Annotated in this window: 87 protein-coding genes, 1 tRNA gene and 1 pseudogene (1 of these 89 only partly in view); 54 read left to right on the top strand and 35 right to left on the bottom strand. The window is 71.3% G+C overall.

All coding sequences use genetic code 11. From position 1 onward, the window contains the following. Nucleotides 1-328 (bottom strand): annotated as a pseudogene (locus tag GA0070216_RS27190) (hypothetical protein); the annotation flags it as partial. Nucleotides 329-902: 574 nt separating this feature from the next. Here GA0070216_RS27190 and GA0070216_RS27185 point away from each other — a divergent pair. From GA0070216_RS27185 to GA0070216_RS27175, 3 genes are all read left to right on the top strand, one after another. Continuing rightward, nucleotides 903-1,907: an NAD-dependent epimerase/dehydratase family protein gene (locus GA0070216_RS27185; RefSeq protein ID WP_091251970.1), complete on the top strand. Its 1,005-nt coding sequence runs from the start codon at nt 903-905 to the stop codon at nt 1,905-1,907. Nucleotides 1,908-2,354: 447 nt separating this feature from the next. Continuing rightward, nucleotides 2,355-6,044, top strand: a complete 3,690-nt coding sequence (locus GA0070216_RS27180; protein ID WP_091251968.1) for a LamG-like jellyroll fold domain-containing protein — start codon at nt 2,355-2,357, stop codon at nt 6,042-6,044. Nucleotides 6,045-6,168: 124 nt separating this feature from the next. Further along, the gene (locus GA0070216_RS27175; RefSeq protein ID WP_141723214.1) at nt 6,169-13,077 is read left to right on the top strand and encodes a polymorphic toxin-type HINT domain-containing protein; all 6,909 of its coding nucleotides are present in this window, start codon (nt 6,169-6,171) and stop codon (nt 13,075-13,077) included. A gap of 124 nt (nt 13,078-13,201) precedes the next feature. On the opposite strand, the gene GA0070216_RS36695 is transcribed toward GA0070216_RS27175, so the two are convergent. Further along, complete coding sequence (locus tag GA0070216_RS36695; protein ID WP_091251963.1) at nt 13,202-13,576, bottom strand: helix-turn-helix domain-containing protein; 375 nt, start codon at nt 13,574-13,576, stop codon at nt 13,202-13,204. A 213-nt stretch (nt 13,577-13,789) separates the two neighbouring features. After that, nucleotides 13,790-14,029, bottom strand: a complete 240-nt coding sequence (locus GA0070216_RS27165) for a flavin reductase (RefSeq protein WP_091251961.1) — start codon at nt 14,027-14,029, stop codon at nt 13,790-13,792. A 263-nt stretch (nt 14,030-14,292) separates the two neighbouring features. Here GA0070216_RS27165 and GA0070216_RS27160 point away from each other — a divergent pair, with 263 nt between their 5' ends. Both GA0070216_RS27160 and GA0070216_RS27155 read left to right on the top strand, forming a co-directional pair. Next, on the top strand, nt 14,293-15,015 hold the full coding sequence (locus GA0070216_RS27160) for a helix-turn-helix domain-containing protein (protein WP_245722762.1): 723 nt from the start codon (nt 14,293-14,295) through the stop codon (nt 15,013-15,015). After that, nucleotides 15,012-15,485 carry an NUDIX domain-containing protein gene (locus tag GA0070216_RS27155; RefSeq protein WP_091251957.1) on the top strand — a complete coding sequence of 158 codons (474 nt, stop codon included), beginning with the start codon at nt 15,012-15,014 and terminating at the stop codon, nt 15,483-15,485. Before GA0070216_RS27160 ends, GA0070216_RS27155 begins: the two co-directional genes overlap by 4 nt. An 82-nt stretch (nt 15,486-15,567) precedes the next feature. Here the strand turns inward: GA0070216_RS27155 and GA0070216_RS27150 are convergent, their stop codons facing one another. Then, nucleotides 15,568-16,542, bottom strand: a complete 975-nt coding sequence (locus GA0070216_RS27150; protein ID WP_091251955.1) for an Acg family FMN-binding oxidoreductase — start codon at nt 16,540-16,542, stop codon at nt 15,568-15,570. A 238-nt stretch (nt 16,543-16,780) separates the two neighbouring features. Between GA0070216_RS27150 and GA0070216_RS27145 the strand changes: the two genes are divergently transcribed. Continuing rightward, a complete protein-coding gene (locus GA0070216_RS27145) occupies nt 16,781-17,419 on the top strand; it encodes a response regulator (protein ID WP_091251953.1) in 639 nt (212 codons plus the stop codon). Nucleotides 17,420-17,647: 228 nt separating this feature from the next. On the opposite strand, the gene GA0070216_RS27140 is transcribed toward GA0070216_RS27145, so the two are convergent. Both GA0070216_RS27140 and GA0070216_RS27135 read right to left on the bottom strand, forming a co-directional pair. Further along, nucleotides 17,648-19,318, bottom strand: a complete 1,671-nt coding sequence (locus GA0070216_RS27140; protein WP_091252009.1) for a sensor histidine kinase — start codon at nt 19,316-19,318, stop codon at nt 17,648-17,650. 96 nt (nt 19,319-19,414) lie between these two features. Further along, nucleotides 19,415-20,425, bottom strand: a complete 1,011-nt coding sequence (locus GA0070216_RS27135; protein WP_091251951.1) for an Acg family FMN-binding oxidoreductase — start codon at nt 20,423-20,425, stop codon at nt 19,415-19,417. A 185-nt stretch (nt 20,426-20,610) separates the two neighbouring features. On the opposite strand from GA0070216_RS27135, the gene GA0070216_RS34750 reads away from it, so the two are divergent. After that, entirely contained in the window at nt 20,611-20,772 is a 162-nt protein-coding gene (locus tag GA0070216_RS34750) for a hypothetical protein (RefSeq protein WP_176739151.1), read from the top strand. 39 nt (nt 20,773-20,811) lie between these two features. Further along, nucleotides 20,812-20,958 carry a hypothetical protein gene (locus GA0070216_RS34745; protein ID WP_176739150.1) on the top strand — a complete coding sequence of 49 codons (147 nt, stop codon included), beginning with the start codon at nt 20,812-20,814 and terminating at the stop codon, nt 20,956-20,958. A gap of 536 nt (nt 20,959-21,494) precedes the next feature. Here GA0070216_RS34745 and GA0070216_RS27130 read toward each other — a convergent pair. From GA0070216_RS27130 to GA0070216_RS27115, 4 genes are all read right to left on the bottom strand, one after another. Next, nucleotides 21,495-22,361: a universal stress protein gene (locus GA0070216_RS27130; protein ID WP_091251949.1), complete on the bottom strand. Its 867-nt coding sequence runs from the start codon at nt 22,359-22,361 to the stop codon at nt 21,495-21,497. Between the two features lie 113 nt (nt 22,362-22,474). Further along, nucleotides 22,475-24,877, bottom strand: coding sequence for a phosphoketolase family protein (locus GA0070216_RS27125; RefSeq protein ID WP_091251948.1), 2,403 nt, complete (start codon nt 24,875-24,877; stop codon nt 22,475-22,477). Nucleotides 24,878-25,002: 125 nt separating this feature from the next. After that, nucleotides 25,003-25,833 (bottom strand): universal stress protein, encoded by an 831-nt coding sequence (locus GA0070216_RS27120; protein ID WP_091251946.1) that lies wholly within the window; start codon nt 25,831-25,833, stop codon nt 25,003-25,005. An 85-nt stretch (nt 25,834-25,918) separates the two neighbouring features. Beyond that, entirely contained in the window at nt 25,919-26,722 is an 804-nt protein-coding gene (locus GA0070216_RS27115) for a PP2C family protein-serine/threonine phosphatase (protein ID WP_091251944.1), read from the bottom strand. Nucleotides 26,723-26,837: 115 nt separating this feature from the next. Here GA0070216_RS27115 and GA0070216_RS27110 point away from each other — a divergent pair, with 115 nt between their 5' ends. The 6 genes from GA0070216_RS27110 (at nt 26,838) to GA0070216_RS27085 (ending at nt 32,203) form a co-directional block, all read left to right on the top strand. Continuing rightward, nucleotides 26,838-27,074, top strand: a complete 237-nt coding sequence (locus GA0070216_RS27110) for an HTH domain-containing protein (protein WP_067310060.1) — start codon at nt 26,838-26,840, stop codon at nt 27,072-27,074. After that, entirely contained in the window at nt 27,074-27,652 is a 579-nt protein-coding gene (locus tag GA0070216_RS27105; protein WP_091251942.1) for a Clp protease N-terminal domain-containing protein, read from the top strand. Before GA0070216_RS27110 ends, GA0070216_RS27105 begins: the two co-directional genes overlap by 1 nt. A gap of 102 nt (nt 27,653-27,754) precedes the next feature. Further along, nucleotides 27,755-28,762, top strand: coding sequence for a diacylglycerol/lipid kinase family protein (locus GA0070216_RS27100; protein WP_091252008.1), 1,008 nt, complete (start codon nt 27,755-27,757; stop codon nt 28,760-28,762). After that, nucleotides 28,755-29,756: a YihY/virulence factor BrkB family protein gene (locus GA0070216_RS27095; RefSeq protein ID WP_091251940.1), complete on the top strand. Its 1,002-nt coding sequence runs from the start codon at nt 28,755-28,757 to the stop codon at nt 29,754-29,756. The genes GA0070216_RS27100 and GA0070216_RS27095 overlap by 8 nt, the downstream gene beginning before the upstream one ends. 82 nt (nt 29,757-29,838) lie before the next feature. Then, nucleotides 29,839-31,332: a phosphatase PAP2 family protein gene (locus tag GA0070216_RS27090; RefSeq protein ID WP_091251938.1), complete on the top strand. Its 1,494-nt coding sequence runs from the start codon at nt 29,839-29,841 to the stop codon at nt 31,330-31,332. A gap of 22 nt (nt 31,333-31,354) precedes the next feature. After that, a complete protein-coding gene (locus GA0070216_RS27085) occupies nt 31,355-32,203 on the top strand; it encodes an endonuclease/exonuclease/phosphatase family protein (RefSeq protein ID WP_425413198.1) in 849 nt (282 codons plus the stop codon). A 477-nt stretch (nt 32,204-32,680) separates the two neighbouring features. Here the strand turns inward: GA0070216_RS27085 and GA0070216_RS27080 are convergent, their stop codons facing one another. Together GA0070216_RS27080 and GA0070216_RS27075 are read right to left on the bottom strand one after the other, a co-directional pair. Continuing rightward, nucleotides 32,681-33,256 (bottom strand): alpha/beta fold hydrolase, encoded by a 576-nt coding sequence (locus GA0070216_RS27080; protein WP_245722758.1) that lies wholly within the window; start codon nt 33,254-33,256, stop codon nt 32,681-32,683. Nucleotides 33,257-33,261: 5 nt separating this feature from the next. Next, nucleotides 33,262-34,224 (bottom strand): TIGR03557 family F420-dependent LLM class oxidoreductase, encoded by a 963-nt coding sequence (locus GA0070216_RS27075; RefSeq protein WP_091251934.1) that lies wholly within the window; start codon nt 34,222-34,224, stop codon nt 33,262-33,264. 396 nt (nt 34,225-34,620) lie between these two features. On the opposite strand from GA0070216_RS27075, the gene GA0070216_RS27070 reads away from it, so the two are divergent. Then, on the top strand, nt 34,621-36,009 hold the full coding sequence (locus GA0070216_RS27070) for a cellulase family glycosylhydrolase (protein ID WP_091251932.1): 1,389 nt from the start codon (nt 34,621-34,623) through the stop codon (nt 36,007-36,009). 296 nt (nt 36,010-36,305) lie between these two features. On the opposite strand, the gene GA0070216_RS27065 is transcribed toward GA0070216_RS27070, so the two are convergent. The 4 genes from GA0070216_RS27065 to GA0070216_RS27050 all read right to left on the bottom strand — a co-directional run bounded on the left by GA0070216_RS27065 (nt 36,306) and on the right by GA0070216_RS27050 (nt 42,014). Further along, nucleotides 36,306-38,594, bottom strand: coding sequence for an alpha-galactosidase (locus tag GA0070216_RS27065; RefSeq protein WP_091251930.1), 2,289 nt, complete (start codon nt 38,592-38,594; stop codon nt 36,306-36,308). Between the two features lie 195 nt (nt 38,595-38,789). Beyond that, nucleotides 38,790-39,710 (bottom strand): carbohydrate ABC transporter permease, encoded by a 921-nt coding sequence (locus tag GA0070216_RS27060; protein ID WP_176739149.1) that lies wholly within the window; start codon nt 39,708-39,710, stop codon nt 38,790-38,792. Next, nucleotides 39,707-40,666, bottom strand: coding sequence for a carbohydrate ABC transporter permease (locus tag GA0070216_RS27055; protein ID WP_091251928.1), 960 nt, complete (start codon nt 40,664-40,666; stop codon nt 39,707-39,709). Before GA0070216_RS27055 ends, GA0070216_RS27060 begins: the two co-directional genes overlap by 4 nt. Nucleotides 40,667-40,688: 22 nt before the next feature. After that, nucleotides 40,689-42,014 (bottom strand): ABC transporter substrate-binding protein, encoded by a 1,326-nt coding sequence (locus GA0070216_RS27050; protein WP_091251925.1) that lies wholly within the window; start codon nt 42,012-42,014, stop codon nt 40,689-40,691. A gap of 279 nt (nt 42,015-42,293) precedes the next feature. Between GA0070216_RS27050 and GA0070216_RS27045 the strand changes: the two genes are divergently transcribed. After that, nucleotides 42,294-44,342: a beta-galactosidase gene (locus GA0070216_RS27045; protein WP_091251923.1), complete on the top strand. Its 2,049-nt coding sequence runs from the start codon at nt 42,294-42,296 to the stop codon at nt 44,340-44,342. Nucleotides 44,343-44,382: 40 nt separating this feature from the next. After that, nucleotides 44,383-45,159 carry a DeoR/GlpR family DNA-binding transcription regulator gene (locus GA0070216_RS27040; RefSeq protein ID WP_091251921.1) on the top strand — a complete coding sequence of 259 codons (777 nt, stop codon included), beginning with the start codon at nt 44,383-44,385 and terminating at the stop codon, nt 45,157-45,159. Nucleotides 45,160-45,174: 15 nt separating this feature from the next. Here the strand turns inward: GA0070216_RS27040 and GA0070216_RS27035 are convergent, their stop codons facing one another. Both GA0070216_RS27035 and GA0070216_RS27030 read right to left on the bottom strand, forming a co-directional pair. Further along, nucleotides 45,175-45,405 (bottom strand): hypothetical protein, encoded by a 231-nt coding sequence (locus GA0070216_RS27035; protein WP_091252001.1) that lies wholly within the window; start codon nt 45,403-45,405, stop codon nt 45,175-45,177. A 41-nt stretch (nt 45,406-45,446) separates the two neighbouring features. After that, the gene (locus tag GA0070216_RS27030; protein WP_091251920.1) at nt 45,447-45,704 is read right to left on the bottom strand and encodes a DivIVA domain-containing protein; all 258 of its coding nucleotides are present in this window, start codon (nt 45,702-45,704) and stop codon (nt 45,447-45,449) included. 306 nt (nt 45,705-46,010) lie between these two features. Between GA0070216_RS27030 and GA0070216_RS27025 the strand changes: the two genes are divergently transcribed. The 5 genes from GA0070216_RS27025 to GA0070216_RS27005 all read left to right on the top strand — a co-directional run bounded on the left by GA0070216_RS27025 (nt 46,011) and on the right by GA0070216_RS27005 (nt 49,259). Then, the gene (locus GA0070216_RS27025) at nt 46,011-46,883 is read left to right on the top strand and encodes a helix-turn-helix domain-containing protein (protein WP_091251999.1); all 873 of its coding nucleotides are present in this window, start codon (nt 46,011-46,013) and stop codon (nt 46,881-46,883) included. Next, nucleotides 46,880-47,101 carry a DUF397 domain-containing protein gene (locus GA0070216_RS27020; protein WP_091251917.1) on the top strand — a complete coding sequence of 74 codons (222 nt, stop codon included), beginning with the start codon at nt 46,880-46,882 and terminating at the stop codon, nt 47,099-47,101. The genes GA0070216_RS27025 and GA0070216_RS27020 overlap by 4 nt, the downstream gene beginning before the upstream one ends. A 122-nt stretch (nt 47,102-47,223) precedes the next feature. Then, on the top strand, nt 47,224-47,496 hold the full coding sequence (locus GA0070216_RS27015; RefSeq protein WP_245722757.1) for a VOC family protein: 273 nt from the start codon (nt 47,224-47,226) through the stop codon (nt 47,494-47,496). Between the two features lie 227 nt (nt 47,497-47,723). After that, complete coding sequence (locus GA0070216_RS27010) at nt 47,724-47,996, top strand: hypothetical protein (protein WP_141723213.1); 273 nt, start codon at nt 47,724-47,726, stop codon at nt 47,994-47,996. Between the two features lie 288 nt (nt 47,997-48,284). Next, complete coding sequence (locus GA0070216_RS27005; protein ID WP_176739148.1) at nt 48,285-49,259, top strand: serine hydrolase domain-containing protein; 975 nt, start codon at nt 48,285-48,287, stop codon at nt 49,257-49,259. Between the two features lie 99 nt (nt 49,260-49,358). Here GA0070216_RS27005 and GA0070216_RS27000 read toward each other — a convergent pair whose 3' ends face one another. Continuing rightward, nucleotides 49,359-49,712 carry a hypothetical protein gene (locus tag GA0070216_RS27000; protein ID WP_091251910.1) on the bottom strand — a complete coding sequence of 118 codons (354 nt, stop codon included), beginning with the start codon at nt 49,710-49,712 and terminating at the stop codon, nt 49,359-49,361. A gap of 218 nt (nt 49,713-49,930) precedes the next feature. Beyond that, complete coding sequence (locus GA0070216_RS26995; protein ID WP_091251909.1) at nt 49,931-50,134, bottom strand: hypothetical protein; 204 nt, start codon at nt 50,132-50,134, stop codon at nt 49,931-49,933. Nucleotides 50,135-50,192: 58 nt separating this feature from the next. On the opposite strand from GA0070216_RS26995, the gene GA0070216_RS26990 reads away from it, so the two are divergent. Next, on the top strand, nt 50,193-50,627 hold the full coding sequence (locus GA0070216_RS26990) for a hypothetical protein (protein ID WP_091251906.1): 435 nt from the start codon (nt 50,193-50,195) through the stop codon (nt 50,625-50,627). Between the two features lie 184 nt (nt 50,628-50,811). Continuing rightward, nucleotides 50,812-51,585 carry a phosphotransferase gene (locus GA0070216_RS26985; protein ID WP_091251904.1) on the top strand — a complete coding sequence of 258 codons (774 nt, stop codon included), beginning with the start codon at nt 50,812-50,814 and terminating at the stop codon, nt 51,583-51,585. Nucleotides 51,586-51,613: 28 nt separating this feature from the next. On the opposite strand, the gene GA0070216_RS26980 is transcribed toward GA0070216_RS26985, so the two are convergent. After that, nucleotides 51,614-51,991 (bottom strand): winged helix-turn-helix transcriptional regulator, encoded by a 378-nt coding sequence (locus GA0070216_RS26980; RefSeq protein WP_091251901.1) that lies wholly within the window; start codon nt 51,989-51,991, stop codon nt 51,614-51,616. A gap of 117 nt (nt 51,992-52,108) precedes the next feature. Between GA0070216_RS26980 and GA0070216_RS26975 the strand changes: the two genes are divergently transcribed. From GA0070216_RS26975 to GA0070216_RS26965, 3 genes are all read left to right on the top strand, one after another. Next, on the top strand, nt 52,109-52,474 hold the full coding sequence (locus GA0070216_RS26975; RefSeq protein ID WP_091251899.1) for a DoxX family protein: 366 nt from the start codon (nt 52,109-52,111) through the stop codon (nt 52,472-52,474). Nucleotides 52,475-52,589: 115 nt separating this feature from the next. After that, nucleotides 52,590-52,838 (top strand): type II toxin-antitoxin system Phd/YefM family antitoxin, encoded by a 249-nt coding sequence (locus tag GA0070216_RS26970; RefSeq protein WP_091251897.1) that lies wholly within the window; start codon nt 52,590-52,592, stop codon nt 52,836-52,838. Next, nucleotides 52,835-53,218: a PIN domain-containing protein gene (locus GA0070216_RS26965; protein WP_091251891.1), complete on the top strand. Its 384-nt coding sequence runs from the start codon at nt 52,835-52,837 to the stop codon at nt 53,216-53,218. The genes GA0070216_RS26970 and GA0070216_RS26965 overlap by 4 nt, the downstream gene beginning before the upstream one ends. A gap of 179 nt (nt 53,219-53,397) precedes the next feature. On the opposite strand, the gene GA0070216_RS26960 is transcribed toward GA0070216_RS26965, so the two are convergent. Then, nucleotides 53,398-53,967, bottom strand: coding sequence for a TetR/AcrR family transcriptional regulator (locus GA0070216_RS26960; RefSeq protein WP_091251997.1), 570 nt, complete (start codon nt 53,965-53,967; stop codon nt 53,398-53,400). A 79-nt stretch (nt 53,968-54,046) separates the two neighbouring features. Between GA0070216_RS26960 and GA0070216_RS26955 the strand changes: the two genes are divergently transcribed. Next, nucleotides 54,047-54,967, top strand: a complete 921-nt coding sequence (locus tag GA0070216_RS26955; protein ID WP_176739147.1) for an alpha/beta fold hydrolase — start codon at nt 54,047-54,049, stop codon at nt 54,965-54,967. Here GA0070216_RS26955 and GA0070216_RS26950 read toward each other — a convergent pair. Continuing rightward, nucleotides 54,906-55,799 (bottom strand): alpha/beta fold hydrolase, encoded by an 894-nt coding sequence (locus GA0070216_RS26950; RefSeq protein ID WP_245722756.1) that lies wholly within the window; start codon nt 55,797-55,799, stop codon nt 54,906-54,908. The genes GA0070216_RS26955 and GA0070216_RS26950 overlap by 62 nt on opposite strands. A 31-nt stretch (nt 55,800-55,830) precedes the next feature. Between GA0070216_RS26950 and GA0070216_RS26945 the strand changes: the two genes are divergently transcribed. Next, on the top strand, nt 55,831-56,166 hold the full coding sequence (locus GA0070216_RS26945) for a hypothetical protein (RefSeq protein WP_245722755.1): 336 nt from the start codon (nt 55,831-55,833) through the stop codon (nt 56,164-56,166). Nucleotides 56,167-56,182: 16 nt separating this feature from the next. Here GA0070216_RS26945 and GA0070216_RS26940 read toward each other — a convergent pair whose 3' ends face one another. After that, on the bottom strand, nt 56,183-56,392 hold the full coding sequence (locus GA0070216_RS26940; RefSeq protein WP_091251889.1) for a hypothetical protein: 210 nt from the start codon (nt 56,390-56,392) through the stop codon (nt 56,183-56,185). A gap of 196 nt (nt 56,393-56,588) precedes the next feature. On the opposite strand from GA0070216_RS26940, the gene GA0070216_RS26935 reads away from it, so the two are divergent. Continuing rightward, the gene (locus GA0070216_RS26935; RefSeq protein WP_176739146.1) at nt 56,589-57,848 is read left to right on the top strand and encodes a multidrug effflux MFS transporter; all 1,260 of its coding nucleotides are present in this window, start codon (nt 56,589-56,591) and stop codon (nt 57,846-57,848) included. Nucleotides 57,849-57,920: 72 nt separating this feature from the next. Further along, nucleotides 57,921-58,904: a sporulation protein gene (locus tag GA0070216_RS26930; RefSeq protein ID WP_091251885.1), complete on the top strand. Its 984-nt coding sequence runs from the start codon at nt 57,921-57,923 to the stop codon at nt 58,902-58,904. A gap of 167 nt (nt 58,905-59,071) precedes the next feature. Here the strand turns inward: GA0070216_RS26930 and GA0070216_RS26925 are convergent, their stop codons facing one another. After that, nucleotides 59,072-59,356: a hypothetical protein gene (locus tag GA0070216_RS26925; RefSeq protein ID WP_176739158.1), complete on the bottom strand. Its 285-nt coding sequence runs from the start codon at nt 59,354-59,356 to the stop codon at nt 59,072-59,074. Between the two features lie 503 nt (nt 59,357-59,859). On the opposite strand from GA0070216_RS26925, the gene GA0070216_RS26920 reads away from it, so the two are divergent. After that, nucleotides 59,860-60,267, top strand: a complete 408-nt coding sequence (locus GA0070216_RS26920; protein ID WP_425413197.1) for a hypothetical protein — start codon at nt 59,860-59,862, stop codon at nt 60,265-60,267. Nucleotides 60,268-60,439: 172 nt separating this feature from the next. Here the strand turns inward: GA0070216_RS26920 and GA0070216_RS26915 are convergent, their stop codons facing one another. Beyond that, the gene (locus GA0070216_RS26915; RefSeq protein WP_176739157.1) at nt 60,440-62,701 is read right to left on the bottom strand and encodes a HelD family protein; all 2,262 of its coding nucleotides are present in this window, start codon (nt 62,699-62,701) and stop codon (nt 60,440-60,442) included. 352 nt (nt 62,702-63,053) lie between these two features. Then, entirely contained in the window at nt 63,054-64,208 is a 1,155-nt protein-coding gene (locus tag GA0070216_RS26910; RefSeq protein ID WP_091251879.1) for a LolA family protein, read from the bottom strand. A gap of 94 nt (nt 64,209-64,302) precedes the next feature. Between GA0070216_RS26910 and GA0070216_RS26905 the strand changes: the two genes are divergently transcribed. Together GA0070216_RS26905 and GA0070216_RS26900 are read left to right on the top strand one after the other, a co-directional pair. Continuing rightward, on the top strand, nt 64,303-64,959 hold the full coding sequence (locus tag GA0070216_RS26905) for a response regulator transcription factor (protein WP_091251877.1): 657 nt from the start codon (nt 64,303-64,305) through the stop codon (nt 64,957-64,959). A 41-nt stretch (nt 64,960-65,000) separates the two neighbouring features. Next, a complete protein-coding gene (locus tag GA0070216_RS26900; RefSeq protein WP_091251991.1) occupies nt 65,001-66,431 on the top strand; it encodes an ATP-binding protein in 1,431 nt (476 codons plus the stop codon). A 413-nt stretch (nt 66,432-66,844) separates the two neighbouring features. Here GA0070216_RS26900 and GA0070216_RS26895 read toward each other — a convergent pair whose 3' ends face one another. Both GA0070216_RS26895 and GA0070216_RS26890 read right to left on the bottom strand, forming a co-directional pair. Beyond that, nucleotides 66,845-68,668: a tetratricopeptide repeat protein gene (locus tag GA0070216_RS26895; RefSeq protein WP_091251875.1), complete on the bottom strand. Its 1,824-nt coding sequence runs from the start codon at nt 68,666-68,668 to the stop codon at nt 66,845-66,847. Between the two features lie 57 nt (nt 68,669-68,725). Then, nucleotides 68,726-69,187 (bottom strand): MarR family winged helix-turn-helix transcriptional regulator, encoded by a 462-nt coding sequence (locus GA0070216_RS26890; protein ID WP_091251990.1) that lies wholly within the window; start codon nt 69,185-69,187, stop codon nt 68,726-68,728. A gap of 50 nt (nt 69,188-69,237) precedes the next feature. Between GA0070216_RS26890 and GA0070216_RS26885 the strand changes: the two genes are divergently transcribed. Then, entirely contained in the window at nt 69,238-69,759 is a 522-nt protein-coding gene (locus GA0070216_RS26885) for a VOC family protein (protein ID WP_091251873.1), read from the top strand. A gap of 30 nt (nt 69,760-69,789) precedes the next feature. Further along, a complete protein-coding gene (locus tag GA0070216_RS26880; RefSeq protein WP_176739156.1) occupies nt 69,790-70,716 on the top strand; it encodes a hypothetical protein in 927 nt (308 codons plus the stop codon). On the opposite strand, the gene GA0070216_RS26875 is transcribed toward GA0070216_RS26880, so the two are convergent. After that, nucleotides 70,676-71,206 (bottom strand): potassium channel family protein, encoded by a 531-nt coding sequence (locus GA0070216_RS26875; protein WP_091251869.1) that lies wholly within the window; start codon nt 71,204-71,206, stop codon nt 70,676-70,678. The two genes, GA0070216_RS26880 and GA0070216_RS26875, sit on opposite strands and share 41 nt — an antisense overlap. A gap of 127 nt (nt 71,207-71,333) precedes the next feature. Further along, nucleotides 71,334-71,513, bottom strand: a complete 180-nt coding sequence (locus GA0070216_RS26870; RefSeq protein WP_007075522.1) for a DUF4236 domain-containing protein — start codon at nt 71,511-71,513, stop codon at nt 71,334-71,336. A 178-nt stretch (nt 71,514-71,691) separates the two neighbouring features. Here GA0070216_RS26870 and GA0070216_RS36690 point away from each other — a divergent pair, with 178 nt between their 5' ends. From GA0070216_RS36690 to GA0070216_RS26840, 7 genes are all read left to right on the top strand, one after another. After that, the gene (locus tag GA0070216_RS36690) at nt 71,692-71,832 is read left to right on the top strand and encodes a putative leader peptide (protein ID WP_425413196.1); all 141 of its coding nucleotides are present in this window, start codon (nt 71,692-71,694) and stop codon (nt 71,830-71,832) included. A gap of 159 nt (nt 71,833-71,991) precedes the next feature. Then, nucleotides 71,992-73,008, top strand: a complete 1,017-nt coding sequence (locus GA0070216_RS26865) for an ABC transporter substrate-binding protein (protein WP_091251867.1) — start codon at nt 71,992-71,994, stop codon at nt 73,006-73,008. Then, nucleotides 73,005-73,988: an ABC transporter ATP-binding protein gene (locus GA0070216_RS26860; protein WP_091251864.1), complete on the top strand. Its 984-nt coding sequence runs from the start codon at nt 73,005-73,007 to the stop codon at nt 73,986-73,988. The genes GA0070216_RS26865 and GA0070216_RS26860 overlap by 4 nt, the downstream gene beginning before the upstream one ends. After that, a complete protein-coding gene (locus GA0070216_RS26855) occupies nt 73,981-74,841 on the top strand; it encodes an ABC transporter permease (protein WP_091251862.1) in 861 nt (286 codons plus the stop codon). The genes GA0070216_RS26860 and GA0070216_RS26855 overlap by 8 nt, the downstream gene beginning before the upstream one ends. An 11-nt stretch (nt 74,842-74,852) precedes the next feature. Then, entirely contained in the window at nt 74,853-76,190 is a 1,338-nt protein-coding gene (locus GA0070216_RS26850) for an LLM class flavin-dependent oxidoreductase (protein ID WP_091251860.1), read from the top strand. 101 nt (nt 76,191-76,291) lie between these two features. Continuing rightward, nucleotides 76,292-76,843, top strand: coding sequence for a flavin reductase family protein (locus GA0070216_RS26845; RefSeq protein ID WP_425413199.1), 552 nt, complete (start codon nt 76,292-76,294; stop codon nt 76,841-76,843). After that, complete coding sequence (locus GA0070216_RS26840) at nt 76,840-77,595, top strand: malonic semialdehyde reductase (protein ID WP_245722754.1); 756 nt, start codon at nt 76,840-76,842, stop codon at nt 77,593-77,595. Before GA0070216_RS26845 ends, GA0070216_RS26840 begins: the two co-directional genes overlap by 4 nt. A gap of 1 nt (nt 77,596) precedes the next feature. Here GA0070216_RS26840 and GA0070216_RS26835 read toward each other — a convergent pair whose 3' ends face one another. Both GA0070216_RS26835 and GA0070216_RS26830 read right to left on the bottom strand, forming a co-directional pair. Next, nucleotides 77,597-78,052, bottom strand: coding sequence for an RrF2 family transcriptional regulator (locus GA0070216_RS26835; RefSeq protein WP_091251854.1), 456 nt, complete (start codon nt 78,050-78,052; stop codon nt 77,597-77,599). Nucleotides 78,053-78,059: 7 nt separating this feature from the next. Beyond that, complete coding sequence (locus GA0070216_RS26830; protein ID WP_091251852.1) at nt 78,060-78,974, bottom strand: helix-turn-helix transcriptional regulator; 915 nt, start codon at nt 78,972-78,974, stop codon at nt 78,060-78,062. 315 nt (nt 78,975-79,289) lie between these two features. Between GA0070216_RS26830 and GA0070216_RS26825 the strand changes: the two genes are divergently transcribed. Beyond that, nucleotides 79,290-80,066 carry a glucose 1-dehydrogenase gene (locus GA0070216_RS26825; RefSeq protein ID WP_091251850.1) on the top strand — a complete coding sequence of 259 codons (777 nt, stop codon included), beginning with the start codon at nt 79,290-79,292 and terminating at the stop codon, nt 80,064-80,066. 236 nt (nt 80,067-80,302) lie between these two features. On the opposite strand, the gene GA0070216_RS26820 is transcribed toward GA0070216_RS26825, so the two are convergent. Then, entirely contained in the window at nt 80,303-80,734 is a 432-nt protein-coding gene (locus tag GA0070216_RS26820) for an SsgA family sporulation/cell division regulator (protein WP_053653619.1), read from the bottom strand. 293 nt (nt 80,735-81,027) lie between these two features. Here GA0070216_RS26820 and GA0070216_RS26815 point away from each other — a divergent pair, with 293 nt between their 5' ends. From GA0070216_RS26815 to GA0070216_RS26770, 9 genes are all read left to right on the top strand, one after another. After that, the gene (locus GA0070216_RS26815) at nt 81,028-81,654 is read left to right on the top strand and encodes a TIGR02611 family protein (RefSeq protein ID WP_245722753.1); all 627 of its coding nucleotides are present in this window, start codon (nt 81,028-81,030) and stop codon (nt 81,652-81,654) included. 56 nt (nt 81,655-81,710) lie between these two features. Continuing rightward, nucleotides 81,711-81,782: transfer RNA gene (locus GA0070216_RS26810), tRNA-Val, on the top strand. A 949-nt stretch (nt 81,783-82,731) separates the two neighbouring features. Then, entirely contained in the window at nt 82,732-83,001 is a 270-nt protein-coding gene (locus GA0070216_RS26800) for a hypothetical protein (protein ID WP_091251847.1), read from the top strand. Between the two features lie 54 nt (nt 83,002-83,055). After that, nucleotides 83,056-83,250, top strand: coding sequence for a helix-hairpin-helix domain-containing protein (locus tag GA0070216_RS26795; protein WP_091251845.1), 195 nt, complete (start codon nt 83,056-83,058; stop codon nt 83,248-83,250). A 248-nt stretch (nt 83,251-83,498) separates the two neighbouring features. Further along, complete coding sequence (locus GA0070216_RS26790) at nt 83,499-84,806, top strand: hypothetical protein (RefSeq protein WP_091251843.1); 1,308 nt, start codon at nt 83,499-83,501, stop codon at nt 84,804-84,806. 283 nt (nt 84,807-85,089) lie between these two features. Then, entirely contained in the window at nt 85,090-85,878 is a 789-nt protein-coding gene (locus GA0070216_RS26785) for an SCO2525 family SAM-dependent methyltransferase (protein WP_218108284.1), read from the top strand. Nucleotides 85,879-86,100: 222 nt separating this feature from the next. Continuing rightward, complete coding sequence (locus tag GA0070216_RS26780) at nt 86,101-87,942, top strand: SCO2524 family protein (protein WP_091251841.1); 1,842 nt, start codon at nt 86,101-86,103, stop codon at nt 87,940-87,942. Then, on the top strand, nt 87,942-88,871 hold the full coding sequence (locus GA0070216_RS26775) for an SCO2523 family variant P-loop protein (RefSeq protein WP_091251839.1): 930 nt from the start codon (nt 87,942-87,944) through the stop codon (nt 88,869-88,871). The genes GA0070216_RS26780 and GA0070216_RS26775 overlap by 1 nt, the downstream gene beginning before the upstream one ends. Next, nucleotides 88,856-89,833 carry an SCO2522 family protein gene (locus GA0070216_RS26770; protein ID WP_245722752.1) on the top strand — a complete coding sequence of 326 codons (978 nt, stop codon included), beginning with the start codon at nt 88,856-88,858 and terminating at the stop codon, nt 89,831-89,833. Before GA0070216_RS26775 ends, GA0070216_RS26770 begins: the two co-directional genes overlap by 16 nt. Here the strand turns inward: GA0070216_RS26770 and GA0070216_RS26765 are convergent. Next, nucleotides 89,812-90,783 (bottom strand): SCO2521 family protein, encoded by a 972-nt coding sequence (locus tag GA0070216_RS26765; RefSeq protein ID WP_091251836.1) that lies wholly within the window; start codon nt 90,781-90,783, stop codon nt 89,812-89,814. The two genes, GA0070216_RS26770 and GA0070216_RS26765, sit on opposite strands and share 22 nt — an antisense overlap. A gap of 295 nt (nt 90,784-91,078) precedes the next feature. Here GA0070216_RS26765 and GA0070216_RS26760 point away from each other — a divergent pair, with 295 nt between their 5' ends. After that, a protein-coding gene (locus tag GA0070216_RS26760; protein ID WP_091251834.1) for a HEAT repeat domain-containing protein crosses the window boundary here: on the top strand, nt 91,079-93,146 show its 5' portion. It continues 2,141 nt past the right edge of the window; the window shows 2,068 of its 4,209 coding nt (coding positions 1-2,068); its start codon is at nt 91,079-91,081; its stop codon lies off the right edge, out of view.

Raw genomic sequence — 93,146 nt, 5'->3', positions numbered from 1 at the left:
GCTTCGACTCCTGCAACGCGGTGGCGATGGAGACCACGGCGGCCCGCTCGTCCAGGCCCGACTTCTTGGTCGCGGCGATGATCGCCTTGACGTTGCCGGTCTGCTCGTCGTTCAGGTCGATGCGGGACTGGTCGCCCTGCACGCCGTGCGGGATCAGCTTGCCCTTGTCCACGGCCGGCTTGTCGGCCTGGACGGTGGCGGCGACGGGACGGGCGTCGAGGGTGGTGGTGTCGGGGGTGCCGTGGTTCAGCGGGCCGGCGGCCAGACCACCGGCGACGGCCAGACCGGCGATACCGAGAACACTCTTACGCAGAATGGTGGTGTTCATGATGGTGGTGTTCATGGGGAAGCTCCTTCGGGGGTAGACGCCCCGACCAGCCCGTAGGCCGGACGCGCCCGTGGGGACGGGCTGCGGAAGGGGGCGTGGGCACCACGTCGGGGGCGCTCATACGGGGGAAGTGCTTGCGGGGGTTCCGGTGGGGCTTGCCGCGTGGGGCGGTGGCCGCTCGTGCCGGGGTCAGGTGTAACGACCGGGGTCCCGGGACCATTCCCGCATGCATGCGGACTGGCCGGGTGCTGCTGCGGTCGTACGGGAGATGTAACGACCGTGGGTGCCCGGTCATTCCGCCGGAGGCCAAGGCGTCGTGCGGCTGGGGGTGGCCCTGCTCCCGGCAACCCGGTCGGGTGGTTCATGTCGCGCAGAGACCTTCATGCCTGCGCGTCACAAACATGCCCCAGCGGCATGAGCGTTTCTGAGGAAACCACCCATCCTGGCCCGATCCCCACCACGTGCGCTGGGAACCCAGCGGGGTCGGGGGTGGTGCGGGGGTTCTGCCGACGGCAGATCCGCTGCCGGTGAACAGGGTGCCGCGTCGGTGTCCTCAGGCGGCAGATTGGGACGCATGAGACTGCTGATGCTGGGTGGCACCGGGTTCGTCGGAGCCGCCATCGTGGCCGAGGGGGTACGCCGGGGCTGGACGGTGACGATGGTCAACCGGGGGATACACGGGGACACCCCGCCGGGCGTACACCGGTTGCGGGGTGACCGGACCGTGCCGGGCGGGTTGGCTGCACTGGCCGGCGGCGGGTGGGACGTGGTGGTCGACACCTGGGACGGCGCACCCCACGCGGTACGCGACGCCGCCACGCTGCTGCGCTCCGCCGGGCACTACGCCTACGTCTCCAGCGGCTCCGTCTACGCCCCGCCCGTGCTCCCCGGGATCGGCGAGGAATCGCCGGTGGTGGTGGCGTCGGCCGACGACATCCGCGACGACGACTACGCCCGCTGCAAGGCGGGCGGTGAACTGGCCGCGACCGAGGTGTTCGGGGAACGCGCACTGCTGGTGCGGGCCGGGCTGATCCTCGGGCCGGGGGAGGACATCGGCCGGCTGCCGTGGTGGCTGCGCCGGGTGGCCCGGGGCGGTGACGTTCTCGCCCCGGGGCCGGCCGACCTGCCCGTGCAGTACGTCGACGTCCGGGACCTGGCGGCCTTCACGCTCGACCTGGCCGCCGAGGGCGTCGGTGGTGCCTTCAACGTGATCAGCCGTCCGGGGCACACCACCATGGGCGGGCTGCTGGCCGAGGCGGTGGCGGCGACCGGCGGCGATGTCCGGCTGCGTTGGACCGCCCCCGAGGTGATCCTCGCCGCCGGGATCGCACCGTGGAACGACCTGCCGATCTGGATTCCGCCGGGCCACGAGTACCGCTGGTTGCAGGAGCGTGGCGTCGAGAAGGCGTACGCGGCGGGACTGGCCTGCCGCCCGGTGGCCGAGACGGTCGGTGACACCTGGCGCTGGCTAAGCCGGGTGGGGGCGGTCCCGCCCCGGGCGGGGCGGCCGGTGCGGTCGACCGTCGGCCTCGACCCGGCCCGGGAGGCCGCACTGCTCGCCACCCACCATCCAGCCTGACCACGCATCCTCGGTCGCTTCGGGCGGGTGCTGCCCGCTCCGGAGGGCGGACGCCCAGCACATCGGGCGATCTAAATATCGCCATTAGTTCCTTTTGTTGTCTACGCAAGGTAATCAATGTAGACAACCAGCGTTAACCGGCCCTAGGGTTCGACCGCTGGTGCTCATCTGCACGGGGGATTCCATGGTGAACGGTGGCTAGCTGCTGCCTGGGTACGGGGTTGGCGCGATTCGTCGCCGGGCCCTCGTGGTGGTGCGTCCGGTGGACAGCGTCCACGCGTCCAGGGCCCTCCTCCGCCCGGCGCCGCCGCCCCCGCGCGAACTCGGGAGCCGGTCGCCCTACTCATCCCGTCTGCACATTCTGCCGTTGACTACGCCCGTGGAGGCATCGTGACACCCGCTCCTACCGACCCCACACGCCTTGGCGGACCGACAGCCGGGCGTCGGGTGACCGCACTCGTCGCCCTGGCCGGACTGCTGGCCGGTTCGGTGGCGACGGGAGCCGGGGCGGCGCAGGCGACGCCGGGGTCCCCTGCGCGGGCGGTGGGCGATGTCTCGGTGGCACCGGATGCGGCCTCGGCGGTGACCGCCGCGAGGCGGTCGGGTCACCGGGTCGAGGTGGGATCCGCCCGCACCGAGTTGACCCAACTGTTCGCCAATCCGTCTGGCGGATTCACCGCCGAGGCGGCGGTGATGCCACAGCGGGTGAAACGCGACGACGGGTCCTGGGTGAACATCGACCTGTCGCTGCGGCGGTCGGCGGACGGCTGGGCGCCGAAGGCCTCGGCGGCGCAGGTGCGGTTCTCCGACGGTGGACGCGGCCCGGCGGTGGTGCTGTCGCGCGCCGGCAGGACGTTGTCGTTGTCGTGGCCGGACGGATTGCCGAAGCCGACGGTGTCCGGCGAGGCGGCCACGTACGCGGAGGTGCTTCCCGGCACCGATCTGGTGTTGCGCGCGACGCACACGGGCTTCACCCACGTCTTCGTGGTACGGACACCACAGGCCGCAGCGAACGCGCGCCTACGGGAGTTGCGCTTCGACCTCGGGGGCGAGGCGCAGGTCAGGCAGGGCGCGGGCGGGCGGCTGTCCGCCGTCGTGGACGGCCAGGAGATCGCATCGGCCGAGTCGGCGGTGATGTGGGATTCGACCACGGGGTCGGGCGACGCCGGTCTGGCGGGCAGGGCGTCCGGCGGGACGGTGACCAGGTCGGGTCCCTCGACCAGCTCCACGGCCGCCGCACCCGGTGACCGGGCCAGGACGGCGGCCGTCCGCGCCGAGGTCTCCGACGGGCAGCTGGTCCTCCGCCCCGACCCGCAGCTGCTGACCGGGGGGAAGGCCACCTTCCCGGTGTTCATCGATCCGGCCTGGTCGACGGCGAAGTCCCGGTGGGCCTACGCCACACAGAACAACTCCAACAACACGGATACCACCATCGCCCGGGTCGGTAAGGACCCTGACTCGGGGAAGATCTACCGTTCGTACTTCGACTTCCCGCTGTCCGCCATCAGGGGCAAGCACATCGAGTCCGCGTACGTGCAGATGAAGCTGGACCACTCCTGGTCCTGCACCGACACGCCGACGTACCTGTACCACTCCAACGGCATCGCCTCGACACCGCGCACCACGTGGGCACCCAAGCTGCACAGCCAGAAGTCGACCGCACAGTCCCACGCCAACGAGGGCTTCGGCTGCTCGGACTCTCCCCAGCCGGACATGACTGTCAACTTCACCGGGTCGGCCGTGACGTCGCTCATCCAGACCCATGCCACGAACAACTACTCCAACGTGACCGTGGGGTTCTGCGCCTGTAGTGGCACGGACGGCTCGGGTGAGTCCACCACCGACCGGTGGAAGAAGTTCTGGCCCAACAGCGCGAAGCTCGTCGTCGACTACGACTCGGTGCCCGGAGCGCCGTACAGCCTCCAGACGTCCGGGGTGGCCTGCGCTCCCGGACAGCGGATCAGCATCGGCACGCTCACGCCCACCTTCTCGGGCATCTTCCCGGACGCCGACAAGACCCAGGCGTTGACGACCGCCTACGAGTGGCTGCAGGTCCCCAGCACCGGCACCTATGGCGACTCGACTCCGCGCAAGCCCGCCCCGTTGGGTGCGTCCGTACCGGCCGGGGGGCGCTCCACGACAGCATCGTTGCCCGCACTGACCGAGGGGCAGGTGTACGCGTTTCGGGCCCGGGCCACCGACCCGGCGCCGTACAGCAAGACCAGTGCCTGGTCGGCCTGGTGCGAGTTCCGGATCGACACCAGCATCCCGCCCGTGGTGGTGACCCGTAGCGGCCCCGACGAGCCCCTGCCCGGTGAGAAGGTCACCTTCGGCTTCTCCTCCACCGACACCAGCGTGACGAAGTTCCGGTACGGCTGGACCTTCCCCGGCACCATCGAGGTCCCGGCGACCTCCGCCTGTAGCTACCACGTGCCGACGGGCACCAACATCTGCTACCGGATCGGCTCGGTGTCGCTGTCCGTGCCGAAGTACGGCCAGAACACGCTGCACGTCCGGGCGTACGACGGTGCGGGCAATCCAGGGGACGCCTCCGCCGAGTTCATCGCCGGCCGGCCGTCGCCGGCGATCGCGCGGTGGGGCCTGGAGACTCTGCCCGGCGTCGGTACGAGCGCGGCGCTGGCGGACGCCCAGCCGGCGCTGGGCGGCGACACCCCGCTGACGGCCAGCAACGTCGCGTGGGCCCCGGACGTGCGGATCATCAAGGGCGCGACCAGCACCTTCAACGGCACCTCGTCGCACCTGCACACGACGGGGCCGGTGGTCGACACCTCGAAGTCGTACGGCGTCGCGGCATGGGTACGGCTGTCCGCGCTGCCCACCCAGAACATGGCAATAGCCACGCAGGCTGGCGATTGCATGTACGGCTTCTTCTTCGGGGTCTACGTCTCGGACGGCGTACCGAGGTGGGACGTCACCACCCGAAGCAACGACTGCGCGGCGTCGGCCACCTACACCAACGTGAGCCCGGAGAACACCGCGATCACGAGTGCGGACGTCGGGCGCTGGCAGCACGTGGCCTTCTCCTACGACGAGGAGGCGAAGCTGATCACGCTGTTCGTTGACGGGGTGCCCGTCGCCGCTGAACCGTGGACCACCGCCTGGAGCGCCAGCAACGGGTTCCAGGTGGGACGCAACGCCGCCGGTGGTCTCACGAACAACTTCTTCCAGGGCTCTGTCGCCCAGATGCAGGTGTACAACCGGGCACTGGTGCCTCACGACTTCACCGGACAACGCCGGGACGAGGAAGGCTCCGGCGGCTTCGACGAACCGGGCATGCTGAAGCCCGTCCGGGTGGGCCAGTGGACCTTCGACGGGGCCGTCGGCTGCTACGAGGAGAATCCCTCCGACTGGACGCTGTGCATGAGTCCGGAGAACACCTCCTTCGGCCGTCGGATCGCCTTCACCAAGGGCGTCGACGTCGGCGACGGCAGCCGCGCCAGCTTCCTCTCCTTCGACTCCCAGGCCATCGACGACCCCACCCAAACGACCGTCGAGTACGGCCGGAGCCAGGATGACGTGATCGGCAATCCGCAGAATCCGAACTGGCAGGACGGACGGGTGCTCCGTACCGACCAGTCCTTCTCGGTCTCCGCCTGGGTCCAGCCGAGGTCGCTCGGCATCCAGACCGCCGTCTCACAGATCGGCACCAAGCAGTCCTCGTTCTATCTCGGCCAACGCACCAAGGTCGTCAGCGGGAACCCCGTCAACTGGTGGTCGTTCAGCATCTTCGGCATCGACAGTGATTCCCTGGGTGGTCGGTTCGCCGACGCGTTCATGACGTCCCGGAACATGACCGAGGAGGCGGACCTGTCCCACTGGACACACCTGGTCGGCGTCTATGACGCTTCCCTGCGCGAGGTCCGGCTCTATGTGGACGGCAAACCCGTGGCGACGACCCCGTTCGGCACCGGCTCCTTCACCGGGGCGTTCGACGCGACCGGCCCGCTGTACGTGGGCGCCGCCCGCTTCACCCCGCTCGGGGCCGCCACCCAGCTGGTCGACCGTTGGCACGGCGACATCGACGACGTGGGTCTCTACCAGGGTGCGCTGAGTGACAACGACGTCCGTGAGATCAACGAGACCGAAGCCGTCAGGGAAGCCGATGTCACCGGCTGACGGCTCGCCGAGCACCACGCGCACACCCCCGTCAGCCGCGTACGCGATCCCCGCTGGGAGTCTGGTGAAAACCTCTGTAGGACGTGCTGCCCCCAGGCGCCGCTTCACCCAGGTGGTCGCGGCGGTGCTGACCTCCGTACTGGTCGTCTCCGGCATGACGGTGCCCGCCCAGGCGTCCCCGGGGTCGGTCACCCTCAGCCGACAGCGGGAGAAGCTCGACCGGGACGGGCAGACCGCCCAGGGGAGGGCTAATCCCACCAGCCCAGCCACCAGCGCGAAGCTGAGCCCGCCGGTGTGGCCCGCTCCAGGCCGGGCGTCGGTGACCCTACCGGCCGTCGACGACGAGCGCCGGGCAGCACCGGCCCGGGTGAAGGCGGGAAAGCTGCCGGTCACGGTGAGCCGGGCACCCGGCGCGGCGGGAGCCGACACGCCAGCGGTCTCGGTGGAGATACTGGACCGGGCCGCCGCACCGGAACGCTGGCGCAACGGCCTGCTGCTGCGGCTCGACGGGACCGCCGAGGGCAGCGGTGCCGACCGCGCGACCGCCGCGGAGCGATCGAGCGCGGTGACCGTCTCGGTCGACTACCGGGCCTTCCGGAACGCCTTCGGCGGCAACTGGTCGTCCCGGCTGCGGCTGTGGCAGGTGCCGGAGTGCGCGTTGCGGACCCCGGACCGGGCCGGATGCGCGGCGCAGCCGTTGCCCTCGCGCAACGACGGCTCGTCGGTGAGCGCCGAGGTGCCCCTCGGTGCGGATGTTGCCGGTCGGGCCGGGACTACGGCTCCGTCGCTGGTCGCGCTGGCCGCAGGCGCGTCGGGTCCCGAGGGCGACTTCGCGGCCACCCCGATGTCGGCGAGCGCGACCTGGTCGGCCGGCACCTCGACGGGTGGCTTCTCCTGGTCGTACCCGATGCGGATGCCGCCGACGATCGGCGGCCCCGCGCCCAGCCTCGGGCTTTCCTACACCTCCGACAAGGTGGACGGGCAGTCGGACGCGTCCAACAGCCAGCCGTCCTGGGTCGGTGAGGGTTTCGACCTCTGGTCGGGTTACATCGAGCGCAGCTACGTGCCGTGTGCCGACGACATGTCCGGCGGCAACAACAGCACCAACCGCACCGGTGACCAGTGCTGGCGATCGGACAACGCCACCATGTCGCTCAACGGGCGGGGCGGCGAGTTGGTCTACGAGGCGGGCAAGGGCTGGCACAGCCGCAACGAGGACGGCTCCAAGATCGAGAAGATTGGTGGGGCGACCAACGGCGACAACGACGGCGAGCACTGGAAGGTGACCACGCCGGACGGTGTGCAGTACTTCTTCGGCCGCAACAACCTCCCGGGGCAGAGCACCGCGACGAACTCCGCCTGGACCGTGCCGGTGGCCGGCAACCACACGAACGAGCCCTGCAACGTGTCGTCGTTCGCGTCGTCCTTCTGCGACCAGGCGTGGCGGTGGAACCTCGACTACGTCGTCGACCCCCGCGGCAACACGGTGTCGTACTGGTACGACAAGGAGCTGAACCGGTACGCCAAGAACGCCACCTCGACCAACAAGGCCGAGTACGTGCGCGGCGGCGTGCTCAAGCGGATCGACTACGGCACCTGGGACCGTGGCACCAGTGACCGGTCGGTGACCCCGCTGGCACAGGTGCTGCTGGAGACACAGGACCGGTGCGCGGCGGACTGCCAGACCCACGACGCCGCACACTGGAAGGACGTCCCGTGGGACCAGGACTGCGCCTCGGGGGCGGCGAACTGCGGGGAGAACTACGGCCCGACGTTCTGGACCACGAAGCGGCTGTCGAAGGTCACCACCCAGGTCTGGGACACCACGAAGACCACACCCGCCTGGCAGCCGGTCGACTCGTGGACCCTGGGACACACCTATCCGGCGGTCGGTGACGGCAGTGACCACGCCGGCATGTGGCTCACCTCGCTCGTGCACCAGGGTCTGGTCGGCGGCACCGCGACCATGCCACCGGTGACGTTCGAGCCGGTGTCGATGCCCAACCGGGTGCTCACCAAGAACAACACCAGCAACAACCGGATGCGGATCGGCAACATCCTCACCGAGACCGGCGGCAAGATCCAGGTCAGCTACAGCCAGCGCGACTGCACCTCCACCAGTCTGCCGTCCGCGCCGGAGACCAACACCCGCCGCTGCTATCCCGTGGTCGGCCCGGACCCGTCCGACGCCGACGTCGAACTCACCGAGTACTGGCACAAGTACGTCGTCACGCAGGTCTCCGAGTCCGACATCAAGGTGATGGTCGGCAGCACCGACCACGGCCAGCCGGTGCAGAACACCTACTACAGCTACCTCGGCACCCCGGCCTGGCACTTCGCCGACGACAACGGCCTGGTCAAGCCGAAGCGCAAGACGTGGAACCAGTTCCGTGGCTACGCCCAGGTGGAGGTGCGCAAGGGCGACGCCCCGGCGCAGACCCTGACCCGGACCACCTTCCTGCGCGGCATGCACGGCGACCGGGTGAGCAGGTCGGGCAACGCCAAGCGCACCGTCACCGTGGCCGCCAGCCTGGGCACCGAGACGGTGTACGACGAGGACCAGTTCGCCGGCATGGTCCGGGAACAGGTCGTCTACAACGGCGTCGACACCAAGCCGGTCTCCAAGACGGTCAACGTGCCGTGGCGTTCACCGGCCACCGCGACCCGCACCATCAACGACGACGAGGTCACCGCCCGGTACACCAACACCCGGGTCGCCTACAACGCCACCGCGCTGGGCGTCGACGGGGCCGGGGGCTGGCGGACCGCGCGGACCGTGTCGACCTTCAACGACACGTACGGCACCACCGACACCATCCAGGCCGACGGGGACGTCGCCAGCACCGGCGACGAGAAGTGCACCACCTACCTCTACAACCGGAACGCCACCGCCAACATCCTGCAGACCGTCAAGCAGATCACCGTCAAGGCGGTGCCCTGCGCGACCGCGCCGGCAACCCAGGCCGACATCGTCGCCGACGAGCAGAAGTTCTACGACGGCGCGAGCAGCGTCGACACCGCGCCGACCCGGGGTGAGGTCACCCGGATCGACAAGCTCAAGGACTGGTCGTCCGCGGGCGGCACCGTCTGGCAGACCACCAGCCAGGCCACCTTCGACGCGTACGGCCGGCCGCTGACCGCCACCGACAACCGCGGTCGGACGGTGACCACCGAGTACACCCCGGCCACCGGCGGGCCGGTGACCACGGTGACCACCAGGACGCCGGACCCGAACGGTGGCACCGCCGACTGGGTCAACACCATCGACACCCGGCCCTACTGGGGTCAGCCCGTCCGCACCACCGACTACAACGGCCGTCTCGCCGACCTGGAGTACGACCCGATGGGTCGACTCGCCAAGGGCTGGGAGGTCGGCTGGGCGAAGGTGGACCATCCGACGACCCCGTCGGTCGAGCACACCTACTCGTACGCGCCGAACCGGGACGCCTACCCGTACACGGAGACCCGCAAGCTGCACGCGGGCGGCGGCTATCTCACCTCGTACGAGATCAAGGACGCCTTCCTGCGTCCCCGGCAGACGCAGACCGCCGGGGTGGGCGGCGACCGGGTGGTCACCGACACCCTGTACGACGCCACCGGCCGCGCGGTCACCAGCTACCAGGCGCACGCCGAGCCGGGCACGCCCGAGGGCGCGCTCTGGTGGGAGCCGGAGTGGTCCGTGCCGACGGTCACCAGGACGCTGCACGACAACGCCTCCCGCGCCACCGACCAGATCCTCTTCGGCACCGACGGCGTCACCAACCTGGTGGAGAAGTGGCGCACCACGACGAAGTACCTGGGTGACTCGGTCAAGGTGACCCCGCCGGAGGGCGGCACGGTCACCACCACGAAGACCGACATCGAAGGCCGGACCATCGAGCTGCGTCAGCAGACCGACGACGCCCAGGCCACCCCCGACCTCGTCACGACGTACGCCTACAACCGCAAGGGTCAGCTCGCCAAGGTCACCGACACCGACGGCAACGAGTGGGTGAACACCTACGACGTCAAGGGCCGGCAGATCACCGCGAAGGACCCGGACAAGGGCACCACCCAGACGACCTACACGGTGTACGACGAGGTGGAGACGACCACCGACCTCAACAACACCGTGCTGGTCAACGAGTACGACGGGATGGGTCGGCGCAAGGCGCTCTACACCGGCAGCGTCGCCGCGGCGAACAAGTTGGCCGAGTGGAAGTACGACAAGCTCTACACCGGGCAGACGCTGCGCGGCCAGCTGACCGAGAGCATCCGCTACGAGTCGGCTGGCTCCACCAACGCCTACAAGTGGCAGGCGCGGACCTTCAACACCCGCTACCAACCGACCGGCGCGAACTACGTCATCCCCGCCAGCGAGGGCAGTGGGCTGGGCGGCACCTGGATCTACAGTTACGGTTACTCGTCGTACGACGGCAGCCCCACCAGCATCACCTATCCGGCCGCCGGGGGCCTGACCGCCGAGACGGTGCAGACCGGGTACGACGCGACGACCGGCCTGCCGACCCAACTGTCCTCCAACCTGACCAACGTCGGCCGCTACGTGATCGGGCAGGACTACACCCGCTACGGCGAGCCCACGCTGACCACCCGCAAGACCGACGGCGGGGTCTACGTCCAGGACGACACCTACTACGACGCGGTGACCCGCCGGGTGACCCGCACGACGGTCAAGCCGGAGACGGCCACCGGCCGGGTCAGCGACACCAACTACGAATACGACGCTGCGGGCAACATCCTGTCGATCGCCGACACGCCCCAGGTCGGGGTGGCCGACACGCAGTGTTTCCGCTACGACGAGCTGCGCCGGATGCGGCATGCCTGGACCCCCAAGGCCGGTGTCGACTGCGCCGCCGACCCGACGGTCGCCGACCTCGGTGGCCCGGCCCAGTACTGGCACGAGTGGACCCTCGACGAGGTCGGCAACCGGAGCACCGAGAAGGTGCACACGGCGGCCGGCGACACCGTCCGGACGTACACCACGCCCACCGGCGGCACCAACGTCGTCCGTCCGCACGCCGTCACCTCGGTCCTGACCGAGGTGCCCGGCCAGGCCGACGTCACCACCAACTACAGCTACGACAACGTCGGCAACATGCGCTGCCGGCCCGTCAGCGGTGCCGCGAACAACTGCACGACCGGCGCGAACTCCCAGACCCTGAACTGGAACGCCGAGGGCAGGCTCGCCTCGGTGAGCGTCGGCGGGCAGACCGTCGAGACCAACATCTACGACGCCGACGGTGCCCGGCTGGTCCGGCGGGACACCACCGGCACCACCCTCTACCTGCCCGGCCAGGAGATCCGGCGGGACAACAGCTCCATCGTCACCGGCACCCGCTACTACAGCTTCGCCGGCAAGCTGGTCGGCAACCGTACGCCGACCGCGTTGACCTGGCTCTTCTCCGATCACCAGGGCACCCAGCAGACGGCCGTCAACGCCGCCACCCAGGCGGTGACGATCCGCCGGCAGACCCCGTACGGCGACCCCCGTGGCAACCCGCCGCTCTGGACCAACAGCAAGGGCTTCGTCGGCGGCGACAAGGACCCCACCGGCCTGACCCACATCGGGGCCCGACAGTACGACGCCGGCCTCGGTCGGTTCGTCTCGGTCGACCCGGTGCAGGACCTGGCCGACCCGCAGCAGTGGAACGCCTACGCCTACAGCAACAACAGCCCGATCACGTTCTCCGACCCCACCGGCCTCAAGGCGTGTGCCGACGATGCCTGCCACAGCGGCGACTTCGAGGACATGTTCGGCAACTTCCACGACGGCGCGGCGAACAACGACGGTTGTAACGGCAAGTGTGGTGACGACGACTGGGCTGAGGCCCAGGCGGCCAACAATGCCGGTGGGGGCAACGGCGGTGGGGGCGGAAAGGGCGGCGGCAAAAACGGTGCTCCCACCAACGAGCAGATCAAACGGGCCAACGAGATCAAGAAGCAGAACGCGGTCTCGATCATCATCAAGGCCGGTGGCGAGCTTCTACTCGATTTCTTTGGCGTCAAAGACATCCTGGACTGCATCCACGGTGACCTGGCGGCATGTGCCTGGTCGCTCGTCGGCATGCTGCCGATCGGCAAGGCCATCCAACTAGCCCGCAAGGCCGGTTCGGCAGTCAAGCTGATCGGCCGGGCCGCCAAAGCCCTTATCAAGTGGTCCGATGAGACGAAGTGGGCCGATGACGTCATCGAGCAGGCCTCGTGTCAGATAAAGCGGCACAGCTTCGTTCCTTCGACCAAGGTGGTGATGGCCGCCGGCGGCACCAAGGCCATCGGTGAGTTGAAGGAAGGCGACGAGGTCGTCGCCACGGACCCCGAGACGGGCCGGACGGAAGACCGGGAGGTCACCCGGACCCACCGTCACGAGGACACCGAGTTGACCGACCTGCGGGTCGCGGCGGCCGGCAAGCAGACCACCATCGAGACTACCCAGCACCACCCGTTCTGGAGCGAGACCCGCCACGACTGGATCGACGCCAAGGACCTGCGGGTGGGGGAGCGGCTGCGGTCGCTCGACGGTAAGCGGGTGACGCTGCGGGCCTCGCGCTCGTACACGGCCACGAAGGTCATGCACGACCTGACCGTCGCCGACATCCACACGTACTATGTACTCGCCGGCACCACGCCGGTACTCGTACACAACTGCGGTGGCGGCCTCCTGCATCCTGGTAGAAATGGCGCGGATGATAGTCCTCAAGACTGGATTCCGATGAGTTCATGGACGAGGAGTGGTGCGAATCTGGCGGAGGGAAACCATCACTTTGTGGTCATGTCAGATAAGTCAGTTCGGACTTTCCATGAAAGCATCTGGGGGATCGCGCCGGGCGCTGGTCACACAAGCCTCTCGCGGGGAAAGGGTGTGCTGGCTGCTGGCACTTTCGACGTGGGTCCGGGTGGAGTGATCAATCGATTCGACAACTTCTCGGGTCACTATCGGCCAAGTGCGTCTACCGAAAGCGTTATACGCAGCGCCTTGAATCGGAACGGCTTCAACCTTAACAATGCGCGATGGGATCCGTTCAAATTCAACTAGGCGCTAATGTGATTATTTCTGACTAGATGCCTGCGGGATCGCCAATGCATCCAAATCGGTGCATTGGTGATCCCGCAGGCTATGACGCTAGCGCCCATGAGTTGGGATAGCGGATTGCTGCACCTTAAGGGGTGCCCTCGCGATGCTCTTGGTTCTCGCCTCTGAGGGCCTTGGCGGATTGGACTAATAGCTTAACCTCTGAGGGGGTCAAGAAGCTGGCGGCGGCAACGAGTTGACCTATTTCTATGGTTGCAGGGTATGGCTCACGCGCGGCCATTTCAGAATCTACGGAAAGGTTCGCAATGACAAATAGGTCGGCTGCGTCTAGCTGCAATACAGGCGCGAGGTCCCGAAGGACATCGTGCGTTGGTTGAAGTTTGCTCGCAAGTAGTTGATTGACGGTCGACTCGGCCCGGCCGGAAGCTCGGCTGACGGCTCTGGCTGATAGTCGACGGTTCTGCATAAAGCCACGAAGAACCCTAGCGAAATCGGCGCTCATTGTTGAATTCTATACAGGTTCGACGTCCATCTGTGCGCCAGCCTGGAGCGTGGTCGTGCCGCCAAGTTGTGCGCCGACGGTCCTGGCGGTGCCCATCCGGTTGCTGTCACGTGATAAAAAGCCCAAGGTCTTCGACCTTAGGGGATCGTGGGCCTGAGCCGGGCGGTCCGCCCGGTTCGACATGTCTGCACCAACGGCTTTGCTGGGGTGCCGCTACTTTGCGCGCTGCGCCGCCGAACGGGGCCAGGCGAGAAACCGTGCATACAGCACCCCCGATGGGGTGTGGGGCAGGTCCTCGCACGCCTGCATCAGGTATGCCGACAGGTGCAGCATCAGTGAGACCCGCGCACCGGTGAACTCCGCCATGAACTGTCGTTTGCGGGTTCGACACGGCCATGCCACCCCGCATGCCGCACAACTCCATTGTGGCCGCGTTGGTTGATGTGCTGACAAAACACCCCACCACCTCTCCCACTTGTTGGAAGGGGAAGGGTGCCGCCCTCGGTCGTCCGCGTCGGGACCAGCGCCCTTCCCCTGACACCCACCGGCCCGGCGATTGGTCGCAAGCACGCCGGCGAGGCCCCGCCGCTGAACCTACGAGCCAGCCTCGGGCATCCCAACGTCCCGATCGGCATCAGCCTGGACACTTCTATGGACGTTGTGCGTCCTGATATGTCCGCTACCGTGGGGTGATGAGCCATCGCCTCCGCGCGGCAATGCTCCGCGCTCACCTTGACCCGGCCGCCCTCGCCACCGCCGTCGGTGTCGACGTCAAGACGGTTACCCGATGGCTCTCCGGCCGCATCCCCCACCAACGCACCCGCCTTGCCATCGCCGATGCCCTCGGGGAAACTGAAGCCGACCTGTGGCCTCAGACCCGTCCTGACCAGGCGCCCGGCGCTGAGGCCACCGCCGAGATCGTCGCCGCGTACGCCCATCGCGCCGACGTTCCGCACCACGTCTGGGCCGCCCTACTCACCGGTGCCACGAAGCAGATCGATCTGCTCGGCTACGCGTACCCGTTCCTTCTGGAACTGCTTCCCAACACCATGCAGATCATCGCCGACAAGGCAACCGATGGTGCCCGGGTGCGGCTCGCGTTCGCGGAGCCCGACTGTCCTCACGTCGCCGAACGCGATGCGCTCGAACAGATCGGCGGCACGCTACCGGGCCGAATCCGCAATGCCCTCAACTTCTGCGAACCCCTCCACGATGTCGCCGGCGTCGAGATCGGGTTGCACACCGTGCATCTCTACAACTCGGTGTTCCGCTTCGACCACCAGATGATCGTCACGCCTCACCTCTATCGGTCTCGTGGCTACCAACACCCCGCCCTGCATCTGCGCGAACTGTCCCCGCATGGCATCTTCGCCGTGCACGCCGATCAGTTCGAACAGATCTGGCAGACCACGACCCGCTACCCGAAGGAAAACCGGTGACCAGCCGGCGCGACTACTACCACGACCCCGCCGCGCCTGTTGCCACCAGCCTCGTCCCCGCTGCCGCCGCCCTCGTCACCGACGAGCGTGGCCGGGTCCTGTTGCAACGGCGTACCGACTCCGGCAACTGGTCGCTGCCCGGGGGTGCCATGGACATCGGCGAAACCCTGCAACAGTGCGCCGTCCGTGAGGTCAAGGAAGAGACCGGCCTCGACATCGAGATCACCGGCCTGCTCGGCATCTACACCGACCCCCACCACGTCATCGCCTACCCCGATGGTGAGATCCGCCAAGAGTTCACCATCGTCTACCTCGCTCATGCCGCCGGTGGCACCATCACGCTGAGCGACGAATCCACGGAGGTTCGCTTCGTCCACCCCGCCGAGTTCGACCACCTCCCGATCCACGACACTGTTCGTCTCCGCCTGAGCCACCACACCCAGCAACGCGACACCCCATACCTCGGATAGCGTGAAACCGCAGGATCACCGCTTGGGCCCCCGAAGCCGTCGTCCCGTGGAGAGCAGTCGGACTGGTCGACGAGAGCGGTCGTCAGCGCTGGGTCACCGCCACGTCCAGCACCTCGTCCACGCCCCGCCTCGGCGTGGCCACCCCCGGCTGGCCGTACCCGATGCGCATCACCATCTGCGGCGTGCCGAAACGCCCCAGCGACAGCCGTAGCGCCTCCCGCGCCCCCGACACCTCGATCGGCTGCGACAGCAGCGACACCGCGAGCCCCGCGTCGGTGGCGGTCAGCAGGACCCGCTGCAATGCCTGCCCGGCGAGCACCTGGTCGACGACCGTGTTGCCGGTCGCGCCCAGCACCGCCACCAGCGGTTCCGGCTCGAAGTCGCGGCCGGGGGCCCGGTCCAGGCCGCCGAAGCCCCGCGACGGCAGCAGGTCCTGCGGCTCGTTCTGCGGTCCTCCGGCGCGGGCCGGCACCCCGTCGGGGGCGGGCTCGGTGCGGATCCAGTCGGCGCGTTCGGCCCGGTAGGCGGGGTCGCGTTCGAGCACCCGGTGGGCGCTGCGGGCGACCTCGGCGAAAGCGTTGACGGCGCTCACCCCGATCACCAGTTCCAGCCAGCACTGCTCGGCACGGGCGGCCTCACCGAGCCGCCAACGGGCGTCGGCGGGCACCGGGTCGGGCCAGAACGGCGCCCGGTTGCTGAAGCGGCGCGGGATGGCCGCGTACAGGCTCTGCTCGGTCGGGGTGGGGCGGCGCGGCAGCTCCGGGACCAGCCGGGCCAGCACGTCCGGGTCGGCCGGGTACGGTCGCAGCCGTACGGTCGCCGGGGTGCCCGCCACGGCCAGGGACAGCCGCAGGTTGAACAGAGCCGCGCCACCGGCGATCCGGGTGCCCCAACCGCTCGGGTCGGTGGCCGGCAACCGGCGGGCCGGGTCGACCGACAGTTCGATCCCGCCGTCACGCAGTCGGAACCGCCACGGCTGGGTGTTGTGCAGGGAGGGCGCGCGGACGGCGTCCGCGACGGCGGCCCGCAGTTGCGTCTCGGTGTACCCGGTGCCCATGGTCATGCTCCTTCCGTGGCGGTTCGTGCCGCTCCACCCCGAGCGGGGAACGCGTCGCCCCGGCCGGCCGACGCCGACCCGGTTCCCGGTGGTGGTTCCCCTCCACGGTCCGTCACCCGAGGGTGGGCCGGGCAGGGCCGGACGTCCCGACCCGTCGGGACGCCCTCCCCGGGGCGATACCCCAGGTTAGGGACCTTCGGCCCGTGCACGGGCCGGTCCGGGCGGGTAGAAACGAGGGATGATCCGGGTGTTCCTCCTCGACGACCACGAAGTCGTCCGCCGTGGCCTTGCCGACCTGTTGCAGAGCAGCGGCGACATCGAAGTGGTCGGCGAGTCCGGCTCCGCGCAGGAGGCGGCCCGGCGGATTCCCGCCCTCCGGCCCGACGTGGCGATCCTCGACGCCCGGTTGCCCGACGGCAACGGCATCGACGTGTGCCGGGACGTCCGGGCGGTCGACTCGTCGATCAAAGGGCTGATCCTCACCTCGTACGAGGACGACGAGGCGCTCTTCGCCGCGATCATGGCGGGTGCGGCGGGTTACGTGCTCAAGCAGATCCGGGGCACCGACCTGGTGGACGCGGTCCGTCGGGTCGCGGCCGGGCAGTCGCTGCTCGACCCGGCGATCACCACCCGGGTGCTGGAGCGCATCCGCAGCGGCGTCGAGCAGCCCCGCGAGCTGAAGAGTCTCACCGAGCAGGAGCGCCGCATCCTGGAGTACGTGGCGGAGGGGCTGACCAACCGGGAGATCGCCGGCAAGATGTTCCTGGCCGAGAAGACGGTGAAGAACTACGTCTCCAGCGTGCTGGCCAAGCTGGGCCTGGAACGCCGCACCCAGGCCGCCGTCCTCGCCACCCGCCTGCTCGGCCAGCGCCACTGACCCACCGGCCGACGTTATCGGCCGCCGCCACGGCCGGAAGCGACCCTCCGGGCGTGGCCCGAGGCGACCCGGCTCACCGGCCACCGGCCTGCCGGCCCCACCGGCCTGCCGGCCCCACCGGCCTGCCGGCCCCACCGGCCTGCCGGCCCCACCGGCCTGCCGGCCCCACCGGCTGCCGGGCGACGGCAGGCGAACCGCCGGGCCGCCCAGGAGCAGCCAGATTCCAGCTCAGTCGCGCAGCGGGACCGACCAGCAGAGCTGGGTGCCGTGCGGGTGGACCCGGCGCACCTCGAACTCGCCGCCGTGGCGCTCGGCGCGCTCCCGCAGGTTCACCAGGCCGCCCCGGGCGGCGGCCGGGTCACAGCCCACCCCGTCGTCGGTGACCGTCACGGTGACCCGGCCGGCGTCCACCCGGACGGCGACGGTGACCCGGTCGGCCTCGGCATGGCGTACCGCGTTGGACAGCGCCTCGCGGAGCACGGCGGTGAGGTCGGGGCGGACCGGTTCCGGCACGGCGCTGTCGAGCGGGCCGTCCAGCTCCACGGCGGGGCGGAAGCCGAGCGACCCGGCGGCCACGTCGATCGCCTCCCGGATCTCGGTGCGCAGCGCCGCGCTCATCGGGGTACGCAGCTCGAAGATGGTGCGGCGGATGTCCCGGATGGTGGCGTCGAGGTCGTCGACGGCCGCGTTGATCCGCTTGGCGACGTCGGGCCGGGCGTGCATCGCGCCGCTCTGTAGTTGCAGGCCGGTGGCGAACAGCCGCTGGATCACCACGTCGTGCAGGTCCCGGGCGATCCGCTCGCGGTCCTCCAGGACCACCAGCAGCTCCCGTTCCTCCTGGCCCCGGGCCCGTTCCATGGCCAGGGCCGCCTGACCGGCGAAGCTGGCCAGCAGGGTGACGTCGGCGTCGGCGGCCCGGCCGGAGTCGGGCGGGTGGGCGACCACCAGCACCCCGTGCAGGGTGTCGGCGGCGGCGAGCGGGGAGACCACGGCCGGGCCGGCGACCACCGGCACCGGCCAGGGCGCCGCCTCGGCCAGGTTGTCGAGCAGTTCGCGGCGACGCTCGGTCACCGAGCCGGCGAAGCTGGTCTCGGCGGCCGGCAGTACCGCGCCGACCAGTCCCTCGGCGTCACCGTCGGCGGAGTCGACCACCTCGACGGTGAACTGGCCGGCGTCCTCGTCATAGAGCAGCACCAGCGCCAGCTCCGCCTCGGCGACCTCCCGGGCCCGCCGGGCCACCAGGGTCAACGCGTCGGTACGACGCACCTCGCCGAGCAGCACCGAGGTGATCTCGGCGGTGGCGGCCAGCCAGCGTTCCCGGCGGTGGGCCAGTGCGTAGAGCCGGGCGTTCTCGATGGCCACCCCGGCGGCTGCGGCCAGCGCCACGACGATCTCCTCGTCGTCCTCGGTGAACTCCGCTGCGCCCTGCTTCTCGGCCAGGTAGAGGTTGCCGAAGACCTGGTCGCGGATGCGTACCGGCACGCCGAGGAAGCTGTGCATCGGCGGGTGGTGCGGCGGGAAGCCGTACGACTGGGGGTGCTGGGTGATGTCCGGCATGCGGACCGGGCGGGGCTCGTCGATCAACAGGCCGAGCACCCCCCGCCCGTGCGGCAGGTCACCGATCCTGGCGTGCAGCTCGGCGTCGATGCCGTGGGTGATGAAGTCGTGCAGCAGCCGGTCGGGCCCGATCACGCCGAGCGCGCCGTAGCGGGCCCCGACCAGCTCGCAGGCCGCCTGCACGATCCGTTGCAGGGTGCTGCGCAGGTCGAGGTCGGTGCCGATGCCGACCACCGCGTCGAGCAGGGCCCGCAGCCGCTCCCGGCTGGTCACCACGTCGCCGACCCGGTCCAGCATCTCCTGGAGTAACTCGTCCAGGCGGACCCGGGACAACGGGCTCAGCCCCAACGACGGGGTCGGATGTTCGTTGCGGGGAGTCGGGGTGCTGGCGGCCACGCGGGCGATGTTACCGCCCGGTGACCGCACGACACGAGATCGTCAGGCCCGCTGGTCGCGGACCGCGGAGGTGTCCACCACCTGCGCGGCGGGCAACCGCGGGGTGTGCGGCGGGCCGGCGTGTGCCGGGTCCGTGAGCCCGATCCGCAGCACCAGGTACGGGTAACCGAGCCCACTGAGCAGTTGCCGCAGCTTCTGCCGGGTGCCGGGCACCTCGACCACGCCGGACAGCGGCACCACCGACGCCCCGTGCCGGGTGGCGGTCAGCCAGAGCGCGGAGAGCGCCTCGCCGGCCCGCAGCCAGCTGTCCGGTTCGTCCTCGTCGCCGTAGAGCAGCCCGTAGACGGCGGCCTTGTCGTGCCCCGGGCCCACCGGCAGGTTGCCGGGGCTGCCGAAGTCGCGGGCCGGGACGGTGGTCTGCGGCTGGTCCTGGGGCAGCACCTCCGGCGGCAGGCCGGTGCCGGTGCCGGCCCGGTGGGTCCAGTACTGCAACTCCTCGCGGGTCTGCGGGTCCTCCGCCTCCACCGTGCCGGCGTGCGAGGCGGTGGCGGCCAACTCCATCACCTGGTCGGCGTCGAGGATCTGCAACCGGGAACCCTCGTCGTCCGCCGCGCGGGTGATGTCGTCGATCGCCTCGGCGGGCACCGGCTCGTCGCTGACCGGTCGACGATCGGTGTGCCGCACCTGCATGCACTGCACCAGGCGCATCGCGTCCGGGTCGGCCCCGGAACGGTCCAGGCCGGTCAACCGGGCCAGCAGGTCCGGCTGCTGCGGGTCGGACAGCCGCTCGACCACCGCCGTCCAGCCCTCGGCGGCCAACGCCACCCGGACGTGGTGCAGGGCCGCGCCGCAGCTCAGCGCCAGCAGGCGTCCCTCCGGGTCGGCGGCGGTGAGCTGCCGGTCCCGGACCACCCGCAGTTCGAGCGCGTCCGGCAGGACCCGCCAGCGCCACGGCTGGGTGTTGTGCACCGACGGGGCGTGGCCGGCCGTCGCGGCTGCCTCCGCGAGCGCGGTGGTCAGCGGGCGGTCCGTCGCGGGCGTCTGGTGGCTCATCGGTACGACCTTTCCGTTTCTCCCATCGTGCCCCACCCGGTCGGTCCGCGGGCGGGGATACCGTCCCATCCTGCCCCGCCCACCCCGTCCCGGGCACGGGCGGCAGGTCCCGCCCGGACGGGCATTTCGGCCCGTGGTTTCCCTGTTCGATGTCGCCGGCGCAGTGCCGTAGGGACGATCCGCAGATGGGCGCGGAACAGCGGAGGTGCGTTCCGGAGCGGCCGGTCGGCCGGCACCGGGTGCGCTGGCGCGAGTGGACGCCGCTGACCCTGCTCGCCGGGGCGGTGCTGGTCGGGGCGGCACTGTGGGCGCCGGTCGACGTGGCCCGGCTGACGTGGCCCGGCTGACGTGGCCCGGCCGACGGGGTCTGGGCGCTGGTGACCCTGGTGGCGTTGGTGCCGGCGGTCTGGGCGGTGCTGCGCCAGCTGTGGCGGCAGCGGTTCGGGGTGGACGTGATCGCCGTGCTGGCGTTGGCCGGCGCGCCCCGCCCTATCCGCCCCGCCCTATCCGCCCCGCCCGACGCACCGGCCTGAGCTGCCCTGCTCTGAGCTGCCCTGCTCTGAGCTGCCCTGCTCTGAGCTGCCCCGCTCTGAGCCGCCCGCTCCGAGCCGCCCGCTCCGAGCCGCCGGTGGCCGCCGCGATCCCCCGTCCGATCCCGGCCCGACCTGCCGACCCCGCTGGCCCCTGGCCCCGCCGGCCGTCGACACTACGCTGCGACGCCACTCCGCCTGGCCCCATCCCGGCCTTGATCCACTCGCTTGGGTCGATGTTGCGGTATCAGGTCGCCAGGTCACCGCAACATCGGCCCAATCGAGTCGATCATGCTCCCGTGGACCCGTGGACCCGTGGACCCGTGGACCCGTGGACCCGTGGACCCGTGGACCCGTGGACCCGTGGACCAATGGACCCGTGGACCCGTGGACCAATGGACCCGTGGACCCGTGGACCCGTGGACCCGTCGGCCTGTCGGCCTGTCGGCCTGTCGGCCTGTCGGCCGGGCGGCATGTCGGCCTGTCGGCCGGGCGGCCTGTCGGCCGGGCGGGTGGGGCCGGGGTTGGGGTTGGGGTGGTCAGCGTTCGCGGACGACGGCGACCGGGCAGTGCGCGTGCTGGATGAGCTGCTGGCCGACGGAGCCGAGGAGCATCCCGCGCAGGCCGCCCCGGCCCCGGCTGCCGACCACCACCAGTTGCGCGTCCCGGCTCGCCTCGACCAGCGCGGCGGCCGGTCGGGCCGGTGCGATCTCCACCGTGACCGGGACCTCGGGGAAGGTCTCCCGCCATCCGGCGAGGGCTTCCTCGATCTCGGCCCGGTCCGCCGCGAGTCTGGCCTCGGCGTCGGGGTCGGAGGGCCGCCAGCGGTCGTCCGGCGGTTCGAAGGCCCGCAGCACCCGCAGCGGGGCGTCCCGCTGGGCGGCCCGTTCGACGGCGAATCCGAGCGCCGTGCCGGCCTGCGCGGAGCCGTCGAAGCCGACCACCACCGGGCCTTCGGCCTTGGCCTGCGCCTCCCGGACCACCACCACCGGGCAGTGCCCGTGGGCGGCCACCGACACCGCCGTGGAGCCGGCGAGCAGGCCGGTGAAGCCGCCGTGGCCCCGGCTGCCGAGCACCAGCAGACCGGCCTCGGCGGAGCGTTCCTCCAGCACCAGGGCGGGCGGGCCGTCGAAGACCTCACCGTGCACGGTGACGCCGGGCCACGCGGCGGTGGTGTCCGAGGCGGCCTTGTGCACCAGCTCCTCGACCTGCCGCCGGGCGTTGTCGTCCGGCCAGATCCCGGGGGCCACCCCGGGGCCGACCCAACCGGCGACGGTCAGCCACTCGAAGACGTACGCCAGGCGGACCGGGCGGCCGCTGCGCCGCGCCTCGGCCAGCGCCCAGTCCACGGCGACGCCCGCGTCGGGGGACCCGTCATAGCCGACCAGGATCTCGTCGGTGTTCATCGTCTCGTCCTTTCCTGGATGCCGGTCATGCGGTGCTGATCAGGGGGTGGGTGGTCACGGGTGGGGGACCGGCCGGGGTCCACCGGCCGGTCCACGTCGGGCGTCGGAAGGCGTCACTGACCGTCCAACTGGGCTGGCTGGGTCTCCCGGATCCAGCGCCACTCGGCGACCCGGGGGTCGTCCTCGCCGTGGCGGCGGGTGTAGTCGCGGCAGGCCTGCCGGGTGTCGACCATCTCCTGACGCAGGTGGGCGGCGCGGACGGCCAGGCCGGGCACCCGGTCGATGACGTCGATGACCAGGTGGAAGCGGTCCAGGTCGTTGAGCATCACCATGTCGAACGGCGTGGTGGTGGTGCCCTCCTCCTTGTAGCCGCGCACGTGCAGGTTGTCGTGGTTGGCCCGGCGGTAGGTGAGCCGGTGGATCAGCCACGGGTAGCCGTGGTAGGCGAAGATGATCGGCTTGTCGCGGGTGAAGATGGTGTCGAACTCGTTGTCCGGCAGGCCGTGCGGGTGCTCCGACGACGGCTGGAGCCGCATCAGGTCGACCACGTTGACGACCCGCACCTTCAGCTCGGGCAGGTGCTGGTGGAGCAGGTCGGCGGCGGCGAGGGTCTCCAGGGTCGGCACGTCACCGGCGCAGGCGAGCACCACGTCCGGTTCCTGGCCCTCGTCGGTGCTGGCCCAGTCCCAGATGCCCAGGCCGCGCCGGCAGTGCTGGACCGCCTCGTCCATGGTCAGCCAGTTCGGCGCGGGCTGCTTGCCGGCCACCACCACGTTGATGTAGTGCCGGCTGCGCAGGCAGTGGTCCATCGTGGAGAGCAGGGTGTTGGCGTCCGGCGGCAGATAGACCCGGACGACCTCGGCCTTCTTGTTGACCACGTGGTCGATGAAGCCCGGGTCCTGGTGCGAGAAGCCGTTGTGGTCCTGCCGCCAGACGTGGCTGGAGAGCAGGTAGTTCAGCGAGGCGATCGGCTCCCGCCAGGGGATGCCCCGGGTCACCTTCAACCACTTGGCGTGCTGGTTGACCATCGAGTCGACGATGTGGATGAACGCCTCGTAGCTGGTGAAGATGCCGTGCCGACCGGTCAGCAGGTAGCCCTCCAGCCAGCCCTCGCAGAGGTGCTCGGAGAGCACCTCCATCACCCGGCCGTCGGGGGAGAGGTGGTCGTCGGTGGGCTCGATCCGGCCGTCGAAGGCCCGGTCGGTGACCTCGAAGGCGGCACCGAGCCGGTTGGAGGCGACCTCGTCCGGGCCGAACAGCCGGAAGGTCTGCGGGTTGGCGGTGATCACGTCGCGGACCCAGGTGCCGAGCACCCCGGCTGCGCCGACCACCGGCTCGCCCGGCTTGGGGACGTCGACCGCGTAGTCGCGGAAGTCCGGCAGGGTCAGGTCCCGCAGCACCCGCCCGCCGTTGGTGACCGGGTTGGCGCTCATCCGGTGCTCACCCTGGGGCGGCAGTGCGGTCAGCTCGGCGACCGGGGCGCCGGTGGCGTCGAAGAGTTCCTCCGGACGGTAGCTGCGCAGCCAGCGCTCCAGCTCGGCCCGGTGCTCCGGGTTGTCGCGCACCTCGGCGATCGGCACCTGGTGGGCGCGGAAGGTCCCCTCGACCTGCTTGCCGTCGACCTGAGCCGGGCCGGTCCAGCCCTTCGGGGTGCGCAGGATGATCATCGGCCAGCGGGGACGCTCGACGGTGCCGCCGGAGCGGGCCACCCGCTGGATCTCGGCGATCTCGTCGCAGGCCCGGTCCAGGGCGGCCGCGAGGAGCTGGTGCACCTGCGTCGGGTCGTCCCCGGCGACCAGGTACGGCTGGTAGCCGTGGCCGCGCATCTGGTTGAGCAGGTCCTCGGTGGGGATCCGGTCCAGCACCGTCGGGTTGGCGATCTTGTAACCGTTGAGGTGCAGGATGGGCAGCACCGCGCCGTCGCGGGCCGGGTTGAGGAAGACGGACGACTGCCAGCTGCCCGCCAACGGGCCGGTCTCGGCCTCACCGTCGCCGATGACGCAGGCGACCAGCAGGTCCGGGTTGTCGAAGGCGGCGCCGTAGGCGTGGCTCAGGGCGTACCCCAGCTCGCCGCCCTCGTGGATCGAGCCCGGCACCTCCGGCGCCACGTGGCTCGGGATGCCGCCGGGGAAGGAGAACTGGCGGAACAGCCGCTGCATGCCGGTCTCGTCGCGGCTTACCGAGTGGTAGAGCTCGCTGTAGGTGCCCTCCAGCCAGGTGTTGGCGACCAGCGCGGGGCCGCCGTGCCCGGGGCCGGTGACGAAGATGGCCGACAGGTCACGGTTGACGATGACCCGGTTGAGGTGCGCATAGAGCAGGTTGAGGCCAGGGCTGGTGCCCCAGTGGCCGAGCAGCCGGGGCTTGACGTGTTCGGGGGCCAGCGGCTCGCGCAGCAGCGGGTTGTCCAGCAGGTAGATCTGCCCGACGGTCAGATAGTTCGCCGCCCGCCAGTAGGCGTCCAGCCGGCGCAGCTCGTCGTCGGTCAGGGGGCTGTGCAGGTCGAGAGCGGTGTCCATGCTGCCAAAGCCTCTCGCGGGTCGGGGAGTTCTGCACCCGGAAGCGTCGTTTCGCCCCGGGCAGACCCAGTCTTCGCGTTCCCGGGGTCATCGATCAGGGCCGTTGGTCCCGGCCCTTGGGGACGTCATGCCCCGCCCGGAACGGCGGAAACCAGTCCACGGACGACGATGACCGGTGCCGGCGAGTGGTAGAGCAGGGTCTGGCTCACCTCGCCCAGCATCCCCCGCCCCGGCTCGTCACCGCGGGCGCCGACCAGCGCCAGCTGCGCCGACCGGGACTGCTCCACCAGGACGGCCCCGGGATCGCCGCGTACGGTGTGGCACTCCGCCGGCACGTCCGGATGGTGCCGGCGGGCCTGGGCGACCAGCGCGTCGAGCACGTCGTCGCAGTCGTCGGGTCGTCCCGGCTCGACCACCCGCACCGCGATGACCCGGGCCCGGCGGCGGGCGGCACAGCCGAAGGCGAAGACGAGCGCGGCCCGGGAGCTGGGTGAGCCGTCCACGCCGACCAGCACCGGCCCCGGCGGTGGTGGTTCGGGGCGGACCACCAGCACCGGGCAGCCGGCGCGGGCGGCGAGCTGCACGGCGGGCGCGTCGGCGGGTACGCAGCCGCCGCAGCCGGCCATCCCGCCGTCCCCGATGGCCACCAGGAACGCCGTCCCGGAGCGGCGGACCAGGACCCCGACCGGTGCCCCCTCGACGATCTCACCGCTGACCGGCAGCCCTGGTGCGACCTCGTTCACGGCCGTGGCGGCGCGGGCGACCAGTTCCTCGGCGGCGTCGCGGGTGCCGGCCACCGTCGGGCCGGCCAACGCGGCCTCCCAGTTGAAGGCGTGCAGCAGGGTCAGCTCCCGCCCGTGCGCGGCGGCCTCCCGGGCGGCCAGCCGGACCACCGCGAGGTCCGCCGGCGTCGGTCCGACGCCGACCACCACCGGAGCGTCCGTGGACCCGGTCATCCGGTTCACCTCCCGGGCGTCCCGCGCGGCACGGCCACGCCGTCCCCACCGACGCTAGTCGCGTCGGCCGGCGGGTGGAGCCGGATCAGTCGGACGGACGCCCTCCGGTCGCCGGGTGTACGCGCAGCACGACGGCGGTGGCGTTGTCGCTGCCACCCTCGGCGAGGGTCGCGGCGAGCAGGGCGCGTACCGCCCGGGTCGGGTCCGGCTCGGCGAGCAGCTCCCGTAGGCGGTGGTAGTCGAGCTGGTCACTGACCCCGTCGGTGCAGAGCAGCCAGGTGTCGCCGGGGCGCAGCGGCACCCCGAGCAGGTCCGGGTCCGGCCGGTCGGGGTGGCCGAGATAGCGCAGCAGTTGGTAGCGGGCCCGGGCGGCCTCCCGGGAGTCCGCCGGCCACCAGCCGTGCAGCACCCCGAGCCAGGCCATCGTGTGGTCCACGGTCACCAGCTCCAGCAACCCGTCGCGCAGCCGGTAGGCCCGGGAGTCGCCGAGCTGGACGATCCAGGCCAGCTCGCCGTCGGGCTCGGCGAGCAGCGCGGTCAGCGTGCAACCGGCCAGCTCGTCGATGGCGGCACCGGCCCGGCGTACCCGGATCTGGGCCTCGGTGATCGCGGCGCGCAGTTGGCGGGGGCCGACGGCGGGCCAGCCGGCGCGGACCAGTTCGCACAGCGTGTCCCGCGCGGTGCTGCCGGCGACCCGGCTGCCCTCGCCCTCGCCCATGCCGTCGACGACCACCGCGAACGGCAGCTCCGGGTCGACGTGCAGGGCGTCGAAGTTGGCCGAGTAGCGGTGGCCGGCCACGGTGCCGCCGGCGACCTCCCACTCGATCCGGCCGACGGGCAGCCGGCGGGCCGCCTCGACGGGCTGGTCGGCGGTGCGGCGACGGAACACCAGCGGACGGTAGCACCGTCGCGGGCCCGGACCGGGGCGTCCGGCGTCGTGTCGGCGCAGGTCGATTGCGTCAACTGAGGTTGACAGGGCGGGATTGTCAACGTAAGTTGACAGCATGAGTCAGGCTACGGAACTCGCGGCAGCCGCCGGCAGCACCGACCCCCGGGTCGGCCTGCGCGCGGTGCTCGCCCTGCGCCGGCTCCTCGAACGGCTGGAGGTGGTCCAGGTGGACAACGCCCGACGGCAGGGCTGGTCCTGGCAGGAGATCGCCGACGCGCTCGAGGTGAGCCGGCAGGCGGTCCACAAGAAGCACGCCGGGCGACCGGCGGTCCGAGGAACCTGGGAGGAATGATGTTCGAGCGGTTCACCGATCGGGCCCGCGCCGTCGTCCGGAGCGCGGTCGAACAGGCCCAGCGCGACGGGCGACGTCCCGTCGGCACCGAACACCTGCTGCTCGCCGTCCTGGCCGACACCGATGCGCTCGCCAGCCGGGTGCTCACCTCCGCCGGCGTCGACGCCGACGACCTGCGCGCCCGGATCCGGCGGCACGTCGGTGCCGGCGGGATCGGGCTCGGCGAGGCGGACGCGGCCGCGCTGCGCGAGATCGGCATCGACCTCGCGGCCATCGTCGCCCGGATCGAGGACAACTTCGGCCCGGACGCCCTGCGCGAGGCGGTCCCGGCCCCACGTCGACGGTGGCGGCTGCGCCGGCCGGTCGGCGGGCCCTTCTCGCCCCGTTCCCGCAAGGTGCTGGAGTTGGCGCTGCGCGAGGCGCTCCGGCTGCGGCACCGGCACATCGGCACCGAACACCTCCTGCTCGGCGTGCTCCGCGAGGGTGGCGGCCTGGGTGCGGTGGTGCTGACCGAGGCGGGCGTGGACCTCGACGATCTGCGCCGACGTGTCGAGTTGGCGCTGCGGACGGCGGCCTGACCGGTCGGGTCGGTCCCGACCCGGATCAAACCTGTTTGCGGTCAACGCAACGTCGGTCGTCGTCGGGTCGCTGACCCGGCCGGGGTGCTGCACACTGACGCCGTGGACGGTGCAGAGCAGAAGCGTACGGTGACCGGCGACGACCGCGCCCCCCGCTCGGCGGTCGTGGTCAACCCGACGAAGGTGACTGATCTCGACGAGTTCCGCCGGACCGTGGACGAGTCGCTCGCCGCCGCCGGTTGGCCGGCCCCGACCTGGTACGAGACCACCGCCGAGGACCCGGGCCGGGGGCAGACCACGCAGGCCGTCGAGGCGGGCGCCGAACTGGTCTTCGCCTGCGGCGGCGACGGCACCGTGATGGCCTGCGTGACCGCGCTGGCCGGCACCGACGTCGAACTCGCCGTGCTGCCGCAGGGCACCGGCAACCTGCTCGCCGCCAACCTGGGGCTCTCCAACGACCTGGCCGCCGGCCTGGAGGTGGCCGTCGAGCGCGGACGACGCCGGCTGGACGTCGGCGTCGTCGACGACCGGTGCTTCGCGGTGATGGCCGGGATGGGCTTCGACGCGCAGATGCTGGCCGACACCTCCGAGACGACCAAGGCCCGGATCGGCTGGCCCGCCTACGTGATGGGGGCGGCGAAGCACCTGCGGGACCGGCCGATGCGGGTCACCATCCGCATCGACGGCCGGCCGGCCATGCGCCGTCGGGCCCGCTCCGTGCTGGTCGCCAACGTCGGGCGGCTCCAGGGTGGGGTCCGCCTGCTCACCGAGGCCGAGCCCGACGACGGCTGGCTCGACGTGGCCGTGCTCACCCCGCGTACCCTGCGGCACTGGCTCGCCCTGGGCTGGGCGCTGGTCCGCCGGCAGGGCAGCGTCCCCCGGATGGAGGTCCACCGGGCCAGGAAGGTCGTCATCACCAGCAACCGAGCCCAGCCCCGGCAGCTCGACGGCGACCTGATCGCGCCGGGCCGCACCCTGACCGCGGAGATCAAACCCGAGTCGCTCTGGCTCTGCGTGCCGCGCCCGGCCCATGACCCCGACCTGGCGTACGACGCCGACGCGGCGGCGCAGCGCGGCGAGAAGCTGGTCGAGGAAGCCCGCCGTGAGTAGCACCAAGCTCGTCCCCGAGACCCGGTTGATGGCGGCGGACGAACTCTCCGCCGACGACGCCTGGCGGACGCTGCGCCGACTCGGTGGCTGGCAGTTGCTGCGGGACGCGTTCATCCGGTTCCGCTACGGCGACGGGTTCAGCCACTCCCGGGCCTTCGCCCTGCAACTCTGCCTCGCCGTGGTGCCGTTCCTGATCGCGCTCACCGGCCTGATCAGCGACCTGGGGGTCGAGGAGGGTGGCCGGGTGGTCGCCGACACCGTGCTGGCGTTGACTCCCGGGCAGAGTGAGCAGATGGTGCAGGATCTCCTCGGAGACGGCGACCGCACCGAGAGCACCGGCGAGTTGGCGCTGACCCTCGGTCTGCTCACCGGCCTGGTGGCGTTGACCACCACGATGGCCCAGATCGAGCGCGGCGCGAACCGGATCTACGGCGTGGAACGGGACCGCCCCGCGCTGTGGAAGTACCTGCGGGCGGCCGCGCTCGCCGTGGTCGCCGGCCTGCCCGCGTTGGCCGGGTTCCTGATCCTGGTCGGCGGCGGGGAGATGGGCGAGTCGGTGCAGCGCCACTACGAGTGGGGTGATCTCGCCGCCGGCCTCTGGGAGGTGGTGCGGTGGCCGTTGAGCCTCGTGCTGACCGTGGTCGCGGTGGCGGTGATCTTCCGGCACGCGCCCCGGCGCAAGCAGCCCGGCCTGTCCTGGCTCTTCTTCGGCGCCGGCATCGCCACCGCGCTGTGGTGGCTGGCCAGCCTGCTGCTCGCCGCGTACGTCAAGGTCGGCGGCGGCTTCGGCCAGACGTACGGGGCGTTGACCGGGATGATGGCGTTGCTGTTGTGGGCGAACCTCACCGGCATGGCGCTGTTCGGCGGGTTGTCCTTCGCCGCCCAGTTGGAGGCGATGCGGATCGGGTCTCCGGAGCCGGCCCAGCCGGACCTGTGGGAGCCCGAGGCCGAGCGGCAGGAACTGCTCGACACCGGTGACATGACCGCACTCTGACCCCGCCACACCGGACGGGCGTGTACGAGGTGGCGGAATCGGGTACAGCGCGCCTCGCCACGTTGACGCAGGGAGGTGCGGGTTGACCGCGGTCAAGGAGACGACGGCCCGACGGCCGCTCGGCCACTTCGCCGAACGGAGCGTCGTCGGCCTGTTGGCCGTTGCCGGCGTGGGCGTGGCTTTCGGGCTGCTGCTGATGCTCGTCCGGTTCAAGTGGAGCCCGATGTACCACGCCGACCACGAGGCGGCCGAGTGGTTCAACGGGCTTGTCGCGCCGCACCACGCGCTGGTCACCGTGCTCCAGGCGGTCACCGACCTGGGCGGCCGGCCGGTGCTGATCTGGCTGGTCACCATCGCGGTGGTCACCCTGCTGATCCGTCGCCAGTCCCGGCTGGCGGTCTATCTGATCGTGACCGGGATGGGCGGGCTGATCCTCGACCCGTCGTTGAAGGCACTGGTCGGCCGGCTCCGCCCGGTGGTCGACGTGCCGGTCGCCAGCGCCCCGGGCAACAGCTTCCCCAGCGGACACGCGCTCGGCTCGTTCGTCGCGTACGGGGCGTTGCTGCTGGTCTTCCTGCCGGCCATGGCGCCCCGGTGGCGCAAGCCGGCGATCGCCATCGCCGCCGTGCTGGTGGCGCTGGTCGGGTTGACCCGGATCGCCCTGGGCGTGCACTTCGTCTCCGACGTGCTCGGCGGCTGGCTGCTCGGCGCGGCCTGGCTCGGCGTCACCGCGTACGCCTTCCGGCTGTGGCGGCGTGAGCGTGGCCGGCCGGTGCCACCGCTGAGCGAGGGGTTGGAGCCGGAGGCCGCTGACAAGATCACCCCCGCCCCGGCCGAGGAGCACGTGCTGGAGCACCCCCGCTCCGCCGTCGCCGAGCTGCTGGTCGGCTGGGTGATCGTCTTCGGCGCGCTGTACGGCTTCGGCACCTACGTCAGCTACCACGCCAAGGGCACCATCTTCGACACCCTGGACACCGACGTGCCGCGCTGGTTCGCCGCCCGGCACACCGACGTCCTCACCGAGCTGAGCTGGTGGTGGAGCAAGTTCGGCGACACCCACGCCATCCTGATCGTCTCGCTGGTCTTCTGCCCGCTGGTGCTGGCCATCTGGAAGCGGTGGCGGCCGGTGCTCTTCGTGGCGCTGGCGCTCTTCGGCGAGCTGAGCCTCTTCCTCGCCTCCGCCCGGGTGGTGGACCGGCCCCGCCCGGCGGTGGAGAACCTGGACGGGCAGATGCCCACCTCGTCCTTCCCGTCCGGGCACATCGCGGCGACCGCCTGCCTCTGGCTCGTCATCGCGATCATCGTGTTCGTCCGCACCGACCGCTGGTGGCGGTGGCTCTTCGTGGCGCTGGCCGTGATCATGCCGGTCGGGGTGGCGGTCTCCCGGATGTACCGGGGGATGCACCACCCGACCGACTTCATGGGCGCGCTCATCCTCAGCGGCCTCTGGATCGGCCTGCTCTACTGGGTTATCCGACCCAACGCCGACGTCTACCAGGGCAACCGACCCGAGATCGAGTCGGAACAGGTCGACGAGTTGGACGACGAACTGGCCAAGGCCGGCCGGCCGGAGTGAGTCGTCGCCCGTGCTGCGGATGATGAGCTGGAACATCAGGACCGGCGGTCGGGACCGGACCGGCCCCGACCGCCGGGACCTGGTGTGCCGGGTCGTCGCCGCGCAGGCCCCCGACGTGCTGGCGGTGCAGGAGCTACGCGGTTTCGACCGGCCGGGGGTGCTGGCCGGGTTCGCCGACCGGGTGGGGATGCGTCCGTACCTGGCCCGCACCTGCTTCGGTCAGCCGGTGGCGGTGCTGGTCCGCCCGCCCTGGCGGACCCGCTCCGCCGGGCCGGTCCGCCGGCCGTTCCACCACGCGGCGCAGCGGGTCGAACTGGCCACCGCCGCCGGCCCGCTCATCGTGCTCAGCACGCATCTCGACCCGTACACCGGGCTGCGGCGGCGGGTCGAGGCCGGCTGGCTCGCCGGGGCGGTGCGCCGCGCGCCCGGGGGGCTGGCGCTGGTCGCCGGTGACCTGAACACCCTCGACCCGGGCACCGAGCACGCCGACCGGGTGGCCCGGCTGCCGGCGGCGTACCGGCGACGGCACCTGCGCCGCGACGGGCGGACCGTGGAGACCAGGGCGGTGGCCCGGCTGCTCGCCGCCGGCCTGGTCGACCTCTGGACCCGCGCCGCCGGGCTGGCTGACCCGACCCGTGCCGGCGGGGCGGTCGACCCGACCCACGCCGGCGAGCCGGTCGAGGCCGGGCTGACCGCGCCGACGCGGCACGGCGGCGGCGTCGAGTTCTCCGGCATGCGGCTGGACTACCTGCTCGGCACCCCGGCGCTCGCCGCCCGGCTGCGGGACTTCCACGTGGTACGCGGCGGCGACACCGAGTACGCCTCCGACCACTACCCGGTCGTCGCCGAGCTGGACCTCGACCCGGCCTGACGGGCTCGTCGCGAGTGCCTGCCGGCCGCACGCCGCCGCACCGGTCATCGCACCGAGCCGGGCTGGTCATCGCACCGAGCCGGGCTCATCCTGGTGCCTTTGCGCCTGGGTGGCCCGCCCCGGTCGGCGACGCGGTGCACCCTGCGGGGCACTCTGTCCGGTGGGGGAGCGGAGTCACCACCTCGGCACGTCCTTATGCCGCCGGGGCATGAATATGACAAGCAGGCATGTCTACTCCGGGCAAGTGGTACCCACCATGCTGCGTGTGCGGCAGCCGCTGCTCGGGGGTCCTCCTGCCGTCCGGCTCGGTGGGGCACGACGTCGGGTGCGGCACCAGATCCGGTTCCGCCGTCGTCAGAGGAGCAGGTTGACCAGGACGGTCAGGGCGATCGAGGCGAGCACCGAAAAGAGGATCATCAGGAGGCAGCCGAAGCCGCCGCCGAGGGGTCGGATCTGGGTGTTACCGAAGCGCATGGCTCACCCTCTCGGGTTCGGGTCGAGCAGGTCGCGGATCGCCTCGGCCACCGGCCCGGGGGCGGTGGTGAGCACGTTGTGGGCGACGTCGGGCACGGTGACCAGCCGGGCGTCCGGCACCAACCGGGTGACCTGGGCACGCCACCGGGGCGGCACGATCGGGTCCCGTTCCCCGGCGAGCACGAGGGTGGGCGCGGTGATCCAGGCCAGGTCCGCCTCCACCGCGTGGCGTACCGAGTGCGAGACGGTGGTGGCGACCCGCCACGGCCGGGCGTCGAGGACGTCGCGGCACAGGATCGGCACCTGCCAGGGCGACTCCCGCAGGGTGTCCACCAGCCACCGCCCGACCAGCCCCCGGCGGGAGCGGGCGGTCGGATCGCTGGTCGGACCGGCCAGCACCAGTGCCCGGACCACCCTGGGGCGGGCCACGGCGAGCGCGGCGGCCGCCTCCGCGCCGAACGAGTGCCCACCGAGGCCGGCCGTCGGGCGCGGCGCGGCGAGGGCGCGCCGCAATGCGCCGGGGCCGGCGCCGGTCGGGTGCGGGTCGGGACGGGTGCGCGACCCGTTCCGACCCGCCACGGAGGTCACAGTTCGCGGAGCCGGGGCAGCAACTTCTCCTGCGCCCAGTCGAGGAACATCGGCTGGCTGTCCCCGCCGACCTGCAGGACCGCCACGTGCGTGAAGCCGGCGTCGACGAAGGCGCGGAACGCCTCGACGTGCCGCTCGACGTCCGGGCCGCAGGGGATGCCGTCGGCGACGTCCTCCTCCCGGACGAACTGGGTGGCGGCGGCGAAGGCGTCCGGGTCGGGCAGGTCGGCGTTGACCTTCCAACCGTTGCCGAACCAGCGGAACTGGTCGTGCACGATCTTGCGGCACTCGGCCTCGTCGGGGCCGTAGCAGATGGCCACCTGGCCGTAGCGGGGCTGTCCGACGCCGCCCGCGTCGTCATAGAGCTGGATGATCCGGGAGTCGGGTTCGGTGGCGACGATGCCGTCGGCGTACTCGGCGGCCAGCGCGGCCGAGGACGGCCCGGACGCGGCGACGGCCATCGGCACGGGGCGTTCCGGACGGTCCCAGACGTAGGCGTCGGGGACGTCGAAGTGGTTGCCGGAGAAGGTCAGTGTCTCGCCGTTGAGCAGCGGACGGATGATCTGGAGCGCCTCGGAGAACATCTCGTGCCGCTGCTGCACGTGCGGCCAGCCGCCGACCACGTGTTCGTTGAGGTTCTCCCCGGCGCCGAGGCCGAGGGTGAACCGCCCGTCGGAGAGCACCCCGATCGTGCTGGCCTTCTGCGCCACCACCGCCGGGTGGTAGCGGCGGATCGGGCAGGTCACGAAGGACATCAGCTCGGCCCGGCTGGTGGCGTGGGCGACCGCGCCCAGCACCGACCAGGCGTACGGGGAGTGGCCCTGCGCGTCGAGCCACGGGTAGTAGTGGTCGGACATGACCAGCTGGTCGAAGCCGGCTGCCTCCGCCCGTACCGCGTGGTCGACCAACTGCTTCGGGCCGGTCTGTTCGCACATCAGGGTGTAGCCGACGCGGACCATCCTGGTTTCTCCTTCCGGGCGACGATCGTCACCGGATACCCCTGCCCGGTGCCGGTCAACCTCGGATGTGCGGCCGGCCCGCCCGACGGGGTGCCTCTTGACGGTCCCGCGAGGGGCGTCTAAGGTCCGGCTTAACCGGTTCAGGCTGGTGGTGTCACATCCTGTGGTGGGGATGACCGCCCCCTGTGGCGGCCCATGGTCGGTGTGGGTCGCCACAGGGTCGGTGGAAAACGGCTGAGTAACTTAACCGGTTGCCTTCCCGACCCCATCGGCATACGCTGATCCGCACGCGGCCAGGGAGTTCCGGCGGCGGCTGTCGGGCTGCAGCCGAGCGCCACCGTCACCAGCATCGGCACCCCGCCAGGGCAACGGGGTCGACCCTTCCTGAGGAAACCCATGAAGAAGCGACTTTCCGTCGCCGGCGTCGCCCTGCTCACCGTCCTCGCCGCCGTCTTCGCCTTCGGGCAGCCGGCTCAGGCCGCCGCCGGCTTCTCGGTCTCCGGTGGCAAGCTCTACGACGCCAACGGCACCGAGTTCATCATGCGGGGCGTCAACCACGCCCACACCTGGTATCCGCAGCAGACCACCTCCTTCGCCGACATCAAGGCGCTCGGCGCGAACACCGTGCGGGTGGTGCTGGCCAGTGGTGACCGTTGGACCAAGAACACCGCCGCCGACGTCAGCAACGTCATCTCGCTCTGCAAGGCCAACAAGCTGATCTGCGTGCTGGAGGTGCACGACACCACCGGCTACGGCGAGCAGGCCGGGGCGATCACCCTGGACCGGGCGGTCGACTACTGGCTGAGCATCGCCAGCGCCCTGCAGGGCCAGGAGCGGTACGTCATCGTCAACATCGGCAACGAGCCGTACGGCAACCAGGGTTACGCCACCTGGGCCACCGACAACGCCAACGCGATCAAGCGGCTGCGGGCCGGCGGGCTCGCCCACACGATCATGGTGGACGCGCCGAACTGGGGTCAGGACTGGTCGTTCACCATGCGCGACAACGCGGCCGGGGTGTTCGCCGCCGACCCGCAGAAGAACACCGTCTTCTCGATCCACATGTACGGCGTCTTCGACACCGCCGCCGAGATCAGCGACTACCTGGGCCGGTTCCGCACCGCCAAGCTGCCCATCGTGGTCGGCGAGTTCGGCTTCGACCACTCCGACGGCAACCCCGACGAGGACACCATCCTGTCGTACACCCAGGCCAACGGGATCGGCTACCTCGGCTGGTCGTGGAGCGGCAACGGTGGCGGCGTCGAATACCTCGACATGACCACCAACTTCAACCCGGCCGCCCTGACCACCTGGGGCCAGCGGATCTTCAACGGCGTCAACGGCATCAAGTCGACCTCGAAGGAGGCGTCGGTCTACTCCGGCACCACCCCGACGACCCCACCGACCACCCCACCCACCACCCCACCGACCACCCCACCCACCACGCCTCCCACCACCCCGCCGACCACGACCCCGCCCGCGACCGGTGGGTGTACCGCGACCTACACGACCATCGGTTCGTGGCAGGGCGGCTTCCAGGGCGAGGTCAGGGTGACCGCCGGCAGCGCGGCCATCAACGGCTGGACGACGAAGTGGACCTTCGCCAACGGCCAGACCGTCAGCCAGTCGTGGAACGCGACGCTGAGCAGCAGCGGTAGCACGGTGACCGCCCGCAACGTCGACTACAACGGCCGGCTCGGGGCCGGGGCCAGCGCCGCCTTCGGCTTCCTCGGCAGCGGGAACAGCGTGAACCCGACGCCCACGGTGACCTGCACCGCGAGCTGAGCACAACCGCTCCACCGGTGGCCGGGTCCCCGCGGGCCCCGGCCCCCGCCCGTTCCCGCCCCGCCGGCCCGCCTCGGTCCGTGCCGCCGGGTGCGTTCGTGGTCGCCGCAACGGGGGCGATGTGGCGGTATCGACCTGTCTCGGATACCACCACATCGCCCCCATTGAGTGGATCAAGCGCCTCGGGGGCCGCTTGAGCGCGCCGAGCGGTCCGGCCGTGCTGCCTGTGCCGGCCGTGCCGTGGGCCGACCGGGGCACTGCGCCCGAGCCGGGCTGTGCGGTGTGGCCATGTTCGTCTAGTCGGCCGCGTCGACCTCCAGGAGCAGGGCCTGTTCCGGGTGCAGGGCCGGCAGTTGCAGGCCCACCGTCGCCAGCACCGATCCGCTCAGCGTCACGGTGGGCAGCCAGCGGGGTGCGGTGATCTGCATCGCCGCCGGCTCCGGCACCCCCTCGGCCGGGCGGACGGCGTACCGGCGGGTCGGGTCGAGGCCGGGCAGGCGGACCGGGCCGGGGGTCTGCGTGCCGGAGGTGGCCAGCCGGGACACCGCGTACACCGCCCGGGAGTGGTCGTGGGCGACCACGCCGTGCGCCTGGACGGCCGGGTCCGGGTGGTCGATCCTGATCACCCGGCCGGTGTGCAGCAGCGGCCGGAGCCGTTTGTGCAGGGCCACCCAGGCGGTCAGCTCGGCCCGCTCCTCGGCGCTGATCGCGACGATGTCCCACTCGATGCCGTGGTGGCCGAAGAGCGCGGTGACCGCCCGGAAGCCCAGGGTGTGCACCCGGCCGGTGGTGTGCGAGCGCTCCGGGCCGATGTGCGTGCCGACCAGTTCCGGGGGCAGCAGCAGGCCGGTCCAGCGTTGGATCGACAGCCGTTCCAGGGCGTCGTTGCAGTCGCTGGCCCAGACCCGGTCGGTGCGTCGCAGGATCTCCAGGTCGACCCGGGCCCCGCCGGACGAGCAGCTCTCGATCTCCAGGTGCGGGTGCCGGGCGCGCAGCTCGTCGAAGAGCCGGTAGGCCGCCAGGGTCTGCGCGTGCACCCCGGGCCGACCGGCGTGCCCGGCCTCGGTGAGGTCCCGGTTGTGGTCCCACTTGAGGTAGCCGATCCCGGGGTGTCCGGTCAGCAGCGCGTCGAGCCGGCCGAGCAGGTGTGCGTACGCCGCCGGGTGGGCCAGGTCCAGCACCTGCTGGTGCCGCCACGGCAGGGGGAGCCGGCCGGGCGCGGTGAGCACCCAGTCGGGGTGGGCGCGGAACAGGTCGGAGTCGGGGTTGACCATCTCCGGTTCGACCCAGAGCCCGAACTGCATGCCGTGCCCACGGACGTGGTCGATGAGCGGTCCCAGGCCGGCCGGCCAGACGTCGGCGTCGACCTGCCAGTCGCCCAGGCCCGCCCGGTCGTGCCGGCGGCCGGTGAACCAGCCGTCGTCGAGGACGAACCGTTCGACCCCCACCTCGGCGGCCCGGTCGGCGAGGGTCCGCAGCCGGTCCAGGTCGTGGTCGAAGTAGACCGCCTCCCACACGTTGAGGGTGACCGGGCGCGGGGTGCGGGGGTGCTCTGGCCGGGCCCGCAGGTGGGTGTGCAGCACGTCGCTGAGCCCGTCCAGCCCGGCGGTGGAGTGCACCGCGCAGAGCAGCGGGGTGGCGTACTCGTCGCCGGGGCCGAGGACGATCTCACCCGGGGCGAGCAGTTCCCCGCCGCTCAGGGTGGACTCGCCGGTCGGGCGGCGCTCGGCGGCGGTCACGTGGTCGCCGCTCCACGCGGTGTGCACCGCCCACACCTCGCCGTGGCCGAAACCGAATCCGGCGGTGCCGGCGACCAGCAGCAGGGTGGCGTCGTGCCCGGTGCGGCCGTGTCGGCCCTCGCGGACCCAGGCGCCCTGCGGCCACGGGTGCCGTTGCGGCGCGCGTTCGCGGCACCAGCGCCCGGTCAGGTCGAGCAGTTCGGTGGCGACCGGCGGCACGGGCAGCACCGGCGTCAGCTTGCGTACCTCGTAGGGTTGGTCGGCGTCGTTGCGCAGCCGGTGCCGCAGGGTCAGCAGCCCGACCGGGTCGAGGGTGATCTCGACGGTCAGGGTCAACCCCGCGCCCGGGTCCGTCGCCCGCACGGTCACCCGCGCCGCCCCATCCCCGTCGTGCTCCTGCTCCCCATGAGGTACGCGCACCGGGGCCCCGGCGTCGCCACGCCCCCGCCCGGCGTCGCCCCGCCGACCACGCCCTTCGCCACCCGGGTCCCCGCTGTGCCCGGCCGGGCTCCCATCGTTTCCGCTGTGCCCGCCCACGTCGTCGACGTCGAGGCTGTCGAGGTGGAAGGCGGTGGTCCAGTCCCGGCCGGCGCGGTGGCCGGCGAGTCCGGGCCGGCCGCTCCAGCCGGCGCTCGCCTCGGGCAGCAGGGACAGCACGGTCGGCGCGTCGAAGCTGCTCGGCACCACCGGCGGCACGGTGGCGTCGACCAGGGCCGGCAGGTCGTCGGCGGGCACCGGGCCGAGGTCGGCCCCCCAGTGGACGACCCGGGGCAGCCCCGGGCCGCGCGCGTCGAGCACCAGGCTGGTGCGGCCCCGGCGCAGGTGGATCACGGTCGGATCGGTCATGGCGCTCATCTCCGGTGCGGGCACCCCGGCGTCCGTCACGGTGGGTGAGGTCGCCGGGTGTCAGTACCGCGCGAGAGCGGTATGCCTGTGGGTCATGTTCATGCCTGCCAGGAATACCGCTCTCGCGCGCATGTGCGGGTGGGGGCGGTGGGGGGCCACCGAGATCTTCAGCTCGCGCAGGTGTGGGTGGGGGCCTCAGCCTTTAGACGCTCCCAGGGTCAGGCCCTTGACGAACTGCTTCTGCAACAGGAAGAAGATCACCAGGGTGGGGATGGCGACCAGCACCGAGCCGGCCGACACCAGGTTGTTGTCGGTGAAGAACTCGCCACGCAGGTTGTTCAGCGAGCTGGTCACCGGGAACTTGTCGCCGGTGCGCATCAGCACGGTGGCCCAGAAGAACTCGTTGTAGATCCAGGTCACCTCCAGGGTGGCCAGCGCCGCCAGCGCCGGCCGGCACAGCGGCATGGTCACCTGCCAGTACTGCCGCCAGATGCTCGCCCCGTCCACCATGGCCGCCTCGTAGAGGTCGCGGGGCAGCGCCTTCATGTAGTTGCTCAGCACGAAGACGCAGAAGCCGCACTGGAAGGCCACGTTGACCAGGATCAGCCCCCAGTAGCTGTCGTAGAGCAACTCCGAGTCGCTCATGAACTCCGGCAGCGGCACCTCGGTGAAGATCCGGAACAGCGGGATCAGCAGCGCCTGCTGGGGCAGCAGGTTGGCGGCGGTGAAGAGGCCGAGCAGGACGATGTTGAGCTTCCAGCTGAACCGGGCGATCACGAACGCCACGCACGAGGCGAGGAAGAGGGTGAGCAGCACGGCCGGGACGGTGATGTAGACCGAGTTGAGGAAGTGCTGGCCGAACTCGGCGGTCCGCCAGGCGGTGACGTAGTTGTCGAGTGTCCAGCCGCCGAGCGAGACGTACCCGTTGGTCGCGGTGTACTCGTACGAGCGCAGGGAGGTCAGCACCGCCCAGAGGATCGGGAAGAGCCAGCCGACCGCGACCGCGCCGAGGAACAGGTGCAGCACCACCCGGGCGGGACGCAGCGGCCGGCGGCGCGGGGCCGGCTCCGACGCCGGTTCGGAGGCCGGCGGACGGGTCATGGTCGACGCGCTCATCGCCGGTTCTCCCTCATGACGACGGCCAGGTAGACGGTGATGAAGACCAGCGAGACGGCCAGCATGATGGTCGCCAGGGCGGAGCCGAAGCCGATCCGGCTCGCCTCGCCGACCACGTTCTGGGTGACCAGGGCGGAGATCAGCTCCAGGCCGTTGCGGCCCTTGTTGATCACCCAGACCAGGTCGAACGCGCGCAGCGACTCGATCACCGTCACCACCAGCACGATGATGTTGATGGGTCGCAGCACCGGGAAGATGACCCGGAAGAAGGTGCTGGTCTCCGAGGCCCCGTCGACCGAGGCGGCCTCCCGCAGTGACGGGTCGACGCCCTTGAGCCCGGCCAGGTAGAGCAGCATGATGTAGCCGACGTGCCGCCAGCCGGCCGCGACCAGCACCGCCCAGATGTTGACGTCCGGGTCGCCGTACCAGTCGGTCTGGCTGCCCAGGACGGCGTTGAGCAGCCCCTGGTCGCGGGAGTAGATGAGCTGCCAGACGAAGCCGATCAGCGCCAGCGAGAGCACCACCGGCAGATAGAGCGCGGTCTGGTAGAACCGGCTGCCCCGGATCTCCTTGTCGAGCAGCACGGCGAGGAACATCCCGAACGGGGTGGCGACCACGAACAGCGCGGCCAGCCAGAGCAGGTTGTTCTGCATCGCCGGCACGAACGGCGGATAGATGTTGACCACGTCGGAGTAGTTCCGGCCGCCGACCCAGTCGATCTCGCTGATCGGGCCGATGCCGTCCCAGTCGGTGCCGGAGAGCGCCACGGTGGCCAGTGCGGGCAGCCAGACCAGGGCGACCACCAGCAGCAGCGGTACGAGCACCATCAGCGTGATCACCACGCGGTCGGTGCGGGACAGGAGCCGTAGCCGCCGGCCGCGACCACCCCGGGAGGGGGTGGCCGTGGCCGGTGCCGGTACGGCGTGATCCACGTGGATCAGGGGCAGGTCGGACACGATGGTCCTCCCCCTCTCGCCGTCAGCTGGTGAAGATCGACTTCTTCTGGTTCTCGATGCTGTTGACCAGCCCGTCGATGTCCTTGGGGTTCTTGATGAACTGCTGGAGCGCCGGGATGATCACGGTGGAGGCGAAGTCCGGCCGGGTGTCCCGGTCGAGGAACTGGGCGATCTCGGTGGCCGAGCCGACCAGCTCGGCGGCCTTTTTCTGCAGGGCGGTGTAGCCGCTGGTGTCCGCGCCGCTGTTGGCGACCAGGGTGGTCGGGTCGTTCTTCACCGTGATGTCGGCGGCCTCCTTCGAGCCGACGTACTCCAGCAGCTTCTTGGCGTTGGCCTCGGCCTTGGGCTTGCGGGCCAGCATGTAGCCGTCGATCGGCGCGTCCAGCGCCTTGGCCCCGATGGCCGGGTCGATCTCGGGGAAGGTGAAGAAGTCGATGTCGTCCTGCTCGTCGTTGCCGAACTGCTGGGCGACGAAGAGGCCGAGCAGGTACATGCCGCTCTTCTTCTGCTGCAACGACTGGGCGGCCTCCTGCCAGGTGCGGCCCAGGCTGTCCGGCTGGTGCACCGGCAGCAGCCCGGCCCAGGTGTCGAAGACCTTCTTGACCTTGTCGGAGGTCCACGCCTCCTTGCCCGCCATCAGGTCGATGTGGAACTGGTAGCCGTTGATCCGCAGGTTGAGGATGTCGAAGGTGCCCATCGCCGGCCAGCCGTCCTTGTCGGCGAAGGCGATCGGGGTGAGGCCGTCCCTCTTCATCTGCGCGCTGAGGGCGGTGAGCTGGTCGAGCGTGGTCGGCACCTGGTAGCCGTGCTGCTTCCAGACCGACTTGCGGTAGAACATCGCCCAGGGGTAGTACGACGACGGCACGAAGTACTGCTTGCCGTCGTCCCCGGTGGATGCCTTCTTGAACGCGTCGGAGTAGCCGGAGAGCTTGCCCCACACGTCGCTGAGGTCGCCGGTCAGGCCCTTGGCGGCGAAGAAGCGCATCCGGTAGCCGGCGAACCACATGAACACGTCGTCCGGCTTGCCCTGGAGATAGTTGTTGATGTTCTCCTGGTAGGTGTTGTGGTCCACCGTGTTGATCTTGGTGGTGATGCCGGACGAGGTCTTGAACCCGTCCATCACCTTGGCGATGACGGCCTTGGGCTTCGGGTCGGACTGGTTGGAGCCGACCGACACCTCCTTGCTGTCGCTGCCCGAGCCGGAGTCGGAGCCGCAACCGGCGAGCAGCCCGGTGCCGAGCAGCGCGCCCGCGCCGACCCCGGTGATCAGGGAGCGTCGCCCGATGCCGGCGACGGAGGACGGTACGAGCCGGGCGAGATACTCGGCTTCGGTGCGGGGACGGGACATGGTGCCTCCTGCGGATGAAGAGGTGCGCTGCGCCCGAGGGCCGTCAGTGGTGGGGGAACGGCAGTTCGGAAATGCCAACATGGATCCACCGAGAACGAACATTGACAAACACAAACTCCCGGTGGCGCTTGAAGCTACCCCTCCGTGGGGCCCTGTCAAGAGGGCTGATCCGGATCGATATCGCAGGGTTGGCGGGCGATCCCGGTGGTAAACGTTGGAAAGATGGCCGATGTTGGAAAGTGTTGACTTGATCGTCCGCTAGGGGCACGCTCTGCTCTCATGCGGCAACACGGCAGCTGGCAGGGCGACGGGATCTACTTCGGCGCCGACTACAACCCCGAGCAGTGGCCCGAGCAGGTCTGGGCCGAGGACGTCGCGCTCATGCGGCAGGCCGGGGTCGACCTGGTCTCCGTCGGGATCTTCTCCTGGGCGCTGCTCGAACCGTCCCCCGGCCGGTACGAGTTCGGCTGGCTCGACCGGGCCCTCGACGTCCTGCACGCCGGTGGCATCCACGTCGACCTGGCCACCGCCACCGCCAGCCCGCCCCCGTGGCTGGCACACCGGCACCCCGAGACGCTGCCGCGGACCGCCGACGGCACCGTGCTGTGGCCCGGCGGCCGGCAGGGCTACTGTCCCAGCTCGCCGATCTTCCGGGAGCGCTCGCTGGCCCTGGTCGAGACGGTCGCCGACCGCTACGCCGACCACCCCGCCGTGGTGATGTGGCACGTCTCCAACGAGCTGGGCTGCCACAACGTGCACTGCTACTGCGACGTCAGCGCCGAGGCGTTCCGGGGCTGGCTGCGGGAGCGCTACGGCGACCTCGACCGGCTCAACGACGCCTGGGGCACCACCTTCTGGAGCCAGCGCTACCACGACTGGGCCGAGATCAACCCGCCGCGCGCCGCGCTCACCTTCGCCAACCCCACCCAGCAGCTCGACTTCCTGCGCTTCTCCTCCGACGAGCAGCGGGCCCAGTTGCGCGCCGAGCGTGAGGTGCTCAAGCGGCGCGTCCGCCAGCCGGTCACCACCAACTTCATGATCGGCATGGGCATCAAGCACATGGACTACCACTCGTGGGCGTCCGACGTGGACCTGGTCGCCAACGACCACTACCTGACCGTCACCGACCCGAACGCCCACCTCGGCCTGGCGTTCGCCGCCGACCACACCCGTGGCGTCGCCGGTGGTGACCCGTGGCTGCTCATGGAGCACTCCACCAGCGCGGTCAACTGGCAGCCCCGCAACGTCGCCAAGATCCCCGGCCAGCTGCGCCGCAACAGCCTCACCCACGTGGCGCGCGGCGCCGACGGGGTGCTCTTCTTCCAGTGGCGGGCCTCCCGGGCCGGCGCGGAGAAGTTCCACTCCGCCCTGGTCCCGCACGCCGGCCCGGAGACCAAGGTCTTCGACGAGGTCTGCCGGCTCGGCGCCGACCTCAAGGCCCTGGCCGAGGTACGCGGCAGCCGGGTCGACGCCGAGGTGGCCATCCTGTTCGACTGGGAGGCGTGGTGGGGCGTCGAGCTGGACTCCCACCCCAGCGTCGACGTCACCTACGCCGACCGGATGCGGGCGCTCTATGACGCGCTGTGGCGGGCCGGGGTCACCGCCGACGTGGTGCACCCGTCGACCGACCTGTCCGGCTACCGGCTGGTCCTCGTCCCCACCCTCTACCTGGTCCGCGACGCCGACGCCGAGGCGCTACGCCGCTATGTCGCCGGGGGCGGGACGGCGCTGGTGACGTACTTCAGCGGGATCGTCGACGAGCACGACCACATCCGGCTCGGCGGCTACCCGGGCGCGTTCCGGGAGCTGCTCGGGGTGCGCACCGAGGAGTTCTTCCCGCTGCTGGCCGGCGAGCAGGTCACCCTCGACGACGGGTCCACGGCCGACGTGTGGACCGAGTGGCTGCACCCGGCCGGCGCGCAGGTGGTGGCGTCCTATCAGGACGGTCCGCTGCCCGGCGTGCCCGCGCTGACCCGGCACCGGGTCGGCGACGGCACGGCCTGGTACCTGGCCACCCGGCTCGACGAGGCGGCCACCGACGCCCTGGTGGGTCGGCTGCTCACCGAGGCCGGGGTCCGCCCGCCGGTCGCCGCCCCGCCCGGCGTCGAGGTGGTCCGCCGCCGCGCCGACGACCGGTCCTGGCTGTTCGTGGTCAACCACACCGACGCCGAGGCGACCCTCGACGCGACCGGCACCGACCTGCTCACCGGTCAGCCCTGCGGCGGGACGCTGAGGGTGCCCGCCGGGGAGGTGGCCGTGGTCCGGGAGGAGCAGGCGGCGACACAGGCGGTCCCAGCGGTTGAGCCGTCCCCGGCCGCAGCGGCCTGACCTGCGTACCGTTCCCTCGTCCGCGCGGTTGGGAGGTCCGATGCTCGCTCAGCAACGGCAGAACGCCATCCTGGAGCTGATCCGGCAGCGCGGCGGGGTGCGGGTCAGCCACCTGGTCAGCCGGTTCGGCGTCTCCGACATGACGATCCGCCGTGACCTGGAGGTGCTCGCCGAGCGGGGGCTGGTCGACAAGGTGCACGGCGGGGCGACCCTGGCCGGCCCCGGGTCGGCCGAGGAACCCGGCTTCGCCGCGAAGTCGATCCGCCAGCAGGACGAGAAGCGGGCCATCGCCGGCCGGGCCGCCCGGATGGTCGAGCCCGGGATGGCCGTCGCGCTCTCCGCCGGCACCACCACCGCCGCGCTGGCCACCCTGCTCGGCGACGTACCCGGGCTGACCGTGGTGACCAACTCGATCCCGGTCGCCGACGCGCTCTACCAGAACCCGCGCGTCGACCAGACGGTGGTGCTGACCGGCGGCATGCGTACCCCGTCGGACGCGCTGACCGGGCCGGTGGCCGAGGCGGCGATCCGTACCCTGAATGTGGATCTGCTCTTTCTCGGCGTGCACGGGATGAGCCCGCGCACCGGGTTCACCACCCCCAACCTGCTGGAGGCGGCGGTCAACCGGCGGCTGATCGGCGCGGCCCGGCACCTCGTGGTGCTGGCCGACCACACCAAGTGGGAGACCATCGGCATCGCCACCATCGCCCCGCTGGCCGAGGCCGACCTGCTGATCACCGACGCCGGGCTGCCGACGGACGGCCGGCAGCAGATCGGCGAACAGGTCGGCGAGCTGGTCGTCGTCGAGGTCGACTGAGACCTGCCGCCCCGCTCACCGCCCCGGATCGCACGGTCCGTCGTGCTCGGCCCGCGCCAGGCAGCGCCGGCGGTCCGGCATGATCCGGTCACAGAACACCCACTGTCGTACGTGCTGGGCGTCCTCGGCGGAGACGGTGGTTCCGGCGACCTCGACCCCCGGCACCAACGCCAGCGAACGCGCCAGCGTGTACGCGAAACGCAGCGCCTGATCCTCAGTCGTGGCCGTGACGGGCAGGTGTACCACGTAGCGGGGGCCGTCGTCCCGGCCGGGTGCCGGGCCGTGGCTCACCACGGGGACCTGTTGGCCTGGGCGCTGCGGCGGTCCCGCAGCAGCCGTTTGAGCCTGGTGTTCTCCTCGGTCAGTCGGGTCACCTCCTGATGCAGGCTGGCCAACTCCAGGGCGACCCGGAGCAGGAACCGGCGTACCTCCCGGGGGTCGAGGCCACGACGGCCGAAGCCGACGGTGGGGAACTGGTGGTCGCGGACCAGGACCGGATGCAGCCGGGCCGGCAGGGTGCCGTCGTCGCGGGCGTCGCGGATCATCGGTCGCCTCCTGGTGGTGCGGGGTCGCGGGGACACCCGCCGCCGTGATAGGTATTCAGCAAGTCGGTCGGAGCCGGGAATTCGGCTTCATGTGGAGACCCGACGAGATCCGGTATGCGGCTGCCACCCGCGACGCCGTCTCTCGTCACCTTCTCGGCTGTTGGCACAGCCGCGGTTACTGCGCTTGCACCGGGCGTCCCCGGGGGCCGGTGATCACCCTCACCCGAAGGCCACATTTCCAGTGGCCTCCGTGTTGGTGCAACGACACCAACGGATTTCTTCTCGTCGGAACCCGGAGAGGTGAGCATGGCCGCAAAGAGAGAAGCGTTCGTCCACACCTTGCGCGCGCAGTGGCTCGGTCAGCAGATGCGCGAGCTGCGGGAGCAACGCGGCCTGACCCTCAAGTACGTCGCGAAGTTCCTGGAACGGGACTACTCGTCGCTGGCCCGGTACGAGCGTGCCGAGTGGCCGTTCCGGCGTGATCTCGTGGTGGAGCTACTCGATCTTTATGGCGTCTACGACGAGCGCGAGCGCGATCGGCTGATTCAGCTTGCCCAGGATGCCTGGCGCGTGGACCGCTGGGACAACAGCTTCGATCGGACGATCTACGACACATCCTTCATCGACTTCCCCTGGCTGGAGTCGAGGGCGAACCAGGTCTGCACCTACGCATCGCTGCTGATCCCTGGCCTGCTCCAGACCAGGGACTATGCCGAAGCCGTCATTAGGAACGCGGAGCCAAGCTCTACGAGTGAGAGTCAGATCCGCAAGTGGGTGCAACTGCGAATCGACAGGCAACGCCTTCTTGACGGGCCTTCCGCGACCAACCTCGCGGTGATCATCGAAGAGTCCGCGCTCCGTCGTCCGGTGATGAGCCGTGGAGTGATGGCCGCGCAGTTCGTCCACCTGGGGCAGATGTTGACCAGGCCGACGATCGAGGTGAGGGTGCTGCCGGCCTCGCTGGGGCTCCACGCCGGTCTCGATGGAACCTTCTGGCTGTTCAAGATGCCATCCCCGTATTCCGACGTGGCGCACGCCGAAACTCTGGGCGGGCGGTTGTTCATGGAATCGGACAAGGCCCGCCGGTACGTCCACGCGTACGATCGCCTCCGGGAGTCCGCACTCAGTGTGAGCGAGTCGGCGAAGCTGATCGCAGCACTCGCAGAGGAGCTGTCATGAGCGAGATCGTGCCTGAGGTGGCGTGGCACATCAGTACCAGGAGTCCGGACAACGGGGGCAACTGCGTCGAGGCGGGGCCGTTGCTCGACGGCTCGGGCCGGGTGGCGGTGCGGCACAGCAAGGCACGTGACGCGGCGACGATCGTCTACACCGCCGACGAGTGGGCGGCCTTCGTCGGCGGCGTCAAGGACGGCGAGTTCGACTTCACCGGCGGCTGACGCAGAACGAGGGGCTTGCATCTCAAGCGGCTTGAGGTCGCATAGGGGTGGTGCCGTGGACATGACGAGCTGTTACGCCATCGGTGGTCTGTGGCATTCCCGACTCCCGCACCGAGATCGTCATGCTGACCTCGCCCGGCGGTGGCACCCGCCTGGAGCTTGCCAGGTTCGGGCGGCCGGAGTCCGTGCCGGGCTCACCGGCGGCCATGGCCAACGAGCGGGGACTACGCAACGTGTCCTTCGAGGTCAACGATCTGCGGGCCGCCGTCGACTGGGCGGCGAGGGAGGGCTACGGGCTGGTCGGTGGCATCGGCGAGTACGAGGGTGCATGGCGGATGGCCTACGTCCGGGGGCCCGAAGGGATCATCGTCTCGCTGGCCGAGCGCATCGGCTGAGCCGCGCAACACCCGCTGCTGTCGATGAGCGCGCAGCTGATCTTGTCGGGGTGTGCTCAGGCTCCGCCTGGGAACGGACGGGTGATCACGTGCTGCTGATCTGCTGCCGTTCGTGACGGTGCTCCTGCGGTCCTACGCGTTTGTGCCGAGCCCTACGGTGGACAACATGCCCGACGCGACGGCGCCCGCCAACTGCCCGCCGGAGGCAGGGCCAAGGGGAGGTTCAGATGCTCTATCAGAGCCCTGCTGATTTTTGCGCCAGGTACGCCGAAGCGCACAGCAACGGCAAAGTTGATGGATTCGGCGGAGAGTCGAGTGTGGACTCGGTGACTGTCGTCAGCGAGGCCCCGGACACGGCGCGGATCGATGCGCTCTGGTACACGTATGGCCACGATCCGGATTCCGGATTCTACGACGTCTTTGAGCGCACCGCCTTCGTCCTGGTCAAGCGGCACGACGGGTGGCACCTGCACTCCGAGGAGAATCTCGGCTACGAGTGACCACCATCGAAGGGGGGTGCCGCGCCCATGTGCCGCAACCCGCGTACCGTCCTTGCTGTTCCTTCCTCTCCTGCTGGTCACCGCAATGGGGAGGCAGCGGTGATCTTCGCCGGTCTCACCGGTGCCTATGAAGCGTGCTGAGGCTCCTGCGTTGCGCGCGGATGCGGCGCGTCGCGCCGAACAATTCCGTGCCCGCATCGTCGCCAGCGCACTGAGGAGCGCTCACGTTTTGTGGGGAGCGCTCAAGCCTCCCTGCGACGCCTTGGCACGGCTGGGAGTATTCGTACCGTGGATCTCCAGGATGTGCTCGACGCGCAGGTCGCTCTCCGCGGCGTCCCGGCAGTGGTGGCTGGGGTCTCCGTCGCGGGGGCAAGAAGTGCGGCTACTCGCGGGGCGGTTCAGGTGACCCCGGATTCGTGCTTCCGAATCGCGTCGTTGACGAAGGCATTCACCTCCACCGCGCTCGTGATGACACTGCGGGAGCACGACGTCCCGCTGGGCAGCCCCGCCATCGAACTGCTGCCAGACCTCGCGCCTGACTGGCGAGCCGATACGGGCGTTACCGTCGAGCAGATCCTCGGGCAGGTCTCGGGGCTGCGCGAGTCCGTGGACTCGACCGCCGTGGCCGCCCTGGGCCACGGGCCTCCCGCGCTCGATGAGGCAGCCCGGCTCGTGGTACGCGCCGGAAACGCACACGAGCCCGGGGCGCACTGGTCCTACTACAACGGCAACTACTTCCTGGCCGGCGCGATCCTCGCGGCCCTCCACGGCGCGTCGTACGAGACGGCATTGACGGAGAAGCTGCTCGAACCCTGGCGTCTCTCTCGAACAGGTTTCGACGCACCGCGCGACTCGGTCACCGGCTGGGACGGTCCGACCGAACTCCCCCGAAGCGACTACCCACACGCGCGCCGCCCCAGCGGAGGCTTGTGGTCGTCGGTTTCGGACGTCCTGGCACTTGGTGAGGGGCTGCTCGCTGATCGGGCCCTGCTGGAGGACATCCGCCGACCGCGCACCACGCCGGACGACCCCCTGGCGTACGGCCTCGGATGGGCGCTCGGCCCTTCGGGCCAGATGTACCTCAACGGGCGCCTGCCCGGATACCGGACCGCGATGCTACTGGTTCCCGACCAGGACTACGTGAGTGTCCTCCTCGCCAACCAGCAGCACGCGCTCCCCGCCCTGGCAAGAGTCCTCAGCGACATGCAGCAGCCGCTGACTGGGGACGACCTCGCAAGAGACATCGACCGTTTCGCAGCCTGAGGTGCACTCACCCGCTGCGGAGTGTGCGTCTCCGGGGCGTGCGGACAGACCGCGTCTCGACGGGGCAGGTGCCGCCCGTCTGCTGTCCCGTTGCGGCCCTCAGTGACCTTCGTCCGGCCGGCGGCTGCGCGCCAGGAGGTAGCCGGCATAGGCGGTCAGCGCCACGGCGGCCAACGCCGCGGACGGCCCGATGAGTGCGCGGGCTCGCTCGCGGGAGCCCATCGCGGCTCCGAAGGAATGGTCAGCCAGCAATGACCAGGAGGACCGCCACGACAGGGCCGACCCGACCGAGAGCGCGGACCCGACGGACAGGACCGATCCGGCGGAGCCGATGCTGCCGACGGAGGCGATCGAGCCGACACTGCCGATGGACAGCACCGAGCCTCGGGATCCGATGGACAACAACGAGTCGGTGGACCACAACGACAGCCGTGACAAGCCGGTGGAGGTCATGAACGGATTATGCGGCACGGCTGTTGCCCGCGCGGCCATCCGGATCCCCGATCGGCAGGTTGACGAGGAAGATCCACCGCTACCCGGCGTGGTCGGTCAGGAACCCGCCGACCAGCGGGCCGGCCACATGCCTGACCTCGAAGGTGCGCCTGGCGTCCGAGCAGGGGTCGAAGGCCGTCGCAGTCAACGAGTGGCTGTAGCTGCCTTCCGGATAGGTCTCAGGAGTGCTTCTTCCTCGCCCAGATCGCGTAGACGGCGCAGATGATCAGCATGAGGACGGCGACGACGGTCCAGCCCCAGCGGGCGAAGGGCTCGTCGGCCATGAACGCGCGGATGCCGGCCAGGACGGCGAGCAGCAGCGGGCCCAGGCCGAACCACTCGGAGTGGTCGGAGAAGGTGAGGTCTCTCAGTGCCTGCCGCATCCAGCCAGTCTAGTGATCCGCTCGCGGGCGCACCGCCGGTGCCAGGCACAATGCGGAGATGGCACTCGACAAGTCCGGGAAGCTGTGGCGTGGGGAGAATGTCGACGACCTCGCCGAGTACCTCCGCCATTTCGCGGCGGGAGGTTACCCGGTGGCCACGGTGCTGGAGTCCCGCTGCGGCGAGTGCGACGGCCGTACCTTTCGCGTCACCATCGACGAGGAGGAGGCGACGCAGCGGACCTGTCTCACCTGCGGCGCGGTCGCCTTCATCGGCGACAGCGCCGAACACTGGGCCGGGACCGACCACGAGTCCTGCGCCTGCCCCTGTGGAGGTGAGGAGTTCGCCGTCGCGGTCGGCTACGCGCTCTTCGACGACGGAGAGGTGCGCTGGATCAGCGTCGGCCTGAGGTGTCTCAACGATGGCACGCTCGGTGTCTACGCCGACACGAAGATCGACTACATTCCGTCACGCCACCTCCTCAGCCAGGCGTAACGCCGCGCATCTCAACAGCGAGAATCACCCCGGCCACCGGCGGGCCCACGTTCGGAGCGAGTCGGTGTGCGGTGTCGGATGGCCGACCGGTGTGGACCCTCTACCGGTCGAGAGGCCAGGTGGGACGCCGAGGGCTTGCGAAACTCGGTGTCGCTGGCGTGGCGGAGCCCGGTATACCCGGCAGATGCGCGAGGAACTGCTGCCCGGCGGTAACACCACCGGTGCCGTGTTGATCGGTGGTGTCGTACACAAGCGGGCGTCGCGGTGGACCGCCACCGTGCACGCGGTGCTGCGACATCTGGAGGATGCCGGGTTCGACGCCGCTCCCCGCGCGCTCGGCTTCGACGACCAGGGGCGCGAGATGCTCAGTTTTCTGCCGGGGGAGACGATCGGCGGCCGGGAGCCGTGGCCCGGCTGGGCGTCGGCCGACTCGATGCTGGTCCAGGTCGGCCAATGGCTGCGCCGGGTCCACGACCTGACCGCCGGCTTCGTGCCGCCGCAGGACGAGTGCTGGTTCGTCGGCCGCACGATGGGCCCCGGGCTGGTCGTCGGGCACCAGGATGCGTCGCCCTACAACGCGGTGGTGGACGGTGACCGGCTGGTCGGGTTCTGCGACTGGGACACCGCCGGCCCGTCGTCCCGGGACTGGGACCTGGCGTTCTCCGCGCTGACCTGGGTGCCGCTCGCGTCGCCGCGCGACGGCAGGCCGTTGAGCGACGACGACGTACGCGAGCGGGCCCGTCGGTTGCGTCTTCTGCTCGACGCGTACGGCTACGAGGGTGACCGGAGTGGGTTCGCCGTCGCAGTGCCGCAGCGGGCCCGGCGGCAGGCCGACGTGATCCGCCACCTGGCCCACGCCGGGGACGCCGCAGCCATCGCGCTGCTGCCCATCGCGGAACTCCTCGAACGGTCCGCGACTGACGTCGAGGCCCTGCCGGCCGCCTTCTGGACGCGTTGATCGAGGTCCACCACCCGGCCCTGCGATGTCATCCGGGCCGGTTCTGGTGCAGCGCCCGACTGGCTTCGATGTGGGGGACGTGCTCGATGGCCCAGCCGGCGAGGGCCAGCGCGGGCGGGATGAGGCTCTTGCCGGTGGGGGTCAGCGCGTACTCCACCCGGGGTGGGACCTCCGCGTACGCCGTCCGCGCGACCAGGCCGTCGCGCTCCAGGTGGCGCAGGGTCAGCGTCAGCATGCGTTGGGAGATGCCGGGTATCTGCTGGTGCAGCTCGGTGAAGCGCAGTGCGCCCCGGTCGAGGGTCGCCACGATCAGCAGTGTCCACTTGTTGCAGATCCGATCCAGGATCGCCCGGATCGTCCGGCCGCCGTCGCCCCGGATCAGGCAGGTGTGTTCGTACTGCGACATGACCATCCCCTGTGCCTCACGCACACCCGTGTGCCTTTTGTAAGCCCTCCGATACTGACACATGATGTGGCTACTTCCTTCTCGTAACCATCGTGCTCATTATCGAAGGGGCCCGTCATGACACTTGCCTACTGGATCGTCGCCGCCCTGCTGGCCGTGTTCTACCTGTACGCCGGGGGCAAGAAGGCCACGCAGAGCCGGGAGCAGCTCCAGCCGATGATGGGCTGGGTCGACCGCGTACCCATGCCGTTGGTCCGGACCATCGGGGTGCTGGAGATTCTCGGCGCGGCCGGCCTGCTCCTGCCACCGCTGACCGGGATCGCGCCCTGGCTCGCCGTCGCGGCGGCCGTCGGCCTCGTCCTGATCCAGGTCGGCGGCATCGCGGTGCACCTGTCCCGGGGTGAGGCCCGCCAGATCGGACTCAACATCGTCCTGCTGGTGACCGCCGCCGTCACGGCCTGGCTGGCCACCACCTGGATCTGAGTACGGCCCAGGGCACCCGTACCTGCCTGCGTGACGGCGGCCGAATCTGAGTAGTCGGCCCGGGCCGCGGCCGGCGATCGCCGACTGCACGTAGCACATGTGCTACGTTTGGCGCATGCATGAGGTGGGGCTTCGGGAGATGCGCCAGAACGCCAGCGACCTGGTACGTCGGGCGCAGGCAGGTGAACGCTTGACGATCACCGTCGCCGGCCGCCCGGCAGCCGTGCTCGGCCCGGTCAGCCCGCGAACCTGGCGCGAGTGGGACGACCTTGCCGGTGTGTTCGACCAACCCACCGACGCCGCGTGGGCAGGCGACCGTGATCTCTTGGACGGCACCGTCACCGATCCATGGGCTGAGCGGTGAGCCGCGGCATCCTCGACACCAGCATCCTCATCGCCAACGACGTAACCCCGATTCCGGGTGAACTGGCCATCAGCGTCGCCAGCCTCGCCGAACTCCAGTTCGGTGTCCTGGTCGCGAAAACCGCCGAGGCGAGGGCGCTCCGGTTGGCGCGGTTGAGTGCCATCCAGCGCCGATTTGATCCGCTGCCCATCGACGACGTGATCGCCGACAGCTACGCACGACTGGCTGCCCGCGTCGTCGAGACCGGCCGTCAGCCGCGAGCCAGGGTGATGGACCTCCTCATCGCCGCAACCGCACATGCCCACGACGCCGCCGTCTATACCCGCAACGCCGACGACCTCGCAGGACTCGAAGACCTCGTCAGGATCCGCATAATCTGACGCGATCCGTAGGCGGACGTGATCCGTCAGTTGGCCCGCGCCGGGGACGCCGCGGCGACCGCACTGTTGCCCATCGCCGCACTCCTCGAACGGTCCGCGACCGACGTCGAGCCCTCCCGGCGACCTTCTGGACGCATTGACCGCTCCCGGGGCGGGCGGGGTCGGCGTCACCGGCACCGTCAGTCCCGGGGGCGGGCGGCGACTGCGGCCACGGTCGCCAGGTCTTCGCCGGAGAAGCCGGCGCGGCTCAGCACCGCCAGGGACTTGTTCGTCGCCAGCGTGCACAACGCCCACTCGGCCGCCTCCTGCTCACCGGCCCCCGCCGCCAGCAACGCCTGTTCCAGCATCGCCCGCAGGCCGTCGATCACGGCGCGGACCATCGCCTGGCCCTCCGCATCGAGGGCCGGGAACTGCGCTGCCGACACGGTGACCAGGCAGCCGTCCGGGACGGTCGGGTCGGCGATGCGGTTCAGGGTGACCCGGAGGAAGGCGGCCACCACGGCGTTCGGGCTGGGGTGGGGGCCGCGTAGCGCCTGGTCGAACAGCGGGTGGTAGGTCTGCGTGTAGAGCTGGAGGCTCTTGCGGAAGAGGGCGCTCTTGTCGCCGAAGGTGCCGTAGAGCGAGCTGCGGCCCAGGCCGGTGCCCTCGGTGAGGCGGTCGATCGAGGCCTCCGAGTAGCCCCAGCGCCAGAAGACGTGCATCGCCCGTCGTAGCGCCTCGTCCACGTCGAACTGCTTGCGACCTGCCATGGTCGTCAGCATACCCATCTTGTACCGATCGTTCCAAGGGTCTTGTACTGATCGTTCCAAGATGGGTATGGTCGCCGGCATGACAACCTTGAGTTCGCTGCGGCTGCCCGCCGGGTTCACCGACGTCTTCACCAGCCGGCTCGTCGAGCTGGACGGGCTGCGGCTGCACGCGGTCACCGGCGGGGACGGCCCGCCGCTGCTGCTGGTCGGCGGGTGGCCGCAGACCTGGTACGCCTGGCGCAAGGTGATGCCCGCCCTCGCCCGTACGCACACCGTCGTCGCCGTCGACCCGCGCGGGTCCGGGCTCTCCGACAAGCCCGACGCCGGGTACGACGCCGGCACGCTGGCCGCCGACCTGGTCGCCCTGATGGCCGCGCTGGGCCACGACCGGTTCGACGTGGTCGGCCACGACATCGGCATGTGGACCGGGTACGCCCTCGCCGCCGACCACCCCGGGCGGGTGGGCCGGCTCGCCGTCGTCGACGCGATCATCCCCGGGCTCACGCCGACCCCGTCGGTCTTCAGCCCGGCCGCAGTCAGCCAGCGGCTCTGGCACTTCGGTTTCAACCGGCTCGACGATCTCAACGAGGAGCTGGTCCGGGGGCGGGAACGGCTTTTCTTCGGCTACCAGTTCGCCAAGAAGGCCGCCACCCCGACCGCTATCCCCGGGTATGCGGTCGACGTCTACGTCGAGGCGATCGTCGCGGACCCGCGCGGGCTGCGGGCGAGCTTCGGGTACTACCGGGCGCTGGACGAGACGATCGCGCAGAACGCGCAGCGCGCGAAGACCCGGCTGACGCTGCCGGTGCTCGCCATCGGCGGCGCGCTCTACAGTGGCGCACTGGTCGCCCAGACGATGCGACTGGCGGCCGACGACGTCACCGAGGTGATCATCGACGACTGCGGCCACTACGCCGCCGAGGAGCAGCCGGCCCGGTTCACCGAAGCCCTGGAGGGCTTCCTCGGCGGCCGACCGGCAGCAGGCGGGCCGCACGCCTGACCCGCTCGTGGCGGTGGCCGGCCGTCCCCGGCTCCCGCCCCGGCGACCCGCTGGCCCCCGCCCTGGTGGCTCCCGCGTGCCGGGAACCGTCTCCGGGGCAGCGTGCGGATGCTGTCGGCTGGTCACGAGCGGGTCCGCTGCGCGGCGCCGGGGTGGTGAAGAAAGTCGGCGAGCGCATCGAGCAGGTGTCGCGGGGCGCGGTTGAGCGCGTCGTGGCCGGCGCGGGGCACCGCCAACGTGCGGCGTGCGGCATGACCCGGGCCAGCGCCTCGTTGGTCGGCCGGTAGTAGGGCGGCCCGCTGCTGCCGTAGGCCGGCAGCACCTCGGCGGTGATGCCGGCCCACCGCTGCGGCGAGCTGTCGTGCTGCGGGATCAACATGCTCTCGTCCAGGGTGGTCGGCAGCAACTCGCCCATGGTGCGCCCGATCGTCGTACGCAGGAACAACCGGCAGATGGCGATCCGCACGGCCAGTGGCAGGCGCGGCGCGGCCGAGTGGGTGTTGAGGCCGGCCCCGGTGAGCGCCAGGGCGCGGGCGATGTCGCCCGCGTGTGACGCCTCGCGGGCGGCGGGCACCCAGTCGAGGGGGAACAGGCCGTTGACCTGGACCGCCGCGTCATAGAGGGCGAGCCGGTCGATCGGCAACCCACGGGCGGCGGCGCGCAGGGCCACGAAGCCGCCGCCGCTGTGGCCGAGCACGTTGCGGACCCCGGTGGCGGTCAGCAGCGTGGCGAGGTCGTCGACGTCCTGGTCGCCGTCGTAGGGCTCGGCGCGGGCCGCCGCGTCGGCCCGGCCGCGACGGTTGTAGAGGTGCACGGTGAACCGGTCGGCCAACCGCGCTGCCAGCCGGCGGTAGACCTCGATGGTGACGCCACCGCGAGATCGTGCTCCACTCCATCGGCAGCGGGCCGGGCATCGTGGTCGTGCACGCTGGTTCGACCACTGCCTGGCCGTCCTGCGGCCGGTTCCGGCGGCGACCACCACCAAGTTCGAGGCGATCGCCATGATGACCGGGGTGACGTCGCTGTTCGCCCGCCAGGAGTCCGCCGCCCCGCGGGTCGGCTTCGCCGGCATCGACCTGGCGGCGTACCCGAACCTGGTCGCCGCCATCACCGATCCGTCACCGTCCGCGCCCCGCGACCTCTTCGAGACGACGGTACGCAGCGTCCTGCGCGGACTGCTCACCGACGACGCCGGATAGGCGGGGCAGACGGTCCCTACTGGCTCCAGCCGCCGACCCCACCGCTGCCGGTGCCGCTGCCGTCAGTGCGGTTGCGGTGTTCGTCGAGCCGGGTCCGGGCCTCGGCCGACGCCTGCTGGTCGAGAATCCGCCGGTCGGGGTCGATCGACGCCTGTCGGGCGCGACGCCACAGCCAGACGGCGGCGGCAGCTCCCACCACGAGGATCAGGATCATGAGCCAACGCATGTCGGCCTCCGTCCATCGAAGGAAATTCCATTCCGTAGTGGTCCGGTAACTCCACCGCCCCAGTATGGCCAGCTCCTGTCAAGCGAACGGGGAGCCGAGGCGTGCCGATCACCGCCGCCGGGGGGCGGACTGGATCGGAGACACCGGCCACCACGGGACCCCGCGCCGGACCGATCCCGCGACTAGGGTCCGACGGGTGACACAGCCGCAGGTCAAGAAGCCGTCCACGCCGCACCGGCCCCGTCGGCCGGCGGGCACGCCGTCCATGGTGGCGCTGGTGCTGCTGACCGGGGTCGGGCCGTTCGCCACCGACGCGTACCTCGCCGCCCTGCCCGAGCTGCGGCGCTCCCTGGACACCAGCGCGACCGTGGCCCAGTTGACCCTGACCGCGTTCATCATCGGGATGGCCGCCGGTCAGCTCCTGCTCGGCCCGGTCAGTGACGTCCGGGGCCGACGCGGCATCGTCCTGGTGAGCACGCTGAGCTTCACGCTGCTGTCGCTGCTCTGCGTGGTCGCCTCCAGCGGCGGGGTGCTGGTGCTGGCCCGACTCGGCCAGGGGATCGCCGCCGGCACCGGAGTGGCGCTGGGCCGGGCGATGGTGACCGACGCCTGGCAGGGCACACAGGCCGCCGCCCGGTTCGGCAGCATCGCCTCGGTGACCTTCCTCGGCCCGGTGCTGGCGCCCGCCGTCGGCGGAGTGATCCTCGACCACGGGGACTGGCGTACCGTGTTCCTCGCCCTCACCGGGCTGGGCGCGGCGATGGCGGTGGCCGCGCTGGTCGGGCTGCCGGAGACGCTGCCCGCGCACCGCCGGCAGGCGGGCGGCCCGCGCGAGGCGGTCGGGCGGATGGCCGGGCTGCTGCGCGACCGGGGGTTCCTCACCCACCTCACCGTGCTGTGCCTCGCGATCGCCGGCTTCTTCACCTACATCGGTGGGTCGTCGTTCGTCTTCCAGACGGTCTACCGGATGGACGAGGCCCGCTACACGCTCATCTTCGCCACCAACGCCGCCGGCATGGCCGGGGCCGGGCTGCTCTTCCGGGTGCTGGTGACGCGGCTCGGGGCCGGCCCGCTGCGGGCCGCCGGGGTGGGGGCGTCCACGGTGGCGACCCTCGCCCTGCTCGTCGTGGCCCTCGTCGACCGGCAGACCGCGCCGCCGTTGGCCGTGCCGTGGGCGTTGCTCGCCGTCGTGGTGACCGGGATGGGCCTCACGCTGCCGGCGACCACCGCGCTGGCACAGGAGGCCGGCCGGCATTCCGCCGGCACCGCCGCCGCGCTCCAGGGTGGTCTGGGCTTCCTGGCCGGCGCGCTGGTCACGCCGCTGACCGGTCTCCTCGGGTACGCGAGCCTGCTGCCGTTGGCGGCGGCCATGGCGGTCTTCTTCGTGGCGGCGTCCGGGGTGCTGCTGGTGCTGGCCCGGCCCCGGCGTGGCTTCTCAGTCACTTCACAGCCCTAGCAGTTAGGGTGCGCCGGGTAACCGTGCGTGCTCCACGGTGGAGTACGCGCCGACCGTGAAGCGGGAGTTCCGATGGTCTTCAAGAAGATGCTGAGCGCGTTCGGCGTGGGTGGGCCCAGCGTCGACACCGTCCTGGCCAACCCGAACACCCGGCCCGGCCTGACCCTCGACGGCAACGTGAACCTGGTCGGCGGGGACGCCCCCGCCAACATCGAGCAGGTCGTCATCGGGCTGGTCACCCGGGTCGAGATCGAGGGCGGTGACAGCGAGTACGCCGGCGTCATGGAGTTCCACCGGATGGTGGTCAGCGGCCCGCTCCAGCTCGCCCCGAAGCAGCAGCTCGCCATCCCGTTCCAGCTGCCGGTGCCGTGGGAGACCCCGATCACCGACGTCTACGGCCAGCGCCTGCACGGCATGACCATGGGGCTGCGTACCGAGCTGGCGATCGCCCGCGCGGTCGACAAGAGCGACCTCGACCAGGTCAACGTGCACCCGCTGCCGGTGCACGAGCAGATCCTGGGCGCGTTCCAGCAGCTCGGTTTCCGGTTCAAGCACGCCGACCTGGAGCGGGGCCACATCCGGGGCTCCCAGCAGACGCTGCCGTTCTACCAGGAGATCGAGTTCTTCGCCGCACCTCAGTACGCGCAGGCCATCACCGAGCTGGAGCTGACCTTCGTGACCAGCCCGCACGGGGTCGAGGTGGTGCTGGAGTGCGACAAGCGGGGTGGCTTCCTCAGCTCCGGGCACGACGTGTTCGGCCGCTACACCGTCTCGCACGCCGACGTCGACCGGGTCGACTGGGTCCAGGTCGTGGACGGCTGGCTGCGGGAGACCACCTCCACGTACGGCAACCTGCGGGCCTCCTCCGGGTACGGCGCCCCCACCCACGGCTACCCGGTGCACGGCAAGGGTCACGGCCACCACGGCCGGGGCCCGGGGATGGGCGGCGTGGTGGCCGGCGCGGCCCTCGGTGTCGCCGGTGGCCTGGTCGCCGGCGAACTGATCGAGGACGCCTTCGAGGGTGACGACGGCGGCGACTTCGGCGGCGACGAGTGAACTGAGGTCAGGTCCGGCGGACCCTCGTCGGGCGGGTCGCCGGTCCGGTGTGGAGACGTCGTGACGGCTGGACCGCGCTCGGCGGTCACGTGGACCAGCGATGGCCCCCGGGAGGAATCCCGGGGGCCATCGTCCTCAGCAGCTTGCGCTGCTCGGGTCAGCTACGGTCAGCGACGACCCTTGCGCTCCGCGCCGGAACGCCGCGCCGAACCCGCCTTCGCCAGGCCCCGGCTCACCAGGTAGGCGCCGGTCAGGGCGGTCAGGAACCACCACGCCTGCGTCGGGTTGTTGATGTTCAGCCCGTTCGTGGCGGTACCACGCCAGAAGGCGGAGATCACCACGACCGCGACTGCGGCGGCGTACACCCAGAACTCGGTCGTCAGGAACGACTGCTTGGTCTCCGTACCCGGCGACGGCATCGGCTCCCGGTGCCCGTCGTGCATCGCCGGCATCTGCCGGGTCTGCTCGTTCATCATGGCGTTGCGCTGGGCGGTGTCCTGCATCGGCCGGTTCATGGGCCTGGTGGATGCGGCCTGCGTGCTCATCTGGTCCTCCTCAGGATTTGATGAGTACCTGCGCTTCCCTCGCCCCGCTACCGCGGTCGGCCACGGCACGGTTCGCCTGCTGTGGCGGGGGCACCCTGGGTCTACCCCCCGACGGTGAGCAGGTAACACCGGCTTCCGGCCGAAAATCCGCCGCCGCCGGGCCCGCCCTCCGGTGCCCAGACCGTGGTACGCGGCGACGCCTCGCCGACGCAGGCCCGGTCCGCGCACGGCCGGGGTGGGGTGCGGGCCGTGCGCGGACCGGGGTGGGTGCGGCCCGCGCGCCGCCGGGGTGCGGACCGGCACCTCGACCGTTGGGTGCCAACCTGGTTTCCGGCGGCGGGGGGCGGTGTTTGGTCGTCCGGACCCCGGGCACGCAGCGGGTTCCGCCGAGACTCTGCGAGGTGATGGACGTGCGCGACGACGACGTGATGCGGAACTCCACCCGTGCGGCCGAGGAACGGCTCACCGCCGGGGTGTACGGCCCCGGGGCGCTCGACGAGGTGACCGTGCCCCAGGTCGACGTGACCAGAGCCATCCAGGAGGACGACCCGGACGACGTGGCCGACGTGCCGATCGACCCGGAGGTGCTGCGCGACGGTGGCCCGACCCGGGGCCAGGGGGCGGTGACCACCACCGGCGGCACCGCCGGCCCGGCCAGCGTGCGGCGGGTGGCCCGGCAGCCCGGGCGGCACCCGGGCAAGGTCGCCCCGACCACCACCGGCGACGCCACCACCGGTGGCCTGAGCACCCCGACCGGCGGCCCCGTCAGCGACCAGTCCGCCAGTGCCGTCGAGATCGGTGACTTCTCCGACGACTGACACCATCGGAGGTGGGGTGGGTCGCCCGGCCCGGTGCGGCCGGGCCCGCCCCGGTCACCGGGCCGATCGCCCCGACGACCCGCGACCACGGATGTCGTGGCCTTCCGCCGGGGAGGCCACGACATCCGCGTCTCACGCCCGATCTCGCGGGTGGTCCGGACCAGGCGGTGGGTCAGGCGGCGGGGCGGAGCACCCCCAGGCGTTGGGTGGCGCGGGTCAGCGCGACATAGAGGTCGCTGCGGCCCCGGGGGGACTCGGCGACGATCCCGTCCGGGTCGACCACCAGCACCGAGTCGAACTCCAGCCCCTTGGCCTGGCCCACGGTGAGCAGCACCACCCGGCTCTCCAACTCGGGCTGCTCGCCGACCGCCGCCTCGGGCAGTGCGGCCAGCAGGACGCCCGCCAACTCGTCGGCCCGCCCGGCCGGCACGATCACCCCGAGCCGCCCCTCCCGGTCACCCGGGCGGGAGTCCGTGCCGCCGCCGTCCAGCCCGGCGGCCTCCCGGCGGGCCGCCTCGACCAGCTCCGCGCCGAGCCGGTCCGGTGCGACCGTCCGGTCCCACGGCGGCACCCCGCTGTGGCGTACCGAGCGGGGTGGGCGCAGCTCCGGGTCGATCCCGGCGAGCACCTCGGCGGCGACCGCCATGATCTCGGCCGGAGTGCGGTAGCTGACGGTCAGCTCCTCCAGCCGCCACCGCCGCGCCACGTACGGCTCCAGCGCCTCGGCCCAGGACGGGGTGCCGGCCAGCGCGCCGGTCTGCGCCACGTCCCCGACGATGGTCATCGACCGGCTCGGGCAACGACGCATCAGCAGCCGCCAGGCCATCGGGGTCAACTCCTGCGCCTCGTCCACGATGACGTGCCCGAACGCCCAACGCCGGTCGGCGGCGGCCCGCTGCGCGGTGGTCAGCCGGTCGCTCTCCTCCTGCCGTTCCAGCAGCCGGTCGGCGTCGATCAGGTCGGTGACACCGAGGATCTCACCGCCTTCGGCCTCGTCCTCCACGTCGATCGAGCGGGAGCCCCGGGCGATCTCCAGCACACCCTCGGCGTACTCGCGTTGGAAGGAGCGGATGCGTTCCCGGCGGGCGGCGGCGGCCCGCTCGTCCTCGCCGAGCAGCTCGGCGGCTTCGTCCAGCAGCGGCACGTCGGCCGGCGTCCAGCCGTCGCCCGCCGGGCGGTGCAGCAGGGCGCGCTCGTCGTCGGTGAGCATCGGCGCGGCGGCGGCGATCCGCTCCGGCGCGGCGTACAGGTCGGCGAGCAGCCGTTGCGGGGTGAGCACCGGCCAGAGCCGGTCCAGCGCGGCGGTGACCTCCGGTTCCTCGCGCAGCTCCCGGCGGATCTCGGCGCGGTCCGCCTCCTCCAGCAGGTTCTCCCCGCCGAGCGGATCGGCGCCGATCCGCTCGGCGACCTGGTCGGCGAGGGCGTGCACGATCTCGATGTCGAACAGCGCGCGGGCCAGGTTGTGCGGGCGATCGGTGCGCCGGACCCGGTCGCGGGCCTGGCGTACCGTCTCCGGGTCCAGCCGCAGCATCTCCCGCTGGGGCAACTCGATCTCCAGCGGGTCGTCGGGCACCCACTGCCGGTCCCGGACGGCGGCGGCGAGCACCTCGGCCAGCACCGCCCGCCCCTTGAGGGCGGCGGTCCGGGCCGGCTCGGCACGATGGGCGCTGACCCCGGGAAAGAGGTCGCCGGGGGTGCTGAGCAGCACCCCCGTCTCGGCCAGTGCCGGCAGCACCTGCGAGATGTAGCGCAGGAAGGTGGCGTTCGGCCCGACCAGCAGCACGCCCCGGGTGGAGAGCTGCTGCCGGTGGGTGTAGAGCAGGTACGCGGCGCGGTGCAACGCGACGGCCGTCTTGCCGGTGCCGGGGCCGCCCTGCACCACCAGCACCCCGGGCAGGTCGGCCCGGATGATCCGGTCCTGCTCGACCTGGATGGTCTCGACGATGTCCCGCATCCGGCCGGTCCGGCCGGCGCTGAGCGCGGCGAGCAGGGACGCCTCGCCGGTCAGCTCCTCGTGGCCGGTGGGGGAGGCCGCCTCGATGTCCAGCACCTCGTCGTTGAGGCCGGTGACCTTCCGTTCCCGGGTGCGCAGGTGCCGCCGCAACCGGATGCCCTGCGGGTTGGCGGCGGTGGCGAGGTAGAACGGCCGGGCGGCGGGGGCACGCCAGTCCATCAGCAGCGGGTCGTAGTCGCCGTCGGTGTCGAAGATGCCGATCCGGCCGACGTAGTGCCGGCTGCCGTCGGCCCCGTCGAGCCGGCCGAAGGCCAGCCCCTGTTCGACCGCCGAGAACTGCTCGACCTGGTCGGCGTACATCCGGACGGCGCTGTCGCGTTGGGAGCGGTCCTGCTGGGTGCCGCCGCCACCGGCGCGCAGCTCGTCGGTGAGCCGCCGGCCGGCCTGCTCGCGCAGGTCGTCCAGCCGGCCGTAGAGCATCGACACGTACTCCTGCTCGCGGCCGATCTCGTCGTCGGGTTGCCGCAGCTCGTCCGGGTGCGTTGACAAGCCGTCTCCTCATAGATTAGAATCACGCATGGAATGGCTCTGCGGCCATTCCACTTTGCATTTCGGGAACTGTTCAAGATACCGCCTGCGGCGGCCCCCCACCAAGCCTTCGCCCGACCGGCAACCCCGGCCCGGCCCCGTTCGGGTCGCTGGCCCCGCGCGGTCGCTCCCGCTCCGGCTCCCACCGGCCTGGGTCATGGCTGTCGGCCGGGCCCGGACATGCCGACGGGGGCCCGCACCGGCTTGCGCCGGCCCGGACCCCCGAGGGTCGTGGTGTGCGGGATCAGCCCCGCGCGGCCTGGTACAGCCGCTCCGGGGTCACCGCCCCGGCGAGCACCCGCCCGTCGTCGGTGAGCAGCACGCTGAACAGCTTCCCGGCGAACAGCCGGCCGCTGCCCCAGTCCCCGCTGACCTTGGGCAGCCCGTTGAGCAGGTCGAGGGCCTGCGCCGCGCCGGGGCCGTCGGCCGGTCCGGGCTTCGCCGCACCACCCGCCGGCTTACCCGCCTCGTCCGCCTCGTCCGTCCGCACCACCAGCACGGTGGCCCAGCCCGTTCCGACGGTACGTAGACCGGCGTCGTCGCCCGCACCGGGCTTCGAACCGGCTCTGGCCTCCGGGTGCGCGCCGACCTTCGACCCGGCCCCGGCCTTCGCGCCCGGGAGGTCGCCGGTCGCCTCGGTCACCTTCACCCCGGGCGGCGGGTTGAAGGTGAACTGGTCGGCGTCCGGCCGGCGGTAGTCGACCTGGGTGAAGGCCATCTCGAAGGCCGGCTGGTCGGCGCCGTCGGCGAGCACCTCGAACCGCAGCGGCACGTGCTCGGTCGCGTCGATGGCGATCCGTACCTGGTGCACCAGGGACGCCTCGTCACGCGGGGTGAGCACCAGTTCGTACGCGTCCCGACCGGCGACGGTGGCCGACCGGCCGGTGGTGACCAGCGTGCTCGGGTCGACGGCGGCCAGGGCCCGCTCGGCGGCCTCCTGCGGGGTGACCGGCAACGCGCCCTCCGCCGCCCGCCCGGTCGACTCCGGCAGGGTGCGGTGCGTCGCGGTGTTGGCCTTGCTGTCCCAGGTCCACACGTCCCGGCCGGAACGGATGACGTCCCGCTCGCCGAGGGTGTCGAGCAGCGCGACCCGCTGCCGGTCCGGTCCCGAGTACCAGACCCGCAGGGTGTGCGTGCCGCTGAGCAGCGCGGCGTCCCCACCGGCCAGGCCGACCAGTTTCGGCAGCCCGAGATCGGCGCGCTGCACCACCGTGCCGGATAGCCCGTCCAACCGGGCGGTCTGCAGGTCGACGAGCAGTTGGGCGGCGCTGCGCGGCGGCAGGGCGGGTTCGGCGTTCGCGGCGAACGTGCCGATCGCGGCACCTCCGCCCACGACGGTGACCGCGGCGGCCAGTGGCACCAGCCACCGCAGGGTGGAACGGTTCTTCAGTACGGACATGGGGCACCTCCTGGGGCCATCCTGCCGGTTGGGTGCTGTGAACCGGCTGAGGACGGCGTCCCGGTGGGTCGCGGCCAGGTGGCACGCTGGGGTCATGCGGGTGCTGGTGGTGGAGGACGAGGCGCGGCTGGCGGCGGCGTTGCAGCGTGGCCTGACCGCCGAGGGGTTCGTGGTGGACACCGCGGGCACCGGGCCGACCGGGCTGGACGCCGCCCGGCACGGCGGTTACGACGCGATGATCCTCGACGTGATGCTCCCCGGCCTGTCCGGCTACGAGGTGGTCCGCCGGCTGCGCGCCGACGAGTGCTGGCTGCCGGTGCTGATGCTCTCCGCCAAGGACGGCGAGTACGACCAGGCCGACGGGTTGGACTGCGGGGCGGACGACTACCTGACCAAACCCTTCTCGTACGTGGTGCTGCTGGCCCGGCTGCGGGCGCTGCTGCGTCGGGGCGCCCCGGAACGGCCGACCGTGCTCACCGTCGGGGACCTGCGACTGGACCCGGCCCGGCGGCGGGTCACCCGGGCCGACGCCGAGGTGGTGCTCACCGCCCGGGAGTTCGCGCTGTTGGAGTACCTGATCCGCCGACCCGGCGAGGTGATCTCCAAGACCGAGTTGCTGGACCACGTCTGGGACGCCAGCCTGCGGACCGCACCCAACGCGGTCGAGGTGTACGTCGGCTACCTGCGCCGCAAGATCGGCCGGGACCGGTTGGAGACCGTCCGGGGCGCCGGCTACCGGCTGATCCCGTGAGACGCCCCCGCTGGCCGGTGCTCGGCCTGCGCGCCCGGCTGATGGTGCTCGGCGTGGCCGGGCTCTCGGTGGGGCTGGCCCTGGGCGGAGTGGTGCTGCTGGTGGCGTTGGGCTGGACGCTGCAACGCACCGTCGACGAGGAGGCGTTCCGCACCGCCGACGCGGTCGCCCGGCTGGCCGGCGAGGACGCCCTGCCCGACCCGCTGCCGGTGGCCGGCGGCCAACTCCGGGTGCAGGTGGTCGACTCCGCCGGGCGGATCCGGGCCGCCTCCATCGACGCCGACCGACTGGTGCCGATGGTCCGCCCCGACCAGCTCACCGGCAACGGTCGGCAACGCACGGTGGTGCCCGGCCAACGGCTCGGCTGGGAGGGGCCGGTGCGGGTGGTGGCGGTGCCCGCCCAGTCGGCGGGGGAGCCGTTGACCGTCCTGGTGGGCCGCTCCACCGTGGACATCCGGCACGCCACCCAGGCCGCCCGTACCATGTTGCTGGTCGCCTTCCCGCTGCTGGTGGGGCTGCTCGCGGTGGTCGCCTGGCGGGTGGTCGGGGCGACCCTGCGGCCGGTCGAGGCGCTGCGCAGCGGGGCGGCCGAGATCACCGGCCGGGACGCGGACGACCGGCTGCCGGTGCCCGCCTCCCAGGACGAGATCCACCGGCTGGCGGTCACCCTGAACGACATGCTGGACCGGTTGGAGGCGACCCGTGCCCGGCAACGGTCGTTCCTCGCCGACGCGGCGCACGAGCTGCGCAGCCCGTTGACGAACATGCGTACCGAGCTGGAGGTGGCCCAGCGCCTCGGTGACCGTTCCGACTGGCCGGCTGTCGCCGCCGACCTGCTCGCCGACACCGAACGACTGGGTCGGCTCGTCGACGACCTGCTGCTGCTCGCCCGGCTCGACGAGCAGCCGACCTCGCGCGGCGGCCTTCCGGATGAGGCGGGACCGGTGGAACTGGGCGGGCTGCTCACCGAGCTGGCCGCCCGCCGCCCGGGCCCACCGGCCGTCACCACTGCGGGGGCGGAGCCACTCGGCGTGGGCAGCCCGTCCGTGCCGCCGGGCGTTGACGGTTCGTCCGCGCCACCGGTCGTGTTCGTTGCGGCGGCGTCGGGGCCGGCGTGGACGGTCGGTGTTCCCGACGAGTTGCGGCGGGTGCTGGGAAACCTGGTCGACAACGCCGTCCGGCACGCGCGCAGCCGGGTCGTGCTGGCGGTCGAACCGGCGGTGGACGGGGCGTACCACCTGGTGACGGTGACCGACGACGGGCCGGGCATCCCGGTGGCGGACCGGGACCGGGTGTTCCGCCGGTTCACCCGGCTGGACGAGGGCCGGGCCCGGGACGCGGGCGGTGCCGGGCTCGGCCTGGCCATCGTCCGGGAGCTGGTCCGTCGGGGCGGTGGCACGGTCGACCTCGCCGACGCGGAGCCCGGCGTGGTGGTCCGGCTGCGCCTACCCATCCTGCCCGACCCCGACTGAACCATCACCACGCCACCCAAGCCGCGCCCCACCCACCCGCCCACCCCCCACCGCACGCCCGCTGGACCCCGCAGCCGGACGTGCGGGCGGACCAGCGGCGCCACCCCGCCCCGCCCGGCCCCGCAGGCCCGCGCTGTCCGTGTTGATCAAGAGGTTTAGGTCACCCACAACGCGATTCCTGCCGTAAACCTCTTGATCACCGACTCATCCCACTCCACTTGGTAGGTGATCAAGAGGTTTACGGCACCCCACCCGCTCCAGATGACGTAAACCTCTTGATCAACGGAGGTGGGCGGGCGGGCAGGGGCGGGGCAGAGTGAGGCGGGGGCGGGGCAGCGGGCGGCTGGGCTGGGCGAGGGGGGAGGAGCAGGTGGGGGGAGCAGGGGGCAGGGTAGGGGTGGGGGTGGGGTGGGTCAGCGGCGGGTGGTGCAGACCCGTTTCGCTGGTGCGACCAGGTCGGTGGACCAGACCACGGCGACGGTGAAGCAGTAGTTGGTGGTCCGGTCCAGGCCGTGCACGACGAAGTTGTCGGTGCCGGGCGGCAGGGTCTGGAACGGCCGCGGGTCCTGCCCGGCCTGGGCGGCGGAGAGGATCACCGGACCCTCGCCCCCGGCCGGGTACGTCCAGGTCAGGGTAATGCCGTCGGGGCGGTCGCGCAGTGTCACCCGCCCCGGTGGGGTGCCCGGCGAGGCGGGTGGTGCGGCGTTCGGCGTACCGGCGGTCGGGGTGGCCCCGGGGCTGCTCGACGCGGCGGGTGGCGTTTCGTCGGAGCTGCCCACCTGGGACACCCCGGCGATCACCGCCACGGCACCCAGCAGCACCACCGCGACCCCGGCCGCCACCAGCGGTACGGCACCCGGGCGGCGCGGGGGTGGGGCATGCCGGCGCGGCACCAGCACGGGCAGCAGCCGGGACGGGTCCACCGGCGGATTCGGCGGCGCGACCCGGCGTACCCCGGCGGCCTCCTGCCCGGGGTGTCCCTGCGCCGGCGGGGCGTACGGGGATTCCCGCCGGCCGCTAGCCGGCCCGGAACCACCTGGCTCGGGCGGCCAGCGTCCGTCGTCCCCGAGTCGGCCCGAGCCGGCCGGATAGCCCGATGCGGCCGACTGGCCCGAGCCCAGCGGATAGCCGCCGCCGTCGGGATAGCCGCCGCCGTCGGAATAGCCGGTGCCGTCGGGACGGTCGGCCCCGGCCGGGTAACCGGCCCCGGCAGATCGAGCACCCTGCGGGAAGTAACCGCTGTCGGCGGGGTAGCCGCTGTCCGCGGGATAGCCGTCGTCGGTGGAGTAGCCGCTGCCGGTGCCGTCGTGGGTGGGGTAGCCGGTGGTGGTCGGATGGTCGAAGGGGGCCGACCGGCCGGCGTCGTGCGGGTAGCCGGTGTCCTCGGGGGGGAGCCGCTGGCCGGGCACCGTCGGCGGGTACGCCTCGTCGGGTGGCACCGTCCCGGCCGACCAGGCCGGCAGGTCCGGTGGACCCTCGGCGGGCGGTGGGGTGCGGGCGGCCGGGACGACCGGTGTCTCGCGCTGCGGGGTGGGCTCGTCGTCGCAGACGTGATCCGGGTCGGCGGCGGCGCGGGCCAGCGCGGCGACCTGCCGGGCCAGCGGGTCGTCGGCGGCCAGGTGCTGGCGGGCCAGCTCGCGGGCGAGGGCGAGGTTGTCGTGCGCCTCGTCGAACCGGCCGCAGTCGCGTTGCATCGCGCCGAGCCGGGCGAGCATCTTGATCCCGCTGGCGTGCCCGTCGCCATAGACCTCGCGGTGCAGCTCCCAGGCGTCCTGGAGGCGTTCGCGGGCCTGGGCGCACTGACCACGGGCGTACTCCACGGTGGCCAGATCGGCGTGCGCGGCGAGCACCCGCAGCGACTCGGGGCCGTCGTGGGCGGTCAGCTCCAGGATCACCTCGGAATAGAGCCGGGCGGCGCGGGCGTCGCTGCCGACCCGGTGCAGCACCGCCGCCAGGGTGGCCGCCGTCGAGATGGTCCGCTGGTCGGAGATGCCGTACAGGCGGCTCGACGCCGCGTACGCGAAGGCGGCCCAGCCGCGCGCCGAGTGCGGTTCGCCGAGGGTGACCAGCAGTCGGGCCTGGAGCCCGGCGGCCTCGGCCAGCTCGGGGGAGGCGTGGTCGGGGCGGGGGTCCGCGTCGGTCAGCGCGTCGGCGAGCAGTCGCTGGGCGCCGGCCAGGTCGCCGGCGGACACCAGGTGCTGCGCCTGGAGGGTCAGTTCACCGAAGCCGGAAGACACGCCCCATCGTGCTTGGCCGGCGACGGTTAGTACAACCCTTGCCGGTCGGCAACTTGGTCAAGAACCGGTCAGGTGGGCGACCAGCGTCTCGCTGATCCGGCGTAGCTGGTCGACCTGGGCCGGGCTGAGCGCGTCGAACAGGTGCCGGCGTACCCCCTCGACGTGGCCGGGCGCGGCGGCGGCGAGGGCCGCGAAACCGGCCTCGGTGAGGACGGCGATCTGGCCGCGTCGGTCGGTGGGGCACTCCTCGCGGCGGACCCAGCCGACGGTCTCCAGCCGGGCTACGGCGTGCGAGAGGCGGCTGCGCGACGAGCCGGTGAGGTCCGCCAGCTCGCTCATCCGCAGCCGCCGGCCGGGCACCTCGGAGAGCCGGACCAGGATCTCGTAATAGGCGTGCGGCATCCCGGCGTCGCGTTGCAGTTCGCGGTCGAGGGTGTCGGTGAGCGCCCGGGAGGCGGCCAGGAAGGCGCGCCAGGTCTGCTGCTCGTCGTGGTCCAGCCAGCGGGTCATGACCGTCATCATAGCCGGAATGGTTGAACGCTCAACCAAATCGCGCTACCGTGGGTGGCATGGGAATCCACCGCCTCAACCATGCCGTGCTCTACGTCTCCGACCTGCGTCGCAGCATCGACTTCTATCGCGACGTGCTGGGCTTCCGCCCGGTGCCGATGACCCCGGACGGGTTCCGGGGCGCGGCCTTCCTCCAGGCTCCCGACTCGACGAACGACCACGACCTCGGGCTGTTCGAGATCGGTGCGAACGCCGGCCGCTCGCAGGCCGGCCGGGCCACCGTCGGCCTCTACCACCTGGCCTGGGAGCTGGACACCCTCGACGAACTGGCCGTCACCGCGCAGCGGCTGGCCGCCGCCGACGCCCTGGTCGGCACCTCCGACCACGGCACCACCAAGAGTCTCTACGGCCGCGACCCCGACGGGCTGGAGTTCGAGATCGTCTGGATCGTCCCGGCCGACCAGCTCGACGAGGACGCCCTCGCCGCCCGCAAACGGATCGGCCGGCTCGACCTCGACCGCGAGCGGGCCCGCTACGGCGGCCAGACCCGGGGCGGGGTGGGGATCTCCGTCCCGGCCTGAACCGTCGTACGGTAGAACGACAGGATGTCGATCGACGCCGTCCTGCGGGAGCTGCTCGTCCGCCAGCTCGACCACTGGCTGCCGGGGGCGCTGCACCGCTCCCGCCGGGCCACCCTCGCGCTGTCGTACGCCGGTGATCCCGGCACCGCCGAGGCGGCCCTGCGGGTGGTGGCCGGCTTCGCCGACCGGCTTCGGGGCCGCCGGCTCACCGTGCTGGTGCTCGCCGGGGGTGGACCCGAAGTGCCCGCCCGGCTCGGCGCCGTCGAGGCCACCCTCCCGGCCGACGTCGCGGTGCACGTGGTGCCCGGCGACCCGGCCCGGCTGCCGGTGGTGCTCAAGGCGGCCGGTGCGGCGGGCGCACCGCTGCTCACCCTGGTCGACGGCGGGGCACCGGACCCGGCGCTGTTGGCCGCCACCACCACCGGTCGACCGGCCGAGGTGTTGCTCACCGCCGCCGCGACCGTCGCCCTGCGACCGGCGCTGACCGCCGCCGGGTTTCCCCTGGTCGCCGAGGTCGAGCTGGTGCCCGTCGACGGGTCGCCGGCCCGGCGGGTCGCCTTCGGCACCGGGCTGGACAAGAGCCTGGAGGCGTTCAAGGACGCGCTCTGGGCCGTCAACGGGTCCGCCGACGGGTCCGGTGACGTGCCGGCCGACGGGTCCGGCGCGATCCGCTACCGCGACCCGGCCGGCGGGCTGCTCGACGTCGCCGGCCCACCGGCGGCCGGCCCACTGCGGGACGAACTGCTGGCCGAGCTGAGCCGCCACGGTCCGCATACGGTGACCGAGCTGCGGCGGCACGCGCTGACCGCGACGGCGTACCGGGCCGTGGACGCCGGCCGCGCGCTCACCGAGCTGCTCGACACCGGCGCGGTCGCCCGGGACCCGGAACACGGGCGGCTCGGCGGTGACGTGCTGATCAGCGCGGTCCCCGGCCCGGACGCCCGGTCAACTGCCTGACCACGATGGACGCCCCGGTGGCGATCACTCCGATGCTGAACACCATCTGCACGCAGACGATCGCCTTGGCGAGCTGCCCCTGGGGGTGCACGTCGCCGTAGCCGACCGTGGTGAGGGTGGTCAGGGCGAAGTAGAGCGCGTCCAACCGGGTGTGCAGCCCGGAGAACTGGTCCGGTCCGCTGCCGGCCACCACGTAGTCGGCCACCGCGAAGGCGAGCAGCCCGGCGACCAGCGCCACCACCAGCTTGCTCAACGACCGGACCTCGTCCTCGCCGACCGGGGCGCGGGCACCGAGTTGCCGGGTCACCTGGCGGGTGACCAGGAAGGTGACCATGCTGATCAGCAGCAGGGTGCCCACCACGCGCAGGGTCAGCCGCAGGCCGTTCGGATCGGGCTCCAACGGAATCAGGAAGTAGCTGACCAGCAGCAGCACGCAGGCCGCCAGGGTGTGCCACCGTGCCCGCGCGTAGTTGCCGTCGTCGCCCGCCATGCGGCGATTCTGCGCCGTGGCGGCGGTGCCGATCCGGCGAATGCCGAACCCGCCCGGTGCCGGGCCGGGATGCGCAGACGTCGAGCGGGGCACCGGTGAACACCGGTGCCCCGCTCGACGAAGGGCGTCACGCCCGGGACTTGTCCTGCTTCCAGGACAGCGGACCCGGCAGGTCGACGCGGTGCGCCTTGGCGCGGGAGTTCCAGGACCAGCGACCGATCTTGATGCTCCACGACGAGAAGCCGTTCTCGGTGAAGTTCAGGATGATCGGCCCGTACTTCTTGCGCTTACGGAACATCAGACCCATCGTGGCGCTCCCTTCGCGTTCCCTGTCGTCGCTGCCGTCTCGGCCTGATAGATGCCCGCATCCACGAAATCTGAAACCTGCTCCGGTCCGAGCTGGACGGTGTCGGCAATCTCTATTCAACCGGTAGGTGTTGCGGAGCGGTAAACGCAGGTGGAGGCGGTATGAAACAACGCGGGCGATGGATGTCTCATGTTGTGGAAGATCGTTGACCTGGTCGGGCCGGGGCCGGCAGCATGAGCGCATGTCGCAGCGGGACGAGCTCCACCTCACCGCTCGCGTGCACGTCGACCTGGTCCGGCACGCGAGCGCGCTCTGTTGAGCTGACGCCCGTCCGCGTCCCGTCACCTCCTCCCTCGCACCGCCGTTCACCCGCACCGCCGTACCGACCGGCCCGGCCCACGACGGCCCGACGCCGGGTGCTGCGGCGCACCTCCGCGCGCCGCGCGGCCCCTTCCGTGCACCAGATCAGGAGACATCCATGTCCCCACTCCGTCGTACCCTGGCCGCCGCCGCGGCCCTGCTCACCCTCACCGCCGCCGCCTGCGGCACCGACGCCGAGGCGGCCGGACAGACCACGACCCTGCGCTACCAGGGCTCCGTCGGCCAGGTCACCCTCCCCGAACTCGCCGCCGACCTCGGCTACCTCGGCGACGTGAAGCTCGACTGGATCGGCAACGTCACCGGTGGTCCGGCCGACATCCAGGCCACCGCCACCGGGCAGAGCGACTTCGGCGGCGCGTTCAACGGCGCGATCGTCAAGCTCGCCGCCGCCGGGGCCCCGATCACCGCCGTGGTCAGCTACTACGGCTCCGACGCGCAGACCTTCCAGGGCTACTACGTGCGCCAGGACAGCCCGATCAGGGGCCCGCGTGACCTGATCGGACGCAAGGTCGGCATGAACACCCTCGGCGCGCATGCCGAGGCGGTGCTCAAGACCTGGCTGGTCCAGGGGGGACTGACCCCGGCCGAGATCGGCAGGGTCGAGCTGGTCGCGCTGCCCCCGGTCAACACCGAACAGTCGCTGCGCGCCCGACAGATCGACGTCGCGGTGCTCGGTGGCGTCATCCGCGACAAGGCCGTCGCCAACGGCGGGGTCCGTACCGTCTTCACCGACCACGAACTGCTCGGCGCGTTCAGCGCCGGCGCATACGTGTTCCGCGACGACTTCGTCAGGCGTAACCCGGAGACCGTCCGGGCCTTCGTCGGCGGGGTCGGGCAGGCCATCGAGTGGGCCCGGGCCCAGCCCCGGGAGACCGTGGTGGCCCGGCTGGAGCAGATCATCGCCAAGCGGGGCCGCAACGAGGACCCGTCCCTGGTGCGCTACTGGAAGAGCAGCGGTGTCGCCGGCAAGGGCGGCCTGATCACCGACCGGGAGTTCACCACCTGGATCGACTGGCTCGCCGACGCCGGTGAACTCAAGGGCGAACGGCCGAAGCCCGGGGACATCTACACCAACGACTACAACCCGTTCGCCTCCGGTGGGGGTGCCGCGTGAGCACCGACAAGGTCCTCTTCGACCGGGTCACCAAGACCTTCGACGTCCGCGCCGGGCGGCGTGCGCCCACCGGCGCGGTCACCGCCCTGGACCAGCTCACCCTCGGGGTACGCCCCGGCGAGTTCCTGGTCGTCGTCGGCCCCAGCGGCTGCGGCAAGTCCACCCTGCTCGACCTGCTCGGCGGCCTGTCCCGACCCACCTCCGGTCAGGTGCTCGTCGACGGCCGCCCGGTCACCGGCCCCGGCCTGGATCGGGGCATCGTCTTCCAGCAGTACGCCCTGCTGCCCTGGCGCACCGCCGCCGGCAACGTCGCCTTCGGACTGGAGGCCAAGGGGGTACCCCGCGCCGAACGCGACGACCTGGTCGCCCACCACCTGGAACTGGTCGGGCTGAGCGGGTTCGCCGCGCACTACCCGCACGAGCTGTCCGGGGGCATGAAACAGCGGGTGGCGATCGCCCGCAGCCTGGCGTACGACCCGGACATCCTGCTGATGGACGAGCCGTTCGCCGCGCTGGACGCACAGACCCGCGACTCGCTCCAGGACGAGCTGGTGCGGATCTGGCAGGCCACCGGCAAGACCATCGTGTTCATCACCCACGGCATCGACGAGGCCGTCCACCTCGGCCGACGGGTCGCCGTGATGACCTCCCGCCCGGGGCGGATCAAGCAGGTCATCGAGATCGAGCTGGGCGACCGGGGCGCGGTTGACGACGTGCGCTCCTCCGACGCCTTCCGGCACCACCGGCACGAGATCTGGACGTTGCTGCGCGACGAGGTCCGCGCCGCCCAGTCCACCGAACGTCGGGCCGACCGCCCCGACCGCCCCGCCCGCCGCCGGTGGCTCGGTCGATCCGCCGCCCCGACCGGGGCGCGCACCGCCGGCACCGGAGCTGACGGTGGTCGTACCCCCGAGGTGGCCGGGGGCGCGGACCGGGCCGCGCCGGCGGCCGTGCACACCGAGGAGGCCCGCGTTGGTTGACATCGCCGAACGTCCCGCCCGGCTGGCCGCGCCGCCCGCCGTGCCCCTCGCGGCGGCTGTCGCGCCGGGGCTGCCCGCCCGGCTCGCCGGCCTCGGCGGGCGGGTGCTGCACCGCACCGCCGCGCTGCTGGCGCTGGCCGCGATCTGGGAGACCGCACCCCGGGCCGGGCTGGTCGACCGGGTCTTCCTGCCGCCCCTGTCGGAGGTGCTCGTCGCCTGGTGGGCGCTGTTGACCAGCGGTCAACTCGCCGACCACGTCGGGGCCAGCCTCACCCGGTCGCTGACCGGGCTCGGCCTGGCGGTGCTCGCCGCCATCCCGCTCGGGCTGCTGATCGGCTGGTACCGGCCGCTGGCGGAACTGCTCAGCCCGCTGCTGGAGGTGTTCCGCAACACCGCCGCGTTGGCCCTGCTGCCGGTCTTCGTGCTGATCCTCGGGTTGGGGGAGACCTCCAAGATCGCCCTGGTGGTCTACGCCTGCTCCTGGCCGATCCTGCTGAACACCATCGCCGGGGTGAAGGGCGTCGACCCGCTGCTGGTGCGCTCGGCCCGGTCGATGGGCCTGAACCACCTGCGGCTGTTCCAGAAGGTGATCCTGCCGGCGGCGGTGCCGACCGTCTTCACCGGCATCCGGCTCGCCGGGGCCTACTCGATCCTGGTGCTCGTCGCCGCCGAGATGGTCGGCGCCAAGGCCGGGTTGGGCTACCTCATCAACTACGCCCAGTACAACTTCGCCATCCCCGACATGTACGCCGGAATCATCACCATCTCCGCCATCGGGCTGGTCGTCAACCAGCTCCTCGTCGTCGTCGAACGCCGCTTCTCCACCTGGCGCGTCGACGTCACCGCCGGATAGGACAGCTCCCCATGACTCGTACCCTGCACCTCAACGCCTTCCTGATGGGCGTCGGCCACCACGAGGCGGCCTGGCGGCATCCGCGTACCGACCCGCGTCGGGTCACCGACCTGCGGCACTTCCAGGAGTTGGCCCGTACCGCCGAGCGGGGCACCCTCGACTCGGTCTTCCTCGCCGACTCGCTGGCCGTCGGCCCGGCCGTCCGGCACAACATCCAGGCCGTCTTCGAGCCGCTGACCCTGCTCGCCGCGCTGGCCACCGTCACCGACCACGTCGGTCTGATCGCCACCGTGTCCACCAGCTACCACGAGCCGTTCCACACCGCCCGCGCGTTCGCCTCGCTGGACCACCTCAGCGGCGGCCGGGCCGGTTGGAACATCGTCACCTCCGCCCAGGCACGGGAGGCCTGGAACTTCCACCTAGACGACCACCCGGCGCACGCCGACCGGTACCGGCGGGCCGCCGAGTTCGTCGATGTGACGCTGAAGCTCTGGGACAGCTGGGAGGACGACGCACTGGTCGTCGACCCGGCCGCCGGGATCTTCGCCGACACCGACCGGGTGCACGAGATCGGCCACACCGGTGAACGGTTCCGGGTGCGCGGCCCGCTGAACACCCCGCGCCCGCCCCAGGGCCGGCCCCTGCTGGTGCAGGCCGGCTCCTCCCCGGACGGCGTCGACTTCGCCGGCCGGTACGCCGAGGCGGTCTTCACCGCCCAGCAGACCCTCGCCGACGGACAGCGTTTCTATGCCACCCTGAAGCAGGCCGCGGCGGCCGCCGGCCGTGACCCGGAGCTGGTGAAGGTGCTGCCGGGGATCGCCCCGGTGCTCGGCGGCACCGAGGCCGAGGCGCGGGCGCTCGCCGCCGAGTTGGAGGCGCTGATCGTCCCCGAGCACGCCCTCGCCCAGTTGTCCGGCATGACCGGCGTCGACCTCACCGGCCTGCCGTTGGACGGCCCGCTGCCGGAGCTGCCCGACGCGACCACCGTGCAGTCGCACCAGAGCCGCTACCAGCTCGTCGTCGACCTGGCCCGGCGGGAGCGGCTGACCATCCGGCAGTTGATCGGCCGGCTCGGCGGCGGACGCGGCCACCGGGTGGTGGCCGGCACCCCCGAACAGGTCGCCGACCAGATCGCACTGTGGTTCACCGAGGGCGCCGCCGACGGCTTCAACGTGATGCCGCCGCTGCTGCCCAGCGGCCTGGACGACTTCGTCGACCACGTGGTGCCGTTGCTGCGCGCCCGGGGCCTGTTCCGCCACGAGTACACCGGCCGGACGCTGCGCGAGCACTACGGACTGCCCCGGTCGGTCTCCCGCTATGCCGCCGACCGGGAGCTGGTGACCGCATGACCACCGTGGACCGCCCGGTCGACCCGCTCCGGTACGACTCCGACCTGCGGGAACACCCCGTCGACCGGTTGCCCGTCGACCCCGACCTGTTCGGTTCCGAGCTGACGGAACACTCCGGCGACCTGCTGCCCGTCGACGCCGACCTGTTCCGTGGCCTGCTGCGTCGGCAGGCCAGCACGGTCACCGTGGTCACCGCCGTCGCCCGCCGTCCCCACCCGGCCCGACCCGGCCGGGACGTCGCGCCGATCCGGGCCGGCTTCACCGCCACCTCGTTCACGTCGGTGTCGCTGGACCCGCCGCTGGTGTCGTTCTGCCTCGGCGTCGCCTCGTCGAGCTGGCCGGTGCTGGCCCGCGCCCGGCACGTCGCGGTGCACCTGCTCGCCGCCGACCAGACCGAGGTGGCCCGGATCTTCGCCAGCAGCGGCATCGACCGGTTCGCCGCGCACGGGGCCTGGACGACCGGGCCGTTCGGGGTGCCGCTGCTCGACGGGGTGCTGGCCCGGCTGCTGTGCCGGGTGGTGCAGCGGGTCCCGGCCGGCGACCACACCCTGGTCATCGCCGCACCGGTGGCGCTCGGTCCGGGCGTCGACGGCGATCCGCTGGTCCACCACCGGGGCGGCTACACCACCCCCGGGCCGCAGGTGCCGGCGTGACCGGCGGTCCCGCCGGCCGGGCGACGCGTGCCGCTGGCGTGACCGGCGGTCCCGCTCGCCGGGAGGTTCGTGCCGCTGGCGTGCAGGGCGGTCCCGCTGGTGGGGAGGCTCGTGCTGGTGGTGGGGAGGGCGGTGCCACGGCCGGCTCGGACGCCGTCGGGTCCCCGCTCGTCCTCGACCCGGCCGCCCAGGACCTGCTGTTCCGGGCGGCCCGCACGGCCAACACGTTCACCGCCGAACCGGTCGACGACGCGCAGGTCACCGCCATCCACGACCTGATCCGGTACGGCCCGACCGCGCTCAACGGTCAGCCGCTGCGGGTGTTGCTGCTGCGCTCGGCGGCGTCCCGGAACCGGCTGCTGCCGTACGTGTCGGGCGGCAACCGGGCCAAGACGGCCGACGCGCCCCTGGTGGCGGTGCTCACCGCCGACGTCGACTTCCACGAGCGGCTGCCGGAGTTGTTCCCGCACCGGCCGCAGGCGCGGGAGTGGCTGGCCGACCGGGCGGACCGGGTCGCGCAGGCCCGGTTCAACGCCACCCTCCAGATCGGCTACTTCCTGATCGGGGTACGCGCCGCCGGGCTGGCCGCCGGGCCGATGGCCGGTTTCGACACGGCCGGGGTGCAGCGGGAGTTCTTCCCCGAGGGGCGAGACGAGGCGCTGCTGCTGGTGAACATCGGCCGTCCCGGGCCGGACGCCTGGCAGGACCGGCTGCCCCGGCTCACCGCCGAGGAGGTGATCCGGACGGTGTGACTCAGCGCGGCTCCCACGCGTCGGGCAGGGTGGTCAGCCGCCGCACGTGCATCGGGAGCCGGCCGCTGACCACCTCGGCGAGGCTCACCTCGTCCAGCACCTGCCGGACGGCGGCGCGGACGGCCACCCAGAGCCGGGGAAGGTTCTCCGCCGAGCCCTCGTAGCGGGTCTCCTCGGGGCGCAGCCCGCGTACCCCGGCCAACGGACCCTCGACGGCGCGCAGGATCGCCCCGACGGTCACCTCGCGCGGTGACCGGGCCAGGGTGTAACCACCCTCCGCGCCGCGCTGCGCCCGGACCACGCCGGCCCGACGCAGGTCGGCCAGGACAGCTTCGAGGAACTTGCGCGGCATGTCCTGCTCGCTGGCGATCGCCTGGGTGGAGAGCAGGGAGGGGTAGGCGGTGGCCAGGCTCAGGGCCGCTCGGACCGCATAGTCGCCGCGCGCGGAGATCTGCACACTGCCATCATGCCTGCCCGGCGGGGATCGAGGGGTCGCCGGGTCGACCTGGCCGGACAATCCGTTGCACTGACCGGCCCCGGGCGGCCCGGAACGCACCCGGGCTCACCCCCACCTCCCGGGTGAAGAACCGGCCGAAGTTGGTCGGCTCGGGGAAGCCGAGCTGGCGACCGATCCGGGCCACCGGCTCGTCGGTGGCGGCGAGCAGCCGGCGGGCCTGGAGCGCGACCCGCTCGTCGACCACCTGCTTGGCGCTGCGCCCGGTCACCGCCAGACAGGCCCTGGTCAGGGTACGCACCGAGCAGCCCAACCGGGCCGCATAGTCCTCCACCCGGCGGGTGTCCGGGTAACCCGCCTCCACCTCCCGGCAGAAGCGGTGGAACGTGACCACCTCGGTCCGCTGCGGATCGGTGTCGTCGGGTGCCCGACCGGCGTCGCGGGCGCCGGGCAGCAGGGCCAGCCGGATGAGCAGCACGGCGAGCTGGTGCCGGAGCAGGGCGCGGGCGGCCGGGTCGTCCCGGTGCCGGCGGTGGTCCACCACGAGCTGGGATACCTCGTTGATGACGGCGTCCTCGTCCTCACCGGTCAGCTGGTAGTGCTGCGGCACCGCGTCGGGGTCGACGTCCAGACCGTGCAGCGCGTCGGCGTGCCAGCGGAGCACGCTCGCGTCGAGCCGCGCGGGGCAGCGCAGCACCTGGCCGGGCTCGGCCCGCAGCAGGGTGCCGGGTCGGCAGGGCAGCGCGCGGAAATCCAGCTCGACGGTGCCGTGCCCGCCGCTGACCAGGACGAGCAGATCGCTGTCGAGCAGGACCGGCCGGGATGGGCCGGTGCCGGGGGTGAGGTCGCCCAGCTCCAGGATGTCGATCTCGGGGCGGGGCAGGTCGGGACGGGTTGCCGGGGGGAGCTGACCGGAAGGGACCATCGTCTTCGACCGTAACCGGGGACGGCTCCGGTCGCATCCCGGCGACGGGACGCTGTCGCGCTCCCGGCTCGCGGCGCGTCCCCGGCGCACCCGTTGGTGAATGGGCCCGGGTGGTGCGGGCAGTGTCCCGGGGCGTGGCAGCGGCGGTCGCGGGCCGGGGTGGTGCGGGCAGTGTCCCGGGGCGTGGTAGCGGCGGCGGTGGTCGCGCGGCCGGGGTGGCGCGGGCCGGCGGGTCGAATGTCGTGGGGTTGTCCGGTCGGCGGGGCCGGGCTACGTTACCGATCGGTAAGGACCGCGACGTGCGATGAGGTGCTCATGACGGATCTGTTCTCGGTCGACGGCAAGACGGTCCTGGTCACCGGGGGCTCCCGGGGGATCGGGTTGATGATCGCCCGGGGCTTCGTCCGGGCCGGGGCCACCGTGATCATCTCGTCCCGCAAGGCCGACGTGTGCGCGGCGGTGGCCAAGGAGCTGTCCGCCGAGGGGCGCTGCGAGGCGATTCCCGCCGACCTGAGTGACGACGCGGGTGCCGAGGCCCTCGCCGCCGCCGTCCGTGAGCGGTACGACCGGCTCGACGTGCTGGTCAACAACGCGGGCGCGACCTGGGGTGCGCCGCTGGAGTCGTACCCGGGTGCGGCGTTCGACAAGCTGTGGGCGGTCAACGTGAAGGCGGTGTTCCGGCTCACCACCGCACTGCTGCCGGTGCTACGCGCCGCGGCCAGCGACGACGATCCGGCCCGCGTGATCAACATCGGCTCGATCGACGGCCTCCGGGTGCCGACGATGGAGGTGTACGCGTACTCCGCGACGAAGGCGGCGGTGCACATGCTGACCCGCAGCCTCGCCCACCAACTCGCCGCCGAGCGGATCACGGTCAACGCAATCGCCCCCGGCCCGTTCGAGAGCAAGATGATGGCCTTCGCCCTGGGCGACCCGACGTCCCGGGCGGCGATCGCGCAGCAGGTGCCGCTCGGCCGGATCGGCCGGCCGGAGGACATGGCCGGCGCGGCGATCTACCTGTCGTCGCGGGCCGGGGCCTACCTGACCGGCGCGGTGATCCCGGTCGACGGCGGCATCACCACGCACGGCTGACCGGCGTACCCGACTGTCGTTCTGCGTACCGACGGGTGGGGTGGCCGGGTCCCGCGTGGCCGACGGGGACGGCCGGGTCCCGCGTGCCCGGCGGTGGGGTGGCCGGTCCCGCGTGGCCGACGGGGGGACGGCCGGGCGGCGTACCGGCGGGTGGGCGGTCGGCATGGGTCGGACCCGGTGGTGACGGCCGGAACCGCGCGGACTCGGCAGATCCGCGCGGCTCCGGTGCAGGCTGGTCAGCGACCGGCGAGTAGCCGGGTCACCGCCGTGTCGACGTCCAGGTGCTCGGCCTCCCGGCCGCGCGGGACGACGACGTAGGTCCGGCGCAGGAAGCGCACCAGCACGCTGCGCGGGACCTCGAACAGGGCGTTGCCGTCGGGCGACGACAGGGCCAGTGCGACGAAGTCGCCGCGCGGGGTGGCCCAGGGCCAGACCCGCACGTCGCCGATGCCGGCCGGTTCGTCGAGGCCGGTGACCAGCAGTTCGCGGGCGAAGGACCAGCTCACCGCCTCGCCACCGGCCGATTCGGCGTGGAACAGGACATGGACCGCGTACGGGTCAGCAGGGTCGTAACGCAGGCTGGCACGCACCGGCAAGGCGGTGGCGTCAGGCGCGACGAGCCTTAGCGACGTCTCGACCTCTACGGTCGTCGGTCGGATGACACTCATGGACGTTCTCCCCCCGGCACCGCTGCGGAACGCGCGTGTCCCGCTTTTCCCATACTCAGGTGCTACTGCTGGCTACGCTCCGCCATACGCTGACTTCACCCAGTGGTGGGAAGGGGGTCCGAATCGCCGCGAGAATGTGAGAATTCTTGTAGGATTTCCGGTTCTGCCCAGTCGGGAGCCCGTCCGAAGACGGGTGGTTCAGTCGTCGACTTACTCCGGTAACGTCCAGTGGTCTGCGCAAGTGACGGGCCAGGACGACACTGGGGGGTGAAATGGCCACGAAGCGTTCCTCAATGGATGCGGTGAGTGCGGCCGAGTCACCGAAAGTAGGGGCCCGAGCAGCCAAAAGGCGGGGTGACAGGGTGCCGATCAAGCCATCGGACCGAGACGGTCGGACGACCTCCGACGCCGGCCGCGCCGCAGGCGCCGCCCGCGCCGCCCGGGGTCGGCCCCGGCCGGCCACCAACGGGCGCGCCCGAGGTGGTGCGGGCCGGTCGGGCCGTACCGTCCTGGCCGCCCGGCCCACCGGTTGGCGGTGGCGGCTGCGCACCACCCTCGACCTGATCCGGGCCAACCCCACCGGCCGGGTCGCCCTCAAGATCTTCATCGCCGTCGCCGGGGCGCTCGTGGTGACCGTCGGCATCGCCCTCATCCCGCTGCCCGGCCCCGGCTGGCTGATCGTCATCGCCGGGCTCGCCATCTGGGCCGTCGAGTTCCACTGGGCCCGCCGGCTGCTCGGCTTCACCCGCCGACACGTCCACGCCTGGACCCGGTGGGCCACCACCCGGTCCCTCGCGGTGCGGTTCCTGCTCGGCTCCGTCGGCCTGGTCTTCGTCGCCGTGGTGCTCTGGCTCTCGCTCAAGTACAGCCTCGGCATCGACCTGGTCGCCCAACTGCTGCGCTACCTTGCCACGAACTGACCGGCCCCCCGGGTTTTTGGCTCCGCCGCACGATCGGGTAGAGTCAACAGCGCTGAGGGCGATTAGCTCAGTGGGAGAGCGCTTCGTTCACACCGAAGAGGTCGCTGGTTCGATACCAGCATCGCCCACTCTCAGTTCCGCAGGTCAGAGGCCGCTTCCCGGGTTCGGGAGGTGGCCTTTCTGCTGTCGTACCGCAGCGAAGTACGGCAGCCCGGCCATGGGTGAGCGATTCGCCGAGGCGCTTGAGGGCGTCCCGGATCGCGGTGGACGAGACCTGGGTGCAGGTCTCCATCGTCACCGCGAAGCGGCCGTGCCGGAGGACCCGCATGGCGACCCGTCGATGCGGGTCGAGGTCGGCCAGGAGGGTGGCGCAGGTCCGCCGAGCATCGTGGATGGTGACCGGCCTGACGGTGGCTCTCTGGCACCCCGTCTGCCAGGAGCGTGGGAAGTTGCGTGGCTCGACGGGGGCGCCGTAGCGGGTGGTGAACACGAGGTCGCTGTGGTGCCACGCCTTACCGGCGGCTGCGCGGACTCGTCGCGTGGGTGCTTGCGCAGTCTGAGGGCGGCCACGCAACTGTCGGGCAGGGGCAGGGTGGCGTCGGACGTCGGGGTCTTGGTGTCGCGGCGCAGGAGTTGCCCGCGTACGCGTTGCAGTTGCTGGCCGTTGGTCAGCTCTCCACCGTCGAGGTCGAGGTCCGCACAGTTCAGACCGAGGCCTCACCATGCCCCAGACGGACGCCGGTGGACCCGTTCCAGCAGCTTGGCACCTCGCCCCCAGCCGTCGAGCGCTTGATTGCCCCTTCGGGACGTAGAGGTCGAGCTGTAGGGTCAGCGCCTACCTTCGGGCCGAGTGGCCCATGTCGCAGCGACGGCGCACAGCATGAGGCAGACGAATAGGCAACTCAGCGCGCCACACAGGAACACGGCCCCAGCTTCGATGCCTTCCACGGGCTTCAGCCTAGGCGTTCAGCCAGCCGTGCCCGCCGCGTGCCCGATGCACCTGGTGCCTGGTGGCTCTGCCAGCGGTGAGGGCGGCATCGGCGAGGCGGTGGGCGCTGTTGGTCTTGCGTGCCGCGCGTGAGCCGTCGATCCAGGTTCTCCGCGCCGACGGAGGCGCACCCGGACGCGGTCGCCGCCGTGTCCCGCGTCCACGATCGGTTCCTCGCCATCGTCGCCGACGTCGTCGGCGACCGGCGGCGGGCCGGACCGGCCGGCGCGTTGCTGGTGACGAGCCTGCAGGGCATCTCCGTGATGGAGAACAGCGGACACCTCACCGCCGAGAAGTGGCAGGTGACCGGCGACGAGCTGCTCAGGATGCTGATCGACCAGATCGCCCGCGGCGGATGAGGCCCGGGGTACGCGGGACCGCGCCGCTGCCCGGGTGTGCTTACGATCAGTGCTGTGAGCGCCGCCCTCGACACCCTGCCGAAGATCGGTGCGCCCGCCTCTCGGGCCCTGCGTGACGCCGGCTATCCGACGCTGCGTGACCTCGTGGGAGTGCCGCGCGCCGAGTTGGCCAAGCTGCACGGCCTGGGACCGAAGGCGCTCGGGATCATCCAGAACGCACTGGAACGGCACGACCTGAGTCTCGGGTAGGGAGTCGTAACCTGCGACCGACGCCGCCGGGTGAAACCGCCGACCGTGTTCCCGCTGTTCCCGGTCAATGCGCTGTTCACCGGATCGTTCACGAGGCCACGAACGGAATGAGCCGCCCGGCCACCGGTTCCACCTACTGCACCGCATCCACCCACCCCGAGATCATTGGGACGAGCGGCCCATGGTGAGGACGGCGACGTCGCCGGTAGCGTGAGGCGAATTCGTGCCAGGGCCGCGAGGAGCAGACGTTGGAAAACGAGATCCAGCTGATCAGTGACGGCGATGGCCTGGCGGTCATCGGGCATCCGACGGCTGTCGATCGTTTCCTCACGACAGAGCGGCTGCCGTCGAAAGACCTCGGGCTCAAACGGCTCAGCCCCACCCTGCGTACCGGAGCGGCGATCGCCAAGGGCGGCTCCGAGATCGTGGAACACTCCGGTCGCTGGGTCCAGTTGACTGCGGGATCGGCGCAGGCGATGAAGAAATACAACCTGATGAAGGGTTCGGGGGACGGCGTGAGCCGCGCCGTGCTGACCGACCATGGCAAGATCACCGGCCTGTTGGAGATAGTGCACAAGAACCCGGGCACACTGCTGACCAATCCGGCGATCCTGACCGGTGCCGCCGGACTGATGACGCAACTCGCGATGCAACAGGCCATGGACGAGATCACCGAGTACCTCGCCGTGATCGACGCCAAGGTCGACGCAGTGCTCCGCGCCCAGACCGATGCGGTGGTGGCGGACATGATCGGGGTGGAACTCGTCATCGACGAGGCGCTGACTATCCGCGAGCAGGTGGGCAGGGTTTCCGAGGTCACCTGGTCGAAGGTGCAGGCCACGCCGGTGCCGTTGGCCCGGACCCAGGCGTACGCGCTGCGGCAGCTCGATGCCATCGCCGAGAAGCTGGAGACCCAGACCAAGGTTGGTGACCTGGCCAGGACGTCCAGGGAAGCCGAGATCAAGGTTCAGGAGTGGCTCGCTGTGCTGGCCCGCTGCTTCCAACTCCAGGACGCGGTCGCCGTGCTCGAACTCGACCGGGTGCTGGATGCGTCTCCGCAGGATCTGGAGGAACACCGGGTCGCCATCAGGGTCGCCCGACGCAATCGCCTCGATCTCATTTCCCGCAGCACCGAGCGCCTACTGGCCCGGATGGACGCGGCTGCCGGTACGGCTAACGCGAAGGTGTTGCTCAACCCGACCACCTCTCGCTCCGTCGTGCATTCGACCAACCACGTCGGGACCGCCGTCGTCGAATTCCACGGACGGCTCGGCATCGACCGTGATCATCGGTCATGGAGTCCGAGACGCTGGCGGGACGCGGCTGTGGAGGTGCGTGACAAGGTCCTCGAATCGGGGACCGGAGTGCGTGACAAGGTCCTCGACACCGGCGCGGAGGTCAAGGACAAGGTGCTGGAGACCGGGGCGGGGGGTATCGGTGCTGCCAGCCGCTTCGGTGCCGGCGCTCTCGGCCGGGCCAGATCGATGATGGGCAAGGTCGCGGATGAAGCCGGCGGACGGGCGCAGCGACAGGTCGGCGGCGGAGAGGAATCCTGACGGGACTGCCCCACTCGTGGAGATCGGGTGGTGGGGGACGCGGTCGCCGGCCGGTGGTACGAACAACCGATGTCCGAGGATGTGCAGGATTCTCGACACCGCACATCGGCGACGCGTCCGCTCGTGACACATCGAGCGGTCATCGTCGGGGTGGTCGTTGCCGTCGGTGGTGAGGGAGTGCCACTTGCGGGTCGGCAGCACTTCCGATACACAATGGGCGGTGCACCGAGCGCGCCCGCGAGCCCACCGAAGGTGACCCGCCGACATCGATGGAGGCGCAGCCATGGCGTTGACCCCGGCGGCTGGTGGTGGCGAGTCGTCGACGTCGCCCATGCCATTTCAGACACCGGGTCCGGTCAATGCCGAGGTCCAGTGGGACGGGTTCGACCCGCAGACATATGTCCGACACAACTATGCGGACCTGCGGGCCGATGATCGGGAGTTTCTCCGCCGGACCAGGGACTTCTTCGCCGGGGCGAAACTCTCCGAGGCGCGCTGCGTCGACGTGGGGTCGGGAGCGAATCTCTATCCGACGCTGTCGCTCCTGCCGTTCGCCCACACCGTCGATCTGTGTGAATGGTCGGCAGCGAATGTGTGTTGGCTGCGTCAGCAGGTCGACTCCTACGACCCGATGTGGGATCCGTACTGGCAGGTGTGTGCTGAGCATCCGGCGTACGCTGCCCTGACCGATCCGCGGCGGCGTCTGGCGCGGGTGGCCCGAGTGTCGCAGACCAGCGTCTTCGACCTGCCGAGGCACGCCTGGGACGCCGGCACGATGTTCTTCGTGGCGTGCTCCATATCGGCCGACCGGGCGGAGTCCGCCCATGCCATCGCCCGGTTCCTCCGGGCGCTGCGGCCCGGCTCGCCCTTTGCCGTGGCAGTCATGCTCGGCTCCGCCGGGTACCGTGTCGGCGAACATTCGTTCCCGGCCGTGGCTCTCGCGCGCGCCGAGGTGGTCGCCGGTATCGCCGCCGGTGCCTACGACGTGGAGGTCCACGAAGAACGGCCCCGACCGCCGTTGCGCGACGGGTACGCGAGTATGTTGCTGACCACGGGCCGTACCCGCGGATAGCGGAAACGCCCGAGCCTGGACGGCGCCGTCGGCGGCCCGTTGTGCAAGCCGGCCCGAGCCTGATGGTCGGCTTGCCGACACCTCGCAGACAAAGCGCTTCGGACGGTGCTCGGCCGGCCCGCTACCATGACGGTGCACCTCATTGTCGGTCATCGTGGATCTTTGCGCGCACGGCAACAACAGCGGTTCTGAGTCGGCGACTACAACAGACGGCGGTGGATCATGCGGATACAGCCGCGCCAGGAGATCCTCGACATCTGGCGGGCCACGGTGCGCAGTTGTTGGGACAATGGTGAATGGCGCTGGGGCGGCCGGAGCGGCAGCAACTCGATCAGTGACGCGGAGCAGTTGCTGACCCTGCTGCTCCCCGCGGCCAAGGTTGCCGAGCTGTCGCTCGACGATCCGAACCGGGTCGACAGCGAGGTGATCGAGGCACTCGGTTCGCTCGGCGACGCGGTCAAGATTCCCCGTCAGCTGGTCGGCGTGATGGTCGACTATTTCCGCCGCTACACCGACGAGGCCGGCACGCCGATCTTCGCCGGTGGCAGCTACCTCACCCCGACGGAGGGCGGCCCACCGCTCACCGAGGAGGAGCGCTCGCTGGACATCGTCGACTCGTTCGCGGTGTCCGTCACGCTCACGTTGGCGACGATCGGCTTCGTCAAGGTCTACCGGAAGGCCACCCAGCGGCGTGATCTGCTCGTCCAGTTGGACGAGTTGGAGGCGATGGCCAACGTACGGCTGACCGCGGCCATGGTCGGTCTGCTCCGCAGCTTCAGCACCTTCGTCTTCACCTCCACCGACCAGTACGGCCGCCGGCTGTGCGACATGGTCAACCAGGACGAGTTACCGCGCCGGGAAGTCGTTGACGCGCTACGCGATCAGTTGCGGGACACGATGGCCAGCCTGCGCAGCGTGCTCCTCGGGTCGGGTCGGGTGACCGAGGACCTCGACAACGGCGAGATGCTCTTCGAATGCGGCTGGTCCTGGGGAATCATCGCCGGGACCGAGGAGGTCTCGACCACCGAACCGATCGGCCCGCAGCGCCCCGGGTCCGCGGAGAACGCCCCCTACCTCTACTTCACGGTCATCGCGATGGACGCCATCGAGGACCTGAACTCCGAACGCACCCGCCTGCTCGGCCTGCTCAACGAGGAACAGCAGCGACTGTCTCGGGCGCTGCAACTGCGCTGGGAGCTGACCCGGACCTACTGGGCGACGGTGGCGACCTTCGGCAACCGGCGACGCTGGCCCATCGAGGACATCCCGTGGCGGACGACCGACGGTGACCGGACCGACTACTACACCCTGCAGACGACGTCGCTGGCGGTCAAGGGCCTGCTCGCCGTGGGGCGCGGCGGCGACGAGGAACTCGGCCGGATCGCCTCGGTGCTGGTGGAGTTGGCGCAGCGGGCGCGCATCACCCGGCGCGCGTCACCCGGCGAGCCGGCTCTGCTCGTGCACGCGCCCGGCAAACAGGTGATCCTCAACGACGAGACGTCGAAGCCGATCATGACGTGGAACGTGAACGAGTTCTCCACGGTGCTGCTCCAGCGGGCGGTAACCGTCGCCGGCCTGCTGAACAACGCCCGCCGGCGCAGCGAACTGCTCGAGTTGGCGGACGAGGTGTGGGACCACCTGCTGCTGCGGCGCATCCCGGACGGTAGGCACCGGGGGTTGTGGGACCATGCCGGCGGTGCGTTCCCGGGGCTGGCGCCGATGCCCGAGGCACCCTCCTGGTACCTGACCGAGCGGGCGGTGCACGCGATGGTCAACGCCAGTCAGCTGCTCTCGGAACGGCCCTTCCCCCGGGCCGGCGGGCTCGCGGCGTACGCCCAGGATCTCGTCGACGAGGCCGAATACCTGTTCGACCGGGAGCTGATGCGCGGCACGTTCTCCGGTGTGGCGATGCAACGCAGCATGCGCAGCATCCGGGCCAGCCTGCGCCGCGCCCAACTGCTGGTGGACGAGCGTCCGGGCACGGCGGCCGCCCTGGCGAACACGGTGTTGTTGAAGCTCAACGACGTCACCACCGGTCAGCAGAAGGCCAGCGAGGGAATCTGATGCTGGTCTTCGTCACGTCACACAAGGGTGGCACCGGTCGTTCGGTGACCGCGGCGAACATCGCCTACCGCAGCGCCCTGTCCGGCAAGTCGACCTGCTACCTGGACTACGACTTCGGCTCGCCGACGGCGGGGATCACGTTCCAGATCCCGCAGGCCGTCAACGGGGTGGAGGGCTCGGGGCCCAGCCGCGGCGGCCTGCACCGGTACCTGCGTGGGGAGATTCCCTCGCCCGAGCGGTTGGACGTCTGGGGCAGTTCCGAGCGGGCCAGCCTGCGCCAGCGGCCCGTCGGCTCGGGGTCCCTGGTGCTCCTGCCCGGTCAGCGCAACGGCAGCGAGTTCGGCTTCACCAGCGACATCGCCAGGCGCTGCGCCGAGCTCTTCCTCCGCCTGGAGGAGGAGTTCGACCTGACCCTGGTGGACCTCAGCGCCGGCCGGTCGTACGCCAGTCACATCGCCCTGGCCGCGACCGCCACCCCGTCCCTGGGCAAGGTCACCGCCCGCTGGTTGGTCTTCCATCGGTGGACCCCGCAACACGTCACGGCGGCGGCTGACCTGGCCTTCGAGGCGGGCGGGATTCTGGCCATCGGCGAGGAGTACGGCCATGAGCCGGAACGGCTGCGGGAGTCGCTGCGGTTCGTCCGCACCGCGCTGATCGACGCCCGCGGCCCCGAGGTCGGCCATCTCGACCTCGCCCAACAGGCATTCCTGCTCAAGTGCGACGACGAGCTGTTGGAGCTGGCTCGGCGTAAGGGTGTCGGCCGTACCACCCAGCTCGGCTCGGTGCCGCTGGACCCGCTGTTGCAGTGGCGGGAACAGCTCATCTCGGATCACGACGTGCAGACCAAGATCGCGAATGTGAGGACGGTGGACGCCTTCGTGGAGCTGACCGCGAAGCTCTTCGACGAGATCGCATGGGAAACCGCGTGATCGACGTGGACGTCAGGTTCCAGGAGGCAGCTGCGGTGGGTCGTACGGAGAGCGTGGCGTACGCGCACCTGTCGGTGGAGTTGGGGCACTTCTACGCCGAGGACTTCGGCGCGGGATGTCAGGAGCTGCGGGACAGGTTCGCACGGATCGCCGAGTGGTCGGCGATGATCCCGGTGCTGGCGAACCGGGGGCTGACGGCGGGCCGCCAGCCCCGGATCAGCACCTGCTTCATGGTGGACGACTACTTCCACCGGTTCGGCAGCCCTCGCGAGGTGATCGAGCAGGTGCAGAGCGCGGCGGCGGCGCAGGGGCTGGTGCTCGACTACGTCGCCCGGGAGTCCAGCTTCGCCCGCCACGACGGCGTCGAGGTGGCCCAGATGGTCGTCGACGCCCTGGTGGTGGAGCCGCCCCGGAACACCACCGGTAGCCGCCCCCCGTTGAGCGAGTCGGGGTGGCTGTCGAACGGCATGCGCTCACCCGGTCATGTCGACGCGCCGGCGATGACGCTGCCCCGGCCGTGGTCCCCACCGGTGCAGTCCGGTGATCCCCGGCACTCCATCTTCGTCGACGTCGAGCTGTGGTCCGGTGAGCCGGGCAGCCGGGTGTGGGCGTGCGCTCTGCTCGCCTCGGTATGGCAGATGGCCCGGCTGGGTGTGTTGCGTCATCGCGGCGAGACGCTGATGCAGCCGCACCGGCTCACCGGCGAGCTGCCCGACTCGTGGGATGCGCTACCGGCGGTCGTCCAGCTGAATCCGGTTGCCGCGCCGTTCTGCGCGTACCGCACGCTGACGCTGATGGACACCCAGTACCTGCCGGTGGAGATGGCGGTGCGGACGATTCTCGGCCAGGTGGCGGTGCCCCCGGCGATCGCGCAGCAGATCACCAGCAGGGCGGGCGGCGAGGGCCTGCGGTTGCCCGGCGAACTGGTCGACCGGTTGAGTTACGTGTTCATCGGCGGGTGAGCGGTCATGGCGCTGCTGCACGGCTGGCCGGCCAGGTCACGCAGCAGGGTCAGGTTGGCCACGGCGATCTGGTCCCGGATCCAGGTGACCGATGAGTTCCACTGCCGGCTGAACCCCGGCACCTGTTCGAGCCGGTCCCAGATCGGCCGCAGCCGGGGGCTGACCCGGGCTCCGGGCAGCCACAGGTGAAGCAGGTGCTCCAGCACCGGCCGCAGCCGCTCGATGTGTTCCTGACCGGAGGCCGAGCGGGCGACGGCGGCCTCCACGAGGGACGACAGCGTGGTCAACAGCCAGTCGTGCAGGGCGAGGTCCTCGCAGAGGCCGGCCACGGCGTCCGGCATGTCCTGGGGATCCAGCACCAGCTCGACCGTACGCAGCGTGGGGGAGTCCACGGTGACCACCGCCGAGACCGCCCTTTCCGGCCGCGGCGAGACCTGCGCGGCCCAGCGCAGCCGGGTACGCGCCGCGCGCAGCGGCGGACGCCGGTCCAGCAGGTCGGATGTCTGCACATCGTCGAGGACCCGGCCGGTGATCGCCTCCAGGTTCAGCACGTCCGCGTCGTCGCCGCGCAGGAATCCCGCGGTCAGATCTACGGCGTCCAGTTTGCCGACCGTCTCCAGGACGCCCGGGTTGGCCAGGTAGTGCGACCATGGCCGGCGTCGTTGGCCGCCCGTCACCCGGATGACCGAGGACGCCTGCACGATCCGACCGCCGGTGACGATCGCCCTAGTGACCACCGCACCGACCCCGCGTAGCTGACGGCGTCGGGCGCTGGGCAGCCAACAGTCCACCCCGGTGCGGACGTCGGGGGAGACCGCGTAGAGCGACGGGCGGCGGGAGGTCAGCACCGCCTCGCCCTCGACCAGGTGCAGCACCTCGGAACTCTGCTCCTGGGCCAGCGCGGTGCTGTGCTGCAGCAGGTTGGTGTGCACCTCACCGAGTGCGAGCATGACTTCCTCCGCATCACCGCATCCGTCCGCGCCGGCTCGCGGAATGCGTCCCTGGTGATTGACGTGCGCCGCCGTGATCCGTGCCGACCCAGATGCGGGCCGGACGAAAGGAGATCTCGGGAAAACGAGATTCGGCCCGCTCGGACCTGAATCCGTGCTGTCGACATCATAGGCCCCCTCCGCGGGAATCCCACGCGCAGTAACACGCGTCGAGTGTCCGTCGAACATGAGCAGGTGACGACGGCTGGTACTTTCAAAGCAACGGTCACCAGTCTCCCCCTGGAGTTTGCCGTTCATGAAGGTCTACATTTCGGCCACCCAAAAGGACCTGCTGAAATACCGCTTGGCCGTACACGCGGTGGCCCGTCGGCTGAAGATCGAGGACGTCGCCATGGAGGCGTACGGCGCCGACGTCAAGCCGCCGCTGGAGCGCTGTTTGAGCGACGTCCGGGACTGTGACCTCTACCTGGGCCTCTTCGCCTGGCGGTACGGATTCCGGCCGCCCGGCCAGACGTCGTCCATCACCGAGCTGGAGTACCGCGCCGCGCTCGCGGCCGGAAAGCCGTGTCTGGTCTTCCTGCTCGCCGAAGACGCGCGCTGGCCGGGCGACATGATGGACCGGGGTGCCGACGGCGACCGGATCCTCGAACTGCGCCGGGAACTCAAGGAGCACCACCTGTGCGACTTCTTCTCCAGTGTGGACGACCTGACCGCCAAGGTGATGGCGGCACTGACCGACGTGCTCAGCGGGCGGTCCCCGGTCCGCGGGCCGGCCGATCCGGGCACCCACCTCCCAGCGGAGATGCGGGCCCGCTACCACCGGAACCTGGCCCTGATGTACGAGACGGTCCCGGTCGATGCCGTCTCACCCCGCCCCACCATCGGATACCTGACCGTCGGGCTGCCGAAGGTGTTCGTGGAGCCCCGCGTGCACGAGGAAGCCCGCCCGGAGATGCCACTGGCCTGGTGGCGCCCGGCCGGGGCCACCCCGGACGCCGACGACGCGGGGCTGCCCGGGGTGGTGGACCCCGAGGAGGTGGAGCGGCTGCGGGAGGAGTACGCGGCCAAGGACGCGCTGTTGCTGTTCGACGTGGTGTGCGATCCCGCCCGGCGGATGACCGTGCTGCTCGGCGACCCCGGATCCGGAAAGTCGGCGGTCGCCCGCTACCTGGCGCTGGTGCTGGCCGGGGTCTGCGCCGAGCCCCGGTTGGCGGCGCTGGACGGCCACCTGCCCGTGCTGATCGAACTGCGGTCGTACGCCACGCACCGGGGGGACGGGCGGTGCGACGGCCTGCTGGACTACGTGGGCCACAGCCAGCAGATGGGCCTGCCCGGACTCGACCAGAAGGTGCTGGAGTCGTATCTGCGCCGGGGCGGCCGGGCGCTGTTCCTGTTCGACGGCCTCGACGAGGTGGTCGACTCGGCGCACCGGGAGGAGGTGGCCGCGCAGATCGCCACCTTCACCAACGAGTACCCGGGGGTGCTGACGGTGGTCACCTCACGGGCGGCGGGATACCTGCGGCAGACCTTCGCCAACGCCGGTTTCGACCACTTCACGATCGAGGATCTCGACGACGAGCAGATCGCCCGCTTCCTCGGCAACTGGTACCGCTACGTCATGCCCACCGAGGCGGAGGCGGAACGGCAACGGCGACAGCTTCTCGACGTGGTGCGCAACTCCCGGGCGATGCACGAGATCGCCGGCAACCCGCTGCTGCTGATACTCATGGCCATCGTCGGCCGGGGCCACCCGCTGCCCCGCAACCGACGACGACTGTACGCACACGTCACCGACGTCCTGATCTCCGAGTGGGACGTCACCAAGCAACTGCGGGAAAGCCACGGCGAGGTGTCGGCGCTGGATCTGAGAGCAAAGCACCGGCTGCTGCGCCAACTGGCATTCCGGATGCAGTTCCGGGAGTCGGGGCTGGCCGGGAACTGTATTGAATCCGACGAGCTGGCACTCATCTTCCGGGACCACCTCGTCACGTTCTACAGTTTCGGCAACGAGCGGGCACTGGCCATGGCCCAATCGATGATCGACAAATTGCGCCAGCGGAGTTTCATCCTGGAGCGCTACGGGCTGCGGCTGTTCGGGTTCGTGCACCGGGCGTTCCTGGAGTTCTTCTGCGCCGAGGAGATCGTGGACGGAATCGAGCACGATCCGGGCTCCTGGGGCCCCGACCGGTTGCGTTCGCTGTTCCGCGACCACTGGGCCGACCCGTCCTGGCGGGAGGTGCTCCGACTGGTGGCCGGCGCACTGCCCGTCCCGACCGCCAACGACCTGATCGTCCGGCTCGCCACCGAGGGAACCCGACCCTGGCCACCGCTGAACCTGGCCGGTCCGCCCTGGAACCTGGTGC

The organism is Micromonospora matsumotoense (genome assembly GCF_900091525.1).
In the GTDB taxonomy this organism is placed as follows: Bacteria; Actinomycetota; Actinomycetes; order Mycobacteriales; family Micromonosporaceae; genus Micromonospora; species Micromonospora matsumotoensis.
This window is presented reverse-complemented; position numbering and strand designations above follow the sequence as displayed.

Coding starts and splice junctions, on each gene's coding strand:
- GA0070216_RS26995 (WP_091251909.1), bottom strand. CDS start 50,134: ATGCGGCAGGCACTGAGAGACCTCACCTTCTCCGACCACTCCGAGTGG.
- GA0070216_RS27045 (WP_091251923.1), top strand. CDS start 42,294: ATGCGGCAACACGGCAGCTGGCAGGGCGACGGGATCTACTTCGGCGCC.
- GA0070216_RS27000 (WP_091251910.1), bottom strand. CDS start 49,712: ATGACCTCCACCGGCTTGTCACGGCTGTCGTTGTGGTCCACCGACTCG.
- GA0070216_RS27105 (WP_091251942.1), top strand. CDS start 27,074: ATGTTCGAGCGGTTCACCGATCGGGCCCGCGCCGTCGTCCGGAGCGCG.
- GA0070216_RS26900 (WP_091251991.1), top strand. CDS start 65,001: ATGGTGCTCGGCGTGGCCGGGCTCTCGGTGGGGCTGGCCCTGGGCGGA.
- GA0070216_RS26980 (WP_091251901.1), bottom strand. CDS start 51,991: ATGTCGCAGTACGAACACACCTGCCTGATCCGGGGCGACGGCGGCCGG.
- GA0070216_RS26775 (WP_091251839.1), top strand. CDS start 87,942: ATGCTGGTCTTCGTCACGTCACACAAGGGTGGCACCGGTCGTTCGGTG.
- GA0070216_RS26910 (WP_091251879.1), bottom strand. CDS start 64,208: ATGTCCGTACTGAAGAACCGTTCCACCCTGCGGTGGCTGGTGCCACTG.
- GA0070216_RS26940 (WP_091251889.1), bottom strand. CDS start 56,392: ATGCGTTGGCTCATGATCCTGATCCTCGTGGTGGGAGCTGCCGCCGCC.
- GA0070216_RS26990 (WP_091251906.1), top strand. CDS start 50,193: ATGGCACTCGACAAGTCCGGGAAGCTGTGGCGTGGGGAGAATGTCGAC.
- GA0070216_RS34750 (WP_176739151.1), top strand. CDS start 20,611: ATGGGCGCGGAACAGCGGAGGTGCGTTCCGGAGCGGCCGGTCGGCCGG.
- GA0070216_RS26850 (WP_091251860.1), top strand. CDS start 74,853: ATGACTCGTACCCTGCACCTCAACGCCTTCCTGATGGGCGTCGGCCAC.
- GA0070216_RS36690 (WP_425413196.1), top strand. CDS start 71,692: ATGGATGTCTCATGTTGTGGAAGATCGTTGACCTGGTCGGGCCGGGGC.
- GA0070216_RS27110 (WP_067310060.1), top strand. CDS start 26,838: ATGAGTCAGGCTACGGAACTCGCGGCAGCCGCCGGCAGCACCGACCCC.
- GA0070216_RS26885 (WP_091251873.1), top strand. CDS start 69,238: ATGGGAATCCACCGCCTCAACCATGCCGTGCTCTACGTCTCCGACCTG.
- GA0070216_RS27050 (WP_091251925.1), bottom strand. CDS start 42,014: ATGTCCCGTCCCCGCACCGAAGCCGAGTATCTCGCCCGGCTCGTACCG.
- GA0070216_RS26930 (WP_091251885.1), top strand. CDS start 57,921: ATGGTCTTCAAGAAGATGCTGAGCGCGTTCGGCGTGGGTGGGCCCAGC.
- GA0070216_RS27060 (WP_176739149.1), bottom strand. CDS start 39,710: ATGAGCGCGTCGACCATGACCCGTCCGCCGGCCTCCGAACCGGCGTCG.
- GA0070216_RS26915 (WP_176739157.1), bottom strand. CDS start 62,701: ATGCTCTACGGCCGGCTGGACGACCTGCGCGAGCAGGCCGGCCGGCGG.
- GA0070216_RS26970 (WP_091251897.1), top strand. CDS start 52,590: ATGCATGAGGTGGGGCTTCGGGAGATGCGCCAGAACGCCAGCGACCTG.
- GA0070216_RS26780 (WP_091251841.1), top strand. CDS start 86,101: ATGCGGATACAGCCGCGCCAGGAGATCCTCGACATCTGGCGGGCCACG.
- GA0070216_RS26975 (WP_091251899.1), top strand. CDS start 52,109: ATGACACTTGCCTACTGGATCGTCGCCGCCCTGCTGGCCGTGTTCTAC.
- GA0070216_RS27040 (WP_091251921.1), top strand. CDS start 44,383: ATGCTCGCTCAGCAACGGCAGAACGCCATCCTGGAGCTGATCCGGCAG.
- GA0070216_RS26815 (WP_245722753.1), top strand. CDS start 81,028: ATGGATGCGGTGAGTGCGGCCGAGTCACCGAAAGTAGGGGCCCGAGCA.
- GA0070216_RS26765 (WP_091251836.1), bottom strand. CDS start 90,783: ATGCTCGCACTCGGTGAGGTGCACACCAACCTGCTGCAGCACAGCACC.
- GA0070216_RS27135 (WP_091251951.1), bottom strand. CDS start 20,425: ATGAGCCACCAGACGCCCGCGACGGACCGCCCGCTGACCACCGCGCTC.
- GA0070216_RS27070 (WP_091251932.1), top strand. CDS start 34,621: ATGAAGAAGCGACTTTCCGTCGCCGGCGTCGCCCTGCTCACCGTCCTC.
- GA0070216_RS26870 (WP_007075522.1), bottom strand. CDS start 71,513: ATGGGTCTGATGTTCCGTAAGCGCAAGAAGTACGGGCCGATCATCCTG.
- GA0070216_RS26830 (WP_091251852.1), bottom strand. CDS start 78,974: ATGGTCCCTTCCGGTCAGCTCCCCCCGGCAACCCGTCCCGACCTGCCC.
- GA0070216_RS26955 (WP_176739147.1), top strand. CDS start 54,047: ATGACAACCTTGAGTTCGCTGCGGCTGCCCGCCGGGTTCACCGACGTC.
- GA0070216_RS26785 (WP_218108284.1), top strand. CDS start 85,090: ATGGCGTTGACCCCGGCGGCTGGTGGTGGCGAGTCGTCGACGTCGCCC.
- GA0070216_RS27075 (WP_091251934.1), bottom strand. CDS start 34,224: ATGGTCCGCGTCGGCTACACCCTGATGTGCGAACAGACCGGCCCGAAG.
- GA0070216_RS27185 (WP_091251970.1), top strand. CDS start 903: ATGAGACTGCTGATGCTGGGTGGCACCGGGTTCGTCGGAGCCGCCATC.
- GA0070216_RS27020 (WP_091251917.1), top strand. CDS start 46,880: ATGAGCGAGATCGTGCCTGAGGTGGCGTGGCACATCAGTACCAGGAGT.
- GA0070216_RS27010 (WP_141723213.1), top strand. CDS start 47,724: ATGCTCTATCAGAGCCCTGCTGATTTTTGCGCCAGGTACGCCGAAGCG.
- GA0070216_RS27150 (WP_091251955.1), bottom strand. CDS start 16,542: ATGGGCACCGGGTACACCGAGACGCAACTGCGGGCCGCCGTCGCGGAC.
- GA0070216_RS26825 (WP_091251850.1), top strand. CDS start 79,290: ATGACGGATCTGTTCTCGGTCGACGGCAAGACGGTCCTGGTCACCGGG.
- GA0070216_RS27130 (WP_091251949.1), bottom strand. CDS start 22,361: ATGAACACCGACGAGATCCTGGTCGGCTATGACGGGTCCCCCGACGCG.
- GA0070216_RS26865 (WP_091251867.1), top strand. CDS start 71,992: ATGTCCCCACTCCGTCGTACCCTGGCCGCCGCCGCGGCCCTGCTCACC.
- GA0070216_RS26925 (WP_176739158.1), bottom strand. CDS start 59,356: ATGCCGGCGATGCACGACGGGCACCGGGAGCCGATGCCGTCGCCGGGT.
- GA0070216_RS27160 (WP_245722762.1), top strand. CDS start 14,293: ATGCTCCGCGCTCACCTTGACCCGGCCGCCCTCGCCACCGCCGTCGGT.
- GA0070216_RS27120 (WP_091251946.1), bottom strand. CDS start 25,833: ATGACCGGGTCCACGGACGCTCCGGTGGTGGTCGGCGTCGGACCGACG.
- GA0070216_RS26890 (WP_091251990.1), bottom strand. CDS start 69,187: ATGACGGTCATGACCCGCTGGCTGGACCACGACGAGCAGCAGACCTGG.
- GA0070216_RS26985 (WP_091251904.1), top strand. CDS start 50,812: ATGCGCGAGGAACTGCTGCCCGGCGGTAACACCACCGGTGCCGTGTTG.
- GA0070216_RS26875 (WP_091251869.1), bottom strand. CDS start 71,206: ATGGCGGGCGACGACGGCAACTACGCGCGGGCACGGTGGCACACCCTG.
- GA0070216_RS27065 (WP_091251930.1), bottom strand. CDS start 38,594: ATGACCGATCCGACCGTGATCCACCTGCGCCGGGGCCGCACCAGCCTG.
- GA0070216_RS27015 (WP_245722757.1), top strand. CDS start 47,224: ATGCTGACCTCGCCCGGCGGTGGCACCCGCCTGGAGCTTGCCAGGTTC.
- GA0070216_RS26905 (WP_091251877.1), top strand. CDS start 64,303: ATGCGGGTGCTGGTGGTGGAGGACGAGGCGCGGCTGGCGGCGGCGTTG.
- GA0070216_RS36695 (WP_091251963.1), bottom strand. CDS start 13,576: ATGAGCGCCGATTTCGCTAGGGTTCTTCGTGGCTTTATGCAGAACCGT.
- GA0070216_RS27125 (WP_091251948.1), bottom strand. CDS start 24,877: ATGGACACCGCTCTCGACCTGCACAGCCCCCTGACCGACGACGAGCTG.
- GA0070216_RS27025 (WP_091251999.1), top strand. CDS start 46,011: ATGGCCGCAAAGAGAGAAGCGTTCGTCCACACCTTGCGCGCGCAGTGG.
- GA0070216_RS26820 (WP_053653619.1), bottom strand. CDS start 80,734: ATGAGTGTCATCCGACCGACGACCGTAGAGGTCGAGACGTCGCTAAGG.
- GA0070216_RS27145 (WP_091251953.1), top strand. CDS start 16,781: ATGATCCGGGTGTTCCTCCTCGACGACCACGAAGTCGTCCGCCGTGGC.
- GA0070216_RS26770 (WP_245722752.1), top strand. CDS start 88,856: ATGGGAAACCGCGTGATCGACGTGGACGTCAGGTTCCAGGAGGCAGCT.
- GA0070216_RS27030 (WP_091251920.1), bottom strand. CDS start 45,704: ATGATCCGCGACGCCCGCGACGACGGCACCCTGCCGGCCCGGCTGCAT.
- GA0070216_RS27085 (WP_425413198.1), top strand. CDS start 31,355: ATGAGCTGGAACATCAGGACCGGCGGTCGGGACCGGACCGGCCCCGAC.
- GA0070216_RS26960 (WP_091251997.1), bottom strand. CDS start 53,967: ATGGCAGGTCGCAAGCAGTTCGACGTGGACGAGGCGCTACGACGGGCG.